105 protein-coding genes, 1 tRNA gene and 1 pseudogene (1 of these 107 cut by a window edge) are annotated in these 112330 nt (G+C 67.5%); 66 read left to right on the top strand and 41 right to left on the bottom strand.

The features are described 5' to 3' along the window. The first annotated feature begins 203 nt into the window (after window positions 1-203). Entirely contained in the window at window positions 204-1349 is a 1146-nt protein-coding gene (locus FBQ73_RS06285; RefSeq protein WP_138398624.1) for a hypothetical protein, read from the top strand. Window positions 1350-1517: 168 nt separating this feature from the next. Beyond that, on the top strand, window positions 1518-3689 hold the full coding sequence (locus tag FBQ73_RS06280; protein ID WP_138398623.1) for a malate synthase G: 2172 nt from the start codon (window positions 1518-1520) through the stop codon (window positions 3687-3689). Window positions 3690-3935: 246 nt separating this feature from the next. On the opposite strand, the gene FBQ73_RS06275 is transcribed toward FBQ73_RS06280, so the two are convergent. Continuing rightward, complete coding sequence (locus FBQ73_RS06275; protein ID WP_210236678.1) at window positions 3936-4196, bottom strand: cysteine-rich CWC family protein; 261 nt, start codon at window positions 4194-4196, stop codon at window positions 3936-3938. Window positions 4197-4296: 100 nt separating this feature from the next. On the opposite strand from FBQ73_RS06275, the pseudogene FBQ73_RS23080 reads away from it, so the two are divergent. Continuing rightward, window positions 4297-4413: pseudogene (locus FBQ73_RS23080) on the top strand (ribonucleotide-diphosphate reductase subunit beta); the annotation flags it as partial. A 458-nt stretch (window positions 4414-4871) separates the two neighbouring features. On the opposite strand, the gene zigA reads toward FBQ73_RS23080, so the two are convergent. After that, window positions 4872-6086 (bottom strand): zinc metallochaperone GTPase ZigA, encoded by a 1215-nt coding sequence (zigA, locus tag FBQ73_RS06260; RefSeq protein ID WP_138398622.1) that lies wholly within the window; start codon window positions 6084-6086, stop codon window positions 4872-4874. Window positions 6087-6521: 435 nt separating this feature from the next. After that, entirely contained in the window at window positions 6522-7628 is a 1107-nt protein-coding gene (locus FBQ73_RS06255) for an alpha/beta hydrolase (RefSeq protein WP_246089592.1), read from the bottom strand. 293 nt (window positions 7629-7921) lie between these two features. Here FBQ73_RS06255 and FBQ73_RS06250 point away from each other — a divergent pair, with 293 nt between their 5' ends. Continuing rightward, the gene (locus tag FBQ73_RS06250; RefSeq protein ID WP_138398621.1) at window positions 7922-8758 is read left to right on the top strand and encodes an aldo/keto reductase; all 837 of its coding nucleotides are present in this window, start codon (window positions 7922-7924) and stop codon (window positions 8756-8758) included. 10 nt (window positions 8759-8768) lie between these two features. Here FBQ73_RS06250 and FBQ73_RS06245 read toward each other — a convergent pair whose 3' ends face one another. From FBQ73_RS06245 to cobS, 4 genes are all read right to left on the bottom strand, one after another. Next, window positions 8769-9695: a cation diffusion facilitator family transporter gene (locus FBQ73_RS06245; RefSeq protein WP_138398620.1), complete on the bottom strand. Its 927-nt coding sequence runs from the start codon at window positions 9693-9695 to the stop codon at window positions 8769-8771. A 74-nt stretch (window positions 9696-9769) separates the two neighbouring features. Further along, entirely contained in the window at window positions 9770-10489 is a 720-nt protein-coding gene (locus FBQ73_RS06240) for a retropepsin-like aspartic protease family protein (RefSeq protein WP_138398619.1), read from the bottom strand. Window positions 10490-10493: 4 nt separating this feature from the next. After that, window positions 10494-10727, bottom strand: a complete 234-nt coding sequence (locus FBQ73_RS06235; RefSeq protein ID WP_392567222.1) for a DUF1289 domain-containing protein — start codon at window positions 10725-10727, stop codon at window positions 10494-10496. A 60-nt stretch (window positions 10728-10787) separates the two neighbouring features. Next, window positions 10788-11585 carry an adenosylcobinamide-GDP ribazoletransferase gene (gene cobS / locus FBQ73_RS06230; protein WP_138398618.1) on the bottom strand — a complete coding sequence of 266 codons (798 nt, stop codon included), beginning with the start codon at window positions 11583-11585 and terminating at the stop codon, window positions 10788-10790. A gap of 200 nt (window positions 11586-11785) precedes the next feature. On the opposite strand from cobS, the gene FBQ73_RS06225 reads away from it, so the two are divergent. Beyond that, the gene (locus FBQ73_RS06225) at window positions 11786-12082 is read left to right on the top strand and encodes an FAD assembly factor SdhE (protein WP_138398617.1); all 297 of its coding nucleotides are present in this window, start codon (window positions 11786-11788) and stop codon (window positions 12080-12082) included. Between the two features lie 40 nt (window positions 12083-12122). Then, entirely contained in the window at window positions 12123-15629 is a 3507-nt protein-coding gene (gene mfd / locus FBQ73_RS06220) for a transcription-repair coupling factor (RefSeq protein WP_138398616.1), read from the top strand. A 113-nt stretch (window positions 15630-15742) separates the two neighbouring features. Here the strand turns inward: mfd and FBQ73_RS06215 are convergent, their stop codons facing one another. The 3 genes from FBQ73_RS06215 to groES all read right to left on the bottom strand — a co-directional run bounded on the left by FBQ73_RS06215 (window position 15743) and on the right by groES (window position 18618). After that, complete coding sequence (locus tag FBQ73_RS06215) at window positions 15743-16081, bottom strand: hypothetical protein (protein ID WP_081437106.1); 339 nt, start codon at window positions 16079-16081, stop codon at window positions 15743-15745. 522 nt (window positions 16082-16603) lie between these two features. Continuing rightward, complete coding sequence (gene groL, locus FBQ73_RS06210; RefSeq protein ID WP_138398615.1) at window positions 16604-18235, bottom strand: chaperonin GroEL; 1632 nt, start codon at window positions 18233-18235, stop codon at window positions 16604-16606. A gap of 68 nt (window positions 18236-18303) precedes the next feature. Then, window positions 18304-18618, bottom strand: coding sequence for a co-chaperone GroES (gene groES / locus FBQ73_RS06205; protein ID WP_138398614.1), 315 nt, complete (start codon window positions 18616-18618; stop codon window positions 18304-18306). A 387-nt stretch (window positions 18619-19005) separates the two neighbouring features. Between groES and FBQ73_RS06200 the strand changes: the two genes are divergently transcribed. The 6 genes from FBQ73_RS06200 (at window position 19006) to tgt (ending at window position 23783) form a co-directional block, all read left to right on the top strand. Next, a complete protein-coding gene (locus FBQ73_RS06200) occupies window positions 19006-19293 on the top strand; it encodes an usg protein (RefSeq protein WP_138398613.1) in 288 nt (95 codons plus the stop codon). Between the two features lie 117 nt (window positions 19294-19410). Next, a complete protein-coding gene (locus tag FBQ73_RS06195) occupies window positions 19411-19992 on the top strand; it encodes a DJ-1/PfpI family protein (protein WP_138398612.1) in 582 nt (193 codons plus the stop codon). Window positions 19993-20195: 203 nt separating this feature from the next. Continuing rightward, window positions 20196-20567, top strand: coding sequence for a ribbon-helix-helix domain-containing protein (locus tag FBQ73_RS06190; protein ID WP_138398611.1), 372 nt, complete (start codon window positions 20196-20198; stop codon window positions 20565-20567). Between the two features lie 328 nt (window positions 20568-20895). Beyond that, window positions 20896-21498: an exopolysaccharide biosynthesis protein gene (locus FBQ73_RS06185; RefSeq protein ID WP_210236677.1), complete on the top strand. Its 603-nt coding sequence runs from the start codon at window positions 20896-20898 to the stop codon at window positions 21496-21498. Window positions 21499-21540: 42 nt separating this feature from the next. After that, entirely contained in the window at window positions 21541-22629 is a 1089-nt protein-coding gene (queA, locus tag FBQ73_RS06180; RefSeq protein WP_138398610.1) for a tRNA preQ1(34) S-adenosylmethionine ribosyltransferase-isomerase QueA, read from the top strand. After that, entirely contained in the window at window positions 22626-23783 is a 1158-nt protein-coding gene (gene tgt, locus FBQ73_RS06175) for a tRNA guanosine(34) transglycosylase Tgt (RefSeq protein ID WP_138398609.1), read from the top strand. Before queA ends, tgt begins: the two co-directional genes overlap by 4 nt. 73 nt (window positions 23784-23856) lie before the next feature. Here the strand turns inward: tgt and FBQ73_RS06170 are convergent, their stop codons facing one another. Next, the gene (locus FBQ73_RS06170) at window positions 23857-24147 is read right to left on the bottom strand and encodes a GIY-YIG nuclease family protein (RefSeq protein ID WP_138398608.1); all 291 of its coding nucleotides are present in this window, start codon (window positions 24145-24147) and stop codon (window positions 23857-23859) included. A gap of 230 nt (window positions 24148-24377) precedes the next feature. Here FBQ73_RS06170 and FBQ73_RS06165 point away from each other — a divergent pair, with 230 nt between their 5' ends. The 11 genes from FBQ73_RS06165 to thiL all read left to right on the top strand — a co-directional run bounded on the left by FBQ73_RS06165 (window position 24378) and on the right by thiL (window position 34159). Next, entirely contained in the window at window positions 24378-25550 is a 1173-nt protein-coding gene (locus tag FBQ73_RS06165) for an isovaleryl-CoA dehydrogenase (protein WP_138398607.1), read from the top strand. Between the two features lie 353 nt (window positions 25551-25903). Next, a complete protein-coding gene (gene exbB, locus FBQ73_RS06160; RefSeq protein WP_210236676.1) occupies window positions 25904-26920 on the top strand; it encodes a tonB-system energizer ExbB in 1017 nt (338 codons plus the stop codon). Window positions 26921-26926: 6 nt separating this feature from the next. After that, window positions 26927-27433 carry a TonB system transport protein ExbD gene (gene exbD, locus FBQ73_RS06155; RefSeq protein WP_138398605.1) on the top strand — a complete coding sequence of 169 codons (507 nt, stop codon included), beginning with the start codon at window positions 26927-26929 and terminating at the stop codon, window positions 27431-27433. Then, complete coding sequence (locus FBQ73_RS06150; RefSeq protein WP_138398604.1) at window positions 27430-28263, top strand: TonB family protein; 834 nt, start codon at window positions 27430-27432, stop codon at window positions 28261-28263. Before exbD ends, FBQ73_RS06150 begins: the two co-directional genes overlap by 4 nt. 175 nt (window positions 28264-28438) lie before the next feature. Further along, complete coding sequence (gene glyA, locus FBQ73_RS06145) at window positions 28439-29752, top strand: serine hydroxymethyltransferase (protein WP_281278787.1); 1314 nt, start codon at window positions 28439-28441, stop codon at window positions 29750-29752. Between the two features lie 50 nt (window positions 29753-29802). Next, window positions 29803-30354 (top strand): transcriptional regulator NrdR, encoded by a 552-nt coding sequence (nrdR, locus tag FBQ73_RS06140; RefSeq protein ID WP_138398603.1) that lies wholly within the window; start codon window positions 29803-29805, stop codon window positions 30352-30354. Next, on the top strand, window positions 30351-31502 hold the full coding sequence (gene ribD / locus FBQ73_RS06135; protein ID WP_138398602.1) for a bifunctional diaminohydroxyphosphoribosylaminopyrimidine deaminase/5-amino-6-(5-phosphoribosylamino)uracil reductase RibD: 1152 nt from the start codon (window positions 30351-30353) through the stop codon (window positions 31500-31502). Before nrdR ends, ribD begins: the two co-directional genes overlap by 4 nt. Window position 31503: 1 nt before the next feature. After that, window positions 31504-32115: a riboflavin synthase gene (locus FBQ73_RS06130; RefSeq protein ID WP_138398601.1), complete on the top strand. Its 612-nt coding sequence runs from the start codon at window positions 31504-31506 to the stop codon at window positions 32113-32115. Window positions 32116-32176: 61 nt separating this feature from the next. Next, window positions 32177-32674 (top strand): 6,7-dimethyl-8-ribityllumazine synthase, encoded by a 498-nt coding sequence (gene ribH / locus FBQ73_RS06125; RefSeq protein WP_138398600.1) that lies wholly within the window; start codon window positions 32177-32179, stop codon window positions 32672-32674. Beyond that, window positions 32671-33150, top strand: coding sequence for a transcription antitermination factor NusB (gene nusB / locus FBQ73_RS06120; RefSeq protein WP_138398599.1), 480 nt, complete (start codon window positions 32671-32673; stop codon window positions 33148-33150). Before ribH ends, nusB begins: the two co-directional genes overlap by 4 nt. Before the next feature lies 1 nt (window position 33151). Further along, window positions 33152-34159 (top strand): thiamine-phosphate kinase, encoded by a 1008-nt coding sequence (gene thiL / locus FBQ73_RS06115; RefSeq protein WP_138398598.1) that lies wholly within the window; start codon window positions 33152-33154, stop codon window positions 34157-34159. A gap of 18 nt (window positions 34160-34177) precedes the next feature. Here thiL and FBQ73_RS06110 read toward each other — a convergent pair whose 3' ends face one another. Next, window positions 34178-34615 (bottom strand): EamA family transporter, encoded by a 438-nt coding sequence (locus FBQ73_RS06110; protein ID WP_138398597.1) that lies wholly within the window; start codon window positions 34613-34615, stop codon window positions 34178-34180. Window positions 34616-34760: 145 nt separating this feature from the next. Here FBQ73_RS06110 and dnaE point away from each other — a divergent pair, with 145 nt between their 5' ends. Together dnaE and FBQ73_RS06100 are read left to right on the top strand one after the other, a co-directional pair. Then, entirely contained in the window at window positions 34761-38213 is a 3453-nt protein-coding gene (dnaE, locus tag FBQ73_RS06105; RefSeq protein ID WP_138398596.1) for a DNA polymerase III subunit alpha, read from the top strand. 99 nt (window positions 38214-38312) lie between these two features. Then, window positions 38313-39329 (top strand): AI-2E family transporter, encoded by a 1017-nt coding sequence (locus FBQ73_RS06100; protein WP_138398595.1) that lies wholly within the window; start codon window positions 38313-38315, stop codon window positions 39327-39329. Here the strand turns inward: FBQ73_RS06100 and FBQ73_RS06095 are convergent. Together FBQ73_RS06095 and queF are read right to left on the bottom strand one after the other, a co-directional pair. Next, window positions 39326-40351 (bottom strand): hypothetical protein, encoded by a 1026-nt coding sequence (locus FBQ73_RS06095; RefSeq protein WP_138398594.1) that lies wholly within the window; start codon window positions 40349-40351, stop codon window positions 39326-39328. The two genes, FBQ73_RS06100 and FBQ73_RS06095, sit on opposite strands and share 4 nt — an antisense overlap. Before the next feature lie 70 nt (window positions 40352-40421). Further along, window positions 40422-40874, bottom strand: coding sequence for a preQ(1) synthase (gene queF / locus FBQ73_RS06090; protein WP_012116257.1), 453 nt, complete (start codon window positions 40872-40874; stop codon window positions 40422-40424). 256 nt (window positions 40875-41130) lie between these two features. Here queF and eno point away from each other — a divergent pair, with 256 nt between their 5' ends. Further along, window positions 41131-42414: a phosphopyruvate hydratase gene (gene eno, locus FBQ73_RS06085; RefSeq protein ID WP_138398593.1), complete on the top strand. Its 1284-nt coding sequence runs from the start codon at window positions 41131-41133 to the stop codon at window positions 42412-42414. A gap of 52 nt (window positions 42415-42466) precedes the next feature. Here eno and FBQ73_RS06080 read toward each other — a convergent pair whose 3' ends face one another. The 6 genes from FBQ73_RS06080 to hemB form a co-directional block, all read right to left on the bottom strand. Beyond that, on the bottom strand, window positions 42467-43504 hold the full coding sequence (locus tag FBQ73_RS06080; RefSeq protein WP_138398592.1) for a 3-hydroxyacyl-CoA dehydrogenase NAD-binding domain-containing protein: 1038 nt from the start codon (window positions 43502-43504) through the stop codon (window positions 42467-42469). 103 nt (window positions 43505-43607) lie between these two features. Then, window positions 43608-44285, bottom strand: a complete 678-nt coding sequence (locus FBQ73_RS06075; protein ID WP_246089591.1) for a MarC family protein — start codon at window positions 44283-44285, stop codon at window positions 43608-43610. A gap of 28 nt (window positions 44286-44313) precedes the next feature. Beyond that, window positions 44314-45063, bottom strand: coding sequence for an arginyltransferase (locus FBQ73_RS06070; RefSeq protein WP_138398591.1), 750 nt, complete (start codon window positions 45061-45063; stop codon window positions 44314-44316). 80 nt (window positions 45064-45143) lie between these two features. After that, on the bottom strand, window positions 45144-45689 hold the full coding sequence (locus tag FBQ73_RS06065) for an RDD family protein (RefSeq protein WP_138398590.1): 546 nt from the start codon (window positions 45687-45689) through the stop codon (window positions 45144-45146). Window positions 45690-45754: 65 nt separating this feature from the next. Continuing rightward, on the bottom strand, window positions 45755-47032 hold the full coding sequence (locus tag FBQ73_RS06060) for a threonine ammonia-lyase (protein ID WP_138398589.1): 1278 nt from the start codon (window positions 47030-47032) through the stop codon (window positions 45755-45757). Window positions 47033-47054: 22 nt separating this feature from the next. After that, window positions 47055-48104: a porphobilinogen synthase gene (gene hemB, locus FBQ73_RS06055; RefSeq protein ID WP_138398588.1), complete on the bottom strand. Its 1050-nt coding sequence runs from the start codon at window positions 48102-48104 to the stop codon at window positions 47055-47057. Window positions 48105-48355: 251 nt separating this feature from the next. Between hemB and FBQ73_RS06050 the strand changes: the two genes are divergently transcribed. Genes FBQ73_RS06050 through FBQ73_RS06040 form a run of 3 tightly spaced genes read left to right on the top strand, consistent with a single transcriptional unit; the run spans window position 48356 to window position 50552 of the window. After that, complete coding sequence (locus tag FBQ73_RS06050; RefSeq protein WP_138398587.1) at window positions 48356-49426, top strand: enoyl-CoA hydratase/isomerase family protein; 1071 nt, start codon at window positions 48356-48358, stop codon at window positions 49424-49426. Continuing rightward, window positions 49423-49854 carry a DUF6163 family protein gene (locus FBQ73_RS06045; protein ID WP_138398586.1) on the top strand — a complete coding sequence of 144 codons (432 nt, stop codon included), beginning with the start codon at window positions 49423-49425 and terminating at the stop codon, window positions 49852-49854. Before FBQ73_RS06050 ends, FBQ73_RS06045 begins: the two co-directional genes overlap by 4 nt. A gap of 32 nt (window positions 49855-49886) precedes the next feature. Continuing rightward, window positions 49887-50552 (top strand): O-methyltransferase, encoded by a 666-nt coding sequence (locus tag FBQ73_RS06040; RefSeq protein ID WP_138398585.1) that lies wholly within the window; start codon window positions 49887-49889, stop codon window positions 50550-50552. Window positions 50553-50717: 165 nt separating this feature from the next. Here the strand turns inward: FBQ73_RS06040 and FBQ73_RS06035 are convergent, their stop codons facing one another. The 3 genes from FBQ73_RS06035 to FBQ73_RS06025 form a co-directional block, all read right to left on the bottom strand. After that, window positions 50718-51005 carry a helix-turn-helix domain-containing protein gene (locus tag FBQ73_RS06035; protein ID WP_210236675.1) on the bottom strand — a complete coding sequence of 96 codons (288 nt, stop codon included), beginning with the start codon at window positions 51003-51005 and terminating at the stop codon, window positions 50718-50720. 190 nt (window positions 51006-51195) lie between these two features. Next, window positions 51196-51891 (bottom strand): SDR family NAD(P)-dependent oxidoreductase, encoded by a 696-nt coding sequence (locus FBQ73_RS06030; protein WP_138398584.1) that lies wholly within the window; start codon window positions 51889-51891, stop codon window positions 51196-51198. Between the two features lie 124 nt (window positions 51892-52015). Further along, window positions 52016-52351, bottom strand: a complete 336-nt coding sequence (locus FBQ73_RS06025) for a Rieske 2Fe-2S domain-containing protein (protein WP_138398583.1) — start codon at window positions 52349-52351, stop codon at window positions 52016-52018. Between the two features lie 179 nt (window positions 52352-52530). Between FBQ73_RS06025 and FBQ73_RS06020 the strand changes: the two genes are divergently transcribed. Further along, window positions 52531-53355: an indole-3-glycerol phosphate synthase TrpC gene (locus FBQ73_RS06020; RefSeq protein WP_170218763.1), complete on the top strand. Its 825-nt coding sequence runs from the start codon at window positions 52531-52533 to the stop codon at window positions 53353-53355. Window positions 53356-53511: 156 nt separating this feature from the next. After that, window positions 53512-53739 carry an FmdB family zinc ribbon protein gene (locus FBQ73_RS06015; RefSeq protein WP_138398581.1) on the top strand — a complete coding sequence of 76 codons (228 nt, stop codon included), beginning with the start codon at window positions 53512-53514 and terminating at the stop codon, window positions 53737-53739. A 20-nt stretch (window positions 53740-53759) separates the two neighbouring features. On the opposite strand, the gene FBQ73_RS06010 is transcribed toward FBQ73_RS06015, so the two are convergent. After that, complete coding sequence (locus FBQ73_RS06010) at window positions 53760-55397, bottom strand: PEP/pyruvate-binding domain-containing protein (protein WP_138398580.1); 1638 nt, start codon at window positions 55395-55397, stop codon at window positions 53760-53762. Continuing rightward, entirely contained in the window at window positions 55394-57331 is a 1938-nt protein-coding gene (locus tag FBQ73_RS06005; RefSeq protein ID WP_138398579.1) for a hypothetical protein, read from the bottom strand. Before FBQ73_RS06005 ends, FBQ73_RS06010 begins: the two co-directional genes overlap by 4 nt. Before the next feature lie 224 nt (window positions 57332-57555). On the opposite strand from FBQ73_RS06005, the gene recQ reads away from it, so the two are divergent. Then, window positions 57556-59379, top strand: a complete 1824-nt coding sequence (gene recQ, locus FBQ73_RS06000; protein ID WP_138398578.1) for a DNA helicase RecQ — start codon at window positions 57556-57558, stop codon at window positions 59377-59379. A 25-nt stretch (window positions 59380-59404) separates the two neighbouring features. Here the strand turns inward: recQ and FBQ73_RS05995 are convergent, their stop codons facing one another. Then, complete coding sequence (locus FBQ73_RS05995; protein ID WP_138398577.1) at window positions 59405-59893, bottom strand: CinA family protein; 489 nt, start codon at window positions 59891-59893, stop codon at window positions 59405-59407. 257 nt (window positions 59894-60150) lie between these two features. On the opposite strand from FBQ73_RS05995, the gene yajC reads away from it, so the two are divergent. From yajC to FBQ73_RS05970, 5 genes are read left to right on the top strand one after another with little or no spacing between them, the layout of a single operon-like run. Further along, the gene (gene yajC / locus FBQ73_RS05990) at window positions 60151-60498 is read left to right on the top strand and encodes a preprotein translocase subunit YajC (RefSeq protein WP_138398576.1); all 348 of its coding nucleotides are present in this window, start codon (window positions 60151-60153) and stop codon (window positions 60496-60498) included. Window positions 60499-60535: 37 nt separating this feature from the next. Beyond that, entirely contained in the window at window positions 60536-62143 is a 1608-nt protein-coding gene (gene secD, locus FBQ73_RS05985) for a protein translocase subunit SecD (protein WP_138398575.1), read from the top strand. A 13-nt stretch (window positions 62144-62156) separates the two neighbouring features. Further along, window positions 62157-63230 carry a protein translocase subunit SecF gene (secF, locus tag FBQ73_RS05980; RefSeq protein ID WP_138398574.1) on the top strand — a complete coding sequence of 358 codons (1074 nt, stop codon included), beginning with the start codon at window positions 62157-62159 and terminating at the stop codon, window positions 63228-63230. Between the two features lie 4 nt (window positions 63231-63234). Then, window positions 63235-63615: an Mth938-like domain-containing protein gene (locus FBQ73_RS05975; RefSeq protein ID WP_138398573.1), complete on the top strand. Its 381-nt coding sequence runs from the start codon at window positions 63235-63237 to the stop codon at window positions 63613-63615. A gap of 7 nt (window positions 63616-63622) precedes the next feature. Beyond that, the gene (locus tag FBQ73_RS05970) at window positions 63623-64534 is read left to right on the top strand and encodes a phytoene/squalene synthase family protein (protein ID WP_170218762.1); all 912 of its coding nucleotides are present in this window, start codon (window positions 63623-63625) and stop codon (window positions 64532-64534) included. Window positions 64535-64579: 45 nt separating this feature from the next. Here the strand turns inward: FBQ73_RS05970 and FBQ73_RS05965 are convergent, their stop codons facing one another. From FBQ73_RS05965 to uvrA, 4 genes are all read right to left on the bottom strand, one after another. After that, a complete protein-coding gene (locus FBQ73_RS05965) occupies window positions 64580-65683 on the bottom strand; it encodes a serine/threonine protein kinase (protein ID WP_138398572.1) in 1104 nt (367 codons plus the stop codon). A gap of 9 nt (window positions 65684-65692) precedes the next feature. Then, window positions 65693-67108, bottom strand: coding sequence for a methylenetetrahydrofolate--tRNA-(uracil(54)-C(5))-methyltransferase (FADH(2)-oxidizing) TrmFO (gene trmFO / locus FBQ73_RS05960; RefSeq protein ID WP_138399005.1), 1416 nt, complete (start codon window positions 67106-67108; stop codon window positions 65693-65695). Window positions 67109-67333: 225 nt separating this feature from the next. Continuing rightward, the gene (locus FBQ73_RS05955; RefSeq protein ID WP_081437109.1) at window positions 67334-67495 is read right to left on the bottom strand and encodes a DUF1127 domain-containing protein; all 162 of its coding nucleotides are present in this window, start codon (window positions 67493-67495) and stop codon (window positions 67334-67336) included. Window positions 67496-68027: 532 nt separating this feature from the next. After that, on the bottom strand, window positions 68028-71216 hold the full coding sequence (gene uvrA / locus FBQ73_RS05950; RefSeq protein ID WP_138398571.1) for an excinuclease ABC subunit UvrA: 3189 nt from the start codon (window positions 71214-71216) through the stop codon (window positions 68028-68030). Window positions 71217-71709: 493 nt separating this feature from the next. On the opposite strand from uvrA, the gene ssb reads away from it, so the two are divergent. From ssb to FBQ73_RS05935, 3 genes are all read left to right on the top strand, one after another. After that, on the top strand, window positions 71710-72249 hold the full coding sequence (gene ssb / locus FBQ73_RS05945) for a single-stranded DNA-binding protein (protein ID WP_138398570.1): 540 nt from the start codon (window positions 71710-71712) through the stop codon (window positions 72247-72249). A 319-nt stretch (window positions 72250-72568) separates the two neighbouring features. Beyond that, complete coding sequence (gene gyrA, locus FBQ73_RS05940; RefSeq protein WP_138398569.1) at window positions 72569-75313, top strand: DNA gyrase subunit A; 2745 nt, start codon at window positions 72569-72571, stop codon at window positions 75311-75313. Between the two features lie 114 nt (window positions 75314-75427). Then, window positions 75428-76045 (top strand): LysE family translocator, encoded by a 618-nt coding sequence (locus tag FBQ73_RS05935; protein ID WP_138398568.1) that lies wholly within the window; start codon window positions 75428-75430, stop codon window positions 76043-76045. Between the two features lie 117 nt (window positions 76046-76162). On the opposite strand, the gene glk is transcribed toward FBQ73_RS05935, so the two are convergent. Next, on the bottom strand, window positions 76163-77131 hold the full coding sequence (glk, locus tag FBQ73_RS05930) for a glucokinase (protein WP_138398567.1): 969 nt from the start codon (window positions 77129-77131) through the stop codon (window positions 76163-76165). 243 nt (window positions 77132-77374) lie between these two features. On the opposite strand from glk, the gene FBQ73_RS05925 reads away from it, so the two are divergent. Further along, window positions 77375-77623, top strand: coding sequence for a hypothetical protein (locus FBQ73_RS05925; protein WP_138398566.1), 249 nt, complete (start codon window positions 77375-77377; stop codon window positions 77621-77623). Window positions 77624-77759: 136 nt separating this feature from the next. Here FBQ73_RS05925 and FBQ73_RS05920 read toward each other — a convergent pair. Further along, window positions 77760-77849 (bottom strand) — tRNA-Ser (locus tag FBQ73_RS05920). Between the two features lie 330 nt (window positions 77850-78179). Here FBQ73_RS05920 and FBQ73_RS05915 point away from each other — a divergent pair. From FBQ73_RS05915 to FBQ73_RS05885, 7 genes are all read left to right on the top strand, one after another. Then, window positions 78180-79046: a septal ring lytic transglycosylase RlpA family protein gene (locus FBQ73_RS05915; protein WP_246089589.1), complete on the top strand. Its 867-nt coding sequence runs from the start codon at window positions 78180-78182 to the stop codon at window positions 79044-79046. Window positions 79047-79230: 184 nt separating this feature from the next. Further along, window positions 79231-80430, top strand: a complete 1200-nt coding sequence (locus FBQ73_RS05910) for a D-alanyl-D-alanine carboxypeptidase family protein (RefSeq protein ID WP_138398564.1) — start codon at window positions 79231-79233, stop codon at window positions 80428-80430. Next, a complete protein-coding gene (gene tmk, locus FBQ73_RS05905; protein ID WP_138398563.1) occupies window positions 80427-81080 on the top strand; it encodes a dTMP kinase in 654 nt (217 codons plus the stop codon). The genes FBQ73_RS05910 and tmk overlap by 4 nt, the downstream gene beginning before the upstream one ends. Before the next feature lie 49 nt (window positions 81081-81129). Next, window positions 81130-82161: a DNA polymerase III subunit delta' gene (locus FBQ73_RS05900; RefSeq protein ID WP_138398562.1), complete on the top strand. Its 1032-nt coding sequence runs from the start codon at window positions 81130-81132 to the stop codon at window positions 82159-82161. Window positions 82162-82222: 61 nt separating this feature from the next. Further along, a complete protein-coding gene (gene metG / locus FBQ73_RS05895; RefSeq protein WP_138398561.1) occupies window positions 82223-83779 on the top strand; it encodes a methionine--tRNA ligase in 1557 nt (518 codons plus the stop codon). 181 nt (window positions 83780-83960) lie between these two features. Then, window positions 83961-84467 (top strand): hypothetical protein, encoded by a 507-nt coding sequence (locus tag FBQ73_RS05890; RefSeq protein ID WP_138398560.1) that lies wholly within the window; start codon window positions 83961-83963, stop codon window positions 84465-84467. A 202-nt stretch (window positions 84468-84669) separates the two neighbouring features. Further along, a complete protein-coding gene (locus FBQ73_RS05885) occupies window positions 84670-85212 on the top strand; it encodes a DUF2087 domain-containing protein (RefSeq protein ID WP_138398559.1) in 543 nt (180 codons plus the stop codon). Window positions 85213-85221: 9 nt separating this feature from the next. Here the strand turns inward: FBQ73_RS05885 and FBQ73_RS05880 are convergent, their stop codons facing one another. After that, window positions 85222-85803, bottom strand: a complete 582-nt coding sequence (locus tag FBQ73_RS05880; protein WP_170218761.1) for a biotin transporter BioY — start codon at window positions 85801-85803, stop codon at window positions 85222-85224. 180 nt (window positions 85804-85983) lie between these two features. Between FBQ73_RS05880 and FBQ73_RS05875 the strand changes: the two genes are divergently transcribed. The 3 genes from FBQ73_RS05875 (at window position 85984) to FBQ73_RS05865 (ending at window position 88707) form a co-directional block, all read left to right on the top strand. Further along, complete coding sequence (locus FBQ73_RS05875; RefSeq protein ID WP_138398557.1) at window positions 85984-86766, top strand: TatD family hydrolase; 783 nt, start codon at window positions 85984-85986, stop codon at window positions 86764-86766. Window positions 86767-86784: 18 nt separating this feature from the next. Beyond that, window positions 86785-87324, top strand: coding sequence for a CoA-binding protein (locus FBQ73_RS05870; protein WP_170218760.1), 540 nt, complete (start codon window positions 86785-86787; stop codon window positions 87322-87324). A gap of 81 nt (window positions 87325-87405) precedes the next feature. Then, window positions 87406-88707 (top strand): O-acetylhomoserine aminocarboxypropyltransferase, encoded by a 1302-nt coding sequence (locus FBQ73_RS05865; RefSeq protein WP_138398555.1) that lies wholly within the window; start codon window positions 87406-87408, stop codon window positions 88705-88707. A gap of 112 nt (window positions 88708-88819) precedes the next feature. Here FBQ73_RS05865 and FBQ73_RS05860 read toward each other — a convergent pair whose 3' ends face one another. Next, complete coding sequence (locus tag FBQ73_RS05860) at window positions 88820-89713, bottom strand: LysR family transcriptional regulator (protein WP_138398554.1); 894 nt, start codon at window positions 89711-89713, stop codon at window positions 88820-88822. 140 nt (window positions 89714-89853) lie between these two features. Between FBQ73_RS05860 and FBQ73_RS05855 the strand changes: the two genes are divergently transcribed. Both FBQ73_RS05855 and FBQ73_RS05850 read left to right on the top strand, forming a co-directional pair. After that, a complete protein-coding gene (locus FBQ73_RS05855; RefSeq protein ID WP_138399004.1) occupies window positions 89854-90276 on the top strand; it encodes a CidA/LrgA family protein in 423 nt (140 codons plus the stop codon). Continuing rightward, window positions 90266-90961 carry an LrgB family protein gene (locus tag FBQ73_RS05850; protein ID WP_138398553.1) on the top strand — a complete coding sequence of 232 codons (696 nt, stop codon included), beginning with the start codon at window positions 90266-90268 and terminating at the stop codon, window positions 90959-90961. Before FBQ73_RS05855 ends, FBQ73_RS05850 begins: the two co-directional genes overlap by 11 nt. Before the next feature lie 83 nt (window positions 90962-91044). On the opposite strand, the gene FBQ73_RS05845 is transcribed toward FBQ73_RS05850, so the two are convergent. Further along, window positions 91045-92136: a COX15/CtaA family protein gene (locus FBQ73_RS05845; RefSeq protein ID WP_138398552.1), complete on the bottom strand. Its 1092-nt coding sequence runs from the start codon at window positions 92134-92136 to the stop codon at window positions 91045-91047. 255 nt (window positions 92137-92391) lie between these two features. Between FBQ73_RS05845 and FBQ73_RS05840 the strand changes: the two genes are divergently transcribed. Next, entirely contained in the window at window positions 92392-92604 is a 213-nt protein-coding gene (locus FBQ73_RS05840; protein ID WP_138398551.1) for a DUF2842 domain-containing protein, read from the top strand. A 173-nt stretch (window positions 92605-92777) separates the two neighbouring features. Here FBQ73_RS05840 and FBQ73_RS05835 read toward each other — a convergent pair whose 3' ends face one another. Further along, window positions 92778-94253 (bottom strand): P-loop NTPase family protein, encoded by a 1476-nt coding sequence (locus FBQ73_RS05835; protein WP_138398550.1) that lies wholly within the window; start codon window positions 94251-94253, stop codon window positions 92778-92780. A 225-nt stretch (window positions 94254-94478) separates the two neighbouring features. Continuing rightward, window positions 94479-95309: an enoyl-CoA hydratase gene (locus FBQ73_RS05830; protein WP_138398549.1), complete on the bottom strand. Its 831-nt coding sequence runs from the start codon at window positions 95307-95309 to the stop codon at window positions 94479-94481. 103 nt (window positions 95310-95412) lie between these two features. Between FBQ73_RS05830 and FBQ73_RS05825 the strand changes: the two genes are divergently transcribed. The 4 genes from FBQ73_RS05825 to rpsI all read left to right on the top strand — a co-directional run bounded on the left by FBQ73_RS05825 (window position 95413) and on the right by rpsI (window position 97688). Further along, on the top strand, window positions 95413-95859 hold the full coding sequence (locus FBQ73_RS05825; RefSeq protein WP_246089588.1) for a PaaI family thioesterase: 447 nt from the start codon (window positions 95413-95415) through the stop codon (window positions 95857-95859). A 111-nt stretch (window positions 95860-95970) separates the two neighbouring features. Further along, a complete protein-coding gene (locus tag FBQ73_RS05820; RefSeq protein WP_138398548.1) occupies window positions 95971-96549 on the top strand; it encodes an NAD(P)H-dependent oxidoreductase in 579 nt (192 codons plus the stop codon). A gap of 193 nt (window positions 96550-96742) precedes the next feature. Next, entirely contained in the window at window positions 96743-97204 is a 462-nt protein-coding gene (gene rplM / locus FBQ73_RS05815; RefSeq protein WP_012116314.1) for a 50S ribosomal protein L13, read from the top strand. A 1-nt stretch (window position 97205) separates the two neighbouring features. Continuing rightward, complete coding sequence (gene rpsI, locus FBQ73_RS05810; RefSeq protein WP_138398547.1) at window positions 97206-97688, top strand: 30S ribosomal protein S9; 483 nt, start codon at window positions 97206-97208, stop codon at window positions 97686-97688. 181 nt (window positions 97689-97869) lie between these two features. Here the strand turns inward: rpsI and FBQ73_RS05805 are convergent, their stop codons facing one another. Then, window positions 97870-98208, bottom strand: a complete 339-nt coding sequence (locus tag FBQ73_RS05805) for a hypothetical protein (protein WP_012116316.1) — start codon at window positions 98206-98208, stop codon at window positions 97870-97872. Between the two features lie 192 nt (window positions 98209-98400). Between FBQ73_RS05805 and FBQ73_RS05800 the strand changes: the two genes are divergently transcribed. Next, entirely contained in the window at window positions 98401-99177 is a 777-nt protein-coding gene (locus FBQ73_RS05800; RefSeq protein WP_138398546.1) for a histidine phosphatase family protein, read from the top strand. Window positions 99178-99297: 120 nt separating this feature from the next. On the opposite strand, the gene FBQ73_RS05795 is transcribed toward FBQ73_RS05800, so the two are convergent. Then, window positions 99298-99489, bottom strand: a complete 192-nt coding sequence (locus FBQ73_RS05795) for a hypothetical protein (RefSeq protein ID WP_012116318.1) — start codon at window positions 99487-99489, stop codon at window positions 99298-99300. Between the two features lie 171 nt (window positions 99490-99660). Here FBQ73_RS05795 and FBQ73_RS05790 point away from each other — a divergent pair, with 171 nt between their 5' ends. Further along, window positions 99661-100770: an AI-2E family transporter gene (locus FBQ73_RS05790; protein WP_138398545.1), complete on the top strand. Its 1110-nt coding sequence runs from the start codon at window positions 99661-99663 to the stop codon at window positions 100768-100770. An 80-nt stretch (window positions 100771-100850) separates the two neighbouring features. Here the strand turns inward: FBQ73_RS05790 and FBQ73_RS05785 are convergent, their stop codons facing one another. Beyond that, window positions 100851-102536: an L-lactate permease gene (locus tag FBQ73_RS05785; RefSeq protein WP_138398544.1), complete on the bottom strand. Its 1686-nt coding sequence runs from the start codon at window positions 102534-102536 to the stop codon at window positions 100851-100853. 324 nt (window positions 102537-102860) lie between these two features. Between FBQ73_RS05785 and FBQ73_RS05780 the strand changes: the two genes are divergently transcribed. The 5 genes from FBQ73_RS05780 (at window position 102861) to FBQ73_RS05760 (ending at window position 109517) form a co-directional block, all read left to right on the top strand. Further along, window positions 102861-103649, top strand: a complete 789-nt coding sequence (locus FBQ73_RS05780; protein ID WP_246089587.1) for an FCD domain-containing protein — start codon at window positions 102861-102863, stop codon at window positions 103647-103649. Window positions 103650-103945: 296 nt separating this feature from the next. Continuing rightward, complete coding sequence (locus tag FBQ73_RS05775; protein ID WP_138398542.1) at window positions 103946-105055, top strand: efflux RND transporter periplasmic adaptor subunit; 1110 nt, start codon at window positions 103946-103948, stop codon at window positions 105053-105055. A gap of 3 nt (window positions 105056-105058) precedes the next feature. Continuing rightward, entirely contained in the window at window positions 105059-108220 is a 3162-nt protein-coding gene (locus tag FBQ73_RS05770; protein WP_138398541.1) for an efflux RND transporter permease subunit, read from the top strand. Between the two features lie 83 nt (window positions 108221-108303). Continuing rightward, window positions 108304-108624: a hypothetical protein gene (locus tag FBQ73_RS05765; RefSeq protein ID WP_138398540.1), complete on the top strand. Its 321-nt coding sequence runs from the start codon at window positions 108304-108306 to the stop codon at window positions 108622-108624. Beyond that, window positions 108621-109517 (top strand): MurR/RpiR family transcriptional regulator, encoded by an 897-nt coding sequence (locus tag FBQ73_RS05760; RefSeq protein WP_138398539.1) that lies wholly within the window; start codon window positions 108621-108623, stop codon window positions 109515-109517. The genes FBQ73_RS05765 and FBQ73_RS05760 overlap by 4 nt, the downstream gene beginning before the upstream one ends. On the opposite strand, the gene FBQ73_RS05755 is transcribed toward FBQ73_RS05760, so the two are convergent. After that, on the bottom strand, window positions 109518-110930 hold the full coding sequence (locus FBQ73_RS05755) for an aminotransferase-like domain-containing protein (protein WP_138398538.1): 1413 nt from the start codon (window positions 110928-110930) through the stop codon (window positions 109518-109520). A gap of 250 nt (window positions 110931-111180) precedes the next feature. On the opposite strand from FBQ73_RS05755, the gene FBQ73_RS05750 reads away from it, so the two are divergent. Further along, a protein-coding gene (locus tag FBQ73_RS05750) for a hydroxymethylglutaryl-CoA reductase, degradative (RefSeq protein WP_138398537.1) crosses the window boundary here: on the top strand, window positions 111181-112330 show its 5' portion. The gene runs 134 nt beyond the window's last position; only the first 1150 of its 1284 coding nucleotides appear in the window; the start codon lies at window positions 111181-111183; its stop codon lies beyond the right edge, outside the window.

Here is a 112330-nt window from a genome sequence, read left to right as displayed (position 1 = left end):
CTTCAACTTCGGCAATAGCCCTCCAAAATATATGCAGGGGACCAAATAATGACCAAAAAAGCCCGGGTGATGGCACGTCAAGCGAAGGATGCATTGCCCGGAACGGTCGCAGACACAATATTCGATTGACGGACTTTGCGCCTGCTCGAATATGTCTATTGCACCATTTAACCTTCTATCCGCATCTTACCTGGGAGAGTGCTATGGGGATGCAGTCCATGGTCGACTTCAAGTGGCCGGGGCTCACGCGGCCGGATGGCAATCGCCTCAGCCTCAATCGTGCGGCCTTCGTCGCGGTCGATCGCTACAAGGACATCAGCTACGATCCCATCTACCGGCCGCAGGCGCTGTATCATCGCGCGCTGGAAGGCCTCCACGCCAACAACGACGCCTTCCTGCTTCAGGAAGTGGCGACCAATCTTCCCATCTATCGGGAAGACACCGGGCCGACGGATTTCCACCTTCATCTTCCTCCGGGCGGATTCCAGCTGGTCCTGGTCACGTCGGGCATGTTCACCTTCGACTATGACGGGAAGCTCCATTATGTCGGCCCCGGCGCGGTGATGCTGCAAAGTGCCATCGTCCACCGCCAGCTGTTCTACACTTGGTCCGGCATGTCGACGGAAGAGAACCTGAGGACGCCGCAGACGGTGGTGCCCGATCCCACCTGTATGGGCTATTCGGGCAAGTTCCTCGAGGCCTTCATCACCGATCCGACCACCTTCCCCAATCCGACCGTGGTCGGCTCCGAACACATCAAGGAAGATGAGACCCCCCGCACGGCCTGGAAGCATCCGCTGCACAACCGGCCGGCCGGCGCCGGCTTCTGGGTCCAGGACCCGCTGGAGCTTGAAGCCCTGTTCCGTGCCTATCCCGCGGATGCGCTCGGGTCGGTGGCCTCACCCATGCCGGTCCATGTGCGCGATCTCGGCATCGAGGCGCCCAGCGGAAATCTGGTGACCGGGCACATCATCGCCACCGACCCGCGCGGCGGATCCATCCTGCCGAAGTCCACCGCCAAGGCCGACGCCGAGGGGCTGGCGAAGGGCGAAGTGGTGGTCTACCGCATCATCCGCGGCACCGCCCTCTTCACGGATGGCTCCGGCAAGCCGCTGGAGCTGGCCACCGGCGACACGGTGACCGCCGGCAAGGGTGCCATCACGCTCACGGACGTGGGTGAAGACACCCAGATCCTCCGTCTCGGCCTGCTCAGGGGCATCGAGGACCTCAAGATGTGGACACCCACCCAGCGCGACGAGATCGACGCCTTGGCAGGCCAGATCATCACCCGCGCGGACCTGCGCAGCGAACGGGTGACCGGCAAGCCCGTGGGCTATCTCTACGAGTAGGCGGACCATCGCACCTTTCATCGGACTGCGAAGGTGTGTTGCCCAAGATCGATATCCGGGGCAATGCCGTTACGGCGTAGGATAGGGGGGCGAGGCTGCTGGCGTCTCAGACGGACCAGCACTCTTCAAGAGGCGCCTCGCCTTGGAAAAGGACGACACGGAGTGACCATGGCAAGTGGGACCGAGGCCCGGGTGGAACGCGCCGGGCTGCAAATCGCGCGTACTCTGCACGACTTCATTGAAACCGAGGCATTGCCCGGCAGCGGCATCGATGCGGACGTCTACTGGGAGGGCCTCTCCGCCATCGCCCACGACCTGGCGCCGCGCAACCGCGAACTCCTGGCGCGGCGCGAGGAGCTGCAGAAGACCCTCGACCAGTGGTATCGCGACAATGGCGCCCCCCTCGATCTGGAGGCCTACAAGGCGTTCCTGACGCAGATCGGCTATCTGGTGCCCGAAGGCCCCGCCTTCAGCGTGACCACGGCCAACGTCGACCCCGAGATCGCGGAAGTGGCCGGCCCGCAGCTGGTGGTGCCGGTGATGAACGCGCGCTACGCGCTGAATGCCGCCAATGCGCGCTGGGGCTCGCTCTATGACGCGCTCTACGGCACCGACGCCATTCCGGAGAGCGACGGTGCCGAGAAGGGCAAGGGCTATAATCCCGTCCGCGGCGCCAAGGTCATCGCCTGGGGCCGCGCCTTCCTCGACGAAAGCGCGCCCCTCAAGGCCGCCTCCTGGGCTGATGCCGGCCCGCTGTCGGTCAAGGACGGCGCCCTCGTGGTCGGCGCCACCGGCCTTGCGGACCCGGCACAGTTCGCCGGCTATCGCGGCGAGGCGTCCGCGCCGTCCGCCGTGCTCCTGAAGAAGAACGGCCTCCATGTGGAGATCGTGGTGGACCGCACCAGCGTCATCGGCAAGGACGATGCCGCCGGCATCTCCGACCTCGTGCTGGAAGCGGCGCTGACCACCATCCAGGATTGCGAGGATTCCGTCGCTGCCGTGGATGCCGAGGACAAGGTCGCCGTCTACCGCAACTGGCTCGGCCTGATGAGCGGCGACCTCAAGGAGGAGATCGCCAAGGGCGGGCGCATCTTCACTCGCAGCCTCAACCCCGATCGCACCTACACCGCGCCGGACGGCTGCACGCTGGTGCTGCCGGGCCGCTCGCTCATGCTGGTGCGCAACGTGGGGCACCTCATGACCAATCCGGCCATCCTGCTGAAGGACGGCGCGGAAATCCCCGAGGGCATCATGGATGCCGCCGTCACCGCGCTCATCGCCCTGCGCGACATCGGCCCCGGCGGCCGCCGCGCAAACAGCCGCGCCGGCTCCATGTATGTGGTCAAGCCCAAGATGCACGGGCCGGACGAGGTAGCGTTCGCGGTGGAGATCTTCGACCGCGTCGAGGATCTGCTGGGCCTGCCCCCCGACACCATCAAGATGGGCATCATGGACGAGGAGCGCCGCACCACGGTGAACCTGAAGGAGAGCATCCGCGCCGCATCCAGCCGGGTCGCCTTCATCAACACCGGCTTCCTCGACCGCACCGGCGACGAGATCCACACCTCCATGGAAGCCGGCCCCATGGTCCGCAAGGGCGACATGAAGCAGGCCGCCTGGATCAGCGCCTACGAGGCCCGCAACGTGGACATCGGCCTGGAGTGCGGCCTCGCCGGCCATGCCCAGATCGGCAAGGGCATGTGGGCCATGCCGGACCTGATGGCCGCCATGCTGGAGCAGAAGATCGCCCACCCCAAGGCCGGCGCCAACACCGCCTGGGTGCCGTCTCCCACCGCCGCCACCCTGCACGCCACCCACTATCACAAGGTGAACGTGCATCAGGTGCAGGCCGCGCTGCGCAGCCGCCCGAAGGCCAAGCTGGACGATCTCCTGACCATCCCGGTGGCGGTGCGGCCGAACTGGACGCCCGAGGACATCCAGCAGGAGCTGGACAACAACGCCCAGGGCATCCTCGGCTATGTGGTGCGCTGGGTGGACCAGGGCGTCGGCTGCTCCAAGGTGCCGGACATCCATGATGTGGGGCTGATGGAGGACCGCGCCACGCTGCGCATCTCGTCCCAGCACATCGCCAACTGGCTGCGCCACGGCGTGTGCAGCGAGGCGCAGGTGCTGGAGACGCTGAAGCGCATGGCGGTGGTGGTGGACCGGCAGAATGCCGGCGACCCGCTCTACCAGCCCATGGCGCCGGACTTCAGCTCCATCGCCTTCCAGGCCGCCTGCGACCTCGTCTTCAAGGGCCGCGAGCAGCCGAGCGGCTACACCGAGCCGCTGCTCCACCAGCGCCGGCTGGAACTGAAGGCGCAGATCGCCGCGGCCTGACGAGGCCTCCAGACCAGAACCGGAGCGCGGCGGCACCGTCGCGCTCCGGGGCGGGAGGTCTACATGGCGGAAGAATTCCTCGCACCGGCATCGCACAGCGCCTTCCTGTGCGGGACAAGGATGCTGAAGGCGTCCTGCGCTTTCTTGCGCGCGGAATGTCCATGCGGTCGGCCTGCTCGGCCCGGGACGCACGCGATTGATCGAGGGAGCTACTGCGTAACGGCAGGTCGCCGCTCGGGCGCGTGGTCAGGACTGGCGGCGATTTTGCAGAGGCCGCTGATCCTGGCTCTCATCATGCTTGCTCTCATGGCGTTGGATCTCATGGCGTTGGATCTCATGGCGCAAGCAATCAGGGCAAAGGCAATCGCCTTCCGGTAGCTTGACCTTCAGCGGAGGCAGATCCTGGCACCAGCACCGAGGAGCGGGGGCAGACGCTGCCGATCCGCAGGTGAATTCAGCGCCGCATCTTTCGCAGCGAAGCCGGCGGGCCGGGATGACAACAGACACCTCTTCGCCTCAAGCAGAGTAACGGAAGGATACGTTTAGCGCGTCACCGCGAGGGCGGAAACCAGGGTCAACGTGCGGCTCCTCATGTCGCGCTCCTTCTATGATCGAGGATGAGTGGCGAATGGTGAAGCGCAAACTCGGTTTCTTCGCCGCCTTCAAGAGCCTGGCGGAGAAAAACATCGTGCTCGCGATCTACCGCCACCTCACCAATCCCGAAGAGGATAATCCCCTTATAATTAGGGGATTACCCCTATAATTAGGCCGACTGCATCGTATCGTCCGATGATTTCACTGTCATGGTCGGCATTCGGGTCTATTTCTGCTCTGGTTCTGTCAACAGTACTGAAACAGCGGGAGAGTATATCCCAACCAAAGCCGTCAATCTTCCGCGCGAGCGTACGCTCTTGCAGAGGGATCGTGGCGACCTGATGCCAAGCTATCTTGGTCTTGACGCTGGCGATCTTCCAAAGGGGCGGCAGGCTACCCAGTGGGTCGGTGCGCCTGGCGCACCCGGTACTCCTGGCGCTCCCGGTACTCCCGGTCCTACAGGTCCAATCGGCCCGCCAGGGCTTGAAGGTCCCGGCGGCCCGACGGGACCTGCGGGTCCGCCCGCCGGCCGTGGGGCAAGGCGGGGTGCCGCCAGTCAGAAATACAAAATCCGACCGGCGCGCGCCCTCAGGCCGGCGTTGCGTCCCAGCTCGGGAAGGGGTCCGGCAGGTGCTTCAGCGCGCTGGCATTGAAGCGCTTGGGGTTGGCCGGGCCGACGAGGCAGGCGTCGAGGGCGGCGCGCATGGCTGCTTCGTCCAGCCCCATGCCGATGAAGACCAGCTCCTGCCGCCGGTCGCCATAGCCCGGGGTCCAATGGGAGCGGAGCCAGGCGCGCCAGTCCTGCTGGGTCGGCCAGTGCTCCTTGGGCACGCTGGCCCACCAGCGGCCGGCGGTGCCGGTCTGGCATATGGCCCCGGCAAGACTCATCTCGCCCACGCGGTTCGGCCGGGTCGCCAGCCAGAACAGGCCCTTGGCACGGACCAGGCCTGGCCATGTCTGTGCCAGGAAGGCCTGGAACCGCTCCGGATGGAACGGCCGGCGGGCGCGGTAGACGAAGCTTGAAACGCCATATTCCTGCGTCTCCGGCACGTGGTCCTTGAAGCCGTTCAGCTCCTTGAACCAGACCGGGTGGGTGCTTGCCTTCTCGAAATCGAAGAGGCCGGTGCCGAGCACTTCGCGGAGCGCCACCCGCGAATAATCGGTCTCGATGAGGCGAGCATCGGGATTGAGCGATTTCACCACGCCGCGCACGATTTTCAGTTGCTCGGCATCGATGCCGGAAATCTTGTTGAGCACGATCACGTCGGCGAACTCGATCTGGTCGGTCAGGAGGTCCACCAGGGTGCGGTTGTCGTCCTCCCCCGCCGTCTCGCCCCTGTCGCGCAGGAAGTCCTGCGAGCCGTAGTCCTTGAGCAGATGGGCGGCGTCCACCACGGTCACCATGGTGTCGAGCCGGGACACGTCGGAGAGCGAGGCGCCGGCCTCATCGCGGAAGTCGAAGGTGGCGGCCACCGGCAGCGGCTCGGCGATGCCGGTGGATTCAATGAGCAGATAATCGAAGCGGCCATCGGCGGCGAGGCGGCGCACCTCGGTGAGGAGATCGTCGCGCAGGGTGCAGCAGATGCAGCCGTTGGTCATCTCCACCAGCTTCTCCTCGGTGTGGGAGAGGTCGGCGCCGCCGGAGCGGATCAGCTCGGCATCAATGTTCACCTCGCTCATGTCGTTGACGATGACCGCGACCTTGAGGCCCTCGCGATTGGCGAGGATGTGGTTGAGCAGCGTCGTCTTTCCCGATCCGAGGAAGCCGGACAGGACGGTAACGGGCAATCGGGCCTCGCGCATGAAGCTCTCCAATAAAAGATATATTATATCAATAACGACATTGCGGGCCCCAGCCAACACCCCGCTTTGGCCGTGCACCGGAAATCTGATGGGGCGTTCAGTGGAAAGGGGGCGGGCGGCGGCTCATGCCGTGAAGGCAGGGCGATGCTGCGGGACGGAAGGTTCGTTCTCGTCCGGCGAAGCCCATGACGGCCGGATCGTCAGCCGATCAGATGGGGCGCCGAGTCCTGATCGGAACACGCGTTCTCGAAGCTGCAGAGTGACCGGCCTTGATCAACCCGGCCGAGGCGCGAAGCCCACCGACGGCCAAGGCTGGTTGCCGCGATTGGATCGGCCTACTCACTGGTCGATCTGAGCGCAGGCCAGCGTGGACTGCCGAACCCACACCTGTTTCGTCAGAACGATAGTGTCACGAGCGCCCGCTGCGTCCGGACGTCAGTTGCGCCCGCCGGCGAACACCTGGATTGGCAGTTGGAATGGCGCGGCGACCACCGTGCCCACCGCCCCGCCCACGGCCTGGACGGCAGTTGAGCCGGGCGTCACATCGTCCGAGATGCTCTGGCCGGCCATCAGCCTGTCGCCGAGCAGGCGCACCATGTCTGGCTGGGTCGCGAACTTGCTGTGGTTGAGCGCGTCGCCGCCCTGCAAGGCGGTGAGATCCAGCACCACAATGCCCGTCGCCTGTTCGAGGCGGGCGCTGTAGGCGGGATTGGTGAGGTCCACCGCGCCCACTCGCGTCACCTGTCCCGAAAGCAGGCGCGACACCCCCAGGGCCTGGTCGTTGCGGGAGACGAAGAGGGTGAGGTGTGGCCGTTTCGGGCCCAGGTCCTGCACCTGCCGCTCGAACACGTCGATGTCGAGGTCGGGGGAGGCAAGCACCACATTGGTGATCTTGGCCGGCACCCGCCCTTCGCTCAGGGCAAGCTGGCGCAGCGACTCCATGGCGAGCCAGGCGCCCATGGAATGGGCCAGCACCACCACCTCGTCCACCTGCGGGCTCTTGACCGCGGACGCGAGCACATAGGCGAGGTCCGAGCGCGAGAAATTGGCGCTTTCCCGGTCGTAAAGATAATCAGTGATCCGCCCGCGGGACGGCCAGGTGAACAGCACCGGCATGTAATCGGCGCTGGTGTCATGGATGAACTGGGCAAAGCGGAACACCGACGCATCAAAGCGGGTGTTGAAGCCGTGGACGAAGATGAGCACCCTGTGCTTGGTCCGTGGCTGCTGCTTGTACCAGGAGACGACCTGATTGTTGGGGATCGGGTTCACCCGCGTCACCGCGAATTCCCGTGTCGGGTCCGCTGGCACCCGGCTTGGCCATTGGATCGAGCCGACCTCCCGGTTGGGCGGGATGGAAACCACGATGTTGGTGAAGGCGAGGCCATCGCCCCGCTCGCCGGTGAAGAGGACGCCTTCCGCATCGCTTGGTGCTCGGGTCGTGGCCACCAGCATATCGACCTTGCCGGCGGGGGGGACATCCACTGCCACCGGCACCAGCAAGCCCTCGGGACGCGCACAGCCGGCGAGCGCCAACATCATCAGCGGCGCCAGCAGGCGCGCCCATGCCGATGCCCGTCGCTTTGACCCTTCAGCGCCGTCCAATGCTGCCACCTTCGATCCTAAAGTCCCGCCAGCCTTCAAGGCCCCGCGTTCCTTGTAAGGGATGAGAAGCACAAGGCAAGCACGGGCAATGGCAGCGCCTTTGGCGGCTTGACCCATGGTGAACACCCCCGAAGCCGGGATCATGGCTGAGTTGACGCAACGGGTTATGCTCTTCCGCCGATCGCTCGCAGGTCTTAAGGTCGCCGCGAAAATCAATGTTGGAATACCATATGCCAAAGACCGTCACCCTCCCCAACGGCGAAACCGTGCCGGCCCTGGGCCAGGGCACCTGGTACATGGGCGAGAGCGCGCCCGAGCGGGCAGAGGAGGTGGCCGCCCTGCGCGCGGGGCTCGACCTCGGCCTCACCCTCATCGACACCGCCGAGATGTATGCGGACGGCGGCGCGGAAGAGGTGGTGGGCGAGGCCGTGGCCGGCCGGCGCGGTGAGGTGTTCCTCGTCAGCAAGGTCTATCCCCACAATGCCAGCCGGGCCGGGGTCCAGGCCGCCTGCGAGCGCAGCCTGAAGCGGCTGAAGACCGATGTGATCGACCTCTACCTTCTGCACTGGCGCGGTAGCCATCCGCTGAAGGAGACCATCGCCGGGTTCGAGGCGCTGCAAGCGGCGGGCAAGATCCGCCTGTGGGGCGTCAGCAATCTCGACACCGACGACATGGAGGAACTGCTGGCGGCACCAGGCGGGCACGCCTGCTCCGCCAACCAGGTGCTCTATAATCCCAGCCGCAGGGGGCCGGAATTCGATCTGCTGCCCTTCCTCGCCGAAGCCGGCATTCCGGCCATGGCCTACAGCCCCATCGAGCAGGCCCGCCTGCCGCGGGGCGGAGCGCTGGGCGCGGTGGCGAAGAAGCACGGTGTTGACCCGTTCCAGGTGGCGCTGGCCTGGGTGATGCGGGCCGGCGACGTGATCGCCATTCCCAAGGCGAGCCGCATTGCCCATGTGCAGATGAATGCGGCGGCCCACGACCTCGTGCTCGATGCGGAGGACCTTGCCACCATCGACCGCGCCTTCCCGGCGCCGCGCCGCAAGGTGGGGCTTGAGATGCTCTGAACGGTTCTGCTCAGGACGCCGGCGCGAGGTCGTCGCGGCGCGGTAGGGTCGAAGCCTCGGCGATCACCACCACATCGGCCTCCGGGATGGCCGCTTCAAGGGCCTGGCGCAACCCGGTGGTCACTGCGCCGACATCCGCCATGGTTCGGCTCGGCGAAAAGCCCAGGGTAATTTCCACATGGGCCACCGCCCCGGACTTGCGCGTGCGTACGCAGGTGAGCTGCTCATACTGGTGAAAGAAGGCGGCCAGCGCGCTGTTCACCTTCATCTGCACCGGCTCGGCGAGGGCCCGGTCCAGCAGGTCGGGCAGGGATTCGGAGATCATCCGCCCGCCCACCACCAGCATGAAGGCCGCGCCCACCAGGCCACCGAAATCATCGGCCATCTCTGCCACCACCGTATCGGGCATCAGCACGTCGATGGCGACGCAGGTCACCACGGTGACTGAGGCTGCAGCCTTGGCCATGCGCGCGCGGAACTGGGAGAGGACAATGATGGAGGTGCCCGCGCGGGTCGCGCGCCAGAGCGGGACGAGCGGAATGACGTTGGCCGCAAGGTTCGCCAGCACCAGCACCATGGCGGCGGCCGCCCAGAACGGCGGCAGAGCCTCCGGCTCGGAGCCATGCAGCACCTTCACCAGCACGAACACCGCCGCGAGAAGCAACAGGGCGCCGATGACGATGGAGAACATCCGCTCCAGCTTGCCGACGCCGAAATCGTAGAAGTGGGTCTGGCCGCGATGCACGGCACGCAACGCCAGATAGGCGGTGCCTTCCACCACCAGCAGCAGCCCGCCGCGCAGGATTTCCGCCAGCATGGCGAGGGAGCCGGTGTGGGCCGTCGTCACCGCATAGGGCAGGAACAGGCCGAGATCGAGCAGGACCGCCAGCAGGACGGCGCGTTCCTTCTGCCGGTCCGTGACGCTCGGGATACGCATGGCAACGACTCACGCGGGGATTTTGTCTTGCGACGGTAAGCCATGGCGGTACGGACGTAAAACGGAAGGGCGCCTTACCGGTCGCCGCCACGCATGAGCAGGCGGTCGCCGCGGAACTCGAAGGCCTGGAGGCGCGACAGGAAGCTCATGCCGAGCAGGCTGGTGCGCAGCATGCCGGGCGGGGAGACCAAGGCCGGCACGCGGCGCTCCACGATGCCGCCGATGATGATGTTGTCGAGCACCACGCCGGCTGCCTTGGTGCGGCCGCCGGCGGTGTCCACCGGCACGTCGTATTTCAGGAAGTCCACCGGCAGGCCGGCCGCCTTCGCCGCTTCGTGGGTCAGCACCACGGAGGAGGCGCCGGTATCCACCAACATGTTCACGCTGGTGCCGTTGATGGCGGCGCGCACGCCGAAATCGCCGCCGCTCGCGCGCGTCACCTCCACCGCGACGCTGCCCGACTGGGCGACGTTCACCGCATAGCCCGGCGCCACTTCGGCCAGCACCCGCTGGCCCACCTGCTTCAAGGGCTCGCGATAGGTGTAGCCGAGGGCCAGCAGGGCGGCGAGCACCACCCAGAAGGCGGCCGCCACGAGGGATTCGCCGATGCGGCCACGCACCACCGACCACAGCCCGGCGCCGATGAAGATGGCGATGGCAAGCTGGCTCACCAGCGCGCCGAACTGGTCGAGGTCGATGCCCGCCACCTCGCCCTGCTCGTGGTGGACGGCGAGCACCACTACCCCGCCCAGCAGGCCGATCAGCAGCATCCAAAGGAGACGGTCGCTGCGCATGGCTTCAGTCCGGTGCGCTGTCGCGCACTTCAGCCTTGACCCGGGCGAGGCGCTGGGGGAGGGCGGCCATGATGGCGGCGCGCGTGGCGGGCGAATAGGACATCCAGGCACCGATCTCGCGCAGCGAGCGACCGCAGCCGAGGCACAGTCCGCTCAGGGGCTCGATGGCGCACAGCTTGACACACGGTGTCGCGATGGCGTCCGCGTCAGGCGTCTGTCCGGGCGGTCTCAACGTCAATGGCGCGGCGCTCGTTGGGTTCGATCAATAAAAGCCGGCGGTGGCGACTCGCGTCCCGCCTCACCTGCCGGGAAAGATAAGCACCCCGAGGAGGAAGACAATCACCGCCACCTGTTGGGTGGCGCCGGCCACGTCCCCGGTCTGCCCGCCGATGAGCCGGCCCGACAGACGCATCATGGCAAACAGGGCCACCAGCGGGGCGATGAGGCCGGCAAAGGCCGTGCTGATGCCGAAGCCCGGCACCAGAATGACCACCACCAGCAGCGCGGCGACGAGGCCGCAGGCAAGTCCCGCCGATTCCGAGGGGCGCCCGAACGCGGCGCCGGCGCCATCGGTGCGGGCGGGGGGCAAGGCGAGGATCAGCAACACCCCCGCCGCCCGCGAGGCCGCCTCCGCCACCACCAGCGCCAGCGCCGCGCGGACCATGCCGGCCGAGGCGACGAGGGCTTCCAGGGCCGCTACCCGCAGCAGCAGGGCCATGATGAGGGCGCAGCCGCCATAGGTGCCGATCCGGCTGTCGCGCATGATGGTGAGGCGATGGGCCTTGTCGCGCCCGCCACCGAGGCCGTCCGCCGTGTCGGCCAGTCCATCCTCGTGGAAGGCGCCGGTGGCCAGCACGAGGGCTGTCACCGCCAGAGCGGCGGCGAGGAACGCCGACAGCTTCAGCGCCAGCGCTCCCATGAGCACCAGCGCGCCGATAAGCCCGATGACCGCGCCCGCCAGCGGAATGGCGTAGGCGATGCGGTTGATATCGGGCATGGCGAAGGCGTCGGGGTCATCGCGCCGGGCGGGGATGGGCAGCCGCGAATAGAAGCGCAGGGCGGCGACGAGGTCTTTTCCGATCCGATCGAGCTGCATGGCGTTCCGGCTGGCCGTGGCGGGGCGCGCCGGGTCACACCCGCCGCCCGCCCTTGGGACCCTGTCTTGCGTCCGGGGTCAAGGGGCGGCACCCCGCGCCAGCGCGCCCCACTGGCCAAACCGGGGCCCATGCCCCTATATGCCGGGCACGGACGGGCCTTCTGGCCCGGCCGACGCCGTGCTTTGGAGGCATCGAGATCATGACCGGCTTAACGAGGTCCAGCGACGGTCTGGACGAGCGCCGACGTCGCATCCTGTTCCGCGCCTGGCATCGCGGCATGCGCGAGATGGACCTCATCCTGGGCGGCTTCGCCAATGTGGAGATCGAGAGCCTCTCCGACGCCGAGCTCGACGCCTTCGAGGCGCTGCTGGAGCCCGATGACCAGAAGGTCTTCTCCTGGATCAGCGCCAGCGAGCCGACCCCGGCGGAATTCGACACGCCGCTGTTCCGCAAGATCTGCGACTTCCATCTGTCCGGACGCGGCCTGCCGGCCTGACTGCGCCACGCCGCCTGCTTTTTGATCCCGGAGTACCCTCGTGAAGCGTCCCCAGCTCCTTGCCGATGCGCTGGCCGAAGGCCGGCCGCTCATCCTCTCCCGCGTCGCGGACGGCATGGAGGGCATGGTGGTGGCGGACCTTGCCCGCTCCCTTGCCGGGCGCAAGAATGCACCCTGGCCGAGCCTCACCGTCATCTGCCGGGATGGCCAGCGCATGGCGGCGGTGGAGCGGGGTCTCGCCTTCTTCGCGCCGGAGCTGGAGGTGCTGAGCTTTCCCTCCTGGGATTGCCTGCCCTATGACCGCGCCTCGCCCAACCCATCCATCCTGGCCCGGCGCATGGCGACCCTCGCGAAGCTTGCCCGCGTCAAGGGCGGCAATGCCTGCGTGCTGCTCACCACCGTGAACGCCACGGTGCAGCGGGTGCCGGCCAAGGGTCTGGTGGCGGCGCAATCGCTGGTGGCGGCGCCGGGCAATGCCATCGACCTCGAGGGCGTGACCCAATGGGCCGAGCAGAACGGCTTCCTGCGCACCTCCACCGTGCGCGACACCGGCGAATATGCGGTGCGCGGCGGCCTCATCGACCTGTTCCCGCCGGGCCTCGATGCGCCCATTCGCCTCGATTTCTTCGGCGACACGCTGGAGACCGTCCGGGCCTTCGATCCCGAGACCCAGCGCACCACCGGCCAGGTCCGCTCCCTGGAACTGGTGCCCATGGCCGAGTTCCAGCTGACCACCGACACCATGCGCCGCTTCCGCATGGCCTATGTGGCCGAGTTCGGTGCCGCCCGCAAAGGCGACACCCTCTATGAGGCGGTGAGCGAAGGCCGCCGCCACGCCGGCATGGAACATTGGCTGCCTTTGTTCCACGAGCGCATGGACACCCTCTTCGACTATCTGGAAGGCGGCACGCTGCTGCTCGATCCGCTGGCGGAAGAGGCGGGCGGCGAGCGCATCGCCCAGATCGCCGATTATTACGACGCCCGAAAGGGCGGGCAGGAGCTGGGTGGCGGCACCATCTACAATCCCCTGCCGGCGGACCGGCTCTATCTGGCCGGCCCGGAATGGAACAAGCGGCTGGCTCGCCACAGCCTCGCCCGCCTCAGCCCCTTCGCTGCGCCGGAGGGGGCGGACGCCCGGGTCATCGATCTTGGCGGCGTGCAGGGCCGCTCGTTTGCCGCCGAGCGGGCGGAGCCGGAGGCCAATGTCTTCGACGCCGCCATCACCCATGTGCGCGAGCTGCAGAAGTCCAAAAAGGTGATCCTCGCCGGTTGGTCCGAGGGCTCGCGCGAGCGGCTGGGCACGGTGCTGGCCGACCATGGGCTGAAGGGCCTCGCCGCCATCTCCCGCTTCGACAGCCTCGCGGCGCTGCCGAAAACCCAGGCGGCGCTCGCCGTATTCGGGGTGGAGGCGGGCTTCGAGACGCCGGACTTCGCCGTGATCGGCGAGCAGGACATCCTCGGCGACCGGCTGGTGCGCCCCAAGCGCAAGGCCCGCCGCCCGCAGGACGTGCTCACGGAGCTGACCGCGCTCACCGCCGGCGATCTGGTTGTCCATGTGGACCACGGCATCGGCCGCTTCATCGGCCTGAAGACCGTGGAGGCCATGGGGGCGCCCCACGACTGCCTGGAGATCCACTATGCCGGCGGCGACAAGCTGTTCCTGCCGGTGGAGAATCTCGAACTGCTGAGCCGCTACGGCTCGGAGGACACCGAGGCCCAGCTCGACAAGCTCGGCGGCGGCGCGTGGCAGGCACGCAAGGCGCGGATGAAGAAGCGCATCCGCGAAATGGCGTCCGAACTCATCAAGATCGCCGCCCAGCGCCAGCTCGGCGAGGCGCCCAAGCTGGTGCCGGCCATGGGCCTTTATGACGAGTTCCGCGCCCGCTTCCCCTACGAGGAGACCGACGACCAGGACGCCGCCATCGACGCGGTGCTGGACGACCTCGCCTCCGGCCACCCCATGGACCGGCTGATCTGCGGCGACGTGGGCTTCGGCAAGACGGAAGTGGCGCTGCGCGCCGCCTTCGCGGTGGCGCTGTCCGGCAAGCAGGTGGCGGTGGTGGTGCCCACCACGCTGCTCGCCCGCCAGCACCACAAGACCTTCTCCGAGCGCTTCAAGGGGCTGCCGGTGAACGTGGCCCAGGCCTCGCGCATGGTGACGGGCAAAGACCTGACCGCCGTGAAGAAGGGCATCGCCGACGGCACGGTGGACATCGTGGTCGGCACCCATGCCTTGCTCGGCAAGGCCATCAGCTTCAAGGACCTCGGGCTTGTCATCGTGGACGAGGAGCAGCATTTCGGCGTCTCCCACAAGGAGCGGCTGAAGCAACTGCGGGCCGAGGTGCATGTGCTGACCCTCACCGCCACCCCCATCCCCCGCACCCTGCAGCTCGCCATGACCGGGGTGCGCGAACTGTCCATCATCGCCACGCCGCCGGTGGACCGCCTCGCGGTGCGCACCTTCATCACGCCGTTCGATCCGCTGGTGGTGCGCGAGGCGCTGCTGCGCGAGCGCTATCGCGGCGGCCAGAGCTTCTATGTGGTGCCGCGCATCGAGGATCTCGGCGAGGTGCGCGAGTTCCTGGCTGCCTCGGTGCCCGAGGTGAAGGTGGCGGTGGCCCATGGTCAGCTCGCCGCCGGTGCGCTCGAAGACATCATGACCGCCTTCTATGACGGCCAATATGATGTGCTGCTCTCCACCACCATCGTGGAATCGGGCCTCGACGTGCCCAATGCCAATACGCTGATCGTGCACCGGGCCGACATGTTCGGCCTCGCCCAGCTGTACCAGCTGCGCGGCCGCGTCGGCCGGGCCAAGGCGCGGGCCTATGCCATCTTCACCGTTCCGGCGAGCAAGCCCATGACGGTACAGGCGGAGCGGCGGCTCAAGGTGCTGCAATCGCTGGAGACGCTGGGCGCCGGCTTCCAGCTGGCGAGCCACGACCTCGACATCCGCGGCGCGGGCAATCTGCTCGGCGACGAGCAGTCCGGCCACATCAAGGAAGTGGGCTACGAGCTGTACCAGGAGATGCTGCAGGAGGCGATTGCTCACCTCAAGGCCGGCATCACCGACTATGTGGACGACAAGTGGTCGCCCAACATCACCATCGGCATGCCGGTGCTGATCCCCGAGGATTATGTGGGCGACCTCCATGTGCGCCTCGCCCTCTACCGCCGCCTCGCGGACATCCAGGACGATGGCGAGATCGACGCTTTCGGGGCGGAGCTGGTGGACCGCTTCGGCCCCACGCCGGAAGAGGTGGGCCAGCTGTTGAAGCTCACTCAGATCAAGGCGCTGGCCCGCAAGGCCAATGTGGAGAAGGTGGACGCCGGCCCCAAGGGCGTGGTGCTGGGCTTCCGCGACAACGAGTTTGCCGACCCCTCGGGCCTGGTGAAGCTCATCGGGCAGGAGGGCAACCAGGCCAAGGTGCGACCCGACTTCAAGGTGGTGTTTCTGCGTGACTGGCCCACCGCCGAGGCCCGGCTGAAGGGCACGCTGGTGGTGCTGAAGAAGCTCGCCGCGCTGGCCGGCAAGAAGGCGCTCTGAGAGGGGCTCCAGGCCCGCCTCCGTGAGGCTGCCGAAGTTAAAAGACCCGCCGGGGCGACGCCGCGGCGGGTCTTGTTGTCCTGCCGCTCCGGCTGTGCCGGGAGGCGTTCGGCCTACTTGACGCCGAGCACGCCGCCGACGGCGCCGCCCACGGCGCCGACCGTGCCGCCAACCACAGCACCCACGGGGCCTGCCGCCTTCTCACCGGCGCGGGCACCTTCCTTGGCGCCTTCGCCGGTGCCCTTCACGCCGCCGGCCACGCCACCGGTGACGGCGCCGCCGACGCCACCCACCGTGCCGCCAACGGCGGTGCCGACCGGCCCGGCCGCCTTGTCGCCCACTTCGGCACCCTTGTTGGCGCCCTGCTCGGCGCCCTTCACCACGCCTTGCGCTGACACGGCGGTGGCGCCCAGCGCCAGAACGAGGGCTGCCGCGACAATGGTCGTCTTCATGACTGATCCTTTCGTGCTCGACACTTCCCGATGGCCGGACGGACATGCCATCCCGGCCGGGTGCGCGACCTACGGGGCATTTGGTCTGCTCTCCCTGCTCAACCATAGCCTGCCCGCGGGGCACCCGCCATGGTGTCAGGGGAGGGATCAGCGGGAGTTGAAGGGAGAAGATGGGGTGCCGATGTACGGCAGTGCGACGCCTGTCGCGCAAAACGAAACGGCCGGGCATAGGGCCCGGCCGTTCTCACTCAAGGTTGCTCCGCCGCCCGCGCAAACCGGCTGTTGCCGGTTTGCGTTACGCAAAGACTCGCCGGGCGGCGTCAGACGCCTGCTCTACCTCAGAAGTCCATGCCGCCGCCCGAGCAAACCGGCTGTTGCCGGTTTGCGTTACGCAAAGACTCGCCGGGCGGCGTCAGACGCCTGCTCTACCTCAGAAGTCCATGCCGCCGCCCGAGCAAACCGGCTGTTGCCGGTTTGCGTTACGCAAAAACTCGCCGGGCGGCGTCGGACGCCTGCTCTACCTCAGAAGTCCATGCCGCCGCCCGGCATGGCCGGGGCCGCGGGGGCGTTCTTCTTCGGCAGCTCGGCAATGAGCGCCTCAGTGGTGATGAGCAGGCCGGACACGGAGGCCGCGTCCTGAAGGGCGGTGCGCACGACCTTGGTGGGGTCGATGATGCCGGCCTTCACCATGTCCACATATTCGCCGGTCTGGGCGTTGTAGCCGAAGCTGTAGTCCGAGGACTCCAGGATCTTGCCCACCACCACGGAACCGTCGTCACCCGCGTTCTGGACGATCTGGCGAGCGGGAGCCTGGATGGCGCGGCGGACGATCTCGATGCCGGTCTTCTGATCGGCATTGTCGACCTTCAGGCCCTCGAGCGCCTTGATGGAGCGCAGCAGGGCCACGCCGCCGCCGGGGACGATGCCTTCTTCCACCGCGGCGCGGGTGGCGTGCAGGGCGTCGTCGACGCGGTCCTTCTTCTCCTTGACTTCCACTTCCGTGGAGCCGCCCACGCGCACCACGGCGACGCCGCCGGCGAGCTTGGCAAGGCGCTCCTGCGCCTTCTCACGGTCGTAGTCGGAGGTGGTGGTCTCGATCTGGGCGCGGATCTGGGCGATGCGGGCCTCGATGTCGGCCTTGTCGCCGGAGCCGTCGACGATGGTGGTGTTCTCCTTCTCGATCACCACCTTCTTGGCGCGGCCGAGCATGGAGAGGTTCACGCTGTCGAGCTTGATGCCGAGATCGTCGGAGATCACGGTGCCGCCGGTCAGGATCGCGATGTCCTGCAGCATGGCCTTGCGGCGATCGCCGAAGCCGGGAGCCTTCACGGCCGCGACCTTCAGGCCGCCGCGCAGCTTGTTCACCACGAGGGTGGCGAGGGCCTCGCCTTCCACGTCCTCGGCGATGATCAGCAGCGGACGGGCCGACTGCACCACCGCCTCGAGCACGGGCAGCAGCTCCTGGAGACCGGAGAGCTTCTTCTCGTTGATGAGGATGTAGGGCTCCTCGAACTCAACGCGCATCTTCTCGGCGTTGGTCACGAAGTAGGGCGAGAGGTAGCCGCGGTCGAACTGCATGCCCTCGACCACGTCGAGCTCGGTCTCGGCGGTCTTGGCTTCCTCGACGGTGATGACACCCTCGTTGCCGACCTTCTTCATGGCCTCGGCGAGGAACTTGCCGACTTCGGCGTCGCCGTTGGCGGAGATGGTGCCGACCTGGGCGATCTCGTCGTTGGAGGTCACCTTGCGCGAGTTGGCGGCCAGGTCCTTGACGATGGCGTCCACGGCGAGGTCGATGCCGCGCTTCAGGTCCATGGGGTTCATGCCGGCGGCAACCGCCTTGGCGCCTTCGCGGACGATGGCCTGGGCCAGCACGGTGGCCGTGGTGGTGCCGTCGCCGGCGAGGTCATTGGTCTTGGAGGCGACTTCGCGCACCAGCTGGGCGCCGAGGTTCTCGAACTTGTCCTCAAGCTCGATTTCCTTGGCCACCGACACACCGTCCTTGGTGATGCGGGGGGCGCCGAACGACTTCTCGATCACCACGTTGCGGCCCTTGGGACCGAGGGTGACCTTCACGGCATTGGCGAGGATGTCGACGCCGCGCAGAACCTTGTCGCGCGCATCAACGGAGAATTTTACGTCCTTGGCAGCCATGTGGCCTGCTCCTTCAGATTGGGACGGAAGACGGGGTGTGGATGAAAACCGCGGTCAGCCGGGCTGACTCAGGCGGCCTTCTGGGCGTTGGCGGAAACGTCGAGCACGCCGAGGATGTCGCTCTCCTTCATGATCAGGAGATCCTGGCCGTCGATCTTCACCTCGGTGCCCGACCACTTGCCGAACAGCACCAGGTCGCCGGCCTTCACGTCGAGGGCGACCAGCTCGCCCTTCTCGTTGCGGGCGCCCGGGCCCACCGAGACGACTTCGCCCTGCTGGGGCTTTTCCTTGGCGCTGTCGGGAATGATGATGCCGCCGGCAGTCTTCTGCTCGGCTTCGATGCGCTTCACAACCACGCGGTCGTGCAGAGGACGGAAACCCATCGGGAAACCTCCGGTTCGATGCTTCAATTCAAGGCGCCGGGCCTAAAGCACCCGGCCCGATCGCGATCTAAGACCGCGGTTTTCGTCCCGCAAGAGGGTGGCGAAAAAAATTTAGCACTCGTGGATACCGAGTGCTAGCAGGGCCGAAATCCGAATGAAATCAAGAATGGTGGAGCGTCCCGCCTGATTTCTGAGCGCCCACCCCTTCATCAGCGGGGCTGTCAGCAGTCTTGGGCCGAGGCTGCTAGAACATTGTTTTTGCAGACAGAAACCAATTTTTAGCCTTGGCGGTCCGAAACTTTGGAGCCGACAATGCAGTTGTCTGGTCCCGACGGCCTCCGCACTGGCGGCGAGACGTTCCGGGACAGGGATATGGAGGTGTGCCCCATGGTGTCCCATCCGTCCAAGGTGTCGCGTGATTTCGTCCTGCAGATGGAGGGCTACGGCCTCGCCACGGCCGAGATCCTCTACCGGATGCCCGACCATCCCGCACTTCTTCAGACCTATCTCTGGCAGGAATACGACCTCTGCCCGCGTTTCCCCGAGCTGAACAAATTTCTCGAGTTCTGGCAGCGGGAGATCGAGGGCCGGCTCCACTCGGTGCGGGTGGCCCATAGCGGGCTCATCAAGCCGGCGGAGCTGCGGACGGTGGACGGGATGTTCCTGTTGAACTGATCGTTCCGGCGCCGGCAGCTGTCGCAACCGGATAACACCCGGCGCGCGACTCGCGTCCTAACCTTGCTCCCTCGACGCCGGCCGCGTTCGCGCGTCGGCGCAGCAGGGGAGAAGGCAATGGCGGGCAAGCGCATTTTGATGATCGTCGGCGATTTCGGCGAGGATTACGAGATCATGGTGCCCTTCCAGGCGCTGCTGGCGGTGGGGCACACGGTGCATGGCGTCTGCCCCGGCAAGAAGGCGGGGGACAAGATCGCCACCGCCATCCACGATTTCGAGGGGCACCAGACCTATACGGAAAAGCCGGGCCATCTCTTCGCCCTCAACGCCACCTTCGCCGAGGTGGACGTTTCGAGCTACGACGCCCTGCTGGTTCCCGGCGGGCGCGCGCCGGAGTATCTGCGGCTCTATCCCGAGGTGATCGACGCGGTCCGGCATTTCTTTGACGCCGGCAAGCCGGTGGCCGCCATCTGCCATGGCGCGCAGATGCTGGCCGCCGCCGGCGTCCTCAAGGGCCGCACCTGCTCGGCCTATCCCGCCTGCCGTCCGGAAGTGGAGCTTGGCGGCGGCACTTATGCCGACATTCCCGTGGATGCCGCCGTGACCGAGGGCAACCTCGTGAGCGCGCCCGCCTGGCCGGCGCATCCGGCCTTTGTTTCGCAGTTCCTTACCCTATTGGGTACTTCCATCTCGCTTTGAGCCGCCCATCGGGTTATGGATGGCGCAGGGCGGCGATACGGCATGCGCGCACCGCGGGGGTTGCGCGCATGCCGGCCGCCCGGTCGATCTCATGCCGGCGGACTCGGTCGTTGACCGATGACGGTGGTACGCTCAAGCGCAGCGCCGGCTTCGCCAAAGGATTGGTCTAGGGATCAGGCGCAGGCGAGCGGGAGGACCATCCCATGTGCCGTTTGTTCAGCGAGGCCGATGCCGCCCTGTGGGTCCAGGAGACCCGGGCGCTCCGCCTCAACGGCTTCAGCACCAGCGTGCGGCTGGAAGCCTTCTTCTGGAACGTGATCGAGGACATCGCCGCGCGCGACGGCCTCTCCGTGAACCGGCTCCTGTCGCGTCTCTATGACGAGAAGGCCGAGGCCGGCCGGGACATCGACAACTTCACGTCTTTCCTGCGGGTGTGCTGCGGGCGCTATCTGGCACTGCGGGCGCAAGGTCTCGTGCCCGAGGCAGGGGCTTTGGCGGCGCTCGATGTGACCCAAATCCTCCACGCCGAGCGCGACACGCCCCTCCTCGCCCGCCGTCCATCGTCGGCGGCGTGAGGGACCGTTGGGAATTCGCTGGGATGGGTGCTCTGGCCTCCCCCCGGTGATTCACTAATGTCATGGCCGGGCTTGTCCCGGCCATCCACGCGGGAAGGCCGGGAGCGACTTTCACATGGTGTTGCAAGCGGTTCGGCGTGGATGCCCGGGACGAGCCCGGGCATGACGAGAGTGATCGCGGCAATGCCCCTCGAATTCCCAACCAGACTCTAGAGGCGCGCGGGGCGGCATCATGGTGTGGATGCGGGAGGGTCGCGCGGACCCGATGCCCTGACAGCGCCGTTTTCGCGATGCTAAGAGTTAGGTGACCCATGGAAACGAGGTCCCGTTGGATCACCGCACGCCCCGAACGTCTGAACTGCTCGCCGCCGTCCTTGCCGCCCAGGAAGAGGACAAGGTGGCCATTGGCGACCTCGTGAACGCCTTGCGCAATCGCGCCTTCGGCATTCTCTTCCTCATCTTCGGTATCCCCAACTGCATTCCCATGCCGCCCGGCATCCCGGTGATCTGCGGCATCATCCTTGGCCTCATCGGCCTGCAGATGGCCATGGGTCGGCAGGAGTTGTGGTTGCCGGAGCGCATCGCCCGGCGCACCTTTTCCCGGGCCATGCTGGAAAGCATCGTCACCCGCTCGCGGCCCTGGATCGAGCGCTTTGAGAAACTCTCCCGGCCGCGCTACGAGCAGTTCGCCGGCCCCACCGCCCGCCGCGTGGTGGGGGCGACGGTGGTTTTGCTGGGCTTCATCCTGCTTCTGCCCATCCCTTTCCTCGGCAATTTGCCGCCCGGCTTTGCCGTGTGCATCTTCGGCCTCGGCCTGGTGGAGCGGGACGGCCTCGTGATCCTCGCTGGCTTTGGCGCGACGGTTCTCGGGCTCCTGATCACCGCCGGCATGAGCTGGGCCATCTATCAGGGCGCGGTCGCCATCTTCTGATCCCGCCCGCTTCCCCGCCATACGAGCCAGCAGTCCCCAGCCATGCGCGTTGACGCCTTCGACTTCGATCTCCCGGAGGAGCACATCGCCCTGCGGCCGGCCGAGCCGCGCGATGCCGCGCGGATGCTGGTGGTGCGTCCGGGCGGGACGCCGGAGCTGTCCGACCTGCGGGTGCGCGACCTGCCGGGTTTCATCACCTCCAAAGATGCGCTGGTGGTGAATGATACCCGCGTCATCCCCGCCGCGCTTGAGGGTGTGCGCGAGCGGGATGGCGGCTCGGCGGTGCGCATCGAGGCCAACCTTATCAAGCGGCTCGATGCCTCCCGCTGGCAGGCCTTCGCCAAGCCGGGCAAGCGCCTGCGGGTGGGCGACCGCGTGCGCTTCGGCGGGGAGGGCAGAGCCTGCCTGCTCGGCGCCCTCGATGCCGAGATCGCGGCGAAGGAAGACGACGGCTCGGTGGTCCTTGCCTTTGATATGGCGGGCGCGGCGCTGGACGAGGCGGTGACGGCGGTGGGGCACATGCCCATTCCGCCCTATATCGCTGCCCGGCGCGCCGAGGACGACCGCGACCGCAGCGATTACCAGACCCTGTTCGCCCGCGTCTCCGGTTCGGTGGCCGCGCCCACGGCGAGCCTGCATTTCACGCCGGAACTTCTGGCCCGCATCGCCGCCACCGGGGCCGGGATGCACACGGTGACGCTCCACGTGGGGGCGGGCACCTTCCTGCCGGTGAAGGCGGAGGACACCTCCGGCCATCGCATGCACGCCGAATGGGGCGAAGTGAGCGCCGACACCGCCGCCGCCCTCAACGCTGTGAAGGCCGCGGGCGGGCGCATCTTCACCGTGGGCTCCACCTCCACCCGGCTGATTGAGAGCGCGACGGGGGAGGATGGCACCATCCGCCCCTTCGTGGGGGAGACGGACATCTTCATCACCCCCGGCTATCGCTTCCGGGCGGTAGACGGCATGTTGACGAACTTCCACCTGCCGCGCTCGACGCTGGTGATGCTGGTGGCCGCCTTCGTGGGGCATGAGGCGCAGAAGCGCGCCTATGCCCATGCCATACAGGCCGGCTATCGCTTCTATTCCTATGGCGATGCGTGCCTGCTTCTGCCAGAAGGCGGGCCATGACGCGCCCTCAGCCTCTCACCGACACCTTCTCCTTCACCCTCTCCGCTACCGATGGCGCCGCCCGCACCGGCTTCGTCTCGACGCCGCGCGGTGCCATCGGCACGCCGGCCTTCATGCCGGTGGGCACGGCGGCCACGGTGAAGGGGCTCTATTTCGACCAGGTGAGGCAAACCGGCGCCGACATCGTCCTCGCCAACACCTACCACCTCATGCTGCGCCCCGGCGCCGAGCGGATCGCGAAGCTCGGCGGGCTGCACAGCTTCATGCGCTGGGACGGGCCGATCCTCACCGATTCCGGCGGCTTCCAGGTCATGAGCCTGTCGAGCCTGCGCAAGATGAGCGAGCAGGGCGTCACCTTCCGCTCCCATGTGGATGGTGCCTATTTCGAGATGAGTCCCGAGCGCTCGGTGGAGATTCAGGGCCTGCTCGGCGCCGACATCCAGATGCAGCTCGACGAATGCGTGCGCCTGCCCTGCACGGATGAAGAGGCCGCCCGCGCCATGCGCCTCTCTTTGCGCTGGGCCGAGCGCTCGAAGCGCGCGTTCGAGGCGCAGCCGAAGGGCCGGGCGCTGTTCGGCATCGTGCAAGGCGGGGTGGTGCCGGCGCTGCGGGTGGAATCGGCCCGCGCGCTGGCGGACATGGATTTCCCCGGCTATTCCATCGGCGGCCTGGCGGTGGGCGAGCCGCAGGAGGTCATGCTCGCCATGATCGAGACGGTGGAGCCGCATCTGCCGACGATGAAGCCGCGCTACCTGATGGGCGTGGGCACGCCCGACGACCTGCTGGAATCGGTGGCGCGCGGCATCGACATGTTCGACTGCGTGATGCCCACCCGCTCCGGCCGGCATGCTTTGGCCTTCACCCGCTTCGGCCGCATCAATCTGAAGAACGCCCGCCACGCCGACGACCCCCGTCCGCTGGATGCGGAAAGCGACTGCCCGGCCCTGCGCGACTATTCCCGCGCCTACCTGCACCACCTCGTGCGCTGCGAGGAGATGCTGGGCTCCATGCTGCTCACCTGGGCCAATGTCCATTATTACGAGCAGCTCATGGCCGGCGCCCGCGCCGCCATCTCCGAGGGGCGGTACCGGGACTACGTGGCGGGGGTGAAGGACGGCTGGGCGCGGGGGGATATTCCCGTGTGGGCGGGGTAGGGATGTGCCCCGGACAAGCGACGGCGCAGACGGAGCGCCGATCCGGGCCCAGCAGAAGAGTGCCGAAGGCTCCCTATTTCAGCAGGTCGTCGGCTAGATCCCGCCATTCAGGATTGTCGCGCTCGATCAGCGCGAGCTTCCAGGCTCGCTGCCATTTTTTGAGCCTTAGCTCGTGTTCCCGGGCTGCGGCGAGGTCGTCGAAGACCTCGACATGGACAAGACGCGTCACGCCATATTGGTGCGTGAACCCCGCTACCGCCCCCGACTTGTGCTCTGCCATACGTCGCGCAAGATCGTTCGTCACGCCCACGTAAAGCGTGCCGTTCCGGCGGCTGGCGAGGATGTAGACGAAAAAGGTGCTCACGAAATCGATGGTATCTTAAGAAGGTCGCCTGCGGCGGAGTTTTGCGCTGGCCCCCGGATCGGCGCTCCGGCTGCGCCGTCGCTTGTCCGGGGAACCAAAAATGCCGTGCCACTTTATAGCCCTGCCCAACCCCATTGAATAAACGGACAACCGTTTTATTCTAGCGCCGCTTCCCCGCTGGCGCCTGCGCCCGGCGCAACAAGATCCGGGGAGCGTGGGAGGGATACAAGATGCTGCCGAACAGCCAAGCCGGCTTCGATTTCGACCTCGGCGAGACCGCCGACATGCTGCGTGACACGGTGCGGGATTTCTCGCAGGCGGAGATCGCCCCGCGCGCCGCCGAGATCGACAAAACCAACCAGTTTCCCCGCGACCTGTGGCCCAAGCTCGGCGCGCTGGGCCTGCTCGGCGTCACTGCGGAAGAAGAATACGGCGGTTCCGGCCTCGGCTATCTCGAGCACGTCATCGCCATGGAGGAGATTTCCCGCGCCTCGGCCTCTGTGGGCCTGTCCTATGGCGCGCACTCCAATTTGTGCGTCAACCAGATCAGCCGCAACGGCACGCCCGAGCAGAAGGCCAAATACCTGCCCAAGCTCATTTCCGGCGAGCATGTGGGCGCGCTCGCCATGTCCGAGCCGGGGGCTGGGTCGGACGTGGTCTCCATGCGCACCCGCGCGGACAAGAAGGGCGACCGTTATATCCTCAACGGCTCCAAGATGTGGATCACCAACGGCCCCATCGCCGAGACGCTGGTGGTCTACGCCAAGACCGATCCGGCCGCCGGCCCCAAGGGCATGACCGCCTTCCTGGTGGAAAAGGGCTTCAAGGGCTTCTCGACCGCCCAGAAGCTGGACAAGCTGGGCATGCGCGGCTCCGACACCGGCGAACTGGTGTTCCAGGATTGCGAGGTGCCGGAGGAGAACGTGCTCGGCGTTGTGGGCAAGGGAGTCAACGTGCTCATGAGCGGGCTCGATTATGAGCGCGCGGTGCTGGCGGGCGGCCCCACGGGCATCATGCAGGCGTGCATGGATATCGTCCTGCCCTATGTCCACGAACGCAAGCAGTTCGGCCAGCCCATCGGCACCTTCCAGCTGATGCAGGGCAAGATCGCCGACATGTATGTGACCATGAACGCCACCAAGGCTTATGTCTATGCCGTGGCCAAGGCCTGCGACCGCGGCGCCACCACCCGCCAGGATGCCGCCGGCGCCATCCTCTATGCGGCAGAAAAGGCGACCTGGATGGCGCTGGAAGCCATCCAGACCCTGGGCGGCAACGGCTATATCAACGATTACCCGACCGGCCGCCTGCTGCGCGATGCCAAGCTCTATGAGATTGGCGCCGGCACCAGCGAGATTCGCCGCATGCTCATCGGCCGCGAATTGTTCGACAAGACCGCCTGAGCGGGAGCGGAAGCGCCGGAACCCGGATCGCACCGGGTTCCGGCCGCGCCCCTGAACGACGTCCCCGAACGACGATGGTCGATGCGGCGGGGCCACCGGCTTTCGCCAGGATGGGCGGACGGGCGGTCGTGCTCCCCATTTGGAGCGGGTCCAAAACCGGCTAATATTCCTTGGGAATATGGCTGGATACCGTGTTTCAAGGCAATTCGCATCTCCCTGCGGCATGCCGCCGCCCGACATGAGATGTTCATAAGGGTTAGCGTCGAGGCCGAATGGGCATATAAAGGGGTAGCCAGCCAACCCCGTTGCCAGGGATCGCCAGCAAGTCTTGCAAATTTGATTGGTGACGCGCGATGCCTGTTCGCTTGATGTTGCGCATGCCGTTTTGGCGTGCATTGTTCCGGGTGCCTGCTGGCGCTGCATTGCTTTTCCTGGCCCTCGTGCTTTTGCCGGGCCCCTCCTTCTCGCAGCCGACCGAGCCGTGGACATCTCCTGCCTCCGCCTCTTCAGCACCGGCCCCTTCAGCGCCAGTCTCTGCGCAGCCCGCTTCCGTGGCGCCAACCTCGGCGGCTTCGCCCCCATCGACGGACGCACCCGCGCCGGTAGCGGCCCCCGTTCCGGCCGTGGAACATGCTCCTGCCCACGAAAGTCCTTCCATCGACGCACGGTTGCCGCACGATTTGTCTCCCTGGGGCATGTTCTTGGCGGCCGACCTGGTGGTGAAGGCGGTGATGGTCGGGCTGGCCTTCGCCTCCCTCGTCACCTGGACCGTGTGGTTCGCCAAATCGCTTGAACTGGTCTTCGCCCGCCGCGCGGTGGCGCGCACGCTTGACGCGCTGCAGGCGGCGCCGACGCTGTTTGACGCCGCGGCAACCATGCCGAAGGACCGGGGCGCAGCGGCTGCCACTGTCAAGGCCGCCCTCGCGGAATGGAAAGTCTCCGAGGGGCTGCCGGTGGAGGGCATCAAGGAGCGGGTCGCCGTCGCCCTGGGCCGGATCGAGGCGCGGGCCGGCCGCCGTCTGTCCGGCGGAACCGGCGTGCTCGCGACGATCGGCGCCACCGCCCCGTTCGTGGGCCTGTTCGGCACCGTCTGGGGTATCATGAATGCCTTCATCGGCATCTCGAAGGCGCAGACCACCAATCTCGCCGTGGTGGCGCCGGGCATCGCCGAGGCGCTGCTGGCCACCGCCATCGGCCTCGTCGCGGCCATCCCCGCGGTGGTGATCTACAACTTGTTCGCCCGTGCCATCGCCGCCCAGAAGGCCCGCCTCTCCGACACGTCCGCCGAGGTCATGCGCCACCTGTCCCGCGATCTCGACCGGGCAGCCAGCGGCATGGAGCCCCGCCGCCTGCACGCCGCTGCGGAGTGAGGCACCATGGCCGCCAAGCTCGACCATGGCGGCGGGGACGACCTCGCCGAGAATCACGAGATCAACGTCACGCCCTTCATTGACGTGATGCTGGTGCTGCTCATCATCTTCATGGTGGCGGCGCCTCTGGCCACCGTCGACGTGAAGGTGGACCTGCCGGCTTCCAACGCCCAGCCGCAGCCGCGTCCGGACAAGCCCCTGTTCCTTTCCGTGAAAAAGGACCTGTCGCTGGCGCTGGGGGATGATCCGCTGGAACGGCCGTTGCTCGGCCAGGCGCTCGACGGCAAGACCTCCGGCGACCGCCAGCAGCGGGTGTTCGTGCGCGCCGACAAGGCGGTTCCTTTCGGCGACGTGATGGAGGTGATGAACCTCCTGCGCTCCGCAGGCTACCTCAAGGTGGCGCTGGTGGGGCTCGAGGGGGAGGCGGCGCCCATGCCCCCAGCGGTCGCGCCTCAAACGGCCACTCCCCCTGCGACCACGACCCAGGCTCCGGCCGCAGGAGCGCGTCCGTGAGCGCGGTCCATCACTGGCACGATTTCGACCGCACCCACGTGCGCGACACGGTGCTGCGGCTTGCCGCCGGCGCCCTGTTCATCGTCACGGTCCATGCGGTGGCGGTCTATGCTGCGCTGTTCTGGCGCAAGCTGGAAGCGGGTGAGTCGGCCCCGCCCGCCGCAATCATGATCGAGCTCGCCCCGGTCGCGGTGAGCGAGCAGCAGCAGGTGGAGGATGCAGCACCCGGGCCGCAGATGGTCCAGGCGCCGGAATCCGTCCCCGACGCGCCGGATATCCCGGCCGAGGCCGCGCCACCCCCCGAGCCGGTGGTGAACGAGGTGCTGGAGAAGCTGCCTGAGGTCGAGCCTTCCAAGGAACAGGCCGAGGTGGTTCTGCCCAAGCCCGAGCCGAAAAAGGAAGAGGTGAAACAGCCACCGAAGCAGAAGGTTGACAAGCCGAAGAAGGACGCCAAGCCGACGCGGCGACCGTCGGCACCCACGACCACCGCTGCGCCGCGCTCGGATGCGCCGGCGGCACAGGCCACGGCCGCGCCCTCGCCGGGTGCCGCTGCCATGCGTTCGGCGGCGCTGGCGGACTGGCGGTCGCGGGCCTTCGCGCACATCAGTCGCTACAAGCGCTCACAGGGCAGTAATGTGGGGCAACCGCGGGTCACCATCTCGCTCAGCTCGTCGGGATCCGTCACATCAGCGCGACTGCTGAACGCATCGGGCAACGAGGTTTTGGACCGGGAGGCGGTGGCCCTGGTCTACCGGGCTTCCCCGTTTCCCGCCCCGCCGGACAATCGGCCCCTGACCTTCTCGGTACCCATCAACTTCACCACGCGGTGAGGGAAGGGCCTCCTGCTCCGGTTGGCATGCGTAGCCGGCGCAGGGCTGCGGCGCTCCTGCCGCATGCCCAGGCTTTGGACTTCACCTCGACCCTGTGTTAAGCGCAGGGTCCGCTCCGGAGGGCCGCTGGAACACGCGTCCCGCCTGGGTGCCCCGACATTACCGGAGACCTGCCATGGCCTCGCAGGACGCGAACCGCTCCTCCATTTCGGAGGACATGAACCGCTTCTTCACTGCCCCTCTCGCCGAGAGCGATCCCGAGATCGCCGGTGCTGTGAAGGCGGAGCTGGGTCGCCAGCGCGACGAGATCGAGCTGATCGCGTCCGAAAACATCGTCTCGCGCGCCGTGCTCGAGGCTCAGGGCTCCGTGCTCACCAACAAGTATGCCGAGGGCTATCCGGGCAAGCGCTACTATGGCGGCTGCCAGTTCGTGGACGTGGCGGAAAACCTCGCCATCGAGCGCGCCAAGAAGCTGTTCGGCTGCGGCTTCGCCAACGTGCAGCCCAATTCCGGCAGCCAGGCCAACCAGGGCGTGTTCTTCGCCCTGCTGCAGCCCGGCGATACCTATCTCGGCCTCAACCTTGCCGCCGGCGGTCACCTGACCCACGGCTCTCCGGTCAACATGTCCGGCAAGTGGTTCAAGCCCGTGCCCTACACGGTGCGCGAGGACGACCAGCGCATCGACTATGACGAGGTGGCGCGGCTCGCCGACGAGCACAAGCCCAAGCTCATCGTGGCTGGAGGCTCGGCCTATCCGCGCATCATCGATTTCCCCAAGATGCGCGCCATCGCCGACAGCGTGGGCGCCAAGCTCATGGTGGACATGGCGCATTTTGCCGGCCTGGTGGCCGGCGGCGCCCACCCGAGCCCGTTCCCCCACGCCCATGTGGTGACCACCACCACCCACAAGACCCTGCGCGGCCCGCGCGGCGGCATGATCCTCACCAATGACGAGGATCTGGCCAAGAAGATCAATTCGGCCATCTTCCCCGGCATCCAGGGCGGGCCGCTGATGCATGTCATCGCCGCCAAGGCCGTGGCCTTCGGCGAGGCGCTGCGTCCTGAGTTCAAGCTCTATGCGAAGAACGTGGTGGAGAATGCCAAGGCGCTGGCCGAGACCCTGAAGGGCCACGGCTTCAACATCGTCTCCGGCGGCACCGATACCCACCTGATGCTGGTGGACCTTCGCCCCAAGCGCCTCACCGGCAAGACCTCGGAAGGCGCGCTGGGCCGCGCCCACATCACCACCAACAAGAACGGCATCCCGTTCGATCCCGAGAAGCCGTTCGTGACCTCCGGCATCCGCCTCGGCACGCCGGCCTGCACCACGCGCGGCTTCGGGGTGGCGGAGTTCCAGCAGGTGGGTGACTTCATCGCCGAGGTGCTCGACGTACTCTCCCAGAAGGGGGTGGACGAGGATTCGCTGGTGGAAGCCGCGGTGCGCGAGAAGGTCTCCGGCCTGCTCGCCCGCTTCCCCATCTATCCCTGAGGGGCGGGTGTTCACGCGCGAAAATGCCTGAGCGCCGGAGAGGGTGAAGCATGCGCTGTCCCTATTGCGGCGGTCTCGATACGCAGGTGCGTGATTCCCGGCCGACGGAAGACAACACCGCCATCCGCCGCCGTCGCATCTGCCCCGATTGCGGCGGCCGCTTCACCACCTTCGAGCGCGTGCAACTGCGCGAACTGATGGTGCTGAAGCGTTCCGGCCGGCGGGTGCCGTTCGATCGCGACAAGCTCGCCCGCTCCGTGGATGTGGCCCTGCGCAAGCGTCCCGTGGATAGCGAGCGGGTGGAGCGCATGTTGTCCGGCATCGTCCGCCAGCTGGAGAGCATGGGCGACAGCGACATCACATCCGAGACCATCGGCGAGATGGTCATGGAAGGCCTCAAGCAGCTGGACGACGTGGCCTATGTGCGCTTCGCCTCGGTCTATCGCAACTTTCGCGAGGCCAAGGATTTCGAGAACGCGCTGGCCGAACTCTCCCAGCCCGAGCTGGCCCAGTCCGATGACGTGAAGGCCGAGGGCGCGGCCGAAGGCGGCCGGGACAAGCCGAAGGCCGCCGGCAAGACGCCGCCGCGGAGCGCCGAATGAGCGTGTCCCCCCTGTCCGCCCATCCCGTCACCTCGCCGGAGGAAGACGAGCGGTTCATGGCCGAGGCCCTGAAGGTGGGCCAGAGCGGCCTTGGGCGCACCTGGCCCAACCCCTCGGTGGGGGCCGTGGTGGTGCAGCATGTGAACGGCCGCCCGCATATCGTCGGCGCGGCCGCCACCGCGCCCACCGGCCGGCCCCATGCCGAGCCCATCGCCCTCGCCCAGGCGGGGGAGGCGGCCCGGGGCTCAACGCTTTATGTGACGCTGGAGCCCTGTTCCCACCACGGTCGCACCCCGCCCTGCGCCGGCGCGGTGATCGCCGCCGGCGTGCGGCGGGTGGTGGCCGCCATCGAGGATCCCGACCATCGGGTGAAGGGGCGCGGCGTCGCCCGCCTGCGCGCCGCCGGCATCTGGGTGACGGTTGGGGTCGGCGCCGAGCAGGCGCTGGCCGACCATGCTGGCCATATCCGCCGCGTCACCGAAGGCCGGCCCCATGTGCTTTTGAAGATGGCGGTCTCCGCCGACGGCAAGGCGGCCTTTGCCGGACCCCGGCCGGCGGTGGTCACCGGACCCGAGGCGCGGGCGCGGGCCCATCTCATGCGCGCCCATGCGGATGCCATCCTGGTGGGTCTCGGCACGGTGACGGCGGACGATCCCATGCTCACCTGCCGGCTGGAAGGCCATGAGGACCGCTCCCCGGTGCGCCTCGTGCTCGACAGCGGTCTCGACATTCTCCTGGAAAGCGCCCTGGTGCGCACCGCCAGCGATGTCCCGGTCTGGGTGATCGCGGCGGAGGATGCCCCGGCCGAGCGCGCCGCCGCCCTCATGGAGCGGGGCGTGGAAGTGCTGCGCGCCCCGCGCGGCGGCATCGAGGGGCGGCTGCACCTGCCGGCGGTGCTCAAGCTTCTGGGCCTGCTCGGCATCACCCGCCTGATGGTGGAGGGCGGCCCCACCACCGCCGCCGCCTTCCTGGAGGCGGGCCTGGTGGACGAGGTGGCGGTGTTCCACAGCCCGGTGCTGCTGGGGCCGGATGCCTATCATGCGCTGGCCGGCCGTCCCCTCGGCCGCCTTTTCGCCCCCGTGGGCTTCGCCGAGGTGGAGCGCGCCGAACTGGGCGCCGACCAACTCGTGCGCTTGTGGAGACGCTGACATGTTCACCGGCATCGTCACCGACATGGGCGACCTCGTCGCCGTGGAGACGAAGGGGGAGGTCAAGACCCTCACCATTGCCACCGCCTATGAGGCGGCGGGCATCGATGTGGGCGCCTCAATCGCCCATGCGGGGGTGTGCCTTACTGTCACTTCGGTGACGGCCGATGGCCCGCGCGGCACCCTCTTCACCGTGGACGCCGGACCGGAGACGCTGGCGATCACCACCGTGGGCGGCTGGTCGCAGGGCCGGCGCATCAATCTGGAGCGCTCGCTCAAGATGGGCGACGAACTGGGCGGCCACATGGTTTCCGGCCACGTGGACTGCACGGCGAAGGTGGTGTCGCGCGAGGATCTCGGCTCCACCACGCGCTTCGTGTTCGAGGTGCCGGAGCAGCTTGCCCGTTTTGTCGCGGCGAAGGGGTCGGTGGCCCTCGACGGCACCTCCCTCACGGTCAATACGGTGGAGGGCAACACCTTCTCCTGTCTGCTCATTCCCCATACCCTGGCGGTCACCACCTGGGGCGGCGTGAAGGCGGGCGACACGGTCAATTTCGAGGTGGACCTGATGGCCCGCTATGCCGCCCGGCTTGCGGAGTTCCCCCGGGCCTAGTACGCCTCGCGACCAATTCCGGCGCCGCGCGCGGTGCCAAACGGTTCTGGAGAGACATCCCATGGTCACGACGCGCAGGGAAAGCGCGGGCGACGCCTCGCTCAATGCCGGGCTTGAAGGCGCCCGGGTGCTCATCGTGGAAGGCCGCTATTACGAGGCCCTCGCCGACGAGCTTCTCGCCGGTGCCCGCGCCGTGCTGGAGGCGGCTGGCGTCGAGGTGGAGGTGATCACCGTGCCCGGCGCGCTGGAGGTGCCCATCGCCGCCGAGATTGCCCTGGAAGCCGCCGAGATCACCGGCAATGCGGTGGACGCGGTGATCGGCCTTGGCGTGGTGATCCGCGGCGAGACCTATCATTTCGAGATCGTGGCCGGGGAATCCGCCCGCGGCCTTATGGATCTGGGCATGGCGCATGCGCTGCCCGTGGGCAACGGCATCCTCACCGTGGACACCGAGGCCCAGGCCTGGGAGCGCGCCCGCGTCTCTGAAGGCAACAAGGGCGGCGGCGCTGCAGAAGCGGCGCTCACCCTGCTGCGCCTGCGGCGGCGGCTGGAAGCATGAAGGACGTGAACACCCCGGCAAAGCCCATGAAAAAGAGCGCGGCCCGCCTCGGCGCGGTGCAGGCGCTCTACCAGATGGACCTCGCCCAGACCCCGCTGAACGACATCCTCGCCGAGTTCGAGAGCCACTGGCTGGGCCAGGAGGTGGAAGGCGTCGAGTTCCCCGAGGCCGACGTGCGCCTGTTCCGCGCCGTGGTGGAAGGGGTGCTGAACGACCAGCGCCGCATCGACCCCATGGTGGACAACGCCCTGACCAAGGGCTGGCCCTTGAAGCGGGTGGAAGCCGTGCTGCGCGCGGTGCTGCGCGCGGGCGCCTTCGAGCTGGCATCCAAGCCCGACGTGCCCGCCCGCGTGGTCATCACCGAATATGTGAACGTGGCCGGCGCCTTCCTCGATCGCGACGAGACCGGCATGGTCAACGCCGTGCTCGACACGCTGGCCCACGACCTGCGCCCCGACGAATTCAAGGGCGGCTGACATGGTGGACGGCGAGGCAGCAGCGGGATCGGGCGAGGATCGCTTCATCGCGCGCTTCCTGCGTCCCATCGCCGGTTCGTCCGCCGCCCTCGGCCTGCTCGACGATGCCGCGCTGCTGGCCCCGCCCGAAGGCTGCGACCTGGTGCTCACCAAGGATGCTGTGGTGGCGGGGGTGCACTTCTTCGCGGATGATCCGCCGGCCTCCATCGCCCGCAAGGCGCTGCGGGTGAACCTCTCCGACCTTGCCGCCAAGGGTGCCGACCCGCTGGGCGCCCTGCTGGCGCTGGCTTTGCCCAAGGGCACGCCCGACGCCTGGATGGAAGCCTTCGCGGCGGCCCTCGGCGAGGATTGCGAGCGCTATCTTTGCCCCATCCTAGGCGGCGACACGGTCTCCATCCCAGGCCCGGTCACCATCACGCTCACCGCTTTGGGCTCGGTGCCGAAGGGCGCCTTCGTGCCGCGCACGGGGGCGAAGGCCGGCCAGGCCATCCTCGTCACCGGCACCATCGGCGACGCGGCGCTGGGCCTGCGGCTGCGGCAGGACCACAAGGCTGCGGCCTTCGCCGGCCTGGACGACGAGCAGCGCGGGCATCTCGTGGACCGCTATCTGCACCCCCAGCCCCGGCTCGCCATCGCGCCGGTTCTGCGCCGCTACGCCAAGTCCGCCATGGATGTGTCAGACGGGTTGGTCGGCGACGTGGCGAAGATGCTCGCCGCCTCCGGCTGCGGCGGGCGCATCGAGGCGCGGCGGGTGCCGGTGTCGGCCGCAGCGGCGGCGGCCATTGCGGCGGACGCCGGCCTGTTCAAGACCGCGGTCACCGGCGGGGATGATTACGAGGTGGTGGCCTGCGTGCCCCATGCCCTGGTCCACGCCTTCACCGCCGAGGCCGCGCGGGTGGGGGTTCCGGTGACGCTGATCGGCGAGACGCGGGAGCAGCCCGGCCTTGATGTGACCGATGCCGGAGGCCATGCCCTCGACCTCGGAGCCGGCAGCTTCAGCCACTTCTGAGCCGGCAGGTCGGGGGTGCTATCCCAGCGCCACCAGAGCCGCCCCGGCGGCGATGAGGACGACGCCCAGGGTCGCCAGCGCGCTCAGGCGCTCGCCCAGGAACATGACGCCGAAGATGGCGACCAGCACCACGCTCAGCTTGTCCACCGGCGCCACCCGCGCCGCATCGGCCATCTTCAGCGCGCGGAAATAGCAAAGCCACGACGCCCCGGTGGCAAGGCCGGACAGGATCAGGAAGATCCACGTCCGCGCCGGGATTTCGCCGGGCGCCTGCCACGACCCGCCGAACCCGACCATGGCGGCCACCAGGGCGAGGATGACGATGGTGCGCAGGAGCGTGGCGAGGTCGGAATGGATGTTCGCCACCCCCACCTTGGCGAAGATGGCGGTGAGCGCCGCGAAGGCCGCGGACAGGAACGCCCAGAACAGCCAGGAGGTGGACCAGGATTGAGACATGCCGTCACTCGGCTATAGCGTGGCGATCACCATGACACCACTTGAGAGAACAGCGGGGACGACCGCTCCGGTTGGTGCCGGTGCCCGGCATCCCGGTTACCATGGGGCGCCCGTCCGACTCAGCTCCGCTGCAACGAAGTAGACCATGCCCGATCCCGGCTTCATCCATCTGCACGTTCATTCCTCCTATTCGCTGCTGGAGGGGGCGCTTTCCATCGGCAAGCTGGCAGACCTCGTGAAGGCGGACGCGCAGCCGGCCATTGCCCTCACCGATACGGGCAACCTCTTCGGCGCGCTGGAATTCTCCGAGAAGATGGCGGGCGCGGGCATCCAGCCCATCGCCGGTGTGTCGCTGGCCCTGGACCTGCCGGAGCCGGCCGGCCCGCGCGGGGCGATCCGACCCAAGCGGCCGCGCCTCGTGCTGCTCGCCCAGTCGGAGCCGGGCTGGCGCAACCTGATGCGCCTCGTCTCCCGCTCGTTTCTGGAAACCGCCAGCGAGGACGAGCCGCGCATCCTGCCCGACTGGCTGGCTGAGGCCCATGACGGCCTCATCGCCCTCACCGGCGGGCCGGCGGGGCCCATCGACAAGGCGCTGGTGTCCGGCCATCCGGAGCTGGCGGCGGAGCGGCTCGACCTGCTCGCCTCCCTGTTCGGCGAGCGGCTCTATGTGGAAGTGCAGCGCCACGACACCGACGCCGAGCGTCTGGCCGAAGCCGGCCTGCTGGAACTCGCCTATGCCAAGGGCGTCCCGCTGGTGGCGACCAACGAGCCCTTCTTCGCCAGCAAGACCGATTATGAAGCCCATGACGGCCTTTTGTGCATCGCCGAGGGCCGGCTGCTGTCGGAGGGCGACCGGCGCCGGCTGACCCCGGAGCATCGTTTCAAGACCCGTGCGGAAATGCTGGCCCTGTTCGCTGACCTGCCGGAGGCGACGGCCAACACGGTGGAGATCGCCCGGCGCTGCGCCCACCGGGTGCGTACGGTGAAGCCCATCCTGCCGCGCTTCACCTCCGGCGCCGGGGACGGGGATCCGCTTGCCGAGGAAGCCGCCGAGCTGGAGCGGCAAGCCAGGGAGGGCCTTGCCCAGCGCCTCGAGAAGCATGGCCCGGCGCCGGGGCTGGATATCGCCACCTATGAGGAGCGGCTCGCCTACGAGCTCTCCGTCATCACCAAGATGAAGTTCCCCGGCTACTTCCTCATCGTGTCGGACTTCATCAAGTGGGCCAAGGCACACGACATTCCGGTGGGGCCGGGGCGTGGGTCGGGCGCCGGCTCGCTGGTGGCCTATTCGCTCCAGATCACCGACCTCGACCCGATCCGGTTCGGCCTGCTGTTCGAGCGGTTCCTGAACCCGGACCGCGTGTCCATGCCCGACTTCGACGTGGACTTCTGCCAGGAGCGCCGCGACGAGGTGATCCACTATGTGCAGGAGCGCTACGGCCGCGCCCAAGTGGCGCAGATCATCACCTTTGGTACCCTGCAAGCGCGCGGCGTGCTGCGCGACGTGGGGCGCGTGCTGGAGATGCCCTACGGGCAGGTGGACAAGCTGTGCAAGCTGGTGCCGCAGAATCCGGCCAATCCGGTCACGCTGAAGCAGGCCATCGAGGACGAGCCGCGCCTCCAGGCCTCCCGCGACCAAGAAGAGGTGGTGAAGCGCGCCTTCGACATCGCGGTGCGCCTGGAAGGCCTCAACCGCCACGCCTCCACCCATGCGGCGGGCATCGTGATCGGCGACAGGAAGCTCCATGAGCTGGTGCCGCTCTATCGCGATCCCAAGTCCGACATGCCGGTCACCCAGTACAATATGAAATGGGTGGAGCAGGCGGGCCTGGTGAAGTTCGACTTCCTGGGCCTGAAGACGCTGACCACCATCGACAAGGCGGTGAAGCTGATCCACCAGCGCGGCATCGATCTGGACATTTCCAAGATCCCGCTGGACGACCCCAAGACCTACGCCATGCTGGGCAAGGGCGAGACGGTGGGCGTGTTCCAGGTGGAAAGCGCGGGCATGCGCCGGGCGCTGGTGGACATGAAGGCCGACCGCGTCGAGGACCTGATCGCCCTCGTGGCCCTCTACCGGCCCGGCCCCATGGCCAACATCCCGGTCTATTGCGACTGCAAGCACGGCCGCGCCAAGCCGGACTATCTCCACCCCATGCTGGAGCCGTACCTGAAGGAGACGTTCGGCGTCATCATCTATCAGGAACAGGTGATGCAGATCGCCCAGGCTATGGCGGGCTATTCGCTGGGCGAGGCTGATCTTTTGCGCCGGGCCATGGGCAAGAAGATCCGCGCCGAGATGGAGAAGCAGCGCGAGCGCTTCGTCTCCGGCTCCGCCGGGCGGGGCATCGAGAAGGCGCAGGCCGACACCATCTTCGACCTTCTGGCCAAGTTCGCCGACTACGGCTTCAACAAGTCCCACGCCGCCGCCTACGCCATCGTCGCCTACCAGACGGCATGGCTGAAGGCGAACTACCCCACCGAATTCCTCGCCGCCTCCATGACCCTCGACATGGGCAACACGGACAAGCTCGCGGAATTCCGGCAGGAGGCCCAGCGCCTCGGCATCGAGGTGGTGCCGCCCAACATCAATCTGTCGGCCCGCGAGTTCGCGGTGAAGGACGGCAGGATCATCTATGCCATGTGCGCCATCAAGGGCGTGGGCGGCGCGGCGGTGGAGGCGCTGGTAGCGGCGCGCGGCGCGCGGCCGTTCAAGAGCTTCGCGGATTTCGCCTCGCGCCTGCCGGTGAAGCTGGTGAACAAGCGCACGCTGGAAAGCCTGATGGCCGCCGGCTGCTTCGACGTGCTGGAGAAGAACCGCGCCCGGGCCTTTGCCGCCATCGAATCCATTGTGGCCGAGGCCCAGCGCGTGGAGGCGAACGCCCAGTCCGGTCAGAACGACATGTTCGGCTCCGGACCTTCCGCCGTCTCCCTGCCCATTCCGGAGGTGGCGCCGTGGCTGCCCTCGGAGCGGCTGCAGAAGGAATATGACGCCATCGGCTTCTTCCTCACCGGCCATCCGCTGGATGATTATGCCGACGCGTTGAAGAAGATGCGGGTGCAGTCCTTCTCGGACTTCTCCCGCGCCGTGCGCTCGGGCGCGGCGGCGGGGCGGCTGGCGGCCACTGTGGTATCGAAGCAGGAGCGGCGCACCAAGTCCGGCACCCGCATGGGCATCGTGGGCCTCTCCGACCCCTCGGGCCATTACGAGGCGGTGATCTTTTCCGAAGGCCTCGCCCACTATCGCGACCTGCTGGAGCCGGGCACGCCGCTGCTGATGATGGTGGCGGCCGAGCTGAACGGCGAGGATGTGCGCGTACGCATCAATTCCTGCGAGAAGCTCGATCCCGTCACCACCCGCCACCAGAAGGGTCTGCGCATCTTCCTGCGCTCCCCCGAGCCCATCGAGGGCATCGCCCGCCGCCTTGCCGACGGCAAGACCGGGGATGCGGGATCGGGCGAGGTCAGCCTGATCCTGATGGTGGAGGATGCGCGGGCCGAGGTGGAGGTGAGCCTGCCCGGCAAATACCCCATCTCCCCGCAGATCGCCGGGGCCATCAAGGCCATCCCGGGGGTGGTGTCGGTGGAGGCGGCGTAGGAACGCCAAAACCGACGCCTGCGTTCACCCGCACATGTGCGGCGCCGTGCATTCGGGCTATACAGGCGGTAGAGCGCTTTCCCCAGCGAGAGAGACACCATGGCTTCCGACTGGATCGTGGCGCGACGCGTGGCCGTCGCCTGCATCGTCCTTGCGCTCGCCTATTTCTCCTACAAGACCATCGACGTGATCCTCCAGGTGTTCGCGGCCATGCTGGTGTCGCTGGCCCTGCACGCGCTGGCGGAGCCGTTCGCCCGCTTCACCCGGTTTCCCGAGCGCTATGCGGTGTTCCCGGTGGCGCTCATGGTGTTCGGCGGCATCGGGCTCACGCTGTATCTGTTCGGCTCCACCATCCAGGTGCAGGTGACCGAGCTGTTCAACGAGCTGCCCGCCGCCTGGAAAGCCTTCGAGCAGCGCTTCCATCTGGAAGGCATGAGCGATGATCTGCTGCGCCGGGCCGAGGCGGCGGCGCCCTCCGGCGAGACGATGATCTCGGCGGTGCAGGGCCTCACCAGCAACGTCTTCCAGGTGGTGCTGGGCAGCTTTCTGGTGGTGGTGGGCGGCATCTATTTCGCCGTCTCGCCGGATCTCTACCGCCTCATGTTCCTCTCACTGTGGGCCGAGGCGGACCGGCCCGCGGCGGCGCGGCGGCTTGCCTCCGTCTCCGAGGATTTGCGGCATTTCCTGAAGGCCCAGCTCATCGCCATGGTGGTGGTGGGCGTGCTCACCTTCATCGGTCTCACCATCGTGGGGGTGCCCTCGGCCCTCGCGCTCGCCCTGTTCGCAGGACTCGCCGAGTTTGTGCCCATGATCGGGCCGGTGGTGGCGGCGGCGCCCGCGGTGCTCATCGCATTGACGCTCGGGGTGGACTCGGGGCTGTGGACGCTGCTGGTGTTCGTCATCGTGCAGCAGTCGGAGAGCAATGTGATCACCCCGTTGCTCCAGCAACGCATGGTGTCGTTGCCGCCGGCGGTGACGCTGTTCGCGGTGGTGGCGTTCGGCAATGTATTCGGCGCCCTCGGCGTGGTGCTCGCCACGCCCCTCACCGTGCTCGCCTTCGCCGCCTTCAAGGCCCATGGCGAGCAGGAGGCGACGCCGGACCGAGCCAAATCCTAGTTCGGTAGCACGAGGGTACCGGAGGTCCTGTCGAAACGCCACATGGCGCCGGGCATCAGGTGGGTGCCGCCGATGCAGCGGTCCACCGCATTCTGGCACGCATGGTCGAAATGGCCCTTCAACGCCGCCGCGCCGGTAGGGGTCAGCTCGATCTCGGCCGACGCGTAGGCGCGATAGGAGCGCTCGGCCGTACTGTCGTCACCGGGGGAAAAGCGCATGCCCGCCGCCTCGCTGGAGCGGAAGGGCAGGCCGAAGATCAGCGGCTCATGGGCAAAGGCCAGCCCGTCGAGGCGCAGGAAGAAGGGCAGGTCGGCAAGAAACTGCGCCTCGTCCATGGAATGGACGGCGCCATAGAGGTGCGCCACCTTCATGGGCCCATCCTGAAGCCGCCGCAGGATTCGCTCCTCGGTCAGCGACAGTCCGCTCTTGGGGGCAGGCAACTCGGCGATGAGCCGATGGAGCGCCGGGGCCAGATGGGGCAGCGCCTCGAAGGCGCGGGACGCGTGCGCCTGCCCGGCGAAGGCCACGAGCGGCCGCGGGGTTGGAGCGGTGAAAGCCTCCCAGGCCTGCCGCGCCGTCTCCAGCTGCAGATGGGTGACCGGCGTGCGATGCGCCTCCAGAGCGCGCATCTCGTCTGGCGCCATGACCCCGAGATAGTGCGAGGCCTGCACCAGGCTCAGCCCCATGCGCTCAGGCTCGTGGGCGAAATAGGCGAGGAGCTGGATCAGCTGGAGCTGGTCAAACAGGTCGTGCTCAAACCACAACTCCACGTGCGCATAGGCGACATGCACCTCCACCTGGGCGTCGCGATGGGCGAAATCCGCCCGCACCTCGTCAAAGGGCAGGCCCAGCGCCTCGGAAAGGAAATCGGCGCGCACGTCCGACACCTCCTCAAGGTCGGTGCCCGGGGGGACCGGCCCGTCGTGGAGCATGTCCTGCCACGGCAGGATATGGCCCTTGATCCCCGCCGCGCGCAGGCGTTCGGCGGCAGATTCTCCATTGGTGACAATGAGCTTCGGCATGACCCGTGCCCTCCGTCCTCCCCGGTCCGCTCGGATTGTTCTGGTGTCGACGGCTCCGGAGGCAACAGCTTCACCCGCGACCGCGGTAGGGCGCAACCCCCGTATCCGGCAACCACACGCCCTCGGCCAGTTTTCCGGTCTGCCAGAACACGTCGATGGGGATGCCGCCGCGCGGATACCAGTAGCCCGCAATGCGCAGGAAGCGAGGCTTCAACAAGTCCACCAGCCGCTTGCCCACCGCCACGGTGCAGTCCTCATGGAAAGCGCCATGGTTGCGGAAGCTGCCGAGGTACAGTTTCAGCGACTTGGACTCCACCAGGAACTGATCGGGCACATAGTCGATGACGATGTGGGCGAAATCCGGCTGCCCCGTCACCGGGCAGAGCGAGGTGAATTCCGGGCATGTGAAGCGCGCCACATAGTCCACGTCCGGGTGCGGGTTCGGCACGCGGTCGAGCACCGCCTCCTCCGGCGAGGCGGGCAGGGCGGCGCTGACGCCGAGCTGCAGCGGGCGATCGGTCATATCTCTTGATCCTGCGGCGGAAGAGCGGGTGCTCTACCCGCGCGGGCCGCAATGTTCAACCGCCGTCCGGCCGTTTTGCGGCGAAGCCGGCCTGGAACGCGACAGGCCCCCTTCGCAGGCGCAATAGATCGCGCTAGAAGCACCACGCTTGCAAGGCTGGGGCTTTGGGCATCCCGGGGTGCGGTCAGGGCAGGGACGACGACGGACCTCCGGCCTTTTGTTGCACCGCACCACACGACGCAGGGAAGGAGTCTTCATGACCGCCATCGTGGACATCATCGGACGCGAAATTCTGGACAGCCGCGGCAATCCCACCGTGGAAGTGGACGTGGTGCTGGAAGACGGCGCCCTTGGCCGCGCCGCCGTGCCCTCGGGCGCTTCCACGGGCGCCCACGAGGCGGTGGAACTGCGCGACGGCGACACCAGCCGCTATCTCGGCAAGGGCGTCGGCATGGCGGTGGATGCGGTCAACGGCGAGATCTTTGACGCCATCGGCGGCTATGAGGCCGAGGATCAGGCGCACATCGACGCCGCCCTCCTCGCGCTCGACGGCACGCACAACAAGGGCCGCCTCGGCGCCAACGCCATCCTCGGCGTGTCGCTTGCGGTGGCCAAGGCCGCGGCCGAATCCAAGGGCCTGCCACTCTACCGCTATGTGGGCGGCGTGAATGCCCGCGTACTGCCGGTGCCCATGATGAACATCATCAATGGCGGCGCCCATGCGGACAACCCCATCGATTTCCAGGAATTCATGATCCTGCCCGCCGGCGCGCCTTCCTTCGCCGAGGGCCTGCGCTGGGGCGCGGAGATCTTCCACACCCTGAAGAAGGGCCTGAAGGACGCCGGCCACAACACCAATGTGGGCGATGAGGGCGGCTTCGCCCCCAACCTCGCCTCCGCCGAGGCGGCGCTGGAATTCGTGCTCAAGGCCATCGAGAACGCCGGCTTCAAGCCCGGCGAGGACGTGTATCTCGGCCTCGACTGCGCCTCCACCGAGTTCTTCAAGAACGGTGTGTACAATTACGAGGGCGAAGGCACGGTGCGGGACATCGAGTCCCAGGTGGCCTACCTCGCCGAACTGGTGGCCAAGTATCCCATCGTCACCATCGAGGACGGCATGGCCGAGGACGACTGGGTGGGCTGGAAGCTGCTCACCGACACCGTCGGTTCCAAGTGCCAGCTGGTGGGCGACGACCTGTTCGTCACCAATGTGGAGCGCCTGTCGCGCGGCATCAAGGACGGCGTGGGCAACGCCATCCTGGTCAAGGTGAACCAGATCGGCTCCCTCACCGAGACGCTGGATGCGGTGGAAATGGCCCACAAGGCCGGCTATCGCGCCGTCATGTCCCACCGCTCGGGCGAGACCGAGGATGCGACCATCGCCGACCTGGCGGTGGCCACCAATTGCGGGCAGATCAAGACCGGCTCGCTGGCCCGCTCGGACCGCACCGCCAAGTACAACCAGCTGCTGCGCATCGAGCAGGAACTGGGCGACAGCGCCCGCTACGCCGGCAAGGCCGCGCTGAAGGCGCTGGCCTGAGTCTTCAAACCGTGGATCCCCTCTTCCTTGAACGGGAAGAGGGGATCTGCCCTCAGTCCGCCTTGTGGACCGCCACCGGGTCGCTGGAGGGAAAGCTCTCCTCCAGCGCCTCGTCCAGCCGCCTGTTCAGATCCTGCTTCTCCTCAAGTGCATCATGCGCGCGCTTTAGCGCCACGATCTGCGTCAGCAGGGTGTCGCGCCGCTGCGCCAGTTCAGTGATGGAGCGGCCGGCGGCTTCCGCCGTCACCCCTTCCACAAGCTTGGCCTGAAGCTCCGGCGTGACGTTCGGCGAGCCGAGGTCGTCCCACCAGGTTTCCACTGCCGGCAAAAGGTGGTGCATGAAGTGGGCAAGGCCGCCTTCGCCGCCGCCCAGGTGGAATGTCATGTTCTGGCCCATGAGCGCCCAGCGCAGGCCGGGGCCTTCCGACACGGCCGCATCCACGTCCGCCACCGAAACCACCCCTTCCGCCACCAGATGGATGGCCTCGCGCCACAGCGCCGCCTGCAGCCGGTTGGCCACGTGGCCGGCGACCTCCTTGTGAATCTCGATGGGGTGCTTGCCCATGGCCTTGTAAAAGGCCATGGCGGTGTCGATGGCGGCGCGGCTCGCCTTCTCGCCGCCCACCACCTCCACAAGCGGGATCAGGTGGGGTGGATTGAAGGGGTGGCCGATGATGCAGCGTTCGGGATAGCGGCAGCCCTCGGCGATGCGGCTCACCAGCAGTCCGGAGGAGGAAGAAGCGATCACCACCTCCGGCGGCAGCACCGCGTCGATGGCGGGAAACAGCTTCTGCTTCAGCTCATAGCGCTCGGGCGCGTTCTCCTGCACAAAATCGACGCCCGCCACCGCCTTCACCGGGTCCGGCTCGAAGCGCCAGCTGGTAGGGTCTATCCACGCCTCTCCGCCCAGTTCCATCAGGATCGGCCAGGCGGCGGAGATGAGGCGCTGGGTGGCTTCGGCCGCCCCCGGCGCCGGGTCGCTCACCACCACGTCGAGCCCGCGCGACAGGAACAGCGCGGCCCAGCTCGCGCCGATGGTCCCGGCTCCGATCACGGCGACGCGGCGGATGGGGTGGTTCGGATGGGACATGGGAACTCCTGCCTGAGGCTCTGGGGATTCCCAGTCTTCTAGCAGGCGGAACCAAACTCAGTCATAGCTGCGAAGGTATGACTGCCCTGTCTGGCAGTATACCTCACCGCCTCGGGATCTCGCCGAGCAGGTCCCGCGCGCCGAGCCAGATGATCTGCACGCCGATGGCGAACAGGATGAAGGCGAACAGCCGCACCAGCACGTTGGTGCCGTTCTTGCCCAGCACGCGCTCGATGGTAGGCGCCTCCCGGAAGGCGAAATAGACGGTGAGCGCCACCCCGATCAGCCCCGCCACCGCCCCGATGAGGGACGACACGGACATGGCCAGATCGGTCTCGAAGGTGGATCTGTGGCTGGCGGCCAGCGCGATGGTGGTGGCGATGGAGCCGGGACCCACCGTGAGCGGCAGGGTCAGGGGGTAGAAAGCCTGGTCCTTGGCGTGGGCATCGTCCAGCGGCGTGCCGTCGGCGCGCTTGGCCGGCTCGTCGCCCTGATGCAGCAGGTTCCAGCCCACGGAGGTCACCACCACGCCGCCGGCCACCCGCAGCACCGGCAAGGTGATGCCGAAGAAGAGGAGCACCTGCGCACCGATGATCAGCGAGCCGAGCAGCATCAGGAAGCCGTAGACGGCCACGCTGCGAGCCAGCAGTTCCCGCGTCGGCGCGGAGCAGCCCCGGACAAAATTGAGGAAGATCGGAGCCCCGCCGAGCGGGTTCACGATTGGGAAGAGAGCGGCGAAGACAGCAAGGAAGATATTGACGGAATTACTGAAATAGCCCACGCGCACGCCCCCTTGCGCCCCGCAGGGGCTATTTTTCCACACGCTCCCAGCCGTGGGGCGTCAGGCGCTCCTGGGGCAAGTAGCGGCGCTTATAATCCATCTTGCGCGAGCCCTGAACCCAATAGCCGAGATACACGTACGGCAAGCCCATCTGCCGCGCCCGGGTGATGTGGTCAAGGATCAGGAACGTGCCGAGGGAACGGTTCTGCACCTGCGGGTTGTAGAAGGAATAGACCATGGACAGGCCGTCGGTGAGCACATCCGTCAGCGCCACGGCCATAAGGTCGCCGGTGCCGCGGGGGATGATGCGGCTGTCCGGCCCGCGCTTGCGGTATTCCACGAGACGGGTGTGGACGTGAGTATCCTCCACCATCATGGCGTAGTCGAGAACGCTCATGTCGGCCATGCCGCCAGTGCCGTGGCGGCCGGTGACATAGCTGCGGAACAGGGCATATTGCTCGGACGAGGGGGTCGCCGGCTTGATCTGCCCGATCAGGTCCGCATTGTCGGCCTGGACCCTGCGGAAGCTGCGACTCGCGGTGAAGTCATCCACGCAGATTCGCACCGACACGCATGCCTTGCAGCCCTCGCAGGCCGGGCGGTAGGCGATGGACTGGCTGCGCCGGAACCCGCCCTGGGTGAGCACATCATTGAGGCTGGCGGCCTTGTCGCCAACAAGGTGCGTGAACACCTTCCGCTCCTCTCGTCCCGGAAGGTACGGGCATGGGGAAGGGGCCGTCAGATAGAATTGCGGTGTATCGCGCGGATGCTCGCTCACGACGTCTTTGCCTCAAGAACACACAGCATCGCCGCTGTGCGGGACGAGGTCAAAGGCGAAGGTGCCTCAGCGCGCAAAATTCAGCGCCTGTATCGCAAGGCGTCCGCGCGGATGGCGTTGTTCACCACCACCGTGCCCACGAGGAAATCGTGCAGCAGCCGGCGCCGGTCGTTGAACAGGGCCACCAGCAGCACGAACGGCGTGAAGATGGAGACCGACACCCAGAAGCACACCGCATGCACCGCGCCGAGCACGGAATAGCACGGCGCGCCGTACCAGGTGCGCACCTCGATATCCATGAGTCGCATGCCCAGCGTCGCCGAGGCCGGCGCGCCGAGGGTGATGGCGTTGTAGGCCAGCGCTACGATGACGAAGGTTGGCCAGATGAAGAAGAAGGCGATCCAGCTCAGGCCGAACGTCACCAGCCCCATCAGCAGGACGAAGATATAGAAAAGCACCACCGCCCCGACGACGATCGCGGCATCGATGAAGAAGGCCATGAGCCGGCGGGAGAGCACGCCCTCGAAAAATTCCGGCTGCGCCACCGGATCATAGGCGTATGGACGCGCACCGTCCGGATAGCCGTAGGGGGGCTGCTCGCGGGACGTGTCGCTCGTGTTGCTCATGGGTCGAAGACTCCTTCCGACACCTTCAGGTGGTGAGGGCTACCCTGCGGCGCAAGATCAAGGCATCACCAGTCGGCGCCGCCTGCGCCCAGCCGCTGCACCGGCAGGCCCTCGCCCTCCAGCGCCTTCTGGATCAGCTCGGCATGGGCCTGGTCGCGGCTCTCCACCGTGAGGTCAAGCCGCGTGCCCTTGGCCGGCACGTCGAGGAAGGTGCGTCGGTGATGCACCTCCAGGATGTTGGCGCCGAGCTTGCCGAGCAGCGTGGCAATACGCCCCAGCATGCCCGGCCGGTCGAGGATGGTGAGCCGGAAAGAGACGATGCGCTCTTCCCGCTCCAACTCGCGCAACAGAATGCCGGCGATCATGCGCGGGTCGATGTTGCCGCCGGAGACCACGAGCCCCACCGTTTTGCCGCGGAAGCGCTCGGGCTCAGCGAGGAGCGCCGCAAGGCCGGCGGCGCCGGCGCCTTCGGCCAGCGTCTTCTGGTGCATGAGGAAGGCATTCACCGCCCGCTCCAGCGCGGTCTCGTCCACCAGCACCACATGGGGCACCAGGCGCCTCACGATCTGCGAGGTGATAACCCCCACGTCGCGCACCGCGATGCCCTCGGCCAGCGTCGGGCCGCCGCAGGGGCGCGCCTCGCCGGTCATGGCTGACCACATGGCGGGATAGAGCTGGGTCTCCACGCCCACCACCTGCGTCGCTGGCGAGCGCCCGGCGAAGGCCAGCGCCATGCCGGCGATGAGCCCGCCGCCGCCGATGGGCACCACCACGGCGTCGAAGGCCGGCCCGTCCTCCATCATTTCCAGCGCCAGCGAGCCCTGGCCCGCGATCACGTCCGCGTCGTCATAGGGGTGGACGAAGATGCGGCCCTGCGCCTTGGAGATGCGCGTCGCCTCCTCGAAGGCGTCGGCCACGGTCTCGCCGAACAGCACCACCTCGGCGCCGAAGGCTTCGGTGGCGGCCACCTTCACCTGCGGGGTCGTCTCGGGCATGACGATGAGGGTGGAAATCTTCAGCCGCGTACCGTGATAGGCCACCGCCTGGGCGTGGTTGCCGGCCGACATGGCCACCACGCCCCGCCGCGCCTCCTCGGGGGTGAGGCGCGCCAGCTTCACCAGCGCGCCGCGCTCCTTGAACGAGGCGGTGACCTGGAAATTCTCGTACTTCACATACACGTCCGCGCCGGTCAGGGCGGACAGACGCGGAGCGTGCAGCGTCGGCGTGTGGAGAACCGCGCCGCTCACCAGCGTCCGCGCCGCCTCCACGTCCGCGAGGGTGACGGGCAGGTCGCCGTTTGGGTCGACGATGCGGTCGCTGGTTGCGACGGCGGGGGCTGTCATCTTGGTTCTCCGGGCGCGGGTCTCACCCCTGCGCGGCCAGCCGCTCGGCGACACGCGGCGCGAAATAGGTGAGGATGCCGTCGGCGCCGGCGCGCTTGAATGCGAGCAGGCTCTCGGTAACGATGCGGTCGCCATCCACCCAGCCGTTGCGGATGGCGCCCTCGATCATCGCGTATTCGCCGGACACCTGATAGGCGAAGGTGGGCAGGCCGAAGGCCTCCTTCAGCCGGTAGACGATGTCGAGATAGGGCAGGCCGGGTTTCACCATGAGCATGTCGGCGCCCTCTTCCACGTCGAGGGCGGCCTCGCGGATGGCTTCCAGCCCGTTGCCGGGGTCCATCTGGTAGGTGCGCTTGTCGCCGGAGAGGGTCTTGGCGGTGCCGATGGCATCGCGGAACGGGCCGTAGAAGGCGGAGGCATACTTGGCGGCGTAGGACATGATCTGCACGTCGGTGAAGCCCGCAGCGTCGAGCCCGGCGCGGATGGCGCCGATGCGGCCGTCCATCATGTCGGAGGGTGCGATCACGTCCGCCCCGGCCTGCGCCTGGACCACCGACTGGCGCACCAGGATTTCCACGGTCTCGTCATTGAGGATGCGCCCATCCTCCAGCAGGCCGTCATGGCCGTGGCTGGTGAAGGGATCGAGCGCGACATCGGTGATGAGCCCGATCTCGGGGATCTCCGCCTTGATGGCGCGCAGGGTCTGGCAGACCAGGTTGTTGGTGTTCAGCGCCTCGCTGCCCACGGGATCGCGCAGGGTGGGGTCCACATAGGGAAAGATGGCGAGCGCGGGAATCTTCAGCTTGGCGGCCATTTCCGCCGCGCGCACCGCCTCGTCCACGGTCAGGCGCTCCACTCCCGGCATGGAGGGGATGGGGGCGCGGGTGGCGGTGCCGTTCATCACGAAGATCGGCCAGATCAGGTCGTCCACGGTGAGGGTGTTCTCACGCACCAGCCGCCGCGCCCAATCGGTCTTGCGGTTGCGCCGGGGGCGGTGGACCAGGTCGAGGCCTTGGGTCCGGGCCAGCTCGGCTTCGGAAACGGGACGGATGCGGGGCGTGGAGAAGGCCATGGTGCGCTCGTTGTTCGGGGCGCCCGTCTGCGGGCGCGCAGGGACCCTTATACCCGCCCAGGCACCGAGCCGCGAGGGGCGCGGAACTTTGGGTGATCTGGGCGGGGATCTTGAGCCCAAGAGGTCGGGTGGCCTGTGCAGCCGCGCACGGCGGAAGTGCGCGCAGTCGCGTTGACGGTGCCAGGGGCCGCGTCTAACCCTGCCGAAGGAACCGCTCAGCGGCAATACGGCGGCAAAAGGGGAGGGGCGCAGTGACAACGGAACCTGAGGTTCTGCTGGAAGAGAAGGGCGCGGCCGGCATCATCACCCTCAACCGGCCCAAGGCGCTCAACGCCTTGAACCTTGCCATGGTGCGCGAGATCCTGCCGCGCCTGCGGACCTGGGCGAACGATCCCGCCATTACCCGCGTCATCATCAAGGGCGCCGGCGAAAAGGCCTTCTGCGCCGGCGGTGACGTACGCTCCATCTACGACCTGGGCCGCGCCGGCCGGGCCGAGGAGGCGCTTGGCTTCTTCCGCGAGGAATATGTTCTCAACGACTATATCGGCAGCTTTCCCAAGCCCTATGTGGCGCTGATCGACGGCATCTGCATGGGTGGTGGCTTCGGCCTCTCGGCCCATGGGGCGCATCGGGTGGCGGGCGACCGCTATCTCTTCGCCATGCCAGAGGTGAATATCGGCCTGTTCCCGGATGTGGGCGGCACCCATGTGCTGCCGCGCCTGCCCGGCGCGTTCGGCGTGTTCCTGGCCCTGACCGGCACCCGCATCCGCGTCGCCGAAGCTTATGCCTGCGGGCTTGCCACCGATGTGGTCCCCTCCAGTGCCTTCCCCGCGCTGGAGGACGCCCTCGTGGCCGGCGGCGTCGTGGAGCAGATTCTCGCCGACCATCGCATCGATCCGGGGCCGGGCGCCTTCGCCGACCGCACCGATTTCATCGCCGACGCGTTCGGCCGTCCCGAAGTGTCCGCCATCCTCGCTGCACTCGATGACGCAGCTGCGGCGGGCGGGACCCATGCGGAATTCGCCGCCGCCACTGCGCGCGAGATGCGCCTGCGGTCCCCCACCAGCCTGTGCATCGCCATGGAGCAGATGCGCCGGGGCGGGGCGCTCGACCTCGGTGCCTGCCTGAAGCTGGAATTGCGGGTGGTGACGCGTGTCATGGCAGGCCACGACTTCTACGAAGGCGTGCGCGCCGTGCTGGTGGACCGCGACAATGCGCCGAAATGGCAGCCCTCAAAGCTCGATGAGGTGGACAGCGCCGTCATTGCGGCGCATTTCGATCCCATCCCCAACGAACTGGAATTACTGGCACCCGGTGCATGAGCCATTACGATCCCATCGATGCAAGCGCCCGCGCCCAGTGGGAAAACCTGACGCCCTGGCGGCGGCGGCTGTTCCTATTCCTGCGCGGCGTGGCCGCTTTCCTGCTCATCGAGGGCGTCATCCACTGGGCGGTGATCCTCGGCATTGGTGACGGGCCTGACAGCCGCTTCGAGGCCATGCCCATGGCGGCGCAGGCGGCCATCATCTGGGCTGCCATCGTCGATCCCATTGCGGGGGTCGGGCTGTGGCTGAGGGCGGGATGGGCCGTGGTGCTGTGGCTCATCGCCACGCTGGCGCAGGTGGTGCTCGGCGCCTGGGCGCCGGCAGGCATGACCCGACTGCTGCTGTTCACCCTGGTGGAACTGGCCCTGGTGGTTGCCTATGCGGTGCTCTCCATCCGCGCCGCCCGCGAGAGCGACCAGGACTGACGAACTAATTTCCGACGCACGGAGACGGGACCATGAGCGCGACCCTCTGGGCCGAGATGGACGACTATATCGTCGAGCGCCTTCTGCCGGCTGATCCGGTGCTGGAGGAGGCGCTCGCGGCCTCCACCGCCGCCGGCCTGCCGGCCATCTCCGTGTCTGCGGCGCAAGGGCAGATGCTGCATCTCTTCGCCCGCATGATCGGCGCGAAGCGCATCCTGGAGATCGGCACACTGGGCGGCTATAGCGCCATTTTCCTCGCCCGCGCTTTGCCTGCGGACGGAAAATTGGTGACGCTGGAATTCGAGCCACGCCATGCCGAGGTGGCGGCCGCCAACCTTGCCCGCGCCGGCCTTTCCGACAAGGTCGACCTGCGGGTGGGCCGCGCCATCGACACCCTGCCCAAGCTGGAAGCGGAAGGGCAGGGGCCATTCGACCTCGTCTTCATCGACGCCGACAAGCCCAGCAATCCGGACTATCTCCACTGGGCACTGCGGCTGTCGCGTCCCGGCACGGTCATCATCTGCGACAATGTGGTGCGCAGCGGCAAAGTGCTGGATGCCGAAAGCACCGACGCCAATGTCATCGGTGTGCGGCGCCTGTTCGATCTGGCGGGGGCCGACCCGCGCCTCTCCGCCACCGCTGTCCAGACCGTGGGCGCCAAGGGCTATGACGGCTTCGCCCTGCTGAGGGTGGAGTAACGCCCCCAGCCTGCGCGGCGGCTGAGCAAAAGGCGCCGGAAGCCTTGGCTCCGGCGCCTTGCCTTCAGGACCAGCTGCCGAGATAGGCGAGCGTGGCGACGATCAGGATGATCGCGACGAGAATCCAGTGCCGCGTGGCGACTTTGTGCAGGATCATGGCTGGGCTCAGTCGTCGTTGGAGGCGTTGAGGTCTTCGGTGCGCAGGCCTTCGCCCTTCTGCACCAGCTGCACGCCGATGCTGCCGCCGTTGAGGAAGTCCACGCCTTCCGCCGCCAGCACGTTGCACAGGCGGGTGCGGGTCGAGGCCAACTCGTCCAGCACGCCCGAATCCTGCTCCACCACCTTCACCGTCGGCGCGGTGACGCCGGTGCGGTCCGCCAGTTCGCTGCGCGACCAGCCTAGAAGGGCCCGTGCGGCCTTGATCTGGCGTCCGCTCACCAAGGAATACGCCAACAGTCCTCTCCCCTTCACGCCGGTCCCCGACGGGTTGCCCCCGTCGGCCGCCGGCCGCGCCCGTTCGGCGCATGAGCAAAGAGCCCCCCGGACGCGTTAGCCGGTCCGGGATCTCCTGCAAGAGGGGAAAGATGGCACGCCCTCAGGCCGCCCACAACGCTCGCAAAGGGCTGTGCACGGCCGGGCTTGATCAGAACTTCTCGACCCAGGGGCGCAGCTCCAGCTCTGCGGTCCAGGCCGAGCGGTGCTGGCGGTGCACGGCGAGATAGGTCTCGGCGATGGCGGCGGGATCGAGCCATTTGTCCGGCGGCCCGGCCTCCCCCTCCGTGGCCCACGACGAGGCGATGCCACCATCGATGATGAAATGGGCCACATGGATGCCGCGCGGTCCCAGCTCGCGGGCGAGGCCCTGGGCGAGGCCGCGCAGGGCGAACTTGGCCATGGCGAACGGTACGGAATGGGGCATGGACTTCACGCTGGCGGTGGCGCCGGTGAAGAAGATGGAGCCGCTGCCGCGCTGGAGCATGCGCCGCGCCGCCGCCTGGGCAGTGACGAAGCCGGCGAAGGCGCCCACCGCGTAGGCGTCCATCACGTCTGCCGGATCCAGCACCTCGATGGGGCCGCGATAGCGCATGGCGGCGTTGAAAACCACGAGGTCGGGCGGCCCGAAGGTGCGGTCCACCTCGGCGAACACGGCCTCGATGGCCTGCGGGCTCTGGGCGTCGGCGGAGACGGCAAGACCGCCGGTTTCCGCCACGAGGGGCGCGAGCTTCGCCACGTCGCGGGCCACGAGCACGACGCGAAAGCCATCCCTGGCGAGCCGGCGGGCGAGAGCGGCGCTGAGGCCCTTGCCTGCCCCTACGATAACGGCGGTTTCCTGTGTCACGGGTCGAACTCCGGCTTGCGGCTGCTCCACCCGGCGCGCTGCGCTCGCGGGTGGGGGACGGCCTCTGCATATGCTTACGGATCAACCGGCCCGGCGGTTACAGCCGGCGGGGCCGGGCTGTGGCTCAGGGGGCCGCGAAGAGGGGGGTGACGCCTTCGGTATCGATATAGACGATGCCGTCCTCGACCTTCACCGGATACTGCGCGAGCGGGCATTCCTGCGGCTCGACGGGATCGCCGCTGTTGAGGTCCCATGTCCAGTAATGCAGCGGGCAGGTGATGATCGTGCCGTCGAACTCGGCCTCGTTGAGGGGCGTGTTGGAGTGGGGACACACCCCCTGGAACGCCTTCATCTCCTCTGCATTGTCGGGCCAGGCCAGGACAATGAGGTGGCTGTCGGCGATCACGAGCCGCATGCCACCTTCGGGCACGGTTTCTGCTTTGCAGACGCGGGTGAACATCTCAGAAAAATCTCTCGGGCGAAGAATAGCGGCATGATCGCTCGTGATGGCGCCCGAGGGAAGAGGAAACCATGCCGCGCCCCAACCGCGACGGTGGCGAAGCGCGGCAAAATCTGGGAAGTTCAAGGGGCATTTTTCGCGCCGGGGCGTCTTTGCCCCGTTGGAGACGGACGTTTTTCATGATTTTGCCAGACGCCAGCCCGCTCAAGCCCTTCATCCTCCAGCGCCGCGACCAGCTCGCGAAGGCCAAGGTCCGCCGCTCCCTCGGCCAGATCCAGGGCAAGGTGGGCGACATGCCCATGACCCGCGGCTTCCAGGGCGCCCTTGCCGCCTCCTTCAAGGCCAACGGCGCGCCGGGCATCATCGCCGAGCTGAAGGGCGGCTCGCCGTTCGATCCCTCGTTCCGCACCATGGTGCCCTACAAGGCGCTGGCCGAGGATTTCGAGGCGGTCGGGGCGGCGGCGCTGTCGGTGGCGGTGGAGCGGCAGGCCTTCCGCGGCTCCTATTCGGACCTTGCCACGGTGCGCGACGCGGTGGACATCCCGCTTTTGGCGCAGGACATCATCTTCGACCTTTACCAGATCCTTGAGGCGCGCCTCGCCGGTGCCGATGCGGTGGTGCTCTCCGCGGCCCTGCTCGGTCCGCAGCTTGCCGAATTCCGCGAGCGGGCGGCCTCCGTCGCCATGGATGCGCTGGTGCAGGTCCACACCCCGCAGGAGGTGGAAGCCGCGCTGGCCGCCGGTGCGGATTTCATCTGCGTCACCAACCGCAACATCCACACCTTCGAGCTTAAGCCCGGCACCTGCGAGACGCTGATCCCGCTCATTCCGGCGACCAAGGCGCTGGTGGTGGCGGAGGGCGGCCTCGGCACCGCCGCCGACCGGGAGCGGCTTGGCGCCGCCGGGGCCAAGGCCCTGCTGATCGGCACGGCGCTGATGAAGGACGCCGACCCCGCCGGCGTGCTGGAACAGGTGCTCGGCATCGAGACCGAAGCCGCCGACTGACCTGGCCCGCTTCCTGCTTGTAACCCACAAGGCGCAGCCGCACCGGGCGACGACGGCGCGGCGCGCGACCGCGCGTCTTTGGCATAATTGCACGTCAAATCAATGATTTGGGGGCATTGTGCTGGACGTGACTGTGGCAGGAACGGAGATACGGCGGTGCCGCTCTACAATTTTCATTGTCCCGATTGCGACAAGGACACCGAACTGCTCGTGGGCGCGTCGGAAACGCCCGTCTGCCCGTCCTGCGGTGGGCAGAAGATGGAGCGAATGATCGGCCGCATCGCGCCCGACGGCAAGCTGGCCGCCGCCGCCAAGGTGTGGCGCGCCCAGGCCGCGCGGGAGGGGCACGCGAGCAATTTCAGCCCCTCCGAACGCAAGCGCTGACCGGCACTGCCGAACGGCCGCTATCGCGCGCGCGCCGTCCAGCCCGCCACCGTGGCAAGGTCCGCCTCGGGACGGTCCACGACACTCTCGCGGCGGCCGACGAAGACCGTGCCTTCGTCGCCGTCCAGCGACACCCAGTCGCCTTCCCGGACCTCCGCTGGGCCGAGACGGGCGCTGCGTGAGTCGAGATCGATCGCAAGCGCCGCACACCCCACCACGCAGACCCGCCCGAGCTGACGCGCCACCACCGCGGCGTGGGCGGTGCGCCCGCCGACGCGGGTGAGCACGCCGGCCGCCAGCGCCATGCCGGCGATATCGTCGGTTGCCACGTCCGGCCGCACCAGGATGACGGGCTCCCCGCCCTCCGAGAGGCGCTTGGCCGCCTCGCCGTCGAAGGCGATACGCCCGCTTACCGTGCCCGGAGAGGCGGCCACGCCCCGCGCTGCCACTTCCGCCGTGCCGGTGAAGCGCGTGGTTCCCACCTGCGACAGGTCGATGCCGTCGAGCAGGGCGAGGCCTTCCGCTTCGGTCCGCACCCCCTCGGCCACGAGGTCCACCGCGATCTTCAGCGCCGCGCGGGGCGTACGCTTGGCGGACCGGGTCTGAAGGAAGAACAGGCGGCCGTCCTCAAAGGTGAATTCCACGTCCTGCACGTCGCGATAGGCCGCTTCCAGCGCGCCGACGCCATCGGCGAGCTGTGTCGCCACGTCCGGCAGCATGGCCTCAAGCCGACCGAGCCCCACCGGCTGGCGGCGTCCGGAGACCACGTCCTCGCCCTGGGCCTCGAACAGCATGTCCGCATAAAGGCCCGGCGCGCCCGTGGCGGGGTCGCGGGAGAAGGCGACGCCGGAGCCCGAGCGGGCGCTGGCATTGCCGAACACCATGGCCTGCACCGTCACCGCCGTGCCCGACAGGTCCTCCAGGTGGTTGAGGCGCCGATAGTCCTGCGCCTTGGGCGCATCCCAGGAGCGGAACACGGCCTCGGCCGCCGCCCGCAACTGGTCCATGGGCTCCTCGGGGATGGCGGTGCCGAACCGGTCGCGGGCGAGATTGAGATAAAGGCCGGCGAGCCGGTCCAGCGCCTCGGGATCCAGCTCCCGGTCGGATGTGACATCCTCGGCGGTCTGAACGGCGCGCAGCACGTCCTCGAACGGGCCGCGCGGCAGGCCCGCCACCACCTCGCAATAGCCCTCGATGAAGCGCCGCCGGCAATCGGCCGCAAGGCGCGGATTGCCGTAAAGGCGCATGAGGCCGCGGGTAGTCGCGGCGGTCATGCCCACGTCCAGCACCGTCTCCAGCATGCCGGGCATGGATTTCTCCGCCCCCGACCGCACCGAGACGAGGAGCGGCCGGCGCCGATCGCCGAAGCCGCGCGCAGTGACCCGTTCGAGATAGGCGATGCCCTGCTCCAGCAGCGCGCCGATGCGCTTTTCGGCGTGGGCCTTGCCGCACAGGGCCGTGGAGAGCACGAACGCCGGCGGCACGTTGAGGCCGAGGGCATTCATGCGCCACAGCTGCGCCGCCTTGGAGCCGAAGGCGTGGGCGGAGAGCGGCTGCGTGTCGCCGCCGGGTCCGATGAAGCCGATGAGGGGCGAGGCCGCCCCGTGGGAGCCGTGGGTTTCGTCCGAGTCGGACAGGCGCGCGCTGAGGGTTGTCACGATCCCACCTCCTCCAGAACACAGGCGCGCAGCGCCAGGGCGGCGCGGGCGAGGTGGTCGGTGCCGGTCTCCATGGCGCGGGCCACCTCCATGGTCGCCACCAGCGCGGACGCCGGCCCTGGAGCCGGGTCGCCCAGGACGGCCGCCAGAACCCGGCGATGGGCCGCATCGGCGCGGCGCTCGCCTTCCATCACGGCGTCGATGGCTTCCAACGCGTCGGTGATGTCCTCGCGCCGGCCCGCGGGTCCCTCGCAGGCGGCGGCCACGGCACGCACGAGGTCGCCGCAGCAGGCCATGGCCACGCTCACCAGTTCCGCGAGCGGCGCGGCGGCGTCCGTGGTCTGCCGCCGTGAATGGGTGCCGAGCAGGAAGGCGGCTTCCTCGAACGAATCGGTCGCCTCCTCCACCCATTCGGCGAGGGGTAGGAAGCGTCGGCCGCGGCCGAAGGGGCCACTCGCCAGATCGCGGGCCGCGAGCACCTGCCGGTCGGCCTTCTCCTCCAGCCGCTTGGCACGGCGCTGGAAGGCGGCGCGGATGCTATCTCCCCCGTCTCCCGGTTCGTCGAGGGCTTCGGCCACCTCGGCGGCCAGCATCCGGGCGAGCCCGAGCTGGGTGAGCGCCATGGCGAGCACCTCTTGCTCGGCCGAGCCGAAGCTGCGGGCCAGTTCCGCCCGCACCTCGTCTTTGATCAGCCGGACCGAGCGCTGGGCGCCGAGCCCTTCGCTGGTGAGCCGCAACACTTCTCCCAGAAGCCGCGCCACGGAGCCGACGCCCAGAACCCGGTCGAGGCGGGCGCCATAGGGCACGCGGCCTTCGGCGCTGCGCCGGACCGCATCGAAGATCAACTCCGCCCCGCCCAGCTCCAGGAAGGCCCGGTGGCCGAAGCGGGCACGCGCGGCGTCGGTGAGGAGGCGGATGGCGGTGGCCTTGTCCACGAAGGTCTGGAGCGTCTTGCGCGCCTTGTTCCAGTCGATGAGGAAGACGAGGTGCGCTCCCACCGCATCGAGGAAGGTGTCGAGATCGGCGGTGTCCCGCGCGGAGTAGCGCCCCGTCACCAGGAAGAAGCTGCCGCCTTCGGCGAGGCCCGCCACGCTGCGTTCGGCCAACGGCGTCCAGGTGGCGGAAAAATCCCGGAACAGGGAGATGAAGAACTTGGCGCGCGAGCGGTGCACGTCGGTATAGGTCACGGTGGCATCAAGCCCCTCCACCGCCAGGATGATCACGTGGGCATCGGTGGTGCCGATGTCGTTCTGGAGGATCAGGCGCGCGCTGGAACGGCTGGCCGTGGTGTCCAGCCCGGGATGGCCGAAGGCGAGGCCGCGAGTGCGGTTGAGCCCGGCCATGAAAGCCTCGATGCGGGCATGGTCCTGCGCCAGCACGCCGAGCGCGCGGGCTCCTGCAATGGTCTCGGCGGCGATGGTGGCGGAGAGCTGGTTAAGCGCCTTGTGCAGGTCCATGACGAGAAGGTGGGCGCTGTCCTCGCCCCCGCGCCGGGCGGAGGTGAGGCGCACCAGGGCCCGTTCGTCCAGCACATCGCCGGCGCTGCCGGCGAAGGCCGCGCGCAAGCCGGCGAGGCGATCGGAAAAACCGGAGGCGGCGGACGCCTGCGCGGCATCCAGCGGCGTGGTCATGGCGGCGATGTCGTCGAGGATGCCATCCATCAGCCGCCGGGCTCCGGGGATGGCATAACCACCGTCCACGATCTGGGCGCCGGCCACGGTCGCATCGAGCCCATCCTCGGCGGCCCCGGCGGCGCGGGCTTCCGCAGCCATGAGGCGGACCGCGCGCAGCGGCGCCTTGGCATGGGCCACGGCCTCCTGAAGCGCGGTCATGCGCAGCTTCGCCCGGTCATTGGCCAGGAGCGCCGTCTCGATGAGAGCGGGGAGCAGCAATTCGCCTTCGCCAAGCTCTTCGACGATCTGGGATTTTCGCATGGCACCGCCTTCCCATGCCGGATCGGGTCCGGCGCGCGACTTTGAAACCCGGCTCGCATGGGGCGGCACGGCCCGGTCGGGCCGATGGAGCCGGATCTTCAGGCTTGCTGACTACGACCTCAACATAACACTTCGACGACAGCACCCCGCACCATTGCGCAGCGTTAGCTGCGGCGCGGCCTCCGCCCGCATTGCCCGGGCGGCCGACGGGTCTATAAGGCGCCATGCCCGCCTTTGAAGCTGCCCCTGATTCCGATCCGCTCCGCGTCCTGCGCCATGTCTTCGGCTACGAGGCCTTTCGCGGGCATCAGAAGGAGATCGTGGAACACGTGGCGGCGGGCGGCGATGCCCTGGTGCTGATGCCCACGGGTGGCGGCAAGTCCCTGTGCTATCAGGTGCCGGCCTTGGTTCGGGCCGGCACCGCCATCGTCGTGTCGCCGCTCATCGCGCTGATGCACGATCAGGTGCAGGCCCTGCGCCAGCTGGGCGTGAAGGCGGCCATGCTCAATTCCTCGCTGGCCCCCGGCGAGGCGCGGCAGGTGGAGCGGGCGCTCGCCATGGGCGACCTCGACCTGCTCTATGTGGCGCCCGAGCGGCTTCTGACCGACAGCTTCCTGACCTTGCTGGACGGTGCGCGCATCGCCCTGTTCGCCATCGACGAGGCGCACTGCGTGTCCCAGTGGGGGCATGATTTCCGCCCCGAATACCGCCAGCTCACGATCCTGCACGAGCGCTTCCCCGGCGTGCCGCGCCTCGCGCTCACCGCCACGGCGGACGGTCCCACCCGCCGCGAGATCATGGAGCGGCTGGCGCTGGAGGAGGGCAAGGTCTTCCTCTCCTCCTTCGACCGGCCCAACATCCGCTACCGCATTGAGCCGAAGGCCAATCCCCGCGCGCAGCTGCGGGCCTTCCTCGACGCCCACACCGACGAGGCCGGCATCGTCTATTGCATGAGCCGGGCGAAGGTGGAGGCCACCGCCGAGATCCTCTCTACCGAGGGCCGCACCGCGCTGCCCTACCATGCCGGCCTGGACGCCGACACCCGCGCGCGCCACCAGGACCGCTTCCTGAAGGAGGAGGGGGTGGTGATGGTGGCCACCGTCGCCTTCGGCATGGGTATCGACAAGCCGGACGTGCGCTTCGTGGTCCATCTCGACCTGCCGAAAAGCATCGAGGCCTATTACCAGGAGACCGGCCGCGCAGGCCGCGACGGCCTGCCCTCCGAAGCGCTGCTGCTCTACGGCGTGGAGGATGTGGCGAAACTCATCCAGTTCGTGGAATCCTCCGATTCGCCCGAGGCGAGGAAGCGCGTGGAGCGCGGCAAGCTCGATGCCCTGCTCGGCCTGTGCGAGACCGCGAGCTGCCGCCGCCAGGTGCTGCTGAAATATTTCGAGGAGGACCTCCCCGAGCCGTGCGGCAATTGCGATACCTGTCTGTCGCCCCCGCGCACCTTCGATGGAACCGAGGCGGCGCAGAAGTTGTTGTCCTGCGTCTACCGTACCGGCGAGCGCTTCGGCGCCGGGCATGTCATCGACGTGCTCAAGGGCGAGGGCAACGACAAGGTGCTGAAGTTCGGCCACGAGAAGCTCTCCACCTTCGGCATCGGCAAGGATTTCTCGCGGGACGAGTGGCGTGCCATCGTCCGCCAGTTGGTGGCGATGGGCCATCTGTGGGTGGATGTTGAGGGCCACGGCAGCCTCGGCCTCACCGAGAAATGCCGCGCCGTGCTGCGCGGCGCCGAGAAGGTGGAGCTGAAGGCGGAGGCGCGCACGCGCCCGGCCCGCGTCACCGGCGGTTCGCGCGGGTCTGGGCCGGTACTGTCGGACCCGGCGGACGAGGCCCTGTTCCGCAAGCTCAAGGCGCTGCGGCTGGACATCGCCCGCGCCCAGGGCGTACCGCCCTATGTGATTTTCCACGACACCACGCTGATGGCCCTGGCCGAGCTGAAACCCGATTCCATGAAGGCGCTGGGCATGATTTCCGGCATCGGCGAAGCCAAGCTCACACGCTACGGCAGCCAGTTCCTCGCCGTGATCGCAGAGGGGTAGGGCGTCCGCGCAGAAGCCGGCCGCGTCAGGACGCCGCGCGGGCCAGCAGGTCGAGGGCTTCCAGCACGGAGAGCTGGCGAATCTCCCCACGCCCGACTTCGCCGAAGCGCTTTTCCCGGTGCTCCACCGTGCCGTCCTTGCGGGCGCAGGCGAAATGCACCAGCCCCACCGGCTTTTGCGCCGAGCCGCCGCCCGGCCCCGCGATGCCGGTGATGGCCACCGCAGCATCGACACCCGCCGCCTCCAGGGCGCCTTTTGCCATGGCGCGGGCGGTCTCCTCGCTCACGGCGCCATGGACGGAAAGCGTCGCCTCGGGAACGCCGAGCATGACCATCTTGGCGGCGTTGGAATAGGTGACGAAGCCCCGGTCCACCACGTCGGAGGAGCCCGGCACCTCCGTCAGCGCCCCGGCCACGAGGCCGCCGGTGCAGGATTCGGCGGTGGCGAGGGTCAGGCCGCGGGCACGAAAGGCTGCGAGCACGGCAACGGCGCGGCCATAGGTTTCCTCGTCCATGCTTGGTCTCCCTTGACGCTCCGGCTGGTCGGCATCGGGGCCGCCCCTTGCGTGCATTGGTTCCGGAGAGCGGCATCAGCCTACCCGAAGGTCCCGCAGCATATGGGCCCGCCCCGGCCCGCGCGCCTTTCTTTTCAACAGTTCCGTGATCTTTCCGGCCACTCGTTTGCATTCGACGGGACGGCAGCTATAGTCCCGCCGCCCTGCCGGACCCCGGCGCGGCACGGATTCCCACCACCGACCGAACGAGGACGCAAATGTTCATTACGCCCGCTTTCGCCCAAGGCGCCACGGGAGCCGGCGGCGGGGCCGACATGCTCATTCAGCTCGCTCCGTTCCTGCTCATCTTCGTGGTGATGTATTTCCTCATCCTGCGGCCGCAGCAGAAGCGCGCCAAGGCCCACCAGGAAATGGTCGGTGCCCTGCGTCGCGGCGACGTGATCGTCACCGCCGGCGGCCTCGTGGGCAAGGTGACCCGCGTGGTGGACGAGGCCGAGATCGAGCTGCAGATCGCCGACAACGTCCGTGTGCGCCAGCTGCGCACGCAGATCGCCACCGTCCGCGCCAAGGGCGAACCGGCCAAGGACGAAGCGCCCGCGGCGTGAGCCGCAGCCTGATTCCTTTTTGAGATAAACGCGCGACATGCTGCACTTCTCCCGCCTCAAGACCACGGCGATCCTCCTCACCATCGCCGTGGGATTCTTGTTCGCGCTGCCCAATGTCCTGCCCCCGAGCGCGCTGGCCTACCTGCCCTCGTGGCTGGCCTCCAGCCGCGTGACGCTGGGCCTCGACCTTCAGGGCGGCTCGCACATCCTGCTCGAGGTGGATGGTTCGGCGCTGCGCAAGGAGCGTACCGAGCAGGTCCGTGACGAGATCCGCCGCGTCCTGCGCGACCAGAAGATCGGCTATTCCAATCTCGCCCTGCGCGACACCTCGGTGAGCCTGCGCCTGCGCGATCCCGCCGACACCCAGAAGGCGGTCGCGGAACTGCGCAAGCTGGCCGCCCCGGTGACCAACGCGCTGTTCGGCAATTCCTCCGGCGAGATGGACCTTTTGGTCTCCTCCGGCTCCGACGGTGCCGTTACGGTGCAGCTGAGCGAGGCCGGGCTGAACGCCCGCATGCGCTCGGCTGTGGAGCAATCCATCGAGATCATCCGCCGCCGTATCGACCAGCTCGGGACGGTGGAACCCAATATCCAGCGTCAGGGCCTCGACCGGATCCTGGTGCAGGTGCCCGGCCTTCAGGACCCGCAGCGGCTGAAGAATTTGCTGGGCCAGACCGCCAAGCTGTCCTTCCGCATGGTGGACCAGTCCATGTCGCCGCAGCAGGCGCTGGAAGGCCGCCCGCCGCCGGAATCCGAAGTGCTGCAGGGCCAGGACGGCCAGCCCTATCTGGTCGAGAAGCAGGTGCGCGTTTCCGGTGAGGATCTGGTGGATGCCCAGCCGGGCTTCGACCAAAATACCCGCGAGCCCATCGTCTCCTTTCGCTTCAACAACAATGGCGCCCGGCGCTTTGCCGCCACAACCCAGGACGCGGTGGGCCGGCCCTTCGCTATCGTGCTCGATAACCAGGTGATTTCCGCCCCAGTGATTCGCGAGCCCATCCTCGGCGGCTCGGGGCAGATTTCCGGCGCCTTCACCGTGCAGCAGGCGAACGACCTCGCCATCCTGCTGCGCGCCGGCGCGCTGCCGGCCCCGCTGAAGGTGGTGGAAGAGCGCACCGTCGGCCCGAGCCTCGGCGCCGACTCTATTCATGCCGGCAAGGTCGCGGCCTATGTGGCCACCGCCTTGGTGGCGGTGTTCATGGTTGCAGTCTACGGCCTGTTCGGCCTGTTCGCTCTGGTGGCACTCGCAGTCCACATCGTGCTCATGTTCTCGCTCCAGTCGGTGCTGGGCGCGACGCTGACCATGCCGGGCATCGCCGGCGTGGTGCTCACCATCGGCATGGCGGTTGATTCCAACGTCGTCATCTTCGAGCGCATGCGCGACGAGGCGCGGGAAGGCCGATCGGCCATTTCCGCCATCGACAAGGGGTTCGTAAACGCGCTCGGCACCATCCTCGACGCCAACGTCACCTCGCTCGCCACCGCCGTCATCCTGTTCCTCATGGGCGGGTCCGGCCCCGTGCGCGGGTTCGCGGTCACCTACATCCTCGGCCTTCTGACCACCATGTTCACTGCCTATACCCTGACGCGGCTGATGATCGCCTATTGGGTGAAGTGGCGGCGGCCTGCAAAGCTGCCCATCTGAAGGTCCGCCGCACATGCCCTTGATCGATTACATTCCGGCGCAGACCAATATCCACTTCATGCGCCTACGCCACTGGACGTTCCCGTTCTCGGCGGCGCTGTCCATTATCGCCGTGGTTCTGTTCGCCACCTACGGCTTCAACCTGGGCATCGATTTCCGGGGCGGTACCCTTATCGAGGCGCAGACCAGCCAGCAGGCGGCCGACATCGGCGCCCTGCGCGAGCACCTGACCGACCTCGACGTGGGCGACGTGCAGATCCAGGAATTCGGCTCGCCGCGCGACGTGCTGATCCGCGTCGGCGCATTCGGCGCCACCGACGAGGCCCAGCAGGCGATCATCACCAAGGTGCGTGACGTGCTCGGCGCCGAATACACCGTGCGCCGCGTGGAAACCGTCGGCCCGAGCGTGTCCGGTGAGCTGGTGCGCCAGTCCATCCTCGCCCTGGTGCTCGGCGCGGTGGCGGTGCTCGCCTATCTGTGGTTCCGCTTCGAGTGGCAGTTCGCCGTGGGCGCCATCGTGACGACGATGCACGACATCTTCGTCACCCTGATGATCTATTCGGCCTTCGGGATCGATTTCGATCTCACGTCCATTGCGGCCATCCTCACCATCATGGGCTATTCGCTCAACGATACGGTGGTGGTGTACGACCGTATCCGCGAGATGCTGCGCCGCTACAAGAAGCTGCCGCTACCGGAACTGCTCGACATCGCGGTGAACGCCACCTTCTCACGAACCATCATCGTTTCCACCACCACCTTCTTCGCCACCCTCGCCCTCTATTTCTTCGGCGGCGAAGTGCTGCGCGGCTTCTCGCTGGCGATGACGGTTGGCGTGGTGATCGGCACCTATTCCACCATCTTCGTGGCGGCGCCCATTCTCATCCATCTGGGCCTGCGGTCCTCGACCGTCGCTGGACCCGCCAAGAGCGAGCCGGAAGCGGTGCTGGGCGTGGACGAGGCGGCCAAGCTTTCCGAGGTGGAAGCCGAAGTCGCGGAACAGCCGGTCGCTCCGGTTCCGCCCAAGACCGCCGGCAAGGGATCAAAGGGCGGCAAGCGTCCGCCCGCCCGACCCGCCAAGGCGTGATGCGGTGGCAAGCCCCTCCGGCGCGCCCTTCTTCCCGCGGCAGGTCACCATAGACGGCTATGGCGACAGCTTCTTCCACTTCGCCAGCATGTCCCATGCCGGCTCCATCCTCGCGCTGCCCTCGGGCATCCGTCCCTGGTCAGTCACGGCGATGGCTGAGGTCGACCCCGCCGCGCTGGCACCGATCCTCGCCGAGGCTGGCGCCTTCGAGCTGCTGCTTCTGGGCACCGGCCGCGATCCCGCACATCTGAAGGAGCCGCTGAAGCAGCTCCTGCGCGAGAAAGGCCTGCGCTTCGAGCTGATGCCCACCGCGAGCGCCGCCTCCACCTACAATGTGCTGCTCGGCGAGGGCCGCCGCGTGGGCGCCGCCCTCATCGCTGTCTGATCCGGCCATGCCGGACGAGATCACCCCCGACGATGGCGCGCCCGACGACACGGTTCTAGCCGCCGCTTATGCCCATTGTGCCGAGCAGGTGCGTGCGCAGGACCGGGACCGTTTCCTCTCGGCCCTGTTCGCGCCGGAGGACAAGCGCCGCCATCTCTTCGCGCTCTATGCCTTCAATCTCGACGTGGCGCGGGTGCGGGAGGTAGTGCGCGAGGCTCTGCCCGGCGAGGTGCGCCTCGCCTGGTGGCGGGAGGTGATCGAAGGGCAGGGGAGGGGTGAGGTGGCCGGCCATCCGGTGGCAGCGGCCCTGCTCGACACGGCGGAGCGCTTCGCCCTGCCGCGCGTCAGCCTGACCGCGCTGGTGGATGCGCGCATCTTCGACCTTTACGACGACCCCATGCCCACGGTGGCGGACCTGGAGGGCTATGCAGGCGAAACCGCATCGGCGCTGCTCCAACTGTCAGCGCTGGTGCTTTCGCCGCAGGCCTCCGCCGGAACCGGGGACCTGTCCGGACACGGCGGCGTCGCCATCGCCATGACCGGACTCATGCGCGCCTTCCCCATCCATGCGGCGCGCGGACAGTGCTACCTGCCCCTGGACCTTCTCGCACGCCACGGCATCGGTCGGGACGATGCCGTCTCCGGCAAGGTCTCGCCTCAGTTGCTGGCCGCGCTGGCCGAATTTCGCGCTGAGGCGACACGACACCTTGCTGCGGCGCGGACGGCAGCCGAACGGCTCGGTCCGGCAGCGGCCATCGCCGCGCCCTATCTGCCGCTGGCGCTGGTAGCGGGCGATCTCAAGGCTTTGGCGCGAGCGAGCGACCCGTTCAGCACCGTCGCCGGACTATCGCCGTTCCGCCGCCAGTTCGCGATCTGGCGCGCGGCGCGACGTGCGGCAGCCGGCAAAGTGTGGTTCTAAACCCGTGTTGAGGCGTGGACCGGCCGGCGTGGGCGAGCTTCCGCCTCACGCCGCCGGGCGGGTGATCCGGTCCGTCAGGTTGAGCCGGCCGCGGGCGATTTCCGCCACCTGGAGGCGCACCGCCTCCGAGCCTGCCAGCACGTCCAGCATCTCAATCTGGTTGCGGGCGATGAGCAGCAGCAGGTCGTCCCGCACCATGCCGTCCGCGCCGTGGGGCAGAGCGTCCACCAGCTGGAGCTGGTCGAGATGGGGCCGATCCGGCAGTGCCTGCGCCAGATGCGCCCGCAGCGCCTCCACCGTCACCGGTTCGCGGGCGGCGACAAAGGCATAGAGCCCCACCTTGCCGCCCAAGGTCTGGAAATCGGCCATGTGCACCTCGGCCACGGCCGGGTGGGCGGCGAGCGCCGTCGCGATGCGCGGGGCCACCTGCGTCACCCGCGGGCCGCGCCCCTCGGTATCCGAATAAGACATAAGCCGCCGCGTGACGAAACGGTACACCTTCTTGCCAGTGGCCATCCACACGCGCGTGGGCAGGCTCTTGGTGGCCAGCACCTTCTTCTCGCGCGGCGTGAGCGCTTCCGGGCAATAGGTCCGCTTGTGCTTGAGCAGGTGGCGAATGTCCTCGTAGGCGAGCACCCGGCCAAGCTTCCAGCGCCGGCTGATGGGCAGGGCCAGCTGGAAATCCATCAGCCAGGCTTCGCCATCAGCCCCGCGCAGCCAATTCTGCTGCTTGGCGAGGTCGTTATGCACATAGCCGGCCGCGTGCAGGGTGTGCAGCGCCGAGCGGGCCGAATGGAAGAAGTGTAGGTCGTCGGCAGGCCGCGCGATCTGCAGCGGCGCACCCTCCACCCAGCCGCGCACCAGGAAGCGGTCGCCCACGGCCAGAAGCGGCGTGGTCACGCCGGTTTTGGTGACGCGCTCCAGCGCCTTGACCTCGAACGCCGCGAGGCGCCGGGCCAGTGGCCCGAGCCAGAACGACACCTCGTTCCAGCGCCGGCGCACGGCAGGCCAGTCCCGCCCGTGGCGGTCGGTCCACACGCCGCGCTCAACCGTGGAGAACACGTCGCGCTTCAACACCGTGTCCACGGCGAAGCGGGCCGGATCGGCGTGGTATTCCACGGGGGGCGGCGGGCTGGAAATACGCGGCATCGGGGCCTCTTAAGCCGCCCGGGCCGGCGTGTCGAGCCACGCCGCCATATGGGCCAGCGCCCGCGCGGCCATGGCCTTCTTCTTCGCCAGCGTCTTCTCCGCGCCGCGGAGGCGCTTGCCGGGTTCGGCGCGGGGGGCTTCCTCCAGCGGCGGGAACAGGCCGAAATTGATGTTCATGGGCTGGAACGAGCGCGGCGCTCCGGCCTCCTCGGCCTCCACATGGCCGCCGGTGATGTGGGCGAGCAGCGCCCCATGCGCCGTGGTGAGCGGGGGCGGGACGATCATCTCACCGTGCCGCTCGGCGGCGGCGAAGCGTCCGGCCATGAGGCCCACGGCCGCGCTTTCCACATAGCCCTCGCAGCCGGTGATCTGTCCGGCGAAGCGCAGGCGCGGATCGGCCTTCAGCCGCAGCGTACCGTCGAGCAGGCGCGGGGAGTTCAGGTAGGTATTGCGATGGAGGCCGCCGAGCCGCGCGAACTCCGCGTTTTCCAGCCCGGGGATGGTGCGGAAGACGCGCGCCTGCTCGCCATGGCGCAGCTTGGTCTGGAAGCCCACCATATTGTAGAGCGTGCCCAGCTTGTTATCCTGCCGCAGCTGGACGATGGCATAGGCCTTGACGGCGGGGTTATGCGGATTGGTGAGGCCCACCGGCTTCATGGGGCCGAAGCGCAGGGTCTCGCGACCGCGCTCGGCCATCACCTCGATGGGCAGGCAGCCGTCGAAATAGGGGGTCTTGGCCTCGAAATCGCGCATGGGCGCCTTCTCACCGGCGATCAGCGCGTCCACGAAGGCATGGTACTGCGCCTCGTCCAGCGGGCAGTTGATGTAGTCTGCACCGGTGCCGCCCGGCCCCGGCTTGTCGTAGCGCGACTGGAACCAGGCCTTGCCCATGTTGATTGAATCGAAATGCACGATGGGCGCGATGGCATCAAAGAAGGCCAGCGCCGTCTCCCCGGTCAGCGACAGGATTGCCTCGGCGAGCGCGGGGGAGGTGAGGGGGCCCGTGGCCAAAATCACTTTGTCCCACTCGGCGGGCGGCAGGGTGGCGAGTTCCTCGCGCCGGATCTCGATGAGAGGGTGCTCTTCAAGCGCCTGAGTGACCGCGCGGGAGAAGCCGTCGCGGTCCACCGCCAGCGCGCCGCCGGCGGGCACCTGGTTTTTGTCTGCGGCGGCGAGGATGAGCGATCCGGCCTGCCGCATCTCAGCATGGAGCACGCCCACCGCATTGCCTTCCGGATCATCGGAGCGGAAGGAATTGGAGCAGACCAGCTCGGCGAGGCCGTCAGTGAGATGGGCGTCAGTGGTGCGCTGGGGTCGCATTTCATGCAGCACCACGGGGACGCCGCGGGTTGCGATCTGCCAGGCCGCCTCGGATCCGGCGAGGCCGCCGCCGACAACGTGCACGGGGTCAGCTGACTGGGGCATCATGACTCCGCTCCGCCGGGGAATGGGCCTTCAGGCAAAGAGCCTTGAAGGCTGGAACGCGAAGGACGTGCCGACGGGAGGTGCCATGTGCCACAGCCACCCCGAAGACTTCAACCCCTGCGCCGGATTGGGCGGGCAGTATACGCGTCCAGAAAACGAAAATGGCCCCGAGCGGGGCCACTATCGATGCCCAGCCACTGGCCGGGCTATGTCAGCGTCGTCGTATCAGACGGCGGCGGATGCGTGCCGAGCGAGAGCACGGATCTCGCTGCGCGACACATTGATGTCCGCGAGACTGCGATCATCAAGCTTGGACAGCTCTGTGACAGTGCGATTATACGTCTGCCACCGGCGGAACTGGCGAGCCAGGAAACCCCAGAGCAACATTGGTCTTCTCCACTTTGCGGAAGCGTCTCTTTGCTTCCGCGACTTTCTCCTCTTAGATACGCCTCTTTGCTGCATCGCCAAATAGCGGATCATGCATTGCAGCATTGCGAAGTGTGCATGGAGCTTGGCCGGCTGAGCTTACTCGCCATCGCGGGGTCAAGGGCTGTCGCCGGACGCACCGCGCGTATGACGTGGAAAATGGAGAAACGGACGAGCCAGGCGACGCCCCGGCAGACGCCACAGGCGACGCCCGATAGGAGCCGTGATGTTGCTCGGAGCGCGATTGCTGCCGCAGGCCCCCAACATCTAAAACGACGATCGGTACCGAGCGCAGGCAGCCACAAGGGCACGCCGGTATCCTGCAGCGGGCATGAAAAGGCCGGTTCCGTTCCGATATCGCGACGCGGGCCTTACCGTCACCGGAATCCGACCCGCTCGCGGACGCCCCCGAACCGGAAGGTCCCAAGTGGAGGTCCCGAGTAGAGCATTTTCGCGAATCGCCGGCCCGCACACCGGGCCGATCCAAAGGCACCTACTCCGCAGCCTGCCGGCGCCGGCCACGGGGACGGGGCGCCGCCTTGGCCGGCGTGGCCTTGTCCTCAACACCAACAGTCTCACCGACCTTTCCCGCAGTTTGAGCATCTGCCGCAGGCTCCCGATCCAATGCTTCCGGGTTGGCCGGTGCATTTCTGGTCACGGCCTTGCGGGCTTCAACCTTCGCCGTTGACATCTTCCCCGTGGATGCCTTTGCCGGCGACAGTGCCTTTGTGGTAGGCGCCGTTTCCACCGGTGCCGTCGGGGCGGCCTTGGCCATGGGCCGCCGCGCCAGGACTTCCGCGAGGAAGTGGCCGGTGTGGGAGCGCGGGTGCTGCGCCACCTGCTCTGGCGTGCCCGCGACCACGATCTCGCCGCCCCCGTCGCCGCCTTCCGGGCCGAGATCGAGAATCCAGTCGGCGGTCTTGATAACCTCCAGATTGTGCTCGATCACCACCACCGTGTTGCCCTGCTCCACAAGCTCATGCAGCACTTCGAGCAGCTTCTTCACATCGTGGAAGTGTAGGCCGGTGGTAGGCTCGTCAAGGATGTAGAGGGTACGCCCGGTGGCGCGCTTGGATAACTCCTTGGAGAGCTTCACGCGCTGCGCCTCGCCGCCGGAGAGCGTGGTCGCCTGCTGACCCACCTTGATGTAGTCGAGCCCCACACGATGCAGGGTCTCCAGCTTCTCGCGGACGGACGGCACCGCCTTGAAGAATTGCGCACCCTCTTCCACCGTCATGTCCAGCACGTCGGCGATGGACTTGTTCTTGAACGAGACATCCAGGGTCTCGCGGTTGTAGCGCTTGCCCTTGCAGACGTCGCACGTGACATAGACATCCGGCAGGAAGTGCATCTCGATCTTGATGACGCCGTCGCCCTGGCAGGCCTCGCAGCGCCCGCCCTTCACATTGAAGGAGAAGCGCCCGGCGCCATACCCGCGCGCCTTGGCCTCCGGCAAGCCGGAGAACCATTCGCGGATGGGCGTGAAGGCGCCCGTGTAGGTGGCCGGGTTCGAGCGGGGGGTGCGGCCGATGGGCGACTGATCGATATCAATCACCTTGTCGAGGTGCTCGAGCCCCTCCAGACGATCAAACGGGGCGGGGGCCTCACTGGCGCCGTTCAGCCGCCGCGCCACCGCTTTGTACAAGGTATCGATGAGCAGCGTGGATTTGCCGCCCCCTGACACGCCGGTTATGCAGGTGAACAGGCCGAGCGGAATCTCTGCCGTCACGTCCTTCAGATTGTTGCCGCGCGCGCCCGAAAGCTTGAGCATGCGCTTCGGGTTGGGCTTGCGCCGCGCCGGCACGCCCACGGACAGTTGGCCGGTGAGATATTGGCCAGTGAGGGAATTGGGATCGGCCAGGATCTGGGCGGGCGTGCCCTGGGAGACGATGCGGCCGCCATGGATGCCGGCACCAGGACCTACATCCACCACATAATCGGCGGCGAGGATGGCGTCCTCGTCGTGCTCCACCACGATCACCGTATTGCCGAGGTCGCGCAGGTGCTTCAGCGTATCCAGAAGACGCGCATTGTCGCGCTGGTGCAGGCCGATGGACGGCTCATCCAGCACATACAGCACCCCGGTCAGGCCCGAGCCGATCTGGGATGCGAGACGGATGCGCTGGCTCTCGCCACCGGACAGGGTGCCAGAGGCCCGGGTGAGGGTGAGATACTCAAGTCCCACATCCAGCAAAAAGATCAGCCGCTCGCGGATCTCCTTCAGGATCCGGCCGGCGATCTCGTTCTGCTTGTCGGTCAGTTCGCCTGGCAGAGCTTCGAACCACGCGGACGCCGACCGCACCGAGAGTTCGCCCACCTCGCCGATATGCTTTCCGGCCACCTTTACGGCCAGGGCCTCCGGCTTCAGGCGGTAGCCCGAACAGGCCTTACAGGGAACGGTCGAGAAATATTTCGAGATTTCCTCCCGCGCCCAGTCGCTGTCCGTCTCCTTCCAGCGCCGGTCGAGGTTGCGCACCACGCCCTCGAAGGTCTTGGAGGTCTCGTAGGCGCGCATGCCGTCGTCATAGGCGAAGGTGATCTTCTCGGAGCCCGAGCCGAAGAGCAATACATCCTTGGCCTGTTCCGGCAGATCGGCGAAGGGCACGTTGAGTTTGAAATCATAGTGCTTGGCCAGAGCATCCAGCGTTTGGCCATAATAAGGAGAGGTGGATTTTGCCCACGGTGCGATGGCGCCCTGCTTGAGCGAGCGCATCCGGTCGGGCACCACGAGGTCTGGATCGATGGTCTGCTCGACTCCGAGCCCATCGCAAGCCGGGCAGGCGCCGAAGGGATTGTTGAAGGAAAAAAGTCGCGGCTCGATCTCCGAAATGGTGAAGCCGGAAACCGGGCAGGCGAACTTCTCGGAGAACAGGATGCGCCGCGCGGCCCCTGTCTCGTCCTTCTCATCGGCGTATTCAGCTACCGCGATGCCATCGGCCAGCGCCAGCGCCGTCTCGAAACTGTCGGCGAGGCGCGCGGCGAGATCAGCCCGCACCACGATGCGGTCCACCACCACGTCGATGTCGTGTTTGATTTTCTTGTCGAGGGCAGGCGCTTCCGCGATTTCGTGGAAGGCGCCGTCGATCTTCACCCGCTGAAAGCCCTTCTTCATCCACTCGGCGAGTTCCTTGCGGTACTCGCCCTTGCGTCCGCGCACAACCGGGGCCAGCAGATAGAGGCGGGTGCCCTCGGGCAGGGCCAGTGTGCGATCCACCATCTGCGAGACGGTCTGGCTCTCGATGGGCAGGCCGGTGGCCGGCGAATACGGCACCCCCGTGCGCGCCCACAGAAGGCGCATGTAATCGTAGATCTCGGTCACCGTGCCCACGGTGGAACGCGGATTCTTGGACGTGGTCTTCTGCTCGATGGAAATCGCCGGGGACAGACCGTCGATCTGGTCCACATCCGGCTTCTGCATCATTTCCAGGAATTGCCGGGCGTAGGCCGAGAGGCTTTCCACATACCGGCGCTGGCCTTCGGCATAGATTGTGTCGAAGGCCAGCGAACTCTTGCCCGATCCGGAGAGGCCGGTGAACACCACGAGGCTGTCCCGCGGGATCGCGAGGTCCACGTTCTTCAGGTTGTGCTCGCGCGCGCCACGCACCGTGAGGGTACGGGCGTCCCGGCGGACGGCGATATCAGGGGCGGCAGTCGCCCGGGTGGGAAATGCGCGATCAGACATGGAATTCCGGTGGCGCCGACAGGCGCAGAAAGATCAGGAAAGAGGGGCGGCCGACTTGGCTCTGGGGGTGAATACGCTAAATGTGGGGGAAGGGATGCGCGCTGGGCCGAACCAACCCTCGGAAACGCTCCCCGCCTCGGCGTTGCACGACTCTTTTGACACGACAGTGAAACCCAATCGCTGCATTTCGAATTCGCCCCTGATCACGGGTTGAATGTAGGTGGCCGCGTGCAATGCGGTAGGGAACATATCAGGAACCGCTGCGCCGAGCCAGCCAAAATTCTGACGGCCACCACGCCTCCCAATGGAAGAAGGTGCTTGCATCCGGCGTCGCGAGACGATAGGAACACAACATGAACATTGCTAAATCCCCCTTTACTGCGCGTGGATCCACGCGGTTCTTAATGGGGAAAAGTCGGCTTTGGGCTGGCCTGCCGCGCCGTGGGCGGTAGGGTGCGGGCTGATAAAGCGACCACGAACGAGGAGCATCGGGATGGCCGGCAGCGTCAATAAGGTGATCCTGGTCGGCAATCTCGGCCGGGACCCGGAAATCAAGTCTTTCCAGAATGGCGGACGGGTCTGCAACCTGTCGGTCGCCACCTCGGAGAACTGGCGGGACAAGGCATCCGGTGAGCGCCGCGAGCGCACGGAATGGCACCGCGTGGTGATCTTTAATGAGAATTTGGCGGGCGTCGCCGAGCGCTTCCTGAAAAAGGGCTCCAAGGTTTACATCGAAGGCCAGCTTGAGACCCGCAAATATGAGAAGGACGGGCGGGAAACCTATACCACCGAGATCGTGCTGCGGCCCTATCGCGGCGAGCTGACGCTGCTCGACGGACGCGGCGAAGGCTCTGGGGCGGGCAGTGACGACTATGCCGGCGGCTCTGATTTCGGTTCGGCGAGCCCGATGGGCGGCGGCTATGGCGGCTCCGGTGGCGGCCGCAAGGTGTCTGGCGCCTCGGCCAGCTCATCGAGCGGTTCCGGCGGTGGGGGGCGACCGGCTGCCGATCTCGATGACGAAATTCCGTTCTGATGCCTTCCCCGCCCCGGTTGATCAGCCGGGGCGGGCACTCGGCACTCGGCTGTCTGAACTCCTTGTTTAGGGCGCCAGTAGGATGATTGGGTCACAGCAGGTGGCGCTTTCGGGGTTCGGACGGGAAGCGCTGTCAGGCACGCCTAGGGGGAACTTTGACGCAAAAGGGTCAAAGTGATCGGCGACTTCGAGGGAACTGGCGCGCAAGTCATTGAAGATTAAAGAGAAAAAATCGTTACGTTGCTGTGGTTTCGCTGGCCTTTCGGGGGTGAATCGGCTAGAAGGAAGCACCGCGTTCCACGATTGAGAGTGTTGACTTTTGGCCGATTCCGAGACGCCGAAGCCCGGCGGCGAGCCGCCGTCCGATATCCGGCCCGTTTCCATCACGGAGGAGTTGTCGCGCTCCTACCTCGACTATGCGATGAGCGTCATCGTCGCCCGCGCGTTGCCCGACGTGCGCGACGGCCTGAAGCCGGTGCATCGGCGCATTCTGTTCTCCATGCACGAGAACGGGTATGAGTGGAATAAGTCCTATCGCAAGTCCGCCCGCGTGGTGGGCGATGTCATCGGCAAGTATCATCCGCACGGCGACCAGTCGGTCTACGATGCCCTCGTGCGCATGGCGCAGACCTTCGCCATGCGCCTGCCGCTGGTGGACGGCCAGGGCAATTTCGGCTCGGTGGACGGCGATGCCCCGGCGGCCATGCGCTACACTGAGGTGCGCCTGGAGAAGGTGACGAATGCCCTTCTCGACGACCTCGACAAGGACACTGTCGACTACCAGGACAATTACGACAATTCGGAGCACGAGCCGACCGTCCTCCCGGCCAAGTTCCCGAACCTGCTGGTCAACGGCGCCGGCGGCATCGCGGTGGGCATGGCCACCAATATCCCGCCGCACAATCTCGGCGAGATCGTCGACACCACCGTCGCTCTGCTGGACGACCCAACGCTGGAACCCGAGGCGCTACTCGACCTGCTCCCCGGACCGGATTTCCCCACCGGCGCGCTGATCCTGGGCCGCACCGGCATCCGCCAAGCCTATCTTACCGGGCGCGGCTCCATCCTGATGCGGGCCAAGGTGGCCATCGAGACCATCCGCAAGGAGCGCGAGGCGCTCATCGTCACCGAAATTCCCTATCAGGTGAACAAGGCGACGATGATCGAGAAGATGGCCGAGCTGGTGCGCGACAAGCGCGTCGAGGGCATCGCCGAGATCCGCGACGAGAGCGACCGGGACGGTATGCGCGTGGTCATCGAGATCAAGCGCGACGCCCAGGCCGATGTGGTGCTCAACAACCTCTATCGCCTGACACTGCTGCAGACCTCGTTCGGCGTGAACATGGTGGCGCTGTCGGGCGGCAAGCCGGGCGTGCTCACGCTGCACGATGTACTCACCGCCTTCATCGCCTTCCGCGAGGAGGTCATCAGCCGCCGCACCAAGTTCCTGCTGCGCAAGGCGCGCGACCGGGCCCATGTGTTGGTGGGCCTTGCCATCGCCGTGGCCAATATCGATGAGGTGATCCGCCTCATCCGCACCGCGCCGGACCCGGCCAGCGCCCGCGAATCCCTGATGGCGCGCGACTGGCCGGCCAAGGACATGGCGCCCCTCATCGCGCTCATCGCCGACCCACGCCACAAGCTTGGCCCGGACGACACCTACCGCCTGTCCTTCGAGCAGGCCCGCGCGATCTTGGACCTGCGCCTGCAGCGCCTCACGGCTTTGGGCCGCGACGAGATCGCCGAGGAACTAGACAAGCTGGCGGTGGAAATTGCCGACTATCTGGACATTCTCGCCAGCCGTCCGCGCATGCGCGCCATCATCCGGGCCGAACTGATCGCCATCAAGGAGGAGTTCGGCACGCCGCGGCGCACGGAGATCGTGGAAGGCTTCGGCGACCTGGAGGACGAGGACCTTATCCAGCGTGAGGAGATGGTGGTCACCGTCTCCCACGCCGGTTACATCAAGCGCGTGCCGCTCTCCACCTATCGGGCGCAGCGACGCGGCGGCAAGGGCCGATCGGCCATGCAGACGCGGGACGAGGATTTCGTCACCCGCCTGTTCGTGGCCTCCACCCACGCTCCGGTGCTGTTCTTCTCCTCCAAGGGGCAGGTCTACAAGCTGAAGGTGTGGCGCCTGCCGCTGGCGGCGCCACAGGCCCGCGGCAAGGCGCTCATCAACATCCTGCCGCTGGAGCAGGATGAGCGCATCACCTCCGTCGTCCTGCTGCCAGAGGATTCCGACGAGAACGATCGCCTGCAGATCATGTTCGCGACCACCGGCGGCACCGTGCGGCGCAATGCGCTCACCGATTTCCAGCAGGTGAACCGCAACGGCAAGATCGCCATGAAGCTCAACGAGGGCGAGGCCATCGCTGACGTGGGGCTGTGCACGGAAGACGACGATGTGCTGCTGACCACGGCGGCCGGAGCCTGCATCCGCTTCCCGGTGACCGAGGTGCGCGTGTTCAAGGGACGCGACAGCGTGGGCGTTCGCGGCATCCGGCTGGAGGATGGCGACACCATCATCTCCATGGCCATCATCGGCCATGTGGACGCCTCCGCCGAAGACCGCCTGGCCTATATCAAGCGCCGCCGTGCTCTGGCGGGCGAGGCCACCGAGGCCGGAGACGTGGAGCCGGAGGAGGGCGCCAGCGGCAATGGCCAACTGGGCCAGGACCGCTACGCCGAGATGGGCGCCAAGGAGCAGTTCATCCTCACCGTCTCCGAGAATGGTTACGGCAAGCGCACCTCGTCCTACGAGTATCGGGTGACCGGACGCGGCGGCAAGGGCATCGTCGCCATGGCGGTGAACGAGCGCAACGGCCGCCTCGTCGCCTCCTTCCCGGTGGAGGACCAGGACCAGATCATGCTGGTGACTGACGGTGGGCAGCTGATCCGCTGCCCGGTGGACGGCATCCGCATCGTCGGCCGCGCCAGCCAGGGCGTCATCGTGTTCGATACGGCGGAGGGCGAGCGTGTCGTCTCCGTGGAGCATATCAGCGACGATGCCGGGGCCGAGAACGGCGATGCCGACGAAACGGGCGAGGCATCGGAGGCGTAGGGTCGTAGGCTGCTTCGGCGTCGAGCGATGCCGAAGCAAAGCTGAACTCGCTCCCTGGTTTGAGCGTCAAAGGGCGTTGGGGCTGCGGGCGAGGAGCTGCCTGCGGATCTGGGGATGGCGATGATATCGGTGGAAAGCCTTGCCCTGTTCGTGGTCGCTTGCGTCGCTCTCGCCGCGACGCCGGGGCCGAACGTGGCACTCATCGTCGGCACCAGCCTCAAGCATGGTCGGCGGGCTGGCATTCTCACCGCCACCGGCGTCAATGTGGGGCTCATTGCCCAGCTGGCGCTCGTGGCGGCGGGCCTCGCCTATGTGGTGGAGACCTTCTCCCGCAATTTCGACCTCGTGCGCTATGCCGGCGCGGCCTATCTGATCTGGCTCGCCGTCCTGCAGTGGCGCGGGGCGGGAGCCGGTCGCGAGGCGCCCATGCCATCGGCCCGCGCCGCCTTCGGGCGGGGGCTGGCGGTGGCCTTCGCCAATCCCAAGACCCTACTGTTCCACGCAGCCTTCCTGCCCCAGTTCATCACCGACAAGGCCGATCCAGTGCCGCAGATCGCGCTGCTGGCGGCGGTGTTCGCGGCCATCGCGCTGGTGGGCGACGTGTTGTGGGCGGTGGCGGCGGACAAGGCCCGCGCCGCGCTCGCCGGCCGTTTCACCCGCATCGCGGATCGGGTCTCCGCCGGCATCCTCGTGGGCGGGGCAGCCCTGCTCCTGGCGGCGGGGCGGCGCTGAGGCCGCCGAGTTTTTCAGCAGGCCCGGCAAAAGCCTCCAGGTCGTTGCGGGGCCTCGGAGTCTTCCCGCGCGCCTCGTCCTCACGCCCCCTTGTCGGACCGCACCGGCCCGCTTGCCTCACCGCGTATGCTGCTCCGCGAAGGCGGCGGCGGCGCCATAGAGGCCGGGCTGGGGATGGGTGATGAGGCGGACCGGAATGTCCTCCATCCGCTGCGCGAACCGACCCTTGGCGGAGAAGCGGCTGGCGAAGCCGGACTGCGGGATGAGGTGCGCGATGCGCGGGGCGATGCCGCCGGCGATTACCACCGCCTTGGCGCCCTGCACCAGCGCGATGTCGCCCGCCACCGCGCCGAAGCTCAGGCAGAAGCGGTCGAGGGCGGCGGCGGCGAGCCCATCCTTGCCCTCGGTGGCCAGCCCCCACAGGGTCTTGTCCTCCAATTGGTCGATCTGGCACCCCTCGATGGCAGCGAGCGCCTCGTAGATGTTGACGAGGCCCGGGCCGGAGACGATCCGCTCCACCGACACGCGCGGATAGCGCTGGCGCAGGCGGTGCAAAATCGCCTCCTCCAGGGAATCCAGCGGGGCGAAATCGATATGGCCACCCTCGCATTCGATGACGTGATAGCGGCCACCCTGACGCAGCACATGGGCAACCCCGAGCCCCGTGCCGGGCCCGATGATGCTGATGACACCGGTCTCGGGCAGCGGCCGGTCCGACCCGGCGAAATGGACGAATCCCTCCTCGCCGATCTGCGCCACCGCATGGCCGATGGCGCCGAAATCATTCACCAGGGTCCAGGTATCCACATTGAGCTTTTCCGGGATCAGAGCCTTGTGGATTACCCACGGATTGTTGGTGAGCTTCAGGACCTCACCCTCCACCGGGCAGGCGATCGCGATGGCGGCCGCCCGCGGCAGGGGCATCCCCATGGTTTCGGCGAACGCCTGCCAGGCGAGCTGGAAACTGGCATGGTCCGCGGCGTGGGTAACCATGGGCTCCCCAAGGGACACCACCCGGCCGTCCGCGACTTCCGCGCGGGCAAAGCGGGCATGGGTGCCCCCGATATCGACAGCGACGATCTCCACGCCCGGTGTCCTTTCCCATGGCCAGGCGCTCCGCCTGCCGCGCTGCGCCTTCCACAATGGTTGCCCTAAACGCGGAAAACGCCGCGCTCTTGCTACAGCGCGCGAGGGCCCCGCGGCGTTCCCGCTGCCGATTTACACGGGAGCCGCGGCGAATGGCACCCAGTTCGACAAGCAGTGCTTATAGTTCTTGATTTGTTCCATGCAACAGCGCAGCCTGCGGCCATCACGAGGAGAGAGTCGACCATGGCCAAGAAGACGTTCTACGTGGTCCAGCCGTTCGGGCTGGGCAAGCGCGGCGCCTTGAAGGCTGGTGCGGCCGTGGAGGCTCGCACGGCTGCCGATGCCGAGCGCATCGCGCGTCGGATGGCAATCGTGAACGCCGGCGCCATCGCCTTCTCGCGGGATGTCGACCCCGAGTCGGATGATGCCGATCCGCCGGTGCTCATCGCCAGCTTCGGCCAGGTGCCGGACAGCACCTTGGAGGCGGCATAGGGCGGGCCACGCCTCTGCCTGCCGCGTCTGGGGTGATCAGGGCCGTACCATCGGCGAGGCGGATCGGATGGATACGGAAAACACCAAGGCTGGGCCGCAAGAATAGGCCATAAAATATTGATTTTATGAGATAGTTTGGCGGAAGGGGTGGGATTCGAACCCACGGTGGGCTTCCACCCACGGCGGTTTTCAAGACCGCTGCCTTAAACCACTCGGCCACCCTTCCGAAGAGGCATCCGGGGCGGTGAAGCCCGGTCCCGAGTCCGGCTGAAGACCTCATCTAGCCCAGCCGCCCGCACCCGTCGAGAGCTCCGCGAAAGACACATCGGATTAACCATGGCCGCGGGTTCGCCCCATTTTTGCCGTCATTAGCCATGCTTTTGACGGAGAATGCGGTTGTCCGGCTCAAGGACGGCGCGCGCCTTGAAGACATCCCGGCCGGGTTTCGGCGCAAGCAGGAGACCGGGCATCGATGAAGAGGGGACCGTCGTTGCACTTCCTTCCGCGAATCCCGGCCGCCTCGCATCAGTCCTGTCCGACGCCCCATGGCGCGGCAATGACAGCAAGGGCCAGTCGCGGTTCGGGAGCGAAACTGGCGGCGACGCTCGCCGGCTGCCTCGCGGTCGCGGGATGCGGCTCCATCGACACACTCGGCAGCAAGATCGACCCGCTCTATGGCGTCTCGGCCAGCCCCCGCGTGGTGGCGGAGGGGGATCCGGTGCCGCGCGGCGGCGGCGGCTACAAGGTGGGCAAGCCGTATACGGTGGCCGGGCGCACTTATGTGCCGGCGGAAAACCCCGATTACACCGCCGAGGGCCTCGCCTCTTGGTACGGCAAGGATTTCCACGGGCGCAAGACCGCCAACGGGGAGATCTTCGACATGGGCTCCATCTCGGCGGCCCACAAGACGCTGCCCATGCCGTCCTATGTGCGCGTCACCAATCTTGCCAACAAGCGCTCCATCATCGTGCGCGTGAACAATCGCGGGCCCTATGTGGGGAGCCGCCTCATCGACGTCTCCTATCGCACCGCCGAACTGCTGGGCTTCGCCAAGTTCGGCGTCGCACGGGTGCGGGTGGATTACATGGGCCGCGCGCCCATCAACGAGGATGACGACGTCAAGCTGGCTTCGACCCTGCGCCAGGATGGCACCCTCGCGGATCTGAAAATGACCTCGCCGGTCATGGTGGCGTCGGCCCGGCCATTCGTGCCCGAGGTGCCCTCGGTGCGCGCTGTGCCGGCTTCCACCCCACCCAGCGCGGAGGCGCCGGTGCCGCCGTCGCGGCCCTATGATCTCGGCACGTCCGGAAGCCCCGCTTCCAGCGCCGGAACGGTGGCGGTGGCGAGCGCGTCGGGCTGGTCCGCCGGTCCGGCCCCCGTGAGCGGCCTGGGGTTTGCCGGTGTTCCCGAGGGCGCGCGCTGACCGAACGGTCTGCCGAGCCTGTTTTTCCCTGCCCATTCTTCCGCGCCCCTGCCGTTTGGGGCTTTACCCGTCTCCCGACCTTGGACGATGATCGCGACGCACCATCGGCCGCGTGGGCAGGTGCCGGACAATGCGTCCTGTCCGCAGCGGCCTTGGCCCGTCCGCGATAGCCAGGTGGATCAACATGTTGCCGAAGCTTCGCTTCGCCTTTCTTCTCGTGGCCATCGCGGCGCTCGCCGGTGCAGGTCGCGCAGGGGCCGCCGACGGTTTCCAGACCCAGGCACCCTCCGCCATCCTGGTGGACTACGACACCGGGACCATCCTGTTCGAGAAGGACGCCGACCGCCGCATCGCCCCCGGCACCCTCGCCAAGGTGATGACCGCGGACGTGGTGTTCTCCCAGCTCAAGGCGGGCAAGATCGCCCTCGACACGCCCTTCACCGTGAGCGTCAACGCGTGGCGGAGAGGCGGCGGCCCCTCGGGCGGCGCGGCCATGTTCGCCGAGGTGAACAAGCCCGCCCCCGTGGGCGAGCTTCTCGCAGGCATGCTCGTGGTTTCGGGCAATGACGCAGCCATGGCGCTGGCGGAAGGCATCGGCGGCACCGAGAGTGAATTCTCGCAGATGATGACGGAGCAGGCCAAGGCCATCGGCATGGCCAATTCCGACTTCCGCAATGCCACGGGTTTCGCCGATCCGGGCCAGTTCTCCACGGCCCGCGACCTGTCCCTGCTCGCCCGGCACATCATCCGCACCTATCCCGACTATTATCCGGTCTTCGCGCGGCCCGGCATCGAGTGGAGCCGCATCAAGCAGCGCAATCGCAACGTGTTGCTGGATGCCGGCATCGGGGCGGACGGGCTCCAGATCGGCTGGGTGAAGGATGTGGGCTACCACGTCCTCGGCTCGGCGGTGCAGAACGGCCAGAGGCTCATCGTGGTGGTGCTGGCGGCGAAGTCGGAGAAAGAGCGTCTCGACGAAACCCGGAAGCTGGTGGAATGGGGCTTCCAATCATTCCGCCAGCGGGTGATCTTCGCCGCCGACCAGGAGGTGGGCCGCGCCCAGGTGTTCGGCGGCGCTGCCAGCAGCGTCGGCCTCGTGGGCGGACGGCCGGTGAGCGTGCTGACCCCACGCGCTGGTAACGAGCGCATCACGGCCCGGGCCATCTATACCGGGCCGCTGCTCGCGCCGGTGACCAAGGGCACGCAGGTGGGCCGGCTGGAAGTGACGCGAGGCCAGACCAAGGTGCTGGAAATCCCGCTCTACACGCAGGAGGACGTGCCGGTGGGCTCGCTGGTGGATCGCGCCCTCGACGGCGGATTGACGCTGATGGGCGACAGCGTGCGGGATCTGGCCAAACGCACCATGGCAAAGCTTCATAAATGACCCGGGGCCACTTCATCACGCTCGAGGGCGGGGAGGGAACGGGCAAGTCCACCCAGGCCCGCCGCCTTGCGGCGCATCTGCGCGCCCTCGGCCACCAGGTCGTGGAAACCCGTGAGCCCGGCGGCTCGCCGGGAGCGGAGGCCGTGCGCCATGTACTGCTCTCGGGCGCCGCCGAGCCGCTGGGGCCGGTGGCCGAGGCGCTGCTGTTCGCCGCCGCCCGGACCGACCACGTGGCGACGCTGATCCGCCCGGCGCTGGCGGCAGGCATCATCGTGATCTGCGACCGCTTCATCGATTCCACCCGTGTCTATCAGGGCGCCGTCGGCCAGGTGCAGCCTCATCTCCTCGACGCGCTGGAGGAGATGGCGACCAGCGGCACCCGCCCCGACCTCACCCTTGTTCTGGACGTGCCGCCCGACATCGGCCTTGCCCGCGCCGCTGCGCGCGGTGAAGGCAATCCCGACCGGTTCGAGAAGGAAGGTGCTGCCTATCATGCGGCCGTGCGCGAGGCGTTCGTGACCCGCGCGGCGGCGGCGCCCAGGCGCTGCGTGCTGGTGGATGCGACCCCCGATCCGGACGCGGTGGCGGCCGAGATCGCAGGCATCGTCGCCGCACGCCTCGGCCTTCACGCCGTGGCGCAGGCGTCGTGATGGCGCCGGCCCCGAGCCCAAGGAAGCGCGTGCCAGAGAAGCGCATCCCATGAGCGAGACCGTCTCCGGCGATGTGCTGCCCGGCGCGCCGCACCCGCGCGACCAGGCGCGACTGTTCGGCCATGGGGTGGTCGAATCCGACCTGATCGGCGATTTCCGCGCCGGCCGGTTGCCCCACGCCCTGCTCATCGGCGGGCCGGAGGGAATCGGCAAGGCGACGCTGGCCTATCGCCTCGCCCGCATGGTGCTGTCCGGCGGCCCCCAGGCCGGCAGCCATTCACTGGACCTGCCCACCACCCATCCGGTGTTCCGGCAGGTGGCCTCCCAGAGCCATCCGGACCTTCTGGTGCTGCACCGGGTGCCCGAGGCGGGGGAGGAGAAGATCCCCACCGTCATTCCGGCCGAGATGGTGCGGCGGGTGCGCAGCTTCTTCGGCGCCACGGCGGCGGCAGGGGGCTGGCGCGTCTGCATCGTGGACGCGGTGGACGAACTCAACCCGTTCGGCGCCAATGCGCTTCTGAAAACGCTGGAGGAGCCGCCGCCCAAGGCGCTTTTCCTGCTAATCTCCCATGCGCCGGGCCGGGTGCTGCCCACCATCCGCTCACGCACCCGCCTGCTGCGCATGCGTCCCCTCGGCAATGCGGACGTGCTCGCCGCCCTCGATCACCTCAAGGAGGAGATGGCGGACCTCGACGCCGCTACCCTGCCGTCCGCCGCCGAAGCCAGCGGCGGCAGCGTGCGCCGGGCCATCGTGCTGGCGCGGGGAGAGGGGATGGAGGTGCGCTCCGCCACCCTGAAGGCGCTGGAGCAACTGCCCCGGCCCCGCCCGGAGGACCTTCATGCGCTGGGCGCTCGCCTGCAGGGCGACCGCTCCGACGGGCTCGACCTCTTCATCGAGGCGGTGAGCGACTATGTGGCCGCCCGTGCGACGCAGGGTGAAGAGCCGCGCCATCGCCTTGTCCGCCTGGGCGAGGTATGGGAGAAGGTGCGGCGCAGCGCGCGCGAGGCGGATGTCTTCAATCTCGATCGCAAGGCGCTGGTGTTCCGTATCTTTGCCGATCTCGCCGAAGCCGTGCGCTGAGAAGCCGCCGCGACGCGCGGGGCCGGAGCCCTTTTCCGAGCCAGCCTGTTCCGAGCGCCCGATGTCCGCGAAGCCCCCCTTCTACATCACCACCGCCATCGCCTATCCCAATGGCGTGCCCCACATGGGCCACGCCTATGAGGCGATCGCGACCGACTGCATCGCGCGTTTCAAGCGGCTCGACGGCTACGACGTGCGGTTCCTCACCGGCACGGACGAGCACGGCATCAAGATGCTCCAGACCGCCCAGAAGGCCGGGGTCACCCCGCGCGAGCTGCTGGCGCGCAACGTGCCGCGCTTCGAGGCCATGGTGGAGGCGTTCAACCTCTCCATCGACGACTTCATCCGCACCACCCAGGAGCGGCATTACGCGTCCAGCCAGGCCATCTGGGCCAAAATGGCCGCCAATGGCGACATCTATAAATCCACCTATGCCGGCTGGTATTCGGTGCGCGACGAGGCCTATTACGCCGAGGACGAGACCCAGCTGAACGAGCAGGGCGTCCGCCTCGGTCCCCAGGGCACGCCGGTGGAGTGGGTGGAGGAGGAGAGCTATTTCTTCCGCCTCTCCGCCTATCAGGACCGGCTTCTGGCCTATTACGCGGAGAATCCCGGCTTCATCATGCCGGAGGCCCGGCGCAACGAGGTGGTGAGCTTCGTCTCCGGCGGCCTCACAGACTTGTCCATCTCCCGCACCACCTTCGACTGGGGCATTCCGGTACCCGGCGACGACAAGCACATCATGTATGTGTGGGTGGACGCGCTGACCAACTACATCACCGCGCTGGGCTATCCGGACACCGAGGCGGAGCTGTTCAAGCGGTTCTGGCCGGCGAACGTGCACGTGATCGGCAAGGACATCATCCGCTTCCATGCGGTCTATTGGCCGGCCTTCCTGTGGTCGGCGGGGCTGGAGGCGCCCAAGCGCGTGTTCGGCCACGGCTTCCTGTTCAACCGCGGGGAGAAGATGTCCAAGTCCGTGGGTAACGTGATCGACCCGTTCGATCTCGCCGCCACCTACGGCGTGGACGCCATCCGCTATTTCTTCCTGCGCGAGGTGTCGTTCGGGCAGGACGGCTCCTACAGCCACGAGGCCATCGTGGCGCGGATGAATGCGGACCTTGCCAACGACCTCGGCAACCTCGCCCAGCGCTCCTTGTCCATGATCGCCAAGAACCTCGACGGCGTGGTGCCGCAGCCCGGCCCGCTCTCGCCGGAGGACGAGGCCATCCTCGCCTTGGCCGACGGCATGCTGGAGAAGAGCCGCGAGGCCATGGAGGGCCAAGCGATTCACCACTATCTCGCCGCGGTGTGGAATGTGGTGGCCGAGGCCAACCGCTATTTCGCCGCCCAGGCCCCGTGGGCCCTACGCAAGACCGATCCCGCCCGCATGGCCACCGTGCTGTGGGTGACCGCCGAGCTGATCCGCGAGGTGGGCATCCTGGTGCAGCCGGTGATGCCCGAAAGCGCCGCCAAGCTGCTCGACCTCGTTGTGGTGCCGCAGGACGAGCGCGGCTTCGACCGGCTGGGCGCCGGCCACAGGCTGCCCGCCGGCCGCGTGCTGCCCGCGCCGGTGGGCGTGTTCCCACGCTATGTGGAGCCGGAAACGGCCTCGTGAGCGCAAAACCGCGCGACGGGATGGATGCCGCGCCCTAAAGTGTCCTATACGGGATTTTGATCATGCCGGTGCGATCGGGATCCATTTCGCTCATGCACCCCATGGGCTTAACCAGATCCGGCAGTTTCAACCCAAGACGCGCCGCGAGCGCGCGACAGCGGAGGCAGCGGAAGCCGTGCGGATGACGGGCGCAAAAGGGATCTCGGCGGTGGCCCTCGTGCTGCTTCTCGCGGGCTGTGGCGGCGAACGGTACGACCGCGCCCCGCCCCAGGCGTCCCTGGACCCCATCCCGCCCATGATGCCCGCAGAACAGGCCCCCCTGCCGGAAGGCCCGGCGGTTCCGCGCATCGAGGTGAAGCTGCCGAACGCCGATTCCACCCTGGTGCGCGCGCGCATTTCCACCTCGCGCCGGGCGCGGCAGTACAACATCACCGTGGACCAGCCGTCCCAGCTCGTCGCCGAGAAGCGCCTGACGCCGGACGAGGCCCTGAAGCGCACCAACGGCCAGAGCCAGGACGCCGCCTTCCGGCTCGACTACATCTTCAACACCTCCGGCGGCACGGTCACGGTCTCGCTCGAAGCCTCCATCGTCACCAATCCGGGACGGCCGGGTGAGCAGGTGCATCCGATCACCATGCCGGCCAGCGATGCCGACGCGCTCAAGCAGGAAATCTCGGCATCCGGGTGAGGGTTCGGGCCGACCGCGTCGCCGCCCCTTGCCGGGGCGGGGCTGGTGCGTGTACAAGCGCCCCCGGTCGGCAGTTCACCGAGGCGTCGCTGCCCCGAAAGGGGAGCTAAACCTGCCATTTTCCGTCGGCAGACACTTATCCCGTGCCGCGTCGTAAGCCAGCGACCAACGACTGAAAACCTCGGCACCTGAGGGATAGGTCATGTCCAGAACCGCATTTCCATTCGCGACACACGATGTTGCCGGGCTTGCCCGCGCGCTGGGTCGCGAGCTTGCCGCCAGCGAGAAGACGCCCGGCCACGTCGAGCTTTTAAACATGCTGGCGCGCTCCGCCGGCTATCGCAATTTCCAGCATTTCCGCGCCAACCATGCCGCCGAAGCGCGCCTCGCCAGCCTGCCCGCTCCCCCCGAGCCGGTGGACCTGAAGCGGGTCGAGCATGCTGCCAAGCATTTCGACGGCGCCGGAAGGCTCACGCGCTGGCCCGCGAAGGACAGCCGCCGCGCGCTGTGCCTGTGGGTGCTGTGGTCGCGCATTCCGGCGGCAGAGACCTTCAACGAGGCGCAGGTGAACGAACTGCTGCGGGCCTGGCATCTGTTCGATGATCCGGCGCTGCTGCGCCGCTGCCTGGTCGACACCGGCCGCCTCTGGCGCACCACGGACGGCCGGCGCTACCGGCGCATCGAGCAGCGCCCGCCGGAAGAGGCGCTCGTCCTCATCCGGCATCTGGGCCGGCAGGCCCATTGAAGGACTGCCTCAGCGCGGCCGCTCGGTCCCCGCGAGGCGCTCGACGAGGATGACGGTGGCGAGCGCCGCCACCGTCTTCACCACCGCGCCGGGAAGGAGCGGCAGGAAGCTCTTCTCCAGCGCCGCCGCCAGCCCGACCTTGGTGGCGAGCCAGCCGGTGCCGATCACCATCAGCAGCAGGTGACCAAGGGCCAGAACCCCGAACAGGGGGAGGGGCTTGAGCCTCGCCCAGTTTTCCTGCAACCAGCCCACCAGCAGCGTCGCCAGCAGGAAGCCGACGATATAGCCTCCCGACGGCCCCTTGAGCATGTCGAGCCCGCTGCGCCCGCCGGAAAACACCGGCAGGCCCATGAGCCCGGCAAACACATAGATCGCCACGGTCAAGCCGCCGAACCGCCAGCCCATGAGGGCGGCGAGGGTGATCAGCACATAGCTTTGCAGGGTGATGGGCACCGGCTGGATGGGAATGGAGATCTGCGCGCTCCAGGCCATGAGGGCGACGCCCACGACGAGGGCGGCCACCGCCCAGGCGGCGGAATAATCGGCGAGACGGGCGAGGGCAGGGCGGAAGGGGAGGACAGGCGAAGGCATGAGAAAACCCATTGCGGTAACGCCCGCACAAAGGCCGAAGCCGCCTGCGCCGTCAACGCTGTCGGACCGGGATATCAAGCCCCCTCGGCACCCGAGCAAGGCCGCTCGCATGACCCGCTCCACCTCGACGTGGCGGGGGGATGCGCTTATGTGATGCCGACCTTTCGAATGTGAAATGCCATGCTCGTCGATAGCCATTGCCATCTCGATTTTCCCGACTTCGCCGCCGAACTGCCGGACGTGGTGGCCCGCGCCGGCGCGGCCGGGGTGTCCCATCTCGTCACCATCTCCACCCGGGTGCGGCGGTTTCCGCAGATCCTCGCCATCGCCGAGCGGTTCGATCAGGTGTCCTGCTCGGTGGGAACCCATCCGCACCAGGCGGCGGAGGAACTGGATGTGACGCTCGGCGAGATCGTCGCCCTGTCCCGCCATCCCAAGGTGGTGGCCATCGGCGAGGCGGGGCTCGACTATCATTACGACACCAGCCCCCGCGCCGCGCAGGAGCAGGGCTTTCGCACCCATATTGCGGCGGCGCGGGAGACCGGCCTGCCTCTCGTCATCCATGCCCGCGAGGCGGATGAGGACGTGGCCGCCATCCTGGAGCAGGAGAGCGCCAGGGGCGCCTTCCCCTTCCTTCTCCACTGCTTCACGGCGGGACCGGATCTGGCGCGCCGGGCGCTGGCGCTGGGCGGCTACATCTCCTTCTCCGGCGTAGTGACCTTCAAGAAGAGCGAGGACCTGCGGGCCATCGCGGCCAGTGTGCCGGCTGATCGCATCCTGGTGGAGACCGATTCGCCCTTCCTCGCGCCGACCCCCTATCGAGGCAAGCGCAACGAGCCCTCCTTCGTGCGCGAGACCGCCAAGGTGCTCGCCGAAGCACGGGGCGAAGCCTTCGAGGACTTCGCGCAGGCCACCACGCGGAACTTCTTCACCTTGTTCTCCAAGGCGAAAAGCCAGCCCTGACACAAGAGGATGCGCCCGGTGAACCACGACCGCTATGACGACGCCTATATCCGCGCCATCCTGTCTGAGGTGCGAACGATCGCCATCGTGGGGGCCAGCGCCAATGCGGCCCGGCCATCCTATTTCGTCATGAAATACCTGTCCGAGCGCGGCTATCGCGTGTTCCCGGTCAATCCGGGACAGGCGGGCAAGACGGTGGCAGGCCTCACCTTCGTGGCGACGCTGGCGGACGTGCCCGAGCCCATCGACATGGTGGACGTGTTCCGCGCGCCGGAGCATGTGCCGGCGGTGGTGGACGAGGTTCTGAAGCTCGATCCGCTGCCCAAGGTGCTGTGGACCCAGCTCGGCGTGCGCAACGACGAGGCTGCGGCCAGGGCCGAGGCCGCCGGGCTGAAGGTGGTGATGAACCGCTGCCCCAAGATCGAATATGGCCGCCTCTCCGGCGAGATCGGCTGGACCGGTGTGAATTCCCGCACCATCTCCTCGCGCAAGCCGCTGCGGCTTGGGGAGGGGGTGCAGCGGCTTTCCATCGCACCGCGCGGGCCCAAAAGTTCATAAAATTCGTCAATTTACTGTATTAAATAAAAATCCACGCCGGGCTATCACGGATCGGCGTCATGCCACTGGGAGAATGCGCTTATGACCGACGAGACCAGCACGCCACCGCACGAGCCGGGTTTTGCCACCCTCGCCATCCATGCGGGCGCGCAGCCGGACCCGACCACGGGCGCGCGGGCGACCCCCATCTACCAGACCACGTCCTTCGTCTTCGACGACGTGGACCACGCGGCGGCCCTGTTCGGCCTCCAGACCTTCGGCAACATCTATTCGCGCATCACCAACCCCACCAATGCGGTGCTGGAAGAGCGCGTGGCCGCGCTGGAAGGCGGCACGGCGGCGCTGGCGGTGGCCTCGGGCCATGCGGCGCAGCATCTTGTGTTCCATACACTGCTGACGCCGGGGGATGAGTTCATCGCCTCCCGCAAGCTGTATGGCGGCTCCATCAACCAGTTCAGCCATGCCTTCAAGAGCTTCGGCTGGAACGTGGTGTGGGCCGATCCCGACGACATCTCCTCCTTCGAGAAGGCGGTGACGCCGAAGACCAAGGCCATCTTCACCGAGAGCATCGCCAATCCCGGCGGTGTGGTCACCGACATCGCCGCCATCTCGGCGGTGGCGAAGAAGGCCGGTGTGCCGCTCATCGTCGACAACACGCTGGCGACGCCCTACCTGTGGCAGCCCATCAAGCACGGTGCGGACATCGTCGTGCATTCGGCAACCAAGTTCCTGGGCGGCCACGGCAATTCCATCGGCGGCGTGATCGTGGACGCGGGCACCTTCGACTGGTCCGCCACCGACCGCTATCCGTTCCTCTCCAAGCCGCGGCCGGAATATTCCGGAATGGTTCTGCACGAGACCTTCGGCAATTTCGCCTTCGCCATCGCCGCCCGTGTGCTGGGCCTGCGCGATCTGGGCCCGGCGCTGTCGCCCTTCAACGCCTTCCTCATCCTCACCGGCATCGAGACGCTGGGGCTGCGCATGCAGCGGCACAGCGAGAATGCGCTGAAGGTGGCCGAATATCTCGCCGCCCACCCCAAGGTGGAATGGGTGAGCTATCCGGGCCTTGCAAGCGACCGCTACCACGCTTTGGCAAAGCAGTACCTGCCCAAGGGCGCCGGCGCGGTCTTCACCTTCGGCCTGAAGGGCGGCTACGAGGCCGGCGTGAAGCTGGTGTCGAATGTGGAGCTGTTCTCTCACCTCGCCAACATCGGCGACACGCGCTCCCTCATCATCCATCCGGCCTCTACCACCCATCGCCAGCTGACCGACGAGGCCAAGGTGGTTGCGGGCGCCGGGCCGGAAGTGGTGCGCCTCTCGGTGGGCATAGAGGACGTGGCCGACATCATCGGCGACCTGGAGCAGGCTCTGGCGAAGGTCTGATGCGAAAGGTCCACGGGCTTGCCTCATGGACCTTTCGCCAAGCCCGCGCGGCATTTGAGCGTGACCCTCCGGCATCGGTTGAAGCCCGATGCCGGGGGGGGCGCCGGCGCGCTCAGCCGGAGCCCTCCGGGCCATAGACTTCGCGCGCGAGATCCAGCCAGGCGCGGGCGGCGTGGGACAAGTAGCTGCCCTGCCGCCAGACAAGGGCCATCTGCCATTCGGTGCCCGGCTCGTCGAGCCGGGTCAGGACAACGGAGGGCGTCGCCCGCTGCTCGGCGATGGTGCGGGGCAGGAATGCGATGCCGAGCCCCGCACCCGCCAGCTCCACGACGAAATCGATCTGCCCGCTGCGCGCAGCCACCTGCGGGGCAAAGCCGTTGCGGGCGCAGGCGTCTTCCAGCACCTGGTTGAGGGCGAATCCCCCCTCGAACAGGATGAAGGGCGATGAGGCCAGCGCCGCGATGCCGATGCTTTCCGCCCCGGCCAGCGGGTGCGCCCTGGGCAGCACCACCATCAGCGGCTCGCGCCGCACCGGTTGCGCTTCAAACACCTCGCGAACCGGGATGAGCGAACCGGCGAGTTCCACCTCGCCTTCCAGCAGCATTTCCTCCAGCCGTTTCGAGCCGTGTTCGGTGAGGCGGATGTCGATGCCCGGATAACGCGCGCGGAAGATGGCGAACAGCGGCGCGAACAGCGTGCTGGCGCCGAGCGGTGGCAGGCCGAGGCGCAGGCTGCCGCGCTTGAGGCCCCGCAGGTCGTCCAGCTCGGCAACCAGGCCCTCGCGCTCCGCCAGCAGGGTCAGGGCGCGCCGATACACGATCTCCCCGGCTGCGGTGAGTTGGCTGCGATGGCCGATGCGATCGAGCAGGGGAACGCCCAGTTCGTCCTCCAGTTGCTTCACCGCCTTGGAGACGGTGGGCTGGGTGGAGAACAGCGCCTTGGCGGCCGAGGAAAAGCCGCCCTGGCGCACCACCTCGACGAAAACCCTCAGGGTGCGAAGTTCCATGCTATGCGAATATGGAATGGACTAAATTCAGTCAATTCATTTTCATCATACTGCATTGCATACTATGTTGCCGGCAATGGCGCTTCAGGCGCTGCACGGTATCTGCCCCAATGTCTGCACATTCCTTTTCCCGCCCACCCATGCTGCGCAACATGTTGCGCAGCATGGGTGTCACGCTGCACCGCAGCATGATCCTTCAGATCGCGGTTCTCGCCGGCTTCTGGGCCGTCGGGGAAGCGACGGTGCGGCTCACCCATCTGCCTCTGCCCGGCGGCATCGTCGGCATGGTGGTGGTCCTCACCCTGCTCGGCACCGGCCACATCCGGCCCGCCGTGGTACGGCGCGGGGCAGGGTGGCTTCTGGCGGAAATGCTGCTGTTCTTCGTTCCGGCGGTGATGGCGATCCTCGACCATGGCGAGCTGATGGGCCTCGTGGGCCTCAAGATCGCCGCGGTTATCCTCGCCGGCACTGTCATGGTGATGGGCGGTACCGCCCTGACGGTGGACCTGTGCTACCGCTGGCGCATGCGCGCTTCAGCACCGGAGGCGGGCCATGCTGCGTGATCCGCTGTTCGCCGCGCTGTTCTGGTCGGCCGTCACCATCGGCTGCTATGCGGCGGCGCGTCTGGTCGCCCGGCGCTGGCGCTCCTGGTGGACCTCGCCGCTGCTGCTCACTCCGGTGGCGGTGGGCATCGTCGCCCTCAGCCTGCACACCGGCTATGCGGACTATATCCGCGGCACCCATTGGCTGGTGCTGATGATGGGCCCGGCGACGGTGGCCTTCGCCATTCCCATCTATGAACAGCGCGCGCTCATCCGCCGCCAGTGGCCGGTGCTGCTGGTGGGTGTGCTGGTGGGCTCGACGCTCGCCATGTCCACCGCCTTCCTGCTGGCAGACCTGCTGGGCCTGTCGCACACGCTCCAGCTCAGCCTGATGCCGCGCTCCACCTCCACGCCCTTCGCCATGAGCGTGTCCAGCGACATCGGCGGGCTGCCCGACCTCACGGCGGTTTTCGTCATCGTCACCGGCATTTGCGGTGCGGCGCTCGGGGAACTGGTGATGAAGCTGATGCCCCTGCGCTCCTCGCTGGCGCGCGGTGCCTTATTCGGCATGGGCGCTCACGGCGCCGGTGTCGCCCGCGCCCATCAGATCGGCGGGGAGGAAGGCTCCATCGCCGGCTTGGTGATGGTGCTCGCAGGCCTGTTCAACGTACTGATGGCGCCCGTGGTCGCCGCCTTGATGGCCTGAGGGTTGGCGCCGGGTCCTCACAGGTTGAATCAACGTGAGAAAATCCAGACAAAGCCTTAAGATAAAATAGGATTTTCCAGGTCCTATCCCTTCACCAGCCGAAGCTTCGGCGCGGCCGGCTCGACCGGTCCGGAAAGCCCACCCAGATGCAGGGTCGCCACCACAAGCACCAGGGTGGCGCCGAACTGATGGGCCAGCGCCAGATCGATGGGCACCTGATGGATCAGCGTCAGGATGCCCAGCGACGCCTGCGCGGTGATGAGCGCGAACAGCACCCACGCCCGCTGCACCATGACGCCGCCCACCCGTCGCGTATCCAAGGCATGGAGCAGGGCGAGAGTCCAGAGGGCATAGGCGATCATCCGGTGGTTGAACTGCACCGTCAGCGCATTCTCGAACAGGTTGCGCCAGAACGGCTCCGCCGCCGCCAGCTGGGCCGCAGGGGGGATGAGGTGACCGTCCATGAGGGGCCACGTATTGTAGGCCATGCCAGCATCGAGCCCGGCCACCAGCCCGCCGGCGAAGATCTGAACCAGCACCAGCACCACGAGGGCCCATGCCGTGGCCCGCAGGCGCCCACTCGCCACCTGGCGGGGCTCCGGCGACAGGGAGCGGGCGACCGCCACGATGGCGGAGAGGATGATGCAGGCCAGCGTCAGATGGACGGCGAGGCGGTACTGGCTCACCGAGACACGCGCGGTGAGGCCGGATGCCACCATCCACCAGCCAACGGCGCCTTGAAGGCCCCCTAGGACGAACAGGGCGAGGCACTTCGCCAGCAGCCGACCGCGCAGCACGCCGCGCCAGGCGAACCACAGGAAGGGAAGCAGGAAGGCGAAGCCGATCACGCGGCCAAGCAGGCGGTGGCCCCACTCCCACCAGTAGATCCGCTTGAAAGCCTCCAGCCCCATGCCCTTGTTGAGGATCTCGTATTGGGGAATGGCCCGGTACTTGTCGAACTCGGCCTGCCAGTCAGCCTGCGAGAGCGGGGGCAGAGCGCCGGTGACCGGCTTCCACTCGGTGATGGACAATCCCGATTCGGTGAGGCGCGTCGCGCCACCCACCACCACCATGGCAATAATGAGGATCGCGACGGCATAAAGCCACAGGCGCACCGCGGCGCGGCCTGGACCGCGGCGATCGCGGGAAAGCGGGATGGCCTCGACGTGCGGCATGTGTCCCTCAGCTTTTGCGCGCTTCCAGAGGGTTGGACTGGTTCGGCCCGTCCACCCTTCTCTTTCGTTCGGAGATGAGCCCGGAACGCATGATCGCATTTTTCCGGCGCGCCGGGCATGTCGCCCGATGGCGGGCGCTCTGGTCCCTCGGGTTCGATCGGTTATAGAGGGCGCATATGGCGCGCAAGGGCGCGGGTGCCGCAGGCCCAAAGCCGCGCGCCGCCCCGGCACCGCGAGACGAGGGAGACGAGATCCATGCCCCAACGCATCCGCAAGCTCATCGGCACGGTGCTGCTGCTCCTGCTCGTGGTGGTCTGGGCGCTCTCCGCCATGGCCCTCGCCCAGGGGCGCGTGACCGAGCTTGGCTGGTTCCTGCAACTCGTCTGCTACGTGCTGCTCGGCGCGCTCTGGATCATCCCCGGCGGACTCCTGATCCGCTGGATGGAGCGACCAGACCAGAAAGTCTGAAAAACACTTTTAAAAACAATGCATTATTGGCATTTTCTCGGACTTAGGATGAGGCTGAGTCGAGAAATTATGCTGCACCGCACCCCAAGCAATGCCGCCCATTGCAACCTCATTATTAGTCGGCTTTATTAAAATATTCGCCGGCTATTTAATAAGGGGCGGACGAGGGCGCCTTAGGCAGCGCCGACATAGCGAAGCGGTGGTTCGCGATGGCGCGGCGGCGTGGCGCGGGCGTCCAGGGTCGGCAGCGGCGGGGCGAAGCCTTCGGCTTCGCCGTCCGTGTTCGCGCCGTCACTCGCACCCTTGTCCTGTGGCACTGCAAGGCACAGCATCACCACGCGGGCGAAGCGCTGCTGCGCCAGCGCGTCGAAGCTCTCCACCGCTGCAGTGGAAGGGGCGGTATCGGCGGTGAGGCACACTACCAGCGGATCCAGCACCGCGAGCCGGTCGCCGCCGTCGGCGCCCGACAGGCTCGGTGCGGCGACCACCACATAGTCATAGGTGCGCTTCAACGCCCCCAGCACCAGGGCAAGGCGCTCGGCCCCCACCACGAACGATCCGCGGCGGGCATCGCGACCGGGCGGGATCACATGGGCACGGGAGCGGGCATCGCGATGGATGGTTTCGCCGAAGCCGGCCACGCCGAACAACAGCTCGCTCATGCCCGGGGCGAAGGAGTCCGACACAAGCCCGGCGAGGCAGGCGGAGCCGCCGTCGAGCGCCACCAGCGCCACGCGCGCCTCCTCCGACAGCCGCCGGGCGAGGGCGACGGCGATGGTGGCCGAGGCTTCCGGCAGGTCGTCGGAGCTGAGGATGACAAGAGGAGATGCGCCGGACCGCGTCAGCTGGACGGCGAGGCGGGCCACGGCCGGCTCGATCTGAAGCCCGCCATCCGGCCCGCCCAGCCAGGCGATGCGATGGCTGCCTTTGAGTTCCAGCGGCAGGTCGGTGCCGTTCAGCGGGCCTTCGGCTTCGGGCACTGCGGCAGCATTGCGCTGGACGATCAGCAGGGTCAGGACCGCAGCCAGCAGCAGCCCGAGCGCCAGCGGACGAGGCGGATCCGGCAGGAAGGCCACGCGCGCCGGCTCGCCGCGGCGCAGAGGGGGAAGCATGGCCGGCTCATCCCCCGTGGCCCGCGTGGTCGCGTCCAGGGCGAGGAAAGCGGCCACATAGGCATCCGCCGCGCGCAGCGCCAGGGCCGGCGTTGGCGCGGACACGGACAGGCTCACGCCACGCCCGCCATTAATGGTGGTGACGGCAAGATCATCCAGCAGCCGCCAGGCGGCGCGCACCGCCTCCGGGCGATCCTGCGCCTCGGCGCGGGCGCCGCCGAGCTGGCGCCACAGACCGGTGGCCAGCCGCGCCCGATCGTCGGGGGCGAGGCGGCGGGCGGCGTCATAGGCCAGTTCGCGGGAGCCCAGCACCTGCGCAACGCCACGCGCGGCGGCGGCGGGTGGCTGGGTGCCCACGTCGAACGCGATAGTGGTGGTGGTGGCGGTGAACTGGAGCGGGAAGAAGCTCGCGAGGACGGCGAGCAGAAGAACGGACCACACCACCTGCCAGAGGCCGGGGCGCCAGGCACGAGCGTTTCCCCACCGTGCGGTGCGGGCCCCAGCCACATCCGTGTGCGCCACGTCCGTGTGCACCATTGGGCCGCTCTCCCCGGAGCCGGACCCGACGCGGCTCACTAAAGCCGCCCGGGCCGTCCCGAACCTTCGAGGCAGGGACCGTTTCTCCGACTGGAGGTGTGAGCACCCCGGCCGGAACGACCCCACGCTGGCGGCGCGAGTCGCACCAGCGTGTATCAAGTTGAGCGGATTATGGTTGATGGTTGGTAAACAGCGCCTCCCACGCCTGTCGCTGGGGCAGCTTCGTCACCGGTCCTCCCAGGTGGGTGCACGCTTTGCGAGAACCGCGGAAATGCCTTCGTCGGCGTCGCGGGCCAGCATGTTCTCGGCCATGACGCGGGAGGCATAGGCATAGGCGTTGTCGAGGCCCATCTCCATCTGGGTGTAGAAGGCGGCCTTACCGAGCTTCACCGGCACCTGGGACTTCTCGGCGATGCGGCGAGCGAGGGCCTGCGCGGAGGACAGGGCATCGCCGGCCGGCACCACCCGGTTGACGAGGCCCATGCGGTGGGCCTCTTCCGCCTCCACCCATTCGCCCAGCAGCAGCATTTCCATGGCGTGCTTGCGCACCAGATTGCGCGACAGCGCCACCATGGGGGTGTGGCAGAACAGGCCGATGTTCACGCCAGGCGTGCAGAAGCGGGCCTTCTCCCCCGCGACCGCGAGGTCGCAGCTGGCCACCAACTGGCAGCCGGCGGCGGTGGCCATGCCCTCCACGGCGGCGATGACTGGCTGGGGCAGGCGGACGATGGCGGTCATCAGCGTGGCGCAGCGCTCAAGCACGTCCTCGAAATAGGCCCGGCCCCGGTCGGCGTCACTGCGATGGGCCTGAATCTCCTTCAGGTCGTGGCCGGCAGAATAGACCGGGCCTTCCGCCGCCAGCACCACGGCGCGCACGGTGGTGTCCGCGGCGATGGCCGCGAGGGCGGAGGTGAGCGCGGCCATCATCGCCTCGGAGAGGCTGTTGCGCGCGTCCGGCCGCGCCAGCGTCAGCGTCGCGACCCCGCTCTCGCAGCTTGTCTTCACGACCGGTGACGCCGTGCCGGCGACGGGGAGGGCCGATGGTTCAGCCGACATGGGTTTGCGCTCTCTTCTGTTTGACCTTCAACGCTCTATCCTATTCACAGGATGCGAGCGGCGCGAGCCGGACAAAAGGCATCCAGGGCAGGAGATGAAGGGAATGGACGCGGCGCGCGATGCGGTGATGTCGGTGAAGGAGCTGGAAGCCTTCCTCACGCTGGAGTTTCCCCAGGCCTTCGGGCCGGGCAAGCCGCACCATGTGGAAAGCGTGGGCCGCAACGTTGCCACCGTCCGCCTCGACGCCGATGAAAGCCACCTGCGGCCCGGTGGCACGGTTTCCGGCCCGGCCATGATGGCGCTGGCGGATGTCGCCATCTATGTGGCCCTGCTGGGTCAGATCGGACCCGTTGGGCTGGCTGTGACGACCAACCTCTCCATCAATTTCCTGCGCAAGCCGGCGCCGGGTCCCATGTTCGCCGACGCCAGGCTGATCAAGCTCGGCAAGCGCCTCGCCGTGGGCGAAGTGGGGCTGCGCGGCCCGGGCAGCGACGAACTCGTCGCCCATTGCGTCGCCACCTATTCCATCCCGGATCGGCCGGGATCCTGATCCCGGTCAAGGACGCCGCACCTCCGAGCCGCTAGAGACGAGTGTTCCGATGGGATTGCGACGCAATCTCGCCGGAGCCCGCTCCAGGGATGGCTCAAGGGAGAGGCGGCCATGGCAACCATCCTCATCATTCAGGGGCACCCCGACCCCGGTGGCGGCCATCTGTGCCACGCGCTGGCGGATGCCTATGCGGCCGGGGCGCAGGCGGCGGGCCACGTGGTGCTGCGGCTGGACGTGGCCCGGCTCGACATTCCGTTGCTGCACAGCCAGCACGACTTTCTCCATGCCCCGCCGCTCCACGCCCTCGCCTCCGCCCGCGCGGCGCTGGTGGAGGCCGAGCATGTGGCGCTCTTCTTCCCGCTCTGGCTCGGGGGCATGCCGGCGGTGCTCAAGGGCTTTCTGGAGCAGCTGCTGCGGCCGGGCTTCGCCTTCGACTATGTGAACGGTGGCACACGCATGCTTCTGCAAGGCCGATCCGCCCGCGTGGTGGTGACCATGGGGATGCCGGCGCTCGTGTTCCGACTGTGGTATCTCGGGGCGGGACTTTCGGCGCTCACGCGCAACATCCTGGGCTTCGTGGGCTTTTCCCCGGTGCGCGCCACCGTGCTGGGCGGCGTCGAGGCGGCGGGCGAAGCAAAACGCGAGCGCTGGCTCAGCCGGATGGACGCCCTCGGCCGTGCCGGAAGATAGGCCAAGGCCATGGGATTATAGGTCGTTTTTTGACGGTGTTATCGCACCATTTTTATAATGCATTGTTTTATAAAGAGTTTTAATGCCGTTGAAACGTTGACGGATGCACGAGCCTCCACTAGAAGCCGTTCATCGCCGGATCGCGATTGGCCGCAAGGCCGTCGCGACCGGCCTTCTTATTCGGAAGCATCCCATGAAGACGTATTCGGCCAAGCCTGCCGAAATCGAGAAGAAGTGGGTGGTGATTGACGCCAGCGGCCTCGTCGTAGGCCGGCTCGCGACTATCATTGCCATGCGCCTGAAGGGCAAGCACCTGCCCATCTACACCCCCCACGTGGATTGCGGCGACAACATCGTCGTGGTGAACGCGGAGAAGGCGGTGTTCACGGGCCGCAAGAAGGACCAGAAGGTCTACTACCATCACACCGGCTTCCCGGGCGGAATCAAGGAACGCACCGCGAAGTTCGTGCTCGAAGGCCGCTTCCCGGAGCGCGTCATCGAGAAGGCGGTGGAGCGCATGCTCGCCCGCGGCCCGCTGGGCCGCAAGATCATGGGCAACCTGCGTGTCTACAAGGGCCCGTCCCACCCGCACGAGGCCCAGCAGCCGGTCGCCCTCGACGTGGCAGCGCTCAACCGCAAGAACGTGAGGAACTGACATGGCCGAGGTTCTCCAGTCCCTCGACGCTCTCGGCGCGGCCAACGTTGCCGCCGTCCAGCCCGAAGCCCCCGTGCATGTCCAGAAGCTGGACAAGTTCGGCCGCGCCTATGCCACCGGCAAGCGCAAGAACGCGGTGGCCCGCGTGTGGGTTCGCCCCGGCACCGGCAAGGTCACCGTCAACGACCGGGACATCGAGGTGTATTTCGCCCGTCCCGTGCTGCGCCTCATGATCAACCAGCCCTTCCAGGCGGCTGCGCGTGAAGGCCAGTACGACGTGGTGTGCACCGTCTCCGGCGGCGGCCTCTCCGGCCAGGCCGGCGCGGTGCGCCACGGCATCTCCAAGGCGCTCACCTATTACGAGCCCGAGCTGCGCAGCCCCCTCAAGAAGGGCGGCTTCATCACCCGCGACAGCCGCGTGGTCGAGCGCAAGAAGTACGGCCGCGCCAAGGCCCGTCGTTCGTTCCAGTTCTCCAAGCGCTGATCGCGCGGAACGTTCCGACACGAATGCGAACGGCGGGGCCAGGCCCCGCCGTTTTCTTTTGCGTGCTGTGTGGTGTCTGGGTATTCCAGATCCTGCCGCCAAAACGCAAAATGGCCGGGACAAGCCCGGCCATGCGCACACATCCTCGAAGGCGATCGCGCCGCCCGTGGGCCGGCGTTCGTCAGAAGCTCGGGGTGTCGCCGTCGAGCGGGCTCCACTGGCCGTTGACGGTCGGGTCGCCGGGCGGGCCGGAGCCGTAGCCGCCCGAGAGATCCGGCGGGAACACGTAGTCGTTGTTTCGGTCGTTGCCGATCTTCACATCGGGACGGATGGCCGGACCGGGGCCGGGGTCCAGATAATTGCCTTGCGGAATCACCGGCAGCTGGATGACGCGCGGCGAGACCTGGATGCGCTGGCCAGACGAATAGGTCTGCGCCGAAGCCTGAACGGCCGCCGCCGCCATTATCGCCAGCAGCATCGCTCCCGCGGTGCCGTTCGCTCCCCAGCTCACATGCGCCATGATACCGTCCCGCATCCCACCGAACGAAACCCGCCGGCTGCCGCCTTGAAGCACGTTCACGGCGGGGTGTGAAGGGGTGTGCTGCCGCCGTCGCCATAGCGGCAAGGGAAGGCACCGCCGGACGGCACCAAGGACAATTGCCTCAGGCACGGCGGCGCTGCATCCTCGCTCCCGGGTTTGGGGAGGTCTTCAATGACGTGGTCACGGCGCATGGCGGCGCGCCTCCTTGCCGGAATGATCCTTGCGGCCGGCATGGTCGCCACCTTCGAGGCCCGGGCGGCGCCGGCCCGGATCATCCTGTTGCGGCACGGTGAGAAGGCCGGCCCGTGGGAGCTCTGCGCGCTGGGAATGGAGCGGGCCCGCGCGCTGGCCGCCTATTATCTCGGGCGCGACGCGCAGAAGTCCCTGTTCCGGCCCGGGGAGACGCCGAAAGCGATCCTCGCCATCTCCATGCATACGCTGGATACCATCTTCCCCGTCGCCGAGAGCTGGGAGATGCCCGTCACCTTCTACAGCGCCATGCCCGAGCCACGGGGCGACGGCTTCCATCTGAGCGTCGAGCGGCTAAACCAGCGCACCCGCGAAGCGGTGCGGGACATTCTCGCCAAGCCCGAATGGGCCGGGCAGACGCTGGTGGTGGACTGGGAGCACGACCACATCGCCAAGACCAAACTCGACCGGGATCACCTCGCGGCGGCCCGCGACGCGCAGAAGGGCCGGAGCGAGCCGGTGGAGCGGGTCACGATCTACGATCTGCTGCACCTCGATCGGCTCACGGGCGTGCCTTACACGTGGCCGAGCGACACCTACGACTATTTCTGGATCATCGATTTCGATGCCCAGACCGGCCAGCCCTCCGCCTTCACCATGGTGAAGCAGGAGTTCGGGCCGCCGTTCACCGATGTGCCGCACAACGACTGGGGACGGCCTGAGGCTGGCGCGACGGCCTCGCGGGCCGGGTGCATCTGAGGCCCAGTCCCCCGCGCGTCCGGAACACCGCAGGGCCGTACGCAACACGACGTGCGAAGACCGCCGGACATGGCCCGTGTCGGCCTCCGCACCAACTGTCTGGTCCCAGACAGTCCGCGTTTATTTCTTGTACTTGCGGAGCATCATCTCGATGGCGGTAACAGACTCCGACACGTTCAGCCAGTTTTCCGCCTGTTCGTCGTTCTTGAATTCCCTGCCGAGATTGATGGGTTCATCATGTCCCGTCACGTGCAGGAAACAGGCCCACTTGCCGTTCGGCAGTTGATCCACGGTGACCTTATGGTCGGACATGCTGCGATCCTCGCCTGCGCTGTGTTTGCTTCACGGTCGGCGGTGCAATACTGGACAACCGCCGCCCGACCAACCCAATGCAATAGGCCGGCCAGAACCGGCGGACCCACGGCTTGACCGCCGCCGCCGCGGGGGCCACCACTGACGCAGGTCTCAGGAGGGGAGGGCGAGATGGACGGGATGCGCGCGCGGCTGGAAAGCCCGGAAACCTTCGAGCCTCTGCTCCGCCTGGCGTTGCGGTTCGGGACGCTGGCGCTGCTGTTCACGTGGTGCTTCGCCATCATGAAGCCCTTCCTCACCCCCATCCTGTGGGGGCTCATCATCGCCATTGCCTCCCATCCGGTATTCGTCCGGCTCAGGACCGCCGTCCACGGCCGCACCGCAGTCGCGGCCACGCTGTATGTGCTGCTGGCCCTCGCCCTGCTGGTGCTGCCGGCCTATCTCCTCGCCGATACGTTGATCGTGAGCCTCAAGCTCTTGGCCCACCACCTCGCGGACGGAACCCTGCGGGTGCCGCCGCCGCCCGCCGCCGTGCGCGGGTGGATCCTGGTCGGTGAACCGATCCACCGCTTCTGGCTGCTCGCCTCCACCAATCTCGACCAGGCCTTCGCTTCGATCACGCCGGAGCTGACCTCGGTTGGGCGCTCCATGGTCTCGGGCGTGTCGGACGTGCTCCTGGGCTTCCTTGAGTTCATCATCGCCATCTTCGTGGCGGCGGCGCTCATGGCCAATGCGTCGAGCGGACAACGGATCGCCGGCGATGTCGCCATCCGGCTCGCCGGGGAAGGCGGACGCGGCTATGCGGATCTCGCCGTGCGCACCATCCGCAGCGTCACCAAAGGCATCATTGGCGTCGCCCTCATCCAGTCGCTGCTGGCGGGCCTGGGCTTCCTCGCGGCGGATATCCCCGCGGCGGGATTGCTGGCGCTGCTGTGCCTGATCATCGCCATCGTGCAGATGCCGCTGGTGCTGGTGCTGCTGCCGGTGGTCATCTACGCCTTCACCATCCTCGATCCCGTGCCCGCCGTGGTGTTCGCGGTGTGGTGCACCGGGGTGTCCCTGATCGAGCACGTGCTCCGGCCGCTCATGCTGGCGCGGGGGGTGGATGTGCCCATGCTGGTGGTGTTCATCGGCGCCATCGGTGGGCTGCTCACCTCCGGCGTGCTCGGCTTGTTCGTGGGGCCGGTGGTGCTCGCGCTCGGCTACACGCTGATTCTGGCCTGGCTTCAGGCCGGACCGCGCGGCGGCGCCATTCCGCGTTCCGAAATCGAGGACATGTAAGGCGCCCGAGCCTGGCCCGGACGCCTTCGCCGCGGAAATGACCGCCGGCGCGATGGACGCACCGGCGGATGCTCATGCCATCAGTGCCCCGCCCCCGGCAGGATCACGGTCGGGACCATGCTGGTGAAGGGCGGCAGATAGGCCTGGGCCATGATCAGCAGTCCCACTAGCACCGCCAGCGCGATGGAGTGGAAGAACACGTAGCGCAGGATAGAGCCTTCGTGCCCGTACCACTTGGTGGCGGTGGAGGCGACGACGATGGACTGGGCGTCGATCATCTTGCCCATCACGCCGCCGGAGGAGTTGGCCGCGGCCATCAGCACCGGGTTCAGGTGGAGCTGCTGCGCGGTGATCTTCTGCAGGCCGCCGAACAGCACGTTGGACGCCGTGTCCGAGCCCGTCACCGCCACGCCGACCCAGCCGAGCAGGGTGCCAAACAGCGGGTAGAACCAGCCGGTATGGGCGAAGGCGAGGCCTAGCGTGGCGTCGAGGCCCGAATAGCGGGTGACGAAGCCCAGCGCCAGCATGCAGGCGATGGTCAGCAGCGAATAGCGGATCATGTACAGAGTTTTGCCGTACATCTTCACCAGGCCGACGGGGCTGTAGCCGAGCACGAGCCCGGAGACGATGCCGGCAAGCAGGATGCCGGTACCCGTGGCGGACACGAGGTTCAGGCTGAACACCGCCGCCTCGGTATGGGGCGCCGCCACCACCGGGGGCACCTTCTGCACTAGCTGGTGCAGGCCTTCCACCGGGAACTTGGCCACCCAGATGCTGTCGAAGAACGCCTTCGCCTCGGGCACGCCCCAGATGAACACGAACACGGAGAGGATGATCCAGGGCAGCCAGGCCTTGAACACCGCGCCGGGCTTCTGGGCCTCGGTGTCGGGCATGTGGCCGGTGTCCTCGCGGTCCTTGGAGGACCAGTCGCGCGGCGCTTCCGTCATCGGGCGCTTGGGCTGCCATACCCGCAGGAACAGGGCGAGGGCGGCCATGGAGGAGATGGCGGCCACCACGTCCACCAGCCAGGGGCCGTGGAAGTTGGAGACGAGAAACTGCGGCACCGCGAACGACACGCCCGCCACCAGCAGCGCCGGCCATACTTCCATCATCTTGCGGAAGCCGACGAAGGCCCAGATGAGCCAGAACGGCACGATCAGGGAGAAGAACGGCAGCTGCCGGCCGATCATGCCGGAGAGCTGGTGCAGGTCCAGCCCGGTGACGGCGGCGAGCGCGATCACGGGCGTGCCCAGGGCGCCGTAGGCCACCGGCGCGGTATTGGCGATGAGCGAGAGGCCGGAGGCGGCGAGCGGCGAGAAGCCGAGGCCGATCAGCATGGCGGCGGTCACCGCCACCGGGGTGCCGAAGCCGGCCGCGCCCTCGAAGAAGGCGCCAAACGAAAAGGCGATGAACAGGAGCTGGATGCGACGGTCATCTGAGATACCCCGGATGGAGCGCTGGAGAACGTCGAACTCCCCTTTTTCGCTGGTGAGCTGGTAGAGAAAGATGACGTTGAGGATGATCCAGCCGATGGGCATGAGCCCGAAGCCGGCGCCGTAGAGGGCGGACATTCCGGCCATCTGCACCGGCATGCCGAAGGCGAGCACGGCCACCACCAGCGCGCTGGCAAGGCCAAGCAGCGCCGCCAGATGGGCGCGCATCTCGAAGATGCCGATGGCGCCGAGCAGGACCACGACCGGTATGGCCGCGAGCAACGTGGACAGCAACATGCTGCCCATGGGGTCATAGACTTGAGACCAGATCATCGGGTGCCCCTCCAGCCTCAGGGCAAGCAGGAGCGTTCGGGTCCGTGGTGCGGCCCGTGCCTTCTTTGCTGCCGCTGAGCGGTGATTATAGGTATGTGAATATGGCGAACGACCTCGGCCGGGCCGCGATCAATCATTTCCTCCGGACATCGCAATCTGGTCTTCTAGCGAACCAGTATCGTTATTTCGGTAAAATACTTTGACCATGTGTGTCAACTGGAGAAATCTCTTTCACCGATGGGGGCTGCCGGCTAAAATCAGTTCAAATCGCAAGAAGGCCGCTAAACTCTTGATTCTCCTCAAGCGGCAGAACAGATGGGCAGGATGACCAAGGACGGCATCAAAGGCGCCAGCGCCGCCGAAAGCACCGCGCGCCACATCGAGGAACTCATCGTCGAGGGCGCTTTGCGCCCGGGGGAGCCGCTGCTTCCGGAACGGGAGATGGCTTTGCGCCTCAACGTCTCGCGGCCGACCTTGCGGCAGGGCATGAAGATGCTCGAGGACAAGGGTCTGCTCGTCGCCGACACCAACGGCAGCCGGGTGGTGGCCCCGCTCGGGACCAGCTTCACCGACCCGCTGATCGATCTCCTGTCGTCCGGCGAGGCGGTGACGGACGACTATCTCGAGCTGCGCGCAACCCTCGAGCGCATGGCGGCCACGCTTGCGGCCACCCGCGCCAACGATGTGGACCGCGCCACCCTGCGGGAAGCCATGGAACGCATCGACAGCGCCCATGGCGAGGCCGATGCCGGTGACGAGGCGGAAGCCGACGTGGACCTGCATCTCGCCGTCTACGAGGCGAGCCACAATATCGTCCTGCTCCACATCATGCGTGCGCTGTCGGGCATGCTGCGCAAGGGCATCTTCCACAACCGGGAAAAGCTCTATGCCCGGCCGGAAGTGCGCGACGTGCTGCGCGACCAGCACCGGGCCATCTTTGAGGCCATCATGGCCCGCGATCCGGAAGCCGCGGGCCGCTGCGCCGAGGCGCACATGCGCTACACCCAGCGCGTCATCGCGGAGATCGCGGCCGCCGATGCGCGCCTCGAAATCTCCCTGCGCCGCATCGAGGGCGGCGGCATCGCCTCACGAGCGGGCAAAACTCGCGGCTGAAAGATGCTCAGCTGAAGGCCGAAGGCCGGGCCTGCCTCCCCCGGCGCAGCTGGCTTGGCCATCCGTTGCACTCCCCAAGACGACGAATCGGGGATATGGTTCCATAGTTCACCCCAGCTCCTGTAAATACGTACCGCACTGAACTACACCCACAAAACGACCTGCACCCGCAAGCTGTTTTGCTGGCGACGACACTTCCGATAAGGCATGCCGCGTTGGCAGATCATGCCTTGATCTGGGAAAGCGTCCGCCGAAGACCGTCGCGCGGGTGGTCCGAAGCTCTGGGGGAGACCACCATGTCGCACGCCCATGCCGTCCGCATCGCATCGCTGCTTTTGCTGGGCCTTCTCGTCTCGCCCGTTGCACGGGCGCAGGAGGGCGGCATTCCGGTGGGCGTCGTTGCTGCGGAACTCAAGCCCATCTCCGATGCCATGGAATTCGTCGGCCGCGTGGAAGCGCCCGAGCGGGTCGAGATCCGCGCCCGGGTCAAGGGCATGCTGGAAGCCGTCCTGTTCAAGGAAGGCGAGACGGTGAAGGAGGGCGCGCCGCTCTACCGCATCGAGAAACCGCTGTTCCAGGCCGACGTGCAGCAGGCGGAAGGTGATGTGGAGCGGGCCAAGGCGGCCCTCAGCCTCTCCAAGATCCAGCGCGAGCGGGCCGAGGAACTGCTGGCCAAAAATGCCGGCACGGCGGTGGCCCGCGACCAGGCGGTGGCGAACCAGGAGAGCGCCACCGGCGCGCTCCTGACGGCCGAGGCGGCGCTGAACACGACCAAAATCAATCTCGGCTACACCGACATCGTCTCGCCCATCACCGGCCGCATCGGCCGCTCGGCGGTCACCCGCGGCCACATCGTGGGGCCGGACAGCGGCGTGCTCGCCACCGTGGTCAGCCAGAACCCCATGTACGTCACCTTCCCCGTCAGTCAGCGCGACTATCTGGAGGCGCAGAAGGACGAGGGGAAGGTGGACCTCTCCAACGTGGAGGTGCGCATCAAGTTCGCCGACGGCGGGGTCTACGGCGAGGTGGGGCGGGTGAATTTCGTGGACGTGTCGGTCAACCGCACCACCGACACCATGATCATGCGCGCCGACGTGCCCAACCCGAGCGGCAAGCTGGTGGACGGCCAACTGGTCCGGGTGGAGTTGAAGGCGGGGACGCCCGAGGAGCGGGTGGTGATCCCACAGGCGGCGCTGATCGCCGACCAGGCCGGCGTCTATGTGTTCGTGGTGGAGAACGGCAAGGCGGTGGTGCGCCGGGTGAAGACCGGCGGCACCCAGGGGCCGAATATCATCGTCACCGACGGGGTGAAGACCGGCGAGCCGGTGATCGTGGAGGGCTTCGAGAGCCTGAAGCCCGGCATCGCGGTGCGCGCGACCCCGACGACCCTCGGCCTGAAGGGCTGAGCCATGCTTTCTTCCGTCTTCGTCGACCGCCCGCGGCTCGCCATCGTCATCGCCATCGTCACGGTGATCGCCGGCCTGCTCTCGCTGTTCGCCATTCCGGTGGCGCAGTATCCCGACATCATCCCGCCGCAGGTGTCGGTGACCACCGCCTATCCCGGCGCCTCCGCCGAGGTGGTGGATGCCACCATCGCCCAGCCTATTGAGGCGCAGGTGGTGGGCGTGGACAAGCTCATCTACATGAAGAGTGTGTCCGGCGACGACGGAAGCTATTCGCTCACCGGCTCGTTCGAGCTGGGCACTGACCCGGACATCAACACCGTCAACATGAACAACCGCGTCCAGGTGGCGCTGTCCAAGCTGCCGGACGACGTGAAGCTTCAGGGTGTGGTGGTGAAGAAGAGGTCGTCGGCGCTGCTCGGCGTATTGGCTATTTCCTCGCCGAAGAAGACCTGGGACCCGCTCTATATCTCCAACTACGTCACCATCAACATCCTCGACGAGCTGAAGAGCATTCCGGGCGTGGGCGATGCCGCGCTCTGGGGCCCGCAGGACTATGCCGTCCGCGCCTGGGTGAAGACCGACCGGCTCACCGGCCTCGGCCTCACCACCCAGGACATCGTTGCCGCAATCCGCGCCCAGAACATCCAGGCCGCGGTGGGCCGCATCGGCGCCCGGCCCGTCTCCGACGACCAGCAGTTACAGCTGAACCTGCGCACCAAGGGGCGGCTGTCCAGCATCGAGGAATTCGAGAAGATCGTCCTGCGCACCAATGAGGACGGTTCGGTGCTGCGCCTCGGCGATGTGGCGCGGCTGGAGCTGGGCGCGGCCAACCTCGACCGCGAAACCCTGTTCAACGGCGGCCCGGCGGCGGTGCTGGCGCTCTACCAGTCGCCCGGCGCCAACGCCATTACCACCATCAACGCCATCCGCACCCGCATGGACGAACTGTCCAAGGCCTTCCCGGAGGACCTCGCCTGGAAGGTCACCTATGACCCCACCTCGTTCGTGGTGGAGACCATCCATGAGGTGCAAAAGACCCTGATCGAGGCGTTCATCCTCGTGGTGCTGGTGGTCTACCTCTTCCTCGGCAGCTTCAGGGCCACCCTGATCCCGACGCTGGCGGTGCCGGTGAGCCTCATCGGCACCTTCATCGTGCTCAATGCCATCGGCTATTCGGCGAACTCGGTGTCGTTGCTGGCCATCGTGCTCGCCATCGGCATCGTGGTGGATGACGCCATCGTGGTGGTGGAAAACGTCGAGCGCGTGATGGAGGAGCATCCCGAGCTCACCCCCGCCGAGGCCACCAAGCGGGCCATGGCGGAAATCACCGCGCCCATCATCGCCATCACCCTGGTGCTGCTCTCCGTGTTCGTGCCGGTGGCCTTCATTCCCGGCATCTCGGGCGAGCTGTTCCGGCAGTTCGCGGTGACGGTGGCGGTGGCCATGTTCCTGTCGGCCATCAACGCGCTTACCCTCTCGCCCGCGCTGTGCGCCATCCTGCTGAAGCCCGCCCACGGGCCGAAGAAGGGGCCCATCGGCTATGTCATGCGCGGCATCGACAAGGTGCGCGATGCCTATGGCGCGGCGGTGGCGCGCCTCGTGCGGTTCTCGCTCATCGGGCTGGTGTGCGTGTTCGTGGCGTCCGGCGGCATCTTCGCCCTGTCCAAGATGACCCCCACCGGCTTCCTGCCGGAGGACGACCAGGGTGCCTTCTTCGTGGTCGTGCAACTGCCCGGCGGCGCTTCCGTGGGCCGCACCACCGAGGTGATCCGCAAGGCCGAGGCGCTGCTGAAGGAAGAGCACACGGTGGAGGACTTCACCTCCGTCATCGGCCTCAACTTCATCGACAATTATTCCCAGCCCAACGCCGCCTTCATCGTCGTCACGCTGAAGCCGTTCGAGGAACGGCATGGCGCGGAGAACGGCGCCGCCGCCATTCTCGCCCGGCTCGGGCCGAAGATGCGCGGCATCTCCGGCGGCTCCGTCGTGCCGCTAGGACCGCCGCCCATCGTCGGCCTCGGCACCGGCGGCGGCTTCAGCTTCGTGCTGCAGGATCTGCGGGCAGGAGACCCGAAGGCGCTGGCGCAGGTACTGCGCGGCCTGCTGGTGGCCGCCAACCAGGACCCGCGCCTGACCCGCGTGTTCTCCACCTATTCCGCGTCCAATCCCTCGATCCAGCTCGACATCGACCGGGACAAGGCCCAGGTGCTCGGCGTGCCGCTGGACAGCGTGTTCCAGGCGCTCCAGACTTCTCTGGGCGGGCTCTATGTGAACGACATGAACCTCTATGGCCGCACCTGGCAGGTCCAGGTGCAGGCGGAGGCGGAGGATCGCAAGAGCATCGACGACATCTACCGCATCCATGTGCGCAATAACAAAGGCGAGATGATTCCGCTGCGCTCCATTGTGGAGGTGCGGGTGGAGATCGGCCCGCCGGCGCTGATCCGCTACAACAACAAGCGGGCGGTGACGGTGCAGGGCGCGCCGGCGGAAGGTGTCTCATCCGGCCAGGCGCTCGCCGCCATGGACGAGGTGGCGGCCAAGACCCTGCCGCAGGGCTTCTCCGGGGCATGGACCGACACCTCGTTCCAGGAGAAGCGCGCGGAGGGCAAGACCGGGATGATCCTCGCCTTCGCCGTGCTGTTCGCCTTCCTGTTCCTGGTGGCGCTCTATGAGAGCTGGTCGATTCCGGTGCCGGTGCTGCTCTCCGTCACCGTGGGCATGCTGGGGGCGTTCGCGGCCATCGTCATCGGCCGGCTCACCCTCGACCTCTACGGGCAGATCGGCATGATCGTGCTGATCGGCCTTGCGGCCAAGAACGGCATCCTCATCGTCGAGTTCGCCAAGGAGCGGCGCGAGCACGGGGAGGATCTGCTGCAGGCCGCAACCGAGGGCTCGCGGCTCAGGTTCCGCCCGGTGATGATGACCTCGCTCGCCTTTATCCTCGGCCTCTACCCGCTGGTGGTGGCGACAGGGGCGGCGCAGATGGCGCGGCAGAACGTGGGCACGCCGGTGTTCGGCGGCATGATCGCGGCGTCCTTCCTCGGCATCTTCGTCATCCCGCCGCTCTACGTGCTGTTCCAGGGCATCCGCGAGAAGCTGCGCCCCGGTTCGCGCCCGAAGGTGCACCCCGCGCCGGACGCCCCCGCCGCCCACGGCGACTGACGGGGCGGCAGGCCCCGGCCAGGCTCGCGTTCAGGGCGATGCCGTTCGCATCGGCCGCACGGCAATCGCTCTGGACTCTCGTATTGACGCGTTTTCTTTACGCGAGCCGGTACCCTCTTCGCTCGAAACCGCTCCAGGTGTTTAGTCCCGGTATTTGGTGGCGCGAGGGCCGCTACCTGCTGTTGCCGCGGGACGAGACCATCTCCAACACCTATGCCGCGCTCAACCTGCTGGTCGGCGTGGCGGAGGCGGCAGGAGGTGCTGCAGCAGAGCTGAAACTGCTCTGCGCTGAGACGGCTTTCGCTCAAGCCCGCGTGGGCTTGAAGGCCCGGTTGGAAAAGCCTCCCGCCCTATGCCAGCATGGCGAGACTTTATTTTCCTTGGGAAAGCAAATGGCGAGATGACAACGCCGGCGCAAGGTCGCAGGAGCAAGGTGGACCGGTTCGGCGAGCGCCTGCGCCAGCGTGGCGCGACCCTGTCCCCGCGCCTCAAGGTGGTAGCCGACTATATCAACGAGAACCGCCGCACCGTGCTGGGCCAGTCGGCGCTGGAAATCGCCGCCGAGACCGCAACCTCCGACGCCACCGTCATCCGCGCCGTGCAGGCCCTCGGCTTCGATGGGCTGAAGGACCTCAAGCGTACCCTGGCCGGGCATCTGGGTGCGGTCATCTCGTCCGTGGACAAGATGACCTCCACCCCGCAGGAGCTGGAGCGCGACATCGACGCCTCCATCGATTTCGTGCGCGACGGCCATATCATCGGCATCACTGAGGTGACCAAGCCGGAGAACCGGCGGGCCATCGCCGCCGCCATCGAACTGATGCGCGGGGCGAGCGGGATCGGCCTGTTCGGCATCGGCGCTTCCGCCATTCTCGCCGATTACGCAGCCCGGCTGGTGATGCGCAACGGGCGGCACGCCTATGCCCTCAACCGCACCGGCATTGGCCTCGGCGAGCAGTTGCTCGCCATGCGGCGCGGCGATGTGCTGGTGATGATGGGCCAGGCCAGCGCCCACAGCGAGGGCGTCGCCACGCTGGAGGAGGCGCGCCGGCTGGAGGTGCCCATGATCCTGTTGTCCGGCTCGGCCTCGCCCGCCTTCGGCCGGCAGGCGCAGGTGGTGATCCAGCTGCCGTACGGGAAGTCGGAGACGGTGCCGCTCCATGGCCTCGTGCTCATGTGCCTGGAAATGCTGGTCATCGGCCTTGCCGCCACCGAGCCGGACCGCTCCCTGAAATCGCTGGAGCGCCTGCACACCCTCTATGAGGACATCCGCCGGCCGCCGCGCGGGGGGAGTTAATCAGCCGGGCCCCAGCCGCTCCGCCATGAAGCGCTCGAAGCGCGGGTCGTCCGCATAGGCCACATTGATGCGCATGGCCGGCGGATGCGCATCCGTGGCAGGATGGAACACCGCGCCGGGCGCCAGCAGGATGCCACGCTCCGCCGCCTGCCGCGACAGGGCGCTGTCGTCCATGCCGTCGGGCAGGGCGCACCACAGGTAAAAGCCACCGCCAGGCGGGCCGAAGATGGGCAGGCCCAGCCGACCCAAAGTCGCCTGGGCGGAGGCGGTTGCGGCATCTACCCGGCCGCGCAGGCGCTTCAGGTGCCGCCGGTACTGGCCCGAGGTGATCAGGTCGTTGACGATGCGTTCCACATAGCCGGAGCTGTTCACGCTGGTGACCATCTTGAGCGCCCCCAGCCGCTCGATGAGCCCGGCGGAGGCCACCACATAGCCGCAGCGCAGGCTGGCGGAGAGGGTTTTCGCCAGCGTGCCCACGTAGATCACCCGCTCCAACTGGTCGAGGGCGGCAAGGCGGGGCCGGGCGGCGGGCAGGATATCGGCGAAGGGGTCGCTTTCCACGATCACCAGATCATGCCGTGCCGCTGCCTGTAGCAAGCGATAGGCCACTGCCGGGGTGAGCGAGCAGCCGGTGGGATTGTGCGCCAGCGACTGGGTGAAGAAGACCTTGGCGCCGCTGGCCGCGATGTTCTCCTCAAGGTCGGCCACGTCAGGCCCCTCGGGCGTGCGGCGCACGCCGATGGTGCGGGCCTTGGCGAGGAGCAGCTTGCCGAACAGGGGATAATAGCCGGGACTGTCCACCAACACGGCCTCACCCGGCTCCACCAGGGTCCGCACGATGAGGTCGAGGGCGTGGTTGGCGCCCTGCGTCATCAGTACCCGCGCGGGATCGACGCTGATGGCGCGCTCGGCGAGCAGGGTGGCGATGGTCTCGCGCAACAGGGGAAAGCCGAAGGGGCTGCCGTAGCTGGCGGGAAAGGGCCGGCTGCCCGGCCGATTGATGGGCTTGAGATAACGCCCCACCTCCGAGCCCTCCATCCAGGAGGCCGGAGGCCGGCCGTCGCCCACGCGCACGTCATAATGCTGTTCCAGCTGCTCGCGCAGCAGCCAGACACTGTCCACCGCCTCCACCACGGCGGGAACGCTCGGCGGCGCGGCCGGAATCCGGGTGCGCAGCACGTAGAAGCCGGAGCCGGGACGCGCCTCCACGCGGCCCGAAGCGGCAAGGCGCTCATAGGCCTCCACCAGCGTGTTGCGCGAGACGCCGAACGCCGGGAAGGCCGAGCGGATGGACGGCAGCTTCTCCCCCGGCCGCAATTGGCCGCGATCGATGCGCTCGCTCACCGCGCGTACGATAGCCTCGACGCGGGAAAGTTCTTCGTTCGGAGGCGGCTCGTCTTGAACTGTACCCATGCTCAGAAGGGTACGGACTTCCGGTTTCCGGCGCAAAGTGTTCCTTGCCGTGCCAGGGGCCGCGCTGGAAAGTCGCGGCAACGGACCGCCATGGAGCGGCCGGATAAGAGACCGGGACGAAACGCCATCGAAGCCGCCATCCGCTTCCGCCCTCCGGCGGACCGCGCCGGGCTGCCCGCGCGCCTTCCCGCTCGTTGTCCGCCCGCCCTCTGTGCCGGCCCGCCCGTGGCATCCACAGGAAGGCCTGATCATGACGTCCGCCGCCGGCCAGAACCGTAGCTCCCGCATCGCCGGTTTCCACAAGAAGACCCCGCGCGAGCGGCTCGACCTTGTTGCCGCCTTCGCCGGCCTCGACGAGACGGCCGTCGCGCACCTCGCCAACATGGGCAATCTCGATCCGGCTTTGGCCGACAAGCTGATCGAGAATGTCATCGGCACCATGAACGTGCCGGTGGGTGTCGCCACCAACATGAAGATCGACGGGGAGGACGTGCTGGTCCCCATGGCCACGGAGGAATCGTCCGTGGTGGCCGCCGTGTGCAATGCTGGCCGACAGAATTACGAGACCGGCTTTTCCACCTCCGTATCCGGCAACCTCATGATCGCGCAGGTGCAGGCGGTGGAGGTGCGCGACCCCGCCGCCGCCCGCCTGCGCATCCTGGAACGGCGTGACGAGATCAAGGCCGCGTGCGATGCTTGCGATCCGGTGCTCGTCAGCCTCGGCGGCGGCTTCCGCGACCTGGAGGTGCGGCTGCTGGACACGCCGTCAGGCACCATGGTCATCACCCACCTCATCGTGGATACCCGCGACGCCATGGGCGCCAACGCCGTGAACACCATGGCGGAAAAGCTCGCCCCTGCCATCGCCGGCTGGGCGCAGGGTCGGGTCTACCTGCGCATTCTCTCCAACCTCGCCGACCGGCGGCTCGCCCGCGCCCATGCGGTGTGGCGCACGGCGGATATCGGCGGCGAACAGGTGCGCGACGGCATCGTCAGCGCCTATCAGTTCGCCGCCGCCGATCCCTACCGCGCCGCCACCCACAACAAGGGCATCATGAACGGCATCAGCGCCGTGGTGCTGGCCACCGGCAACGACACCCGCGCGGTGGAGGCGGGCGCCCATGCCTATGCCGCGCGTTCCGGCCGCTACACTTCCCTCACTACCTACGAGGTCAACGCCGACGGCGACCTCTCCGCCGCCATCGAGCTGCCGCTGGCGGTGGGGCTCATCGGCGGGGCCACCAAGGTGCATCCCACGGCGCGGGCCAGCCTTGCGATCCTTGGTGTTTCCACCGCCGAGCGACTGGCGCGGATCATCGCGGCGGTGGGGCTGGCGCAGAATTTCTCGGCGCTGAAGGCACTTGCCACCACCGGCATCCAGAAGGGCCACATGGCGCTCC

Source organism: Xanthobacter autotrophicus (assembly GCF_005871085.1).
Taxonomy (GTDB): Bacteria; Pseudomonadota; Alphaproteobacteria; order Rhizobiales; family Xanthobacteraceae; genus Xanthobacter; species Xanthobacter autotrophicus.
This window is presented reverse-complemented; position numbering and strand designations above follow the sequence as displayed.

What these genes read in the sequence shown, in the direction of transcription:
- FBQ73_RS06285 (WP_138398624.1), top strand. Translation starts at nt 204, where the DNA reads ATGGGGATGCAGTCCATGGTCGACTTCAAGTGGCCGGGGCTCACGCGG.
- FBQ73_RS06280 (WP_138398623.1), top strand. Translation starts at nt 1,518, where the DNA reads ATGGCAAGTGGGACCGAGGCCCGGGTGGAACGCGCCGGGCTGCAAATC.
- zigA (WP_138398622.1), bottom strand. Translation starts at nt 6,086, where the DNA reads ATGCGCGAGGCCCGATTGCCCGTTACCGTCCTGTCCGGCTTCCTCGGA.
- FBQ73_RS06255 (WP_246089592.1), bottom strand. Translation starts at nt 7,628, where the DNA reads ATGATGTTGGCGCTCGCCGGCTGTGCGCGTCCCGAGGGCTTGCTGGTG.
- FBQ73_RS06250 (WP_138398621.1), top strand. Translation starts at nt 7,922, where the DNA reads ATGCCAAAGACCGTCACCCTCCCCAACGGCGAAACCGTGCCGGCCCTG.
- FBQ73_RS06245 (WP_138398620.1), bottom strand. Translation starts at nt 9,695, where the DNA reads ATGCGTATCCCGAGCGTCACGGACCGGCAGAAGGAACGCGCCGTCCTG.
- FBQ73_RS06240 (WP_138398619.1), bottom strand. Translation starts at nt 10,489, where the DNA reads ATGCGCAGCGACCGTCTCCTTTGGATGCTGCTGATCGGCCTGCTGGGC.
- cobS (WP_138398618.1), bottom strand. Translation starts at nt 11,585, where the DNA reads ATGCAGCTCGATCGGATCGGAAAAGACCTCGTCGCCGCCCTGCGCTTC.
- FBQ73_RS06225 (WP_138398617.1), top strand. Translation starts at nt 11,786, where the DNA reads ATGACCGGCTTAACGAGGTCCAGCGACGGTCTGGACGAGCGCCGACGT.
- FBQ73_RS06215 (WP_081437106.1), bottom strand. Translation starts at nt 16,081, where the DNA reads ATGAAGACGACCATTGTCGCGGCAGCCCTCGTTCTGGCGCTGGGCGCC.
- groL (WP_138398615.1), bottom strand. Translation starts at nt 18,235, where the DNA reads ATGGCTGCCAAGGACGTAAAATTCTCCGTTGATGCGCGCGACAAGGTT.
- groES (WP_138398614.1), bottom strand. Translation starts at nt 18,618, where the DNA reads ATGGGTTTCCGTCCTCTGCACGACCGCGTGGTTGTGAAGCGCATCGAA.
- FBQ73_RS06200 (WP_138398613.1), top strand. Translation starts at nt 19,006, where the DNA reads ATGGTGTCCCATCCGTCCAAGGTGTCGCGTGATTTCGTCCTGCAGATG.
- FBQ73_RS06195 (WP_138398612.1), top strand. Translation starts at nt 19,411, where the DNA reads ATGGCGGGCAAGCGCATTTTGATGATCGTCGGCGATTTCGGCGAGGAT.
- FBQ73_RS06190 (WP_138398611.1), top strand. Translation starts at nt 20,196, where the DNA reads ATGTGCCGTTTGTTCAGCGAGGCCGATGCCGCCCTGTGGGTCCAGGAG.
- queA (WP_138398610.1), top strand. Translation starts at nt 21,541, where the DNA reads ATGCGCGTTGACGCCTTCGACTTCGATCTCCCGGAGGAGCACATCGCC.
- tgt (WP_138398609.1), top strand. Translation starts at nt 22,626, where the DNA reads ATGACGCGCCCTCAGCCTCTCACCGACACCTTCTCCTTCACCCTCTCC.
- FBQ73_RS06165 (WP_138398607.1), top strand. Translation starts at nt 24,378, where the DNA reads ATGCTGCCGAACAGCCAAGCCGGCTTCGATTTCGACCTCGGCGAGACC.
- exbB (WP_210236676.1), top strand. Translation starts at nt 25,904, where the DNA reads ATGCCTGTTCGCTTGATGTTGCGCATGCCGTTTTGGCGTGCATTGTTC.
- exbD (WP_138398605.1), top strand. Translation starts at nt 26,927, where the DNA reads ATGGCCGCCAAGCTCGACCATGGCGGCGGGGACGACCTCGCCGAGAAT.
- glyA (WP_281278787.1), top strand. Translation starts at nt 28,439, where the DNA reads ATGGCCTCGCAGGACGCGAACCGCTCCTCCATTTCGGAGGACATGAAC.
- nrdR (WP_138398603.1), top strand. Translation starts at nt 29,803, where the DNA reads ATGCGCTGTCCCTATTGCGGCGGTCTCGATACGCAGGTGCGTGATTCC.
- ribD (WP_138398602.1), top strand. Translation starts at nt 30,351, where the DNA reads ATGAGCGTGTCCCCCCTGTCCGCCCATCCCGTCACCTCGCCGGAGGAA.
- FBQ73_RS06130 (WP_138398601.1), top strand. Translation starts at nt 31,504, where the DNA reads ATGTTCACCGGCATCGTCACCGACATGGGCGACCTCGTCGCCGTGGAG.
- ribH (WP_138398600.1), top strand. Translation starts at nt 32,177, where the DNA reads ATGGTCACGACGCGCAGGGAAAGCGCGGGCGACGCCTCGCTCAATGCC.
- nusB (WP_138398599.1), top strand. Translation starts at nt 32,671, where the DNA reads ATGAAGGACGTGAACACCCCGGCAAAGCCCATGAAAAAGAGCGCGGCC.
- thiL (WP_138398598.1), top strand. Translation starts at nt 33,152, where the DNA reads ATGGTGGACGGCGAGGCAGCAGCGGGATCGGGCGAGGATCGCTTCATC.
- FBQ73_RS06110 (WP_138398597.1), bottom strand. Translation starts at nt 34,615, where the DNA reads ATGTCTCAATCCTGGTCCACCTCCTGGCTGTTCTGGGCGTTCCTGTCC.
- dnaE (WP_138398596.1), top strand. Translation starts at nt 34,761, where the DNA reads ATGCCCGATCCCGGCTTCATCCATCTGCACGTTCATTCCTCCTATTCG.
- FBQ73_RS06100 (WP_138398595.1), top strand. Translation starts at nt 38,313, where the DNA reads ATGGCTTCCGACTGGATCGTGGCGCGACGCGTGGCCGTCGCCTGCATC.
- FBQ73_RS06095 (WP_138398594.1), bottom strand. Translation starts at nt 40,351, where the DNA reads ATGCCGAAGCTCATTGTCACCAATGGAGAATCTGCCGCCGAACGCCTG.
- queF (WP_012116257.1), bottom strand. Translation starts at nt 40,874, where the DNA reads ATGACCGATCGCCCGCTGCAGCTCGGCGTCAGCGCCGCCCTGCCCGCC.
- eno (WP_138398593.1), top strand. Translation starts at nt 41,131, where the DNA reads ATGACCGCCATCGTGGACATCATCGGACGCGAAATTCTGGACAGCCGC.
- FBQ73_RS06080 (WP_138398592.1), bottom strand. Translation starts at nt 43,504, where the DNA reads ATGTCCCATCCGAACCACCCCATCCGCCGCGTCGCCGTGATCGGAGCC.
- FBQ73_RS06065 (WP_138398590.1), bottom strand. Translation starts at nt 45,689, where the DNA reads ATGAGCAACACGAGCGACACGTCCCGCGAGCAGCCCCCCTACGGCTAT.
- FBQ73_RS06060 (WP_138398589.1), bottom strand. Translation starts at nt 47,032, where the DNA reads ATGACAGCCCCCGCCGTCGCAACCAGCGACCGCATCGTCGACCCAAAC.
- hemB (WP_138398588.1), bottom strand. Translation starts at nt 48,104, where the DNA reads ATGGCCTTCTCCACGCCCCGCATCCGTCCCGTTTCCGAAGCCGAGCTG.
- FBQ73_RS06045 (WP_138398586.1), top strand. Translation starts at nt 49,423, where the DNA reads ATGAGCCATTACGATCCCATCGATGCAAGCGCCCGCGCCCAGTGGGAA.
- FBQ73_RS06040 (WP_138398585.1), top strand. Translation starts at nt 49,887, where the DNA reads ATGAGCGCGACCCTCTGGGCCGAGATGGACGACTATATCGTCGAGCGC.
- FBQ73_RS06025 (WP_138398583.1), bottom strand. Translation starts at nt 52,351, where the DNA reads ATGTTCACCCGCGTCTGCAAAGCAGAAACCGTGCCCGAAGGTGGCATG.
- FBQ73_RS06020 (WP_170218763.1), top strand. Translation starts at nt 52,531, where the DNA reads ATGATTTTGCCAGACGCCAGCCCGCTCAAGCCCTTCATCCTCCAGCGC.
- FBQ73_RS06005 (WP_138398579.1), bottom strand. Translation starts at nt 57,331, where the DNA reads ATGCGAAAATCCCAGATCGTCGAAGAGCTTGGCGAAGGCGAATTGCTG.
- recQ (WP_138398578.1), top strand. Translation starts at nt 57,556, where the DNA reads ATGCCCGCCTTTGAAGCTGCCCCTGATTCCGATCCGCTCCGCGTCCTG.
- FBQ73_RS05995 (WP_138398577.1), bottom strand. Translation starts at nt 59,893, where the DNA reads ATGGACGAGGAAACCTATGGCCGCGCCGTTGCCGTGCTCGCAGCCTTT.
- yajC (WP_138398576.1), top strand. Translation starts at nt 60,151, where the DNA reads ATGTTCATTACGCCCGCTTTCGCCCAAGGCGCCACGGGAGCCGGCGGC.
- secD (WP_138398575.1), top strand. Translation starts at nt 60,536, where the DNA reads ATGCTGCACTTCTCCCGCCTCAAGACCACGGCGATCCTCCTCACCATC.
- secF (WP_138398574.1), top strand. Translation starts at nt 62,157, where the DNA reads ATGCCCTTGATCGATTACATTCCGGCGCAGACCAATATCCACTTCATG.
- FBQ73_RS05970 (WP_170218762.1), top strand. Translation starts at nt 63,623, where the DNA reads ATGCCGGACGAGATCACCCCCGACGATGGCGCGCCCGACGACACGGTT.
- FBQ73_RS05965 (WP_138398572.1), bottom strand. Translation starts at nt 65,683, where the DNA reads ATGCCGCGTATTTCCAGCCCGCCGCCCCCCGTGGAATACCACGCCGAT.
- trmFO (WP_138399005.1), bottom strand. Translation starts at nt 67,108, where the DNA reads ATGCCCCAGTCAGCTGACCCCGTGCACGTTGTCGGCGGCGGCCTCGCC.
- FBQ73_RS05955 (WP_081437109.1), bottom strand. Translation starts at nt 67,495, where the DNA reads ATGTTGCTCTGGGGTTTCCTGGCTCGCCAGTTCCGCCGGTGGCAGACG.
- uvrA (WP_138398571.1), bottom strand. Translation starts at nt 71,216, where the DNA reads ATGTCTGATCGCGCATTTCCCACCCGGGCGACTGCCGCCCCTGATATC.
- ssb (WP_138398570.1), top strand. Translation starts at nt 71,710, where the DNA reads ATGGCCGGCAGCGTCAATAAGGTGATCCTGGTCGGCAATCTCGGCCGG.
- FBQ73_RS05935 (WP_138398568.1), top strand. Translation starts at nt 75,428, where the DNA reads ATGGCGATGATATCGGTGGAAAGCCTTGCCCTGTTCGTGGTCGCTTGC.
- FBQ73_RS05925 (WP_138398566.1), top strand. Translation starts at nt 77,375, where the DNA reads ATGGCCAAGAAGACGTTCTACGTGGTCCAGCCGTTCGGGCTGGGCAAG.
- FBQ73_RS05915 (WP_246089589.1), top strand. Translation starts at nt 78,180, where the DNA reads ATGACAGCAAGGGCCAGTCGCGGTTCGGGAGCGAAACTGGCGGCGACG.
- FBQ73_RS05910 (WP_138398564.1), top strand. Translation starts at nt 79,231, where the DNA reads ATGTTGCCGAAGCTTCGCTTCGCCTTTCTTCTCGTGGCCATCGCGGCG.
- tmk (WP_138398563.1), top strand. Translation starts at nt 80,427, where the DNA reads ATGACCCGGGGCCACTTCATCACGCTCGAGGGCGGGGAGGGAACGGGC.
- FBQ73_RS05900 (WP_138398562.1), top strand. Translation starts at nt 81,130, where the DNA reads ATGAGCGAGACCGTCTCCGGCGATGTGCTGCCCGGCGCGCCGCACCCG.
- metG (WP_138398561.1), top strand. Translation starts at nt 82,223, where the DNA reads ATGTCCGCGAAGCCCCCCTTCTACATCACCACCGCCATCGCCTATCCC.
- FBQ73_RS05890 (WP_138398560.1), top strand. Translation starts at nt 83,961, where the DNA reads ATGACGGGCGCAAAAGGGATCTCGGCGGTGGCCCTCGTGCTGCTTCTC.
- FBQ73_RS05885 (WP_138398559.1), top strand. Translation starts at nt 84,670, where the DNA reads ATGTCCAGAACCGCATTTCCATTCGCGACACACGATGTTGCCGGGCTT.
- FBQ73_RS05880 (WP_170218761.1), bottom strand. Translation starts at nt 85,803, where the DNA reads ATGCCTTCGCCTGTCCTCCCCTTCCGCCCTGCCCTCGCCCGTCTCGCC.
- FBQ73_RS05875 (WP_138398557.1), top strand. Translation starts at nt 85,984, where the DNA reads ATGCTCGTCGATAGCCATTGCCATCTCGATTTTCCCGACTTCGCCGCC.
- FBQ73_RS05865 (WP_138398555.1), top strand. Translation starts at nt 87,406, where the DNA reads ATGACCGACGAGACCAGCACGCCACCGCACGAGCCGGGTTTTGCCACC.
- FBQ73_RS05860 (WP_138398554.1), bottom strand. Translation starts at nt 89,713, where the DNA reads ATGGAACTTCGCACCCTGAGGGTTTTCGTCGAGGTGGTGCGCCAGGGC.
- FBQ73_RS05855 (WP_138399004.1), top strand. Translation starts at nt 89,854, where the DNA reads ATGCTGCGCAACATGTTGCGCAGCATGGGTGTCACGCTGCACCGCAGC.
- FBQ73_RS05850 (WP_138398553.1), top strand. Translation starts at nt 90,266, where the DNA reads ATGCTGCGTGATCCGCTGTTCGCCGCGCTGTTCTGGTCGGCCGTCACC.
- FBQ73_RS05845 (WP_138398552.1), bottom strand. Translation starts at nt 92,136, where the DNA reads ATGCCGCACGTCGAGGCCATCCCGCTTTCCCGCGATCGCCGCGGTCCA.
- FBQ73_RS05840 (WP_138398551.1), top strand. Translation starts at nt 92,392, where the DNA reads ATGCCCCAACGCATCCGCAAGCTCATCGGCACGGTGCTGCTGCTCCTG.
- FBQ73_RS05835 (WP_138398550.1), bottom strand. Translation starts at nt 94,253, where the DNA reads ATGGTGCACACGGACGTGGCGCACACGGATGTGGCTGGGGCCCGCACC.
- FBQ73_RS05830 (WP_138398549.1), bottom strand. Translation starts at nt 95,309, where the DNA reads ATGTCGGCTGAACCATCGGCCCTCCCCGTCGCCGGCACGGCGTCACCG.
- FBQ73_RS05825 (WP_246089588.1), top strand. Translation starts at nt 95,413, where the DNA reads ATGGACGCGGCGCGCGATGCGGTGATGTCGGTGAAGGAGCTGGAAGCC.
- FBQ73_RS05820 (WP_138398548.1), top strand. Translation starts at nt 95,971, where the DNA reads ATGGCAACCATCCTCATCATTCAGGGGCACCCCGACCCCGGTGGCGGC.
- rplM (WP_012116314.1), top strand. Translation starts at nt 96,743, where the DNA reads ATGAAGACGTATTCGGCCAAGCCTGCCGAAATCGAGAAGAAGTGGGTG.
- rpsI (WP_138398547.1), top strand. Translation starts at nt 97,206, where the DNA reads ATGGCCGAGGTTCTCCAGTCCCTCGACGCTCTCGGCGCGGCCAACGTT.
- FBQ73_RS05805 (WP_012116316.1), bottom strand. Translation starts at nt 98,208, where the DNA reads ATGGCGCATGTGAGCTGGGGAGCGAACGGCACCGCGGGAGCGATGCTG.
- FBQ73_RS05800 (WP_138398546.1), top strand. Translation starts at nt 98,401, where the DNA reads ATGACGTGGTCACGGCGCATGGCGGCGCGCCTCCTTGCCGGAATGATC.
- FBQ73_RS05795 (WP_012116318.1), bottom strand. Translation starts at nt 99,489, where the DNA reads ATGTCCGACCATAAGGTCACCGTGGATCAACTGCCGAACGGCAAGTGG.
- FBQ73_RS05790 (WP_138398545.1), top strand. Translation starts at nt 99,661, where the DNA reads ATGGACGGGATGCGCGCGCGGCTGGAAAGCCCGGAAACCTTCGAGCCT.
- FBQ73_RS05785 (WP_138398544.1), bottom strand. Translation starts at nt 102,536, where the DNA reads ATGATCTGGTCTCAAGTCTATGACCCCATGGGCAGCATGTTGCTGTCC.
- FBQ73_RS05780 (WP_246089587.1), top strand. Translation starts at nt 102,861, where the DNA reads ATGACCAAGGACGGCATCAAAGGCGCCAGCGCCGCCGAAAGCACCGCG.
- FBQ73_RS05775 (WP_138398542.1), top strand. Translation starts at nt 103,946, where the DNA reads ATGTCGCACGCCCATGCCGTCCGCATCGCATCGCTGCTTTTGCTGGGC.
- FBQ73_RS05770 (WP_138398541.1), top strand. Translation starts at nt 105,059, where the DNA reads ATGCTTTCTTCCGTCTTCGTCGACCGCCCGCGGCTCGCCATCGTCATC.
- FBQ73_RS05760 (WP_138398539.1), top strand. Translation starts at nt 108,621, where the DNA reads ATGACAACGCCGGCGCAAGGTCGCAGGAGCAAGGTGGACCGGTTCGGC.
- FBQ73_RS05755 (WP_138398538.1), bottom strand. Translation starts at nt 110,930, where the DNA reads ATGGGTACAGTTCAAGACGAGCCGCCTCCGAACGAAGAACTTTCCCGC.